Annotated in this window: 107 protein-coding genes, 3 tRNA genes and 1 riboswitch (2 of these 111 cut by a window edge); of the genes, 60 read left to right on the top strand and 50 right to left on the bottom strand. The window is 70.1% G+C overall.

All coding sequences use genetic code 11. The annotated features are described in order from the left end of the window. On the top strand, positions 1–1,008 hold the 3' end of the coding sequence (locus KZI27_RS18220) for a GH92 family glycosyl hydrolase (RefSeq protein ID WP_261783964.1). Its footprint begins 1,449 nt before the window's first position; only the last 1,008 of its 2,457 coding nucleotides appear in the window; its start codon lies beyond the left edge, outside the window; the stop codon is at positions 1,006–1,008. A 33-nt stretch (positions 1,009–1,041) separates the two neighbouring features. Here the strand turns inward: KZI27_RS18220 and KZI27_RS18215 are convergent, their stop codons facing one another. Next, a complete protein-coding gene (locus KZI27_RS18215; RefSeq protein WP_222658710.1) occupies positions 1,042–1,683 on the bottom strand; it encodes a DUF3592 domain-containing protein in 642 nt (213 codons plus the stop codon). A 123-nt stretch (positions 1,684–1,806) separates the two neighbouring features. Between KZI27_RS18215 and KZI27_RS18210 the strand changes: the two genes are divergently transcribed. Next, complete coding sequence (locus tag KZI27_RS18210; protein ID WP_111085316.1) at positions 1,807–2,109, top strand: hypothetical protein; 303 nt, start codon at positions 1,807–1,809, stop codon at positions 2,107–2,109. A gap of 5 nt (positions 2,110–2,114) precedes the next feature. On the opposite strand, the gene nagA is transcribed toward KZI27_RS18210, so the two are convergent. The 6 genes from nagA to KZI27_RS18180 form a co-directional block, all read right to left on the bottom strand. Next, entirely contained in the window at positions 2,115–3,281 is a 1,167-nt protein-coding gene (gene nagA, locus KZI27_RS18205) for an N-acetylglucosamine-6-phosphate deacetylase (RefSeq protein ID WP_222658709.1), read from the bottom strand. Next, positions 3,278–3,685, bottom strand: coding sequence for a YrdB family protein (locus KZI27_RS18200; protein ID WP_222658708.1), 408 nt, complete (start codon positions 3,683–3,685; stop codon positions 3,278–3,280). Before KZI27_RS18200 ends, nagA begins: the two co-directional genes overlap by 4 nt. Before the next feature lie 8 nt (positions 3,686–3,693). After that, entirely contained in the window at positions 3,694–4,599 is a 906-nt protein-coding gene (gene purU, locus KZI27_RS18195) for a formyltetrahydrofolate deformylase (RefSeq protein WP_410004038.1), read from the bottom strand. 39 nt (positions 4,600–4,638) lie between these two features. Next, positions 4,639–5,976, bottom strand: a complete 1,338-nt coding sequence (locus KZI27_RS18190; RefSeq protein ID WP_222658707.1) for an MFS transporter — start codon at positions 5,974–5,976, stop codon at positions 4,639–4,641. A 92-nt stretch (positions 5,977–6,068) separates the two neighbouring features. Next, entirely contained in the window at positions 6,069–6,503 is a 435-nt protein-coding gene (locus KZI27_RS18185; RefSeq protein ID WP_222658706.1) for a MarR family winged helix-turn-helix transcriptional regulator, read from the bottom strand. Between the two features lie 54 nt (positions 6,504–6,557). Further along, positions 6,558–7,016 (bottom strand): MarR family winged helix-turn-helix transcriptional regulator, encoded by a 459-nt coding sequence (locus tag KZI27_RS18180; protein WP_222658705.1) that lies wholly within the window; start codon positions 7,014–7,016, stop codon positions 6,558–6,560. A gap of 61 nt (positions 7,017–7,077) precedes the next feature. Between KZI27_RS18180 and KZI27_RS18175 the strand changes: the two genes are divergently transcribed. Further along, positions 7,078–7,950 (top strand): NAD(P)H-binding protein, encoded by an 873-nt coding sequence (locus KZI27_RS18175; protein ID WP_222658704.1) that lies wholly within the window; start codon positions 7,078–7,080, stop codon positions 7,948–7,950. 7 nt (positions 7,951–7,957) lie between these two features. On the opposite strand, the gene KZI27_RS18170 is transcribed toward KZI27_RS18175, so the two are convergent. The 3 genes from KZI27_RS18170 to clpS are packed head-to-tail and all read right to left on the bottom strand — an operon-like array spanning position 7,958 to position 8,954. Continuing rightward, on the bottom strand, positions 7,958–8,179 hold the full coding sequence (locus KZI27_RS18170; protein ID WP_222658703.1) for an acetyltransferase: 222 nt from the start codon (positions 8,177–8,179) through the stop codon (positions 7,958–7,960). Beyond that, positions 8,176–8,652, bottom strand: a complete 477-nt coding sequence (locus KZI27_RS18165; protein WP_222658702.1) for a DUF2017 family protein — start codon at positions 8,650–8,652, stop codon at positions 8,176–8,178. The genes KZI27_RS18170 and KZI27_RS18165 overlap by 4 nt, the downstream gene beginning before the upstream one ends. Then, entirely contained in the window at positions 8,649–8,954 is a 306-nt protein-coding gene (gene clpS, locus KZI27_RS18160; RefSeq protein WP_222658701.1) for an ATP-dependent Clp protease adapter ClpS, read from the bottom strand. Before clpS ends, KZI27_RS18165 begins: the two co-directional genes overlap by 4 nt. Positions 8,955–8,991: 37 nt before the next feature. Further along, a riboswitch (ZMP/ZTP riboswitch) is annotated at positions 8,992–9,077 on the top strand. A 53-nt stretch (positions 9,078–9,130) separates the two neighbouring features. Here clpS and glyA point away from each other — a divergent pair. From glyA to KZI27_RS18145, 3 genes are all read left to right on the top strand, one after another. Continuing rightward, complete coding sequence (gene glyA / locus KZI27_RS18155) at positions 9,131–10,435, top strand: serine hydroxymethyltransferase (RefSeq protein ID WP_410004013.1); 1,305 nt, start codon at positions 9,131–9,133, stop codon at positions 10,433–10,435. Next, entirely contained in the window at positions 10,432–11,364 is a 933-nt protein-coding gene (locus KZI27_RS18150) for a tetrahydrofolate dehydrogenase/cyclohydrolase catalytic domain-containing protein (protein WP_261783963.1), read from the top strand. Before glyA ends, KZI27_RS18150 begins: the two co-directional genes overlap by 4 nt. A gap of 132 nt (positions 11,365–11,496) precedes the next feature. Then, positions 11,497–12,000: a hypothetical protein gene (locus tag KZI27_RS18145; protein WP_222658700.1), complete on the top strand. Its 504-nt coding sequence runs from the start codon at positions 11,497–11,499 to the stop codon at positions 11,998–12,000. 15 nt (positions 12,001–12,015) lie between these two features. On the opposite strand, the gene galK is transcribed toward KZI27_RS18145, so the two are convergent. Both galK and galT read right to left on the bottom strand, forming a co-directional pair. Further along, positions 12,016–13,152: a galactokinase gene (galK, locus tag KZI27_RS18140; protein ID WP_222658699.1), complete on the bottom strand. Its 1,137-nt coding sequence runs from the start codon at positions 13,150–13,152 to the stop codon at positions 12,016–12,018. Next, positions 13,149–14,246, bottom strand: coding sequence for a galactose-1-phosphate uridylyltransferase (gene galT, locus KZI27_RS18135; protein WP_222658698.1), 1,098 nt, complete (start codon positions 14,244–14,246; stop codon positions 13,149–13,151). The genes galK and galT overlap by 4 nt, the downstream gene beginning before the upstream one ends. A 64-nt stretch (positions 14,247–14,310) precedes the next feature. Here galT and KZI27_RS18130 point away from each other — a divergent pair, with 64 nt between their 5' ends. Both KZI27_RS18130 and KZI27_RS18125 read left to right on the top strand, forming a co-directional pair. Then, a complete protein-coding gene (locus tag KZI27_RS18130) occupies positions 14,311–15,156 on the top strand; it encodes a DeoR/GlpR family DNA-binding transcription regulator (protein ID WP_222658697.1) in 846 nt (281 codons plus the stop codon). After that, positions 15,153–16,085 (top strand): aldose 1-epimerase family protein, encoded by a 933-nt coding sequence (locus KZI27_RS18125; RefSeq protein ID WP_222658696.1) that lies wholly within the window; start codon positions 15,153–15,155, stop codon positions 16,083–16,085. The genes KZI27_RS18130 and KZI27_RS18125 overlap by 4 nt, the downstream gene beginning before the upstream one ends. 74 nt (positions 16,086–16,159) lie before the next feature. Here the strand turns inward: KZI27_RS18125 and KZI27_RS18120 are convergent, their stop codons facing one another. The 4 genes from KZI27_RS18120 to KZI27_RS18105 form a co-directional block, all read right to left on the bottom strand. Continuing rightward, complete coding sequence (locus KZI27_RS18120) at positions 16,160–16,480, bottom strand: hypothetical protein (RefSeq protein ID WP_111085292.1); 321 nt, start codon at positions 16,478–16,480, stop codon at positions 16,160–16,162. Between the two features lie 164 nt (positions 16,481–16,644). Next, on the bottom strand, positions 16,645–17,394 hold the full coding sequence (locus tag KZI27_RS18115) for an SGNH/GDSL hydrolase family protein (protein WP_222658695.1): 750 nt from the start codon (positions 17,392–17,394) through the stop codon (positions 16,645–16,647). A gap of 41 nt (positions 17,395–17,435) precedes the next feature. Beyond that, positions 17,436–17,508 (bottom strand) — tRNA-Lys (locus KZI27_RS18110). Between the two features lie 53 nt (positions 17,509–17,561). Then, complete coding sequence (locus KZI27_RS18105) at positions 17,562–17,723, bottom strand: DUF2207 domain-containing protein (protein ID WP_146249745.1); 162 nt, start codon at positions 17,721–17,723, stop codon at positions 17,562–17,564. A gap of 126 nt (positions 17,724–17,849) precedes the next feature. On the opposite strand from KZI27_RS18105, the gene KZI27_RS18100 reads away from it, so the two are divergent. From KZI27_RS18100 to KZI27_RS18090, 3 genes are all read left to right on the top strand, one after another. Continuing rightward, the gene (locus KZI27_RS18100; RefSeq protein WP_123311937.1) at positions 17,850–18,479 is read left to right on the top strand and encodes a DNA-directed RNA polymerase subunit beta; all 630 of its coding nucleotides are present in this window, start codon (positions 17,850–17,852) and stop codon (positions 18,477–18,479) included. Between the two features lie 591 nt (positions 18,480–19,070). After that, the gene (gene sigK, locus KZI27_RS18095; RefSeq protein ID WP_123311939.1) at positions 19,071–19,670 is read left to right on the top strand and encodes an ECF RNA polymerase sigma factor SigK; all 600 of its coding nucleotides are present in this window, start codon (positions 19,071–19,073) and stop codon (positions 19,668–19,670) included. Continuing rightward, positions 19,667–20,548: an anti-sigma factor domain-containing protein gene (locus KZI27_RS18090; protein WP_222658694.1), complete on the top strand. Its 882-nt coding sequence runs from the start codon at positions 19,667–19,669 to the stop codon at positions 20,546–20,548. Before sigK ends, KZI27_RS18090 begins: the two co-directional genes overlap by 4 nt. A 180-nt stretch (positions 20,549–20,728) precedes the next feature. Here KZI27_RS18090 and pstB read toward each other — a convergent pair whose 3' ends face one another. The 6 genes from pstB to KZI27_RS18060 all read right to left on the bottom strand — a co-directional run bounded on the left by pstB (position 20,729) and on the right by KZI27_RS18060 (position 28,284). Next, positions 20,729–21,508, bottom strand: a complete 780-nt coding sequence (gene pstB, locus KZI27_RS18085; RefSeq protein WP_111085283.1) for a phosphate ABC transporter ATP-binding protein PstB — start codon at positions 21,506–21,508, stop codon at positions 20,729–20,731. Positions 21,509–21,542: 34 nt separating this feature from the next. Beyond that, positions 21,543–22,628 (bottom strand): phosphate ABC transporter permease PstA, encoded by a 1,086-nt coding sequence (gene pstA / locus KZI27_RS18080; RefSeq protein ID WP_123311943.1) that lies wholly within the window; start codon positions 22,626–22,628, stop codon positions 21,543–21,545. Positions 22,629–22,641: 13 nt separating this feature from the next. After that, positions 22,642–23,592, bottom strand: a complete 951-nt coding sequence (gene pstC, locus KZI27_RS18075) for a phosphate ABC transporter permease subunit PstC (RefSeq protein WP_222658693.1) — start codon at positions 23,590–23,592, stop codon at positions 22,642–22,644. Between the two features lie 173 nt (positions 23,593–23,765). Beyond that, positions 23,766–24,869, bottom strand: a complete 1,104-nt coding sequence (gene pstS, locus KZI27_RS18070; RefSeq protein WP_222658692.1) for a phosphate ABC transporter substrate-binding protein PstS — start codon at positions 24,867–24,869, stop codon at positions 23,766–23,768. Positions 24,870–25,174: 305 nt separating this feature from the next. Beyond that, positions 25,175–26,122, bottom strand: a complete 948-nt coding sequence (locus KZI27_RS18065; protein WP_123311949.1) for an NUDIX hydrolase — start codon at positions 26,120–26,122, stop codon at positions 25,175–25,177. Further along, positions 26,119–28,284, bottom strand: a complete 2,166-nt coding sequence (locus KZI27_RS18060; RefSeq protein WP_222658691.1) for an RNA degradosome polyphosphate kinase — start codon at positions 28,282–28,284, stop codon at positions 26,119–26,121. The genes KZI27_RS18065 and KZI27_RS18060 overlap by 4 nt, the downstream gene beginning before the upstream one ends. 207 nt (positions 28,285–28,491) lie before the next feature. Here KZI27_RS18060 and KZI27_RS18055 point away from each other — a divergent pair, with 207 nt between their 5' ends. Beyond that, positions 28,492–28,773 (top strand): hypothetical protein, encoded by a 282-nt coding sequence (locus KZI27_RS18055; RefSeq protein ID WP_027466625.1) that lies wholly within the window; start codon positions 28,492–28,494, stop codon positions 28,771–28,773. A 115-nt stretch (positions 28,774–28,888) separates the two neighbouring features. Beyond that, positions 28,889–34,276, top strand: a complete 5,388-nt coding sequence (locus KZI27_RS18050) for a DUF6531 domain-containing protein (RefSeq protein WP_222658690.1) — start codon at positions 28,889–28,891, stop codon at positions 34,274–34,276. A 1,534-nt stretch (positions 34,277–35,810) separates the two neighbouring features. Here KZI27_RS18050 and KZI27_RS18045 read toward each other — a convergent pair. Continuing rightward, on the bottom strand, positions 35,811–36,404 hold the full coding sequence (locus KZI27_RS18045; RefSeq protein WP_222658689.1) for a hypothetical protein: 594 nt from the start codon (positions 36,402–36,404) through the stop codon (positions 35,811–35,813). Positions 36,405–36,656: 252 nt separating this feature from the next. Here KZI27_RS18045 and KZI27_RS18040 point away from each other — a divergent pair, with 252 nt between their 5' ends. Genes KZI27_RS18040 through KZI27_RS18030 form a run of 3 tightly spaced genes read left to right on the top strand, consistent with a single transcriptional unit; the run spans position 36,657 to position 45,082 of the window. Continuing rightward, on the top strand, positions 36,657–39,413 hold the full coding sequence (locus tag KZI27_RS18040) for a hypothetical protein (protein ID WP_222658688.1): 2,757 nt from the start codon (positions 36,657–36,659) through the stop codon (positions 39,411–39,413). Next, entirely contained in the window at positions 39,410–40,810 is a 1,401-nt protein-coding gene (locus tag KZI27_RS18035; RefSeq protein WP_222658687.1) for a hypothetical protein, read from the top strand. The genes KZI27_RS18040 and KZI27_RS18035 overlap by 4 nt, the downstream gene beginning before the upstream one ends. Before the next feature lie 36 nt (positions 40,811–40,846). Beyond that, entirely contained in the window at positions 40,847–45,082 is a 4,236-nt protein-coding gene (locus tag KZI27_RS18030) for an FtsK/SpoIIIE domain-containing protein (protein WP_222658686.1), read from the top strand. 88 nt (positions 45,083–45,170) lie between these two features. Here KZI27_RS18030 and KZI27_RS18025 read toward each other — a convergent pair whose 3' ends face one another. The 3 genes from KZI27_RS18025 to KZI27_RS18015 are packed head-to-tail and all read right to left on the bottom strand — an operon-like array spanning position 45,171 to position 48,741. Then, positions 45,171–47,174 (bottom strand): serine/threonine-protein kinase, encoded by a 2,004-nt coding sequence (locus tag KZI27_RS18025; RefSeq protein ID WP_222658685.1) that lies wholly within the window; start codon positions 47,172–47,174, stop codon positions 45,171–45,173. Between the two features lie 56 nt (positions 47,175–47,230). Beyond that, entirely contained in the window at positions 47,231–48,058 is an 828-nt protein-coding gene (mshD, locus tag KZI27_RS18020; protein ID WP_222658684.1) for a mycothiol synthase, read from the bottom strand. Beyond that, the gene (locus KZI27_RS18015) at positions 48,058–48,741 is read right to left on the bottom strand and encodes a DNA-binding response regulator (protein ID WP_111085255.1); all 684 of its coding nucleotides are present in this window, start codon (positions 48,739–48,741) and stop codon (positions 48,058–48,060) included. Before KZI27_RS18015 ends, mshD begins: the two co-directional genes overlap by 1 nt. A gap of 182 nt (positions 48,742–48,923) precedes the next feature. Here KZI27_RS18015 and KZI27_RS18010 point away from each other — a divergent pair, with 182 nt between their 5' ends. From KZI27_RS18010 to KZI27_RS18000, 3 genes are all read left to right on the top strand, one after another. Beyond that, complete coding sequence (locus tag KZI27_RS18010; RefSeq protein WP_222658683.1) at positions 48,924–49,205, top strand: hypothetical protein; 282 nt, start codon at positions 48,924–48,926, stop codon at positions 49,203–49,205. A gap of 137 nt (positions 49,206–49,342) precedes the next feature. After that, positions 49,343–49,945: an FABP family protein gene (locus KZI27_RS18005; RefSeq protein WP_222658682.1), complete on the top strand. Its 603-nt coding sequence runs from the start codon at positions 49,343–49,345 to the stop codon at positions 49,943–49,945. After that, positions 49,945–51,021, top strand: coding sequence for a YgfZ/GcvT domain-containing protein (locus KZI27_RS18000; protein WP_222658681.1), 1,077 nt, complete (start codon positions 49,945–49,947; stop codon positions 51,019–51,021). The genes KZI27_RS18005 and KZI27_RS18000 overlap by 1 nt, the downstream gene beginning before the upstream one ends. A gap of 35 nt (positions 51,022–51,056) precedes the next feature. Here the strand turns inward: KZI27_RS18000 and KZI27_RS17995 are convergent, their stop codons facing one another. Continuing rightward, complete coding sequence (locus tag KZI27_RS17995; protein ID WP_222658680.1) at positions 51,057–51,830, bottom strand: class I SAM-dependent methyltransferase; 774 nt, start codon at positions 51,828–51,830, stop codon at positions 51,057–51,059. Positions 51,831–51,875: 45 nt separating this feature from the next. On the opposite strand from KZI27_RS17995, the gene KZI27_RS17990 reads away from it, so the two are divergent. Next, positions 51,876–52,622, top strand: coding sequence for a phosphoglyceromutase (locus tag KZI27_RS17990; protein WP_222658679.1), 747 nt, complete (start codon positions 51,876–51,878; stop codon positions 52,620–52,622). A 58-nt stretch (positions 52,623–52,680) separates the two neighbouring features. Here the strand turns inward: KZI27_RS17990 and KZI27_RS17985 are convergent, their stop codons facing one another. Further along, positions 52,681–53,229 carry an AAA family ATPase gene (locus KZI27_RS17985; protein WP_222658678.1) on the bottom strand — a complete coding sequence of 183 codons (549 nt, stop codon included), beginning with the start codon at positions 53,227–53,229 and terminating at the stop codon, positions 52,681–52,683. Between the two features lie 59 nt (positions 53,230–53,288). Continuing rightward, the gene (gene phoU, locus KZI27_RS17980) at positions 53,289–53,957 is read right to left on the bottom strand and encodes a phosphate signaling complex protein PhoU (RefSeq protein WP_111085245.1); all 669 of its coding nucleotides are present in this window, start codon (positions 53,955–53,957) and stop codon (positions 53,289–53,291) included. Between the two features lie 146 nt (positions 53,958–54,103). Between phoU and KZI27_RS17975 the strand changes: the two genes are divergently transcribed. Next, positions 54,104–55,270: a sensor histidine kinase gene (locus tag KZI27_RS17975; RefSeq protein ID WP_123311982.1), complete on the top strand. Its 1,167-nt coding sequence runs from the start codon at positions 54,104–54,106 to the stop codon at positions 55,268–55,270. Continuing rightward, the gene (locus tag KZI27_RS17970) at positions 55,267–55,947 is read left to right on the top strand and encodes a response regulator transcription factor (RefSeq protein WP_111085241.1); all 681 of its coding nucleotides are present in this window, start codon (positions 55,267–55,269) and stop codon (positions 55,945–55,947) included. The genes KZI27_RS17975 and KZI27_RS17970 overlap by 4 nt, the downstream gene beginning before the upstream one ends. A gap of 105 nt (positions 55,948–56,052) precedes the next feature. Here the strand turns inward: KZI27_RS17970 and KZI27_RS17965 are convergent, their stop codons facing one another. Next, positions 56,053–56,517: a hypothetical protein gene (locus tag KZI27_RS17965; RefSeq protein WP_148061737.1), complete on the bottom strand. Its 465-nt coding sequence runs from the start codon at positions 56,515–56,517 to the stop codon at positions 56,053–56,055. Positions 56,518–56,726: 209 nt separating this feature from the next. Here KZI27_RS17965 and KZI27_RS17960 point away from each other — a divergent pair, with 209 nt between their 5' ends. The 4 genes from KZI27_RS17960 to rlmB all read left to right on the top strand — a co-directional run bounded on the left by KZI27_RS17960 (position 56,727) and on the right by rlmB (position 60,969). Next, entirely contained in the window at positions 56,727–57,209 is a 483-nt protein-coding gene (locus KZI27_RS17960) for a CarD family transcriptional regulator (RefSeq protein ID WP_017888066.1), read from the top strand. A 64-nt stretch (positions 57,210–57,273) separates the two neighbouring features. After that, entirely contained in the window at positions 57,274–58,452 is a 1,179-nt protein-coding gene (gene ispD / locus KZI27_RS17955; protein ID WP_222658677.1) for a 2-C-methyl-D-erythritol 4-phosphate cytidylyltransferase, read from the top strand. 17 nt (positions 58,453–58,469) lie between these two features. Continuing rightward, positions 58,470–59,879: a cysteine--tRNA ligase gene (gene cysS, locus KZI27_RS17950; RefSeq protein WP_222658676.1), complete on the top strand. Its 1,410-nt coding sequence runs from the start codon at positions 58,470–58,472 to the stop codon at positions 59,877–59,879. A gap of 79 nt (positions 59,880–59,958) precedes the next feature. Then, positions 59,959–60,969: a 23S rRNA (guanosine(2251)-2'-O)-methyltransferase RlmB gene (gene rlmB / locus KZI27_RS17945; protein ID WP_123311990.1), complete on the top strand. Its 1,011-nt coding sequence runs from the start codon at positions 59,959–59,961 to the stop codon at positions 60,967–60,969. A gap of 266 nt (positions 60,970–61,235) precedes the next feature. Here rlmB and KZI27_RS17940 read toward each other — a convergent pair whose 3' ends face one another. Next, complete coding sequence (locus KZI27_RS17940) at positions 61,236–62,549, bottom strand: DUF4032 domain-containing protein (RefSeq protein ID WP_123311992.1); 1,314 nt, start codon at positions 62,547–62,549, stop codon at positions 61,236–61,238. An 88-nt stretch (positions 62,550–62,637) separates the two neighbouring features. Further along, the gene (locus KZI27_RS17935) at positions 62,638–63,738 is read right to left on the bottom strand and encodes an ABC transporter ATP-binding protein (protein ID WP_222658675.1); all 1,101 of its coding nucleotides are present in this window, start codon (positions 63,736–63,738) and stop codon (positions 62,638–62,640) included. Between the two features lie 264 nt (positions 63,739–64,002). On the opposite strand from KZI27_RS17935, the gene KZI27_RS17930 reads away from it, so the two are divergent. Next, entirely contained in the window at positions 64,003–64,953 is a 951-nt protein-coding gene (locus tag KZI27_RS17930; protein WP_222658674.1) for a DsbA family protein, read from the top strand. 77 nt (positions 64,954–65,030) lie between these two features. Here KZI27_RS17930 and KZI27_RS17925 read toward each other — a convergent pair whose 3' ends face one another. Next, positions 65,031–65,921 carry a neutral zinc metallopeptidase gene (locus tag KZI27_RS17925; RefSeq protein ID WP_222658673.1) on the bottom strand — a complete coding sequence of 297 codons (891 nt, stop codon included), beginning with the start codon at positions 65,919–65,921 and terminating at the stop codon, positions 65,031–65,033. A 112-nt stretch (positions 65,922–66,033) separates the two neighbouring features. Between KZI27_RS17925 and KZI27_RS17920 the strand changes: the two genes are divergently transcribed. Further along, positions 66,034–67,176, top strand: coding sequence for a glycerol dehydrogenase (locus KZI27_RS17920; protein ID WP_222658672.1), 1,143 nt, complete (start codon positions 66,034–66,036; stop codon positions 67,174–67,176). An 11-nt stretch (positions 67,177–67,187) separates the two neighbouring features. On the opposite strand, the gene KZI27_RS17915 is transcribed toward KZI27_RS17920, so the two are convergent. Continuing rightward, the gene (locus KZI27_RS17915; protein WP_222658671.1) at positions 67,188–67,925 is read right to left on the bottom strand and encodes an NAD(P)H-hydrate epimerase; all 738 of its coding nucleotides are present in this window, start codon (positions 67,923–67,925) and stop codon (positions 67,188–67,190) included. Positions 67,926–67,959: 34 nt separating this feature from the next. Between KZI27_RS17915 and KZI27_RS17910 the strand changes: the two genes are divergently transcribed. Together KZI27_RS17910 and KZI27_RS17905 are read left to right on the top strand one after the other, a co-directional pair. Further along, positions 67,960–68,739, top strand: a complete 780-nt coding sequence (locus tag KZI27_RS17910; RefSeq protein WP_222658670.1) for an alpha/beta fold hydrolase — start codon at positions 67,960–67,962, stop codon at positions 68,737–68,739. Positions 68,740–68,820: 81 nt separating this feature from the next. Further along, entirely contained in the window at positions 68,821–69,852 is a 1,032-nt protein-coding gene (locus KZI27_RS17905) for an aldo/keto reductase (RefSeq protein WP_222658669.1), read from the top strand. A gap of 199 nt (positions 69,853–70,051) precedes the next feature. On the opposite strand, the gene KZI27_RS17900 is transcribed toward KZI27_RS17905, so the two are convergent. After that, positions 70,052–70,127: transfer RNA gene (locus KZI27_RS17900), tRNA-Thr, on the bottom strand. A 37-nt stretch (positions 70,128–70,164) separates the two neighbouring features. After that, positions 70,165–70,572, bottom strand: coding sequence for a peptide-methionine (R)-S-oxide reductase MsrB (msrB, locus tag KZI27_RS17895; RefSeq protein ID WP_123312006.1), 408 nt, complete (start codon positions 70,570–70,572; stop codon positions 70,165–70,167). A 65-nt stretch (positions 70,573–70,637) separates the two neighbouring features. Here msrB and KZI27_RS17890 point away from each other — a divergent pair, with 65 nt between their 5' ends. From KZI27_RS17890 to groL, 6 genes are all read left to right on the top strand, one after another. Next, positions 70,638–71,111, top strand: coding sequence for a GNAT family N-acetyltransferase (locus KZI27_RS17890; RefSeq protein ID WP_222658668.1), 474 nt, complete (start codon positions 70,638–70,640; stop codon positions 71,109–71,111). Next, entirely contained in the window at positions 71,111–72,190 is a 1,080-nt protein-coding gene (locus KZI27_RS17885) for a DUF2332 family protein (protein ID WP_222658667.1), read from the top strand. The genes KZI27_RS17890 and KZI27_RS17885 overlap by 1 nt, the downstream gene beginning before the upstream one ends. Before the next feature lie 97 nt (positions 72,191–72,287). Then, complete coding sequence (locus KZI27_RS17880) at positions 72,288–72,614, top strand: DUF3263 domain-containing protein (protein WP_222658666.1); 327 nt, start codon at positions 72,288–72,290, stop codon at positions 72,612–72,614. Continuing rightward, positions 72,611–73,216 (top strand): LytR C-terminal domain-containing protein, encoded by a 606-nt coding sequence (locus KZI27_RS17875; protein ID WP_222658665.1) that lies wholly within the window; start codon positions 72,611–72,613, stop codon positions 73,214–73,216. Before KZI27_RS17880 ends, KZI27_RS17875 begins: the two co-directional genes overlap by 4 nt. 181 nt (positions 73,217–73,397) lie before the next feature. Continuing rightward, on the top strand, positions 73,398–73,601 hold the full coding sequence (locus KZI27_RS17870) for a cold-shock protein (RefSeq protein WP_111085222.1): 204 nt from the start codon (positions 73,398–73,400) through the stop codon (positions 73,599–73,601). A gap of 260 nt (positions 73,602–73,861) precedes the next feature. After that, positions 73,862–75,484 (top strand): chaperonin GroEL, encoded by a 1,623-nt coding sequence (gene groL, locus KZI27_RS17865; RefSeq protein ID WP_222658664.1) that lies wholly within the window; start codon positions 73,862–73,864, stop codon positions 75,482–75,484. 557 nt (positions 75,485–76,041) lie between these two features. On the opposite strand, the gene KZI27_RS17860 is transcribed toward groL, so the two are convergent. From KZI27_RS17860 to KZI27_RS17840, 5 genes are all read right to left on the bottom strand, one after another. Further along, the gene (locus KZI27_RS17860) at positions 76,042–77,760 is read right to left on the bottom strand and encodes a sensor histidine kinase (protein WP_222658663.1); all 1,719 of its coding nucleotides are present in this window, start codon (positions 77,758–77,760) and stop codon (positions 76,042–76,044) included. Between the two features lie 63 nt (positions 77,761–77,823). After that, positions 77,824–78,519, bottom strand: a complete 696-nt coding sequence (locus KZI27_RS17855) for a response regulator transcription factor (protein WP_017888045.1) — start codon at positions 78,517–78,519, stop codon at positions 77,824–77,826. A 51-nt stretch (positions 78,520–78,570) separates the two neighbouring features. Then, positions 78,571–80,268, bottom strand: a complete 1,698-nt coding sequence (locus tag KZI27_RS17850) for a DNA repair helicase XPB (RefSeq protein ID WP_123312018.1) — start codon at positions 80,266–80,268, stop codon at positions 78,571–78,573. A 48-nt stretch (positions 80,269–80,316) separates the two neighbouring features. Next, positions 80,317–82,080, bottom strand: a complete 1,764-nt coding sequence (locus KZI27_RS17845) for a helicase-associated domain-containing protein (RefSeq protein WP_222658662.1) — start codon at positions 82,078–82,080, stop codon at positions 80,317–80,319. Between the two features lie 28 nt (positions 82,081–82,108). Beyond that, positions 82,109–82,354, bottom strand: coding sequence for a hypothetical protein (locus tag KZI27_RS17840; RefSeq protein ID WP_148061738.1), 246 nt, complete (start codon positions 82,352–82,354; stop codon positions 82,109–82,111). 109 nt (positions 82,355–82,463) lie between these two features. Between KZI27_RS17840 and KZI27_RS17835 the strand changes: the two genes are divergently transcribed. Both KZI27_RS17835 and KZI27_RS17830 read left to right on the top strand, forming a co-directional pair. Continuing rightward, complete coding sequence (locus tag KZI27_RS17835) at positions 82,464–82,841, top strand: cold-shock protein (RefSeq protein ID WP_111085215.1); 378 nt, start codon at positions 82,464–82,466, stop codon at positions 82,839–82,841. A gap of 4 nt (positions 82,842–82,845) precedes the next feature. Continuing rightward, positions 82,846–83,553, top strand: a complete 708-nt coding sequence (locus tag KZI27_RS17830; RefSeq protein ID WP_222658661.1) for a DUF3027 domain-containing protein — start codon at positions 82,846–82,848, stop codon at positions 83,551–83,553. A 90-nt stretch (positions 83,554–83,643) separates the two neighbouring features. Here KZI27_RS17830 and serC read toward each other — a convergent pair whose 3' ends face one another. After that, complete coding sequence (gene serC, locus KZI27_RS17825; protein WP_123312026.1) at positions 83,644–84,759, bottom strand: phosphoserine transaminase; 1,116 nt, start codon at positions 84,757–84,759, stop codon at positions 83,644–83,646. Positions 84,760–84,933: 174 nt separating this feature from the next. Here serC and KZI27_RS17820 point away from each other — a divergent pair, with 174 nt between their 5' ends. The 3 genes from KZI27_RS17820 (at position 84,934) to KZI27_RS17810 (ending at position 87,727) form a co-directional block, all read left to right on the top strand. Then, positions 84,934–85,629: a metal-dependent transcriptional regulator gene (locus KZI27_RS17820; protein WP_123312028.1), complete on the top strand. Its 696-nt coding sequence runs from the start codon at positions 84,934–84,936 to the stop codon at positions 85,627–85,629. Positions 85,630–85,806: 177 nt separating this feature from the next. Beyond that, on the top strand, positions 85,807–86,850 hold the full coding sequence (locus KZI27_RS20380) for a C40 family peptidase (RefSeq protein ID WP_222658660.1): 1,044 nt from the start codon (positions 85,807–85,809) through the stop codon (positions 86,848–86,850). Positions 86,851–87,232: 382 nt separating this feature from the next. Further along, positions 87,233–87,727 carry an HNH endonuclease gene (locus KZI27_RS17810; protein WP_123312032.1) on the top strand — a complete coding sequence of 165 codons (495 nt, stop codon included), beginning with the start codon at positions 87,233–87,235 and terminating at the stop codon, positions 87,725–87,727. An 85-nt stretch (positions 87,728–87,812) separates the two neighbouring features. Here KZI27_RS17810 and KZI27_RS17805 read toward each other — a convergent pair whose 3' ends face one another. After that, positions 87,813–88,646 carry a CPBP family intramembrane glutamic endopeptidase gene (locus KZI27_RS17805; RefSeq protein ID WP_222658659.1) on the bottom strand — a complete coding sequence of 278 codons (834 nt, stop codon included), beginning with the start codon at positions 88,644–88,646 and terminating at the stop codon, positions 87,813–87,815. A 119-nt stretch (positions 88,647–88,765) separates the two neighbouring features. Here KZI27_RS17805 and KZI27_RS17800 point away from each other — a divergent pair, with 119 nt between their 5' ends. The 4 genes from KZI27_RS17800 (at position 88,766) to KZI27_RS17785 (ending at position 91,036) form a co-directional block, all read left to right on the top strand. Next, entirely contained in the window at positions 88,766–89,119 is a 354-nt protein-coding gene (locus KZI27_RS17800) for an ArsR/SmtB family transcription factor (protein ID WP_123312036.1), read from the top strand. Continuing rightward, a complete protein-coding gene (locus KZI27_RS17795) occupies positions 89,116–89,790 on the top strand; it encodes a cation diffusion facilitator family transporter (RefSeq protein ID WP_222658658.1) in 675 nt (224 codons plus the stop codon). Before KZI27_RS17800 ends, KZI27_RS17795 begins: the two co-directional genes overlap by 4 nt. Before the next feature lie 57 nt (positions 89,791–89,847). Next, on the top strand, positions 89,848–90,951 hold the full coding sequence (locus tag KZI27_RS17790; RefSeq protein WP_222658657.1) for an epoxide hydrolase family protein: 1,104 nt from the start codon (positions 89,848–89,850) through the stop codon (positions 90,949–90,951). Between the two features lie 13 nt (positions 90,952–90,964). After that, positions 90,965–91,036, top strand: a tRNA-Arg gene (locus KZI27_RS17785). An 11-nt stretch (positions 91,037–91,047) separates the two neighbouring features. Here KZI27_RS17785 and KZI27_RS17780 read toward each other — a convergent pair. After that, positions 91,048–91,245, bottom strand: coding sequence for a hypothetical protein (locus tag KZI27_RS17780; protein WP_222658656.1), 198 nt, complete (start codon positions 91,243–91,245; stop codon positions 91,048–91,050). Positions 91,246–91,869: 624 nt separating this feature from the next. Between KZI27_RS17780 and KZI27_RS17775 the strand changes: the two genes are divergently transcribed. Then, entirely contained in the window at positions 91,870–92,748 is an 879-nt protein-coding gene (locus tag KZI27_RS17775) for a hypothetical protein (RefSeq protein ID WP_222658655.1), read from the top strand. On the opposite strand, the gene KZI27_RS17770 is transcribed toward KZI27_RS17775, so the two are convergent. Next, entirely contained in the window at positions 92,732–93,805 is a 1,074-nt protein-coding gene (locus KZI27_RS17770) for a DUF3644 domain-containing protein (RefSeq protein ID WP_222658654.1), read from the bottom strand. The genes KZI27_RS17775 and KZI27_RS17770 overlap by 17 nt on opposite strands. Before the next feature lie 63 nt (positions 93,806–93,868). Here KZI27_RS17770 and KZI27_RS17765 point away from each other — a divergent pair, with 63 nt between their 5' ends. Next, the gene (locus KZI27_RS17765; protein ID WP_222658653.1) at positions 93,869–94,279 is read left to right on the top strand and encodes a hypothetical protein; all 411 of its coding nucleotides are present in this window, start codon (positions 93,869–93,871) and stop codon (positions 94,277–94,279) included. A gap of 119 nt (positions 94,280–94,398) precedes the next feature. Continuing rightward, positions 94,399–95,841 carry an argininosuccinate synthase gene (gene argG / locus KZI27_RS17760; RefSeq protein ID WP_222658652.1) on the top strand — a complete coding sequence of 481 codons (1,443 nt, stop codon included), beginning with the start codon at positions 94,399–94,401 and terminating at the stop codon, positions 95,839–95,841. A gap of 34 nt (positions 95,842–95,875) precedes the next feature. Here argG and KZI27_RS17755 read toward each other — a convergent pair whose 3' ends face one another. Continuing rightward, a complete protein-coding gene (locus KZI27_RS17755) occupies positions 95,876–96,589 on the bottom strand; it encodes an alpha/beta hydrolase (RefSeq protein WP_222658651.1) in 714 nt (237 codons plus the stop codon). A 213-nt stretch (positions 96,590–96,802) separates the two neighbouring features. On the opposite strand from KZI27_RS17755, the gene KZI27_RS17750 reads away from it, so the two are divergent. Both KZI27_RS17750 and KZI27_RS17745 read left to right on the top strand, forming a co-directional pair. Further along, positions 96,803–96,970, top strand: coding sequence for a hypothetical protein (locus KZI27_RS17750; RefSeq protein WP_222658650.1), 168 nt, complete (start codon positions 96,803–96,805; stop codon positions 96,968–96,970). Positions 96,971–97,010: 40 nt separating this feature from the next. After that, entirely contained in the window at positions 97,011–97,613 is a 603-nt protein-coding gene (locus tag KZI27_RS17745) for a copper resistance protein CopC (RefSeq protein ID WP_222658649.1), read from the top strand. Between the two features lie 115 nt (positions 97,614–97,728). On the opposite strand, the gene KZI27_RS17740 is transcribed toward KZI27_RS17745, so the two are convergent. Beyond that, entirely contained in the window at positions 97,729–99,165 is a 1,437-nt protein-coding gene (locus KZI27_RS17740) for an MATE family efflux transporter (RefSeq protein ID WP_222658648.1), read from the bottom strand. Positions 99,166–99,314: 149 nt separating this feature from the next. Beyond that, on the bottom strand, positions 99,315–99,752 hold the full coding sequence (locus KZI27_RS17735; protein ID WP_222658647.1) for a MarR family winged helix-turn-helix transcriptional regulator: 438 nt from the start codon (positions 99,750–99,752) through the stop codon (positions 99,315–99,317). Positions 99,753–99,933: 181 nt separating this feature from the next. On the opposite strand from KZI27_RS17735, the gene KZI27_RS17730 reads away from it, so the two are divergent. The 3 genes from KZI27_RS17730 (at position 99,934) to KZI27_RS17720 (ending at position 102,570) form a co-directional block, all read left to right on the top strand. After that, positions 99,934–100,101 (top strand): hypothetical protein, encoded by a 168-nt coding sequence (locus KZI27_RS17730; RefSeq protein WP_222658646.1) that lies wholly within the window; start codon positions 99,934–99,936, stop codon positions 100,099–100,101. A 40-nt stretch (positions 100,102–100,141) separates the two neighbouring features. Next, positions 100,142–100,969 (top strand): ammonia-dependent NAD(+) synthetase, encoded by an 828-nt coding sequence (gene nadE / locus KZI27_RS17725; protein ID WP_222658645.1) that lies wholly within the window; start codon positions 100,142–100,144, stop codon positions 100,967–100,969. Between the two features lie 143 nt (positions 100,970–101,112). Then, entirely contained in the window at positions 101,113–102,570 is a 1,458-nt protein-coding gene (locus tag KZI27_RS17720; RefSeq protein WP_222658644.1) for a flotillin family protein, read from the top strand. A 34-nt stretch (positions 102,571–102,604) separates the two neighbouring features. On the opposite strand, the gene KZI27_RS17715 is transcribed toward KZI27_RS17720, so the two are convergent. Together KZI27_RS17715 and KZI27_RS17710 are read right to left on the bottom strand one after the other, a co-directional pair. Beyond that, entirely contained in the window at positions 102,605–103,051 is a 447-nt protein-coding gene (locus KZI27_RS17715; protein ID WP_222658643.1) for a hypothetical protein, read from the bottom strand. A 71-nt stretch (positions 103,052–103,122) separates the two neighbouring features. Then, positions 103,123–104,082 (bottom strand): phosphotransferase, encoded by a 960-nt coding sequence (locus KZI27_RS17710; RefSeq protein ID WP_222658642.1) that lies wholly within the window; start codon positions 104,080–104,082, stop codon positions 103,123–103,125. 188 nt (positions 104,083–104,270) lie between these two features. Here KZI27_RS17710 and KZI27_RS17705 point away from each other — a divergent pair, with 188 nt between their 5' ends. The 7 genes from KZI27_RS17705 to KZI27_RS17675 form a co-directional block, all read left to right on the top strand. Continuing rightward, complete coding sequence (locus KZI27_RS17705; RefSeq protein ID WP_222658641.1) at positions 104,271–106,325, top strand: MDR family MFS transporter; 2,055 nt, start codon at positions 104,271–104,273, stop codon at positions 106,323–106,325. A gap of 61 nt (positions 106,326–106,386) precedes the next feature. Further along, entirely contained in the window at positions 106,387–106,971 is a 585-nt protein-coding gene (locus KZI27_RS17700; RefSeq protein WP_222658640.1) for a TetR/AcrR family transcriptional regulator, read from the top strand. A gap of 204 nt (positions 106,972–107,175) precedes the next feature. Next, complete coding sequence (locus KZI27_RS17695; RefSeq protein WP_222658639.1) at positions 107,176–108,513, top strand: enolase C-terminal domain-like protein; 1,338 nt, start codon at positions 107,176–107,178, stop codon at positions 108,511–108,513. A 67-nt stretch (positions 108,514–108,580) separates the two neighbouring features. Continuing rightward, positions 108,581–109,819 carry an ABC transporter substrate-binding protein gene (locus KZI27_RS17690; RefSeq protein ID WP_261783962.1) on the top strand — a complete coding sequence of 413 codons (1,239 nt, stop codon included), beginning with the start codon at positions 108,581–108,583 and terminating at the stop codon, positions 109,817–109,819. 107 nt (positions 109,820–109,926) lie between these two features. Further along, on the top strand, positions 109,927–110,904 hold the full coding sequence (locus KZI27_RS17685; RefSeq protein WP_222658637.1) for a carbohydrate ABC transporter permease: 978 nt from the start codon (positions 109,927–109,929) through the stop codon (positions 110,902–110,904). Next, positions 110,897–111,814, top strand: a complete 918-nt coding sequence (locus tag KZI27_RS17680; protein ID WP_222658636.1) for a carbohydrate ABC transporter permease — start codon at positions 110,897–110,899, stop codon at positions 111,812–111,814. The genes KZI27_RS17685 and KZI27_RS17680 overlap by 8 nt, the downstream gene beginning before the upstream one ends. A gap of 34 nt (positions 111,815–111,848) precedes the next feature. Next, positions 111,849–112,987 carry the 5' portion of an alpha-L-fucosidase gene (locus KZI27_RS17675; RefSeq protein ID WP_123312069.1) on the top strand. The gene runs 187 nt beyond the window's last position, so the window shows 1,139 of its 1,326 coding nt (coding positions 1–1,139); its start codon is at positions 111,849–111,851; its stop codon lies beyond the right edge, outside the window.

Below are 112,987 nucleotides of genomic sequence, written 5' to 3'. Positions count from 1 at the left end.
GTCCGGAACTTCGACGTGCGAGCCGCCTACGCCTCGCTGAAGCACCAGGCGACCGTCGAGAACGCCGACGCCGAGAGCGACATCGGGTGCCCGGGCCAGTGCCTGGCGCAACGTCCGGCGCTCGACGAGTACCTGCAGCGCCAGTACGCCGCGAACGACGACTGCTCGTGCTGGGGCGGCGCTGCCGAGACGCTCGAGGACTCGATCTCCGACAGTGCGCTCGGGTACTGGGCGGGTTCCCTGGGGCTGCGCTCCGACGCCCGGATGTTCAGCGCCCGTGGTGGCTACTGGAAGAACACCTTCAACTCCGCCGTCGGCTACCAGGCCGCTCGCCAGGCCGATGGATCGTGGACGCCCGACTGGTCGCCCTCGACCGGCACCGGGTTCGCGCAGGGGACGAGCGCGCAGTACACCTGGCTCGTGCCGCAGGACGTGCAGGGGCTGTCGGCCGCGCTGGGTGGCGACGACGCGGCGGTCGCGCGACTCGACGCGTTCTTCCACGACAGCACTGGTGCGTTCGCGGTGACCGGCGGCGACGCCACGAAGTTCGACCCGACCAACGAGCCCGACATCCACACGCCGTGGATGTACAACGCGCTCGGCAAGCCGTGGAAGACGCAGGAGACCGTGCGCCGGGTCGTCGACGACGCGTACTCGACGGGGCCGAGTGGGCTGCCGGGCAACGACGACCTGGGCACGATGAGCGCCTGGTACGTCTTCGCGTCGATCGGGTTGTTCCCGCAGACGCCGGGGCGGGCGGAGATGCTCATCGGCAGCCCCACGTTCAGCACGGTCGACATCCGGCGCTCCAGTGGCGAGCGGCTCGTGATCCGGTCTTCGGGGACCGAGCCGTACGTGCACGATGCGCGGTTGAACGGGCGAACCCTCGAGAAGTCGTGGGTGCCGGCGTCCTTCGTGACGCGCGGTGGGACGCTGTCGCTGCGGGTCGGGGACACCGCGGACACGACGTGGGCGACCGGGCAGCAAGGGCGTCCGATCGACCGCTGACCCGGGGGTGAGGCTCGTCCTTCGGCGGTGCGGTCAGCGGCGGGGTCTGCGCCGCGCGGTGCCGAGTGGCCGCGCGGTCTCCGCGCGCCGACGCTTCCGTCGCGCGCGGCGCAGTTCGACCGGCAGGCCGACGGCCACGAGGGTGAGGCCGACCGCTCCGACCGTGCTCGCGCTCCGCACCTGTCGCTCCAGGGCGGCGCGAGCATCATCTCCTGCAAGCGCGACCGTCCAGTGGTGGTCGGGATCGTAGAGCACCTCGATGCGGCGCCCACGCTCGTAGAGATCGGGATCGCGCGTGGAGTACCGGCGCAGCGAAGCCGTGAACACGTCGCCGTCGACGGTCTGCTCGGTCACCGGCCAGTACTCGTCCCAGGACCCACCCCGGTACCCGCTGTGGTGCTCGTGCCTGACCTCGACGACGACCGCCTGCGCCGTTCGCCCGCGCTGCTGCAGGTCGGCGTTCTGCCGGAGTGAGGACACGTCGCCGGGCAGATGGAACACCGTCAGCAGGATGGCGAGGCCGCCGATGATCGTGAACCACCGCGACCAGGTGTCGCGTGCGTACGTCCGGAGGCCTCGCCAGAACCGGGCCCAGGTCAGCGGCTCGCGAGGGCGGCGCTTCCGCGGTCGTCGTCCGCGTCGTCCCGGCTTCGCCTTCGTGCTTCCCCCTGCCACGGGAACCAGGGTACGGTGCTCCCTGATCGCTCAGAGAGCGTCGACGGAACGGCCAGCACGATGGCCGGATGATCTGGAGCTGACATGCAGGCCCTACGATCGACCCGACAGAGGGGGACCACGATGACCGAACTCGCCGACTGGGAGACCGAGGGCGCCAAGGCCCGACCAGCGTCGCCGGACGAGCGGAACCGGGTACCAGCACCGGCCGCGCTCCGCGCCACGACCTGGATCGGCGTGCTGCTGCTCGTCGCGGCGGTCTTCGTGTTCGTGGGCGCGTCGTACCTCGGCGTCCGCGAGGACGAGACCGAGGCGCACGCCCTCGCCCGACTCGTGATCGTCGTCGTCATCGGGTGCGCCGTCGCCGTGGTCGGCGCGGTCGCCCTGCTGCTCCGGCTCGTCGCGGGAGCGCTCGCCCGGCGCTGACCGGGTCAGCGCAGCTCGCGCCCGCCGGCCCACACCCGCTGCACCTCGAGCGCCGGAGACAGCGCCACGAGGTCGGCCGCGTACCCCGGCGCGAGCCGCCCCAGCCGGTCGCCGAGCCCCAGCGCCGCAGCCGGCACACTCGTCAGGGCCGCCACGGCCTCGGGCAGCGTCCGTCCGGCGAGCGAGACCGCGTTCCGCAACGCCACGTCCTGCGTCAACGTCGACCCCGCGATGGTGTCGGTCCCGGCGACGTGCGCGATGCCGTCCGTCACGGTGACGTCGAGCGATCCCAGCCGGTAGGACCCGTCGGCCGCTCCAGCAGCACCCATGGCATCGGTGATGAGCGCCACCCGGCCCGGAGCAGCCCGGAGCAGTGTGTCCGCGACGACGGGGTGCACGTGCACGGCGTCGAGGATGAGCTCGAGCGTGACCCGGTCGTCGGACACGGCGGCACCGATCGGTCCCGGTGCACGGTGGTGCAGCCCCGGCATCGCGTTGTACGCGTGGGTCAGCAGCGTCGCACCGGCGTCGAACGCGGCACGGGCCTGGTCGTAGGTGCCGACGGTGTGCCCGACGGCGACGGTGACCCCGGCGGCGACGAACCGGCGGACGGCGTCGAGCGCGCCGCGGAGTTCCGGGGCGATGGTGACCTGGCGGATGACGCCCTCGCCGGCTTCGAGCAGTGCCTCGACCGCTGCCGGTGAGGGGTCGATGAGGAACGACTCGTTGTGGGCGCCCTTGTTGTGCGGGGACAGGAACGGCCCCTCCAGGTGCGCACCGAGCACGAGCGGGTCCGCGGCCATCACGGAACGGATCCGCGCGAGCGAGTCCGCGAGCACGGGGACCGGGTTGGCGACGAGCGACAGGACCGAGCGGGTCGTGCCGTGCGCACGGTGCACGGCCAGCGACCCGGCGAAGGAGTCGTCCTCGTACGACTCGGTGGCCCCGCCGTGCCCGTGCAGGTCGATGAACCCGGGCGTCAGGACCGCGTCGCCCAGGTCGACGACCTGGTCCGCCGTGGGGGCTTCGGGGCCGGAGCCGACCGCGTGCACCACGTCACCGGTGAGCAGGACCCAGCCGTCCGCCGTGGAGCCGGCCACGTCGACGACGCGGGATGCGCGCACCAGGGTGCGCTGGGCCTCCCGGCCGGTCTGGAGGCCCGTGGCGGTCACGCGGTCTCCCTGCGGAACGCGATCACGCCGCTCAGGGCGGCGATCACGATGAAGACGAAGCCCACGATGGGCAGGCCGATGGAGATCCAGGTCGCGCCTGCGGCGATGACCAGGGCGACCTCGACGATCGTCTTGCCGACGATGTCGGTCTCGATCGGCGAGGCCGGCGAGCGGAAGAAGTACCAGACGACGGCCGCGAACAGCGGGGCGCCGACCACGAACAGGTAGCCGGGCAGGGGGAGCTGCCACGACCAGTACCCCCAGAACGCCAGGGAGAGCAGGCCGAACGCGCAGACCAGGATGCGGAGCACGCGCCAGGCGTCGAACGTGCGTCGCTGCTGGCGGGCCGGAGCGGGGTCGGGGACCGCTTCCCAATCGACGGGGGACTGCGGGGCGTTCGTCATGGTGCTGCCTACTTGAAGATGATGGTGCGGGCGCCGTCGAGCAGGACACGGTCCTCGGCGATCCAGCGCACCGCCTGGGTGAGGGTGCGGGATTCTTCGTCCTGGCCGATGGAGACCAGCTCGGCGGGGTCCTTCGTGTGGTCGACGCGCACGACGTTCTGCTCGATGATCGGGCCCTCGTCCAGGTCGCTCGTGACGAAGTGGGCCGTCGCGCCGATGAGCTTCACACCGCGTGCGTGGGCCTGGCGGTAGGGGTTCGCGCCCTTGAAGCCGGGCAGGAACGAGTGGTGGATGTTGACCGCACGGCCCTGGAGCGCGGCGCAGAGCTCCGGCGACAGGATCTGCATGTAGCGGGCGAGGACGACGAGTTCGATGTCGTGCTCCTCGACCGCTTCCAGCACACGGCGCTCCATGGCCGCCTTGCTGTCCGCGTCGGTGACCGGGCGGTGCTCGAACGGCACCGAGTAGAACGACGCGAGCTCGGACAGGTCCGGGTGGTTGGACAGCACGAGGGGGACCTCGATCGGCAGCTGCCCGCCGCGCTGGCGGTAGAGCAGGTCGTTGAGGCAGTGGCCGGCCTTCGACACGAGCACGAGGGTGCGCAGGGGGCGGCCGACGACGTCGAGCTGGACGCGGGCGTCGTAGCGGGCGGCGACGGGGGCGAGGGCCGCCTCGAAGGTCGCGCGGTCCACCGGTGCCATGACCTGCAGGCGCATGAAGAACGTGTTCGTGTCGACGCTCGAGAACTGCTGCGACTCGGTGATGTTGCCGTCCGCGGCGACGACCGCTCCGGAGACGGCGTGCACGATCCCGGGCTGGTCGTCGCAGACGAGCGTCAGGGTCCAGTGCGTGGGGGTCGGGTCGGTCACCGGATCAGGGTACCGGGCGCGGCGATGCTGGTGCTTCGTGAGCAGAAATGGTCGAGCGCCTTCACCTGACCCGACCATTTCTGCTCACGAAGCGGGCATCGCGGCCGTAGTGCGGAGGCGGCGGTCGGCCAGGGTCAGGACCGTCAGGAGCACCGCGACGCCGAGGATCACCCACGCCAGCACGTGCAGGTCCGGTGTGGTCGGGGCCTGGCCGAACACGCCACCGATGAGCGACGAGGCCCCGATCGCCCCGATGTACACCGCCGTGCGGGACAGCCCAGCCGCGGTGCCGATGTACGCCGCGGGCACGAGCCGGTACAGCGCCGCCTGGTTCGACACCGACGCAAGCGCCTGCGGGACGCCGAACAGCGCCGGCGCGAGGGCGAGCAGCACGACCGGCGACCCGGTGTGCAGGAAGAGCAGGAGTGCCCCGCCCACGATCGGCACGACGGCCGCGATGATCAGGGGTCCGCGCACGGCGGTCTTCCGCGCGACGACGAACGACGCGATCCCGGCCACGATCGCTGCCGGCAGCTGGATGTACCCGGCGACGTCGCTCGAGTACCCGGCGACGTCCTGCACCCACTGCGAGAACCCGTAGGTCATCGTGTACGCGAGCAGGTAGGTCAGGAACAGCCGCACGTAGGTGCGGGACAGCGCGCCGTTCCGCGCGAGCATCCGGACGTCGACGAACGGCCGGACCGCCCGCAGCTCCCAGAGCACCAGCGCGACGAGCAGCACGATCGCGACCGCGAGCAGCCACCACAGCCCGGCGGACAGGTCGAGCAGGAACACGAGCAGCGCCGAGACGGTGCCCGTCATGAGCACCATGCCGAGCGGGTCGAGCGCCTGGAGGACGGGCAGGTCCTCGTCGTCTCGCGGACGGAGACGGTCGGACGGCAGCCACATCGACGCCACGACGATGCCGAACGCCGCCAGGGGCACGTTCACCAGGAAGATCGCGTGCCAGCCGAACGCGGCGATGAGCGCGCCGCCGAGGGGCGGCCCGGCCGCCGCGGACACGAGCGAGGTGATCGACAGTGCCCCGAGCACGAGCGGCGGGGTCGGCTTCCCGATCCGCGCCGAGTGCTGCCGCAGGGTGGTGAGGGCCGCCGGGTACGCGGACGAGGTCCCGATGCCGATGAGGACACGGGCGAACACCGCGCCGCCGAAGCCGGTCAGGAACTCGGGCACCACCCCGGCGACACCGACGATCACGAGCCCGGTCAGGAACACCTTCTTCGGGCCGAAGCGGTCAGCGAGCTTGCCCATCGTCGGCTGCGCGATCGCACTCGCCAGGTACAGGGCCGCGACGAGCCAGATCGCCTGCGCCGCACCGATCCCCAGGTCGCGGGAGATCGGTGTGAGTGCGACGGACACCATCGTGGTGTTGATCGGGTTGAGCAGCGGTCCGACCAGCACCGGGATGAGGAGCTTCGGGCCGAAGCCGCTGGTGGTGTCGTCGATCGTGGGCTGGGGGGCGGTGGTGGACGTGGTGAGTCTTCTCTCTCGGTTCAGGGGTCGACGATCGGCCCGAGCACCGCCATCGCGCGTGCGACGACGCGGCGGTCCGCTTCGGACAGCGTGGCCAGCCGATCGGCGAGCTCACGGTTCCGGGTGGCCCAGGTGGCCTGTCGTGCTGCGGCACCGGCGTCGGTCGCGCTGACGATCGACCGGCGCCCGTCGGTCGGGTCCGCCTGGCGCTCGGCGAGACCGAGGTCGACGAGGGCCTGCACGGTCGCGCCCATCGACTGCGGTCGGACGCCCTCGGCGCGCGCGAGGTCGGCCACGGTGGCGGGGCCGTAGCGCAGCAACCGGCCGAGTGCGGCGGTCTGCGACGCGGTGACCTCGTCGGCCTTCGAAGCGAGCAGCGACCGTCGGAGTCGGCCGTGCATCGTGAGGACGGCGTCGGCCAGGTCGGTCGCATCGGTCTCGGAGGCGTCGGTCACGCGGTGACGCTACGCCTCACCAGGGCAACTTGCAAGTTGTCCTTCTGGTCTTCGTCAGGGGACGGCTGCGCCGTCATCGCTCTGGTCTCCTGGGCCGAGCAGCGGGTGCAGCGCCTCGTTGACCTGGTCGCCGAGGTGCCCGAACCACGCGTTGCTCGCGGAGACCACGGGATGGGCGCGCGCCAGCAGCGCGTCGCCTTCCGGCGTCAGGTGCATCCGGGAGGCCCGCCCCCGGCCCGGTGCGGCGCCCCGCTCGACGAGTCCCCGCGTCGACAAGCCGCCGACGAGCGTCGTCATGCTCTGCGGGCGCACGCCGACGGCGCGGGCGAGGTCGGCCTGGTTGAGCTCGTCCGCGGCGGCGAGCTGGATGAGCACCCCGAACTCGACGGGCGTGAGTCCGAGTGGTGCCAGGTCGACCGCCAGTCTCCGTGAGAGCGTCCGGGCCGCGCGGATCACGGTCCACGCCACGATCCCGTCGACGTCGGCGCGTGGAGCTGTGGGTTCCTGGGACACGAGGTGATCGTACCGGCGTAGGGTCAGGTATCAGAAAGCTGATACTGACGGAAGAGTACGCATGAGCGAGATCGTGGCGGTGACCGGGGTGACCGGAGACGTCGGTGGCAAGACGGTGGACGAACTCCGGCGGATGGGCGTTCCGGTGCGCGCGATCGTCCGCCGCCCGGAGCAGGTCACGGCGCTCCGTGCCCGGGGGATCGACGCGCGCCGCGCCGACCTCGACGACGTGGCCGCCCTGACCGTCGCGCTCGACGGGGTCGACCGGTTCTTCCTCGTCACCCCGGTCAGCCCGCAGCAGGCGGAGCAGGGCGCAGTCGGGGTCCGAGCGGCGCAACGAGCTGGCGTCCGCCGCATCGTGCACCTGTCCGGCGGGGACGCCGCCGAGCACTCGCCGATGCCGTGGGCCAGCGCTGCCTGGCACACCGACCGCTCGGTACGCGACAGTGGTCTGGCGTGGACGATCCTGCACCCGTCGTCGTTCATGACGAACGTGACCCCGTCAGCGCCCGCGATCCGCCGCGGGTGGTTCCCGCACACGACGGGGCGTGGCGTGATCGGCTGGATCGACACCGAGGACATCGCCCGGTCGGCTGCGCGTGTGCTGACGAGCGACGGCCACGACGGTACCGAGCCCGTACTCACCGGCCCGGACCTGCTCGACGCTCGCGGGGTCGCCGCCGCGCTCGCCGCCGGCCTCGGGCGTCCGGTGCGGGCACTCCACCTGCCGAGCCGGCTGTACGCCGGCGTGCTGCGACTGAGCGGCGTGCCGGCGTGGCAGGCCGAGGGACTCCGGCAGCAGTTCGGCCGGGTGGTGCGACACGGCCTCGACGGCGTGGACGTGATGCGTGACGACGTGCTGCGGATCACGGGTGCAGCGCCCCGGGGCCTGGCCGACTGGGCGCGGGCGCACCGCAATGACCTGCTCGGGTGACGCAGGCTCAGCGCTCGAACACGATCCGGCGCTTCGTCACCGCGAAGCCGGCCCGCTCGAACGCCCGGCGCATCGGGGTGTTCGCCGCGTCCGTCGTGCCGACCACCTTCGGCTCGCCGGCCACGGCGCGGTACCGGTCCGGACCGATCCACGTGACCGGTTCCGACGTCGAGAACGCGAGCAGGGCCTCCCGGTCGTCCTCGGAGGCCGCGCGGAAGGCGACCGTCACCGCGGGTCGGTCATCGTCGTGATCAGGTGCTCCTGCACGTACCCGAGCCAGTCGTAGACGTCGCGCAGGCCGACGCCCGCGTCGGCCTCGACCGAACGCTCCTCGGCGTCGGCGTCGACGATCCCGAGACGGTCGGCGATCGTCAGCCGCAGGTCGGTCAGGGTGCGGAGCCAGGCCTGCTCGTCCTCGGGGGCAAGGGCGCCGTCGCGGGTACCCGTCAGCCACTCGTGCACGGTCGTCGCGTTCGTGGTCTTCTGCGCCAGCAGGTCGGACTGCGTGTACTTCCGGAACTCCGCGCTGGCGTCGTCGTCGTCCGGGTAGGCGTCCGGGAACATCCGCTCGGCCACCGGGTCCGCCGTCAGATCGCCGTCGAGCACCTGGCGCAGCTGCTCGGTCAGGGACGTGAGCAGCCCGCGCTCGCCGGAGGACATGCCGAGGTGGACGCCGTCGGCTCGGCGGACGAAGGGGATCACGCTTCGGGGGCCTTGTCGACGGTCGCCTGCAGGCCGTAGCCGTGCATCGACTGGACGTGGGCCTCCATCGCCTCGCGCGGCCCCGTCGCCACGATGGCCCGCCCCTCGGTGTCCACCTGGTGCATGAGCCGCTCCGCCTGCTCGCGTCCGAAGCCGAAGTGCCGCTGGAAGACGTAGGTGACGTAGGACATCAGGTTCACCGGGTCGTCCCACACGACGGTGACCCACGGGGTGTCCGCGCGGGCATTGGTGCGTTCGTCCGGGGTGGTCCGTTCGTCCACGTCGGGCGAGGTCAGCGTCATGCATCCAGGGTGACACAGGGCGGGCGGCTCGGTACGATCGTGAGGTCGCGACTGGCGTTGGATGGGTCACCATCGGGGAGCGACACCTGACACGGTGCGCGGCCGTACGCCTGGGCTGCACCGACCGATCGTCCGTGCGCGACCTCCCGGCCGTCGCCAACCCACGTAGGAGAACCGTGTCCATCACCGATCTGCCCGCCGTCGACGGCTCCGTCGACACCGACCGCGCAGCCTTCAACGCCCCGCTCACCGAGGTCGACCCCGAGATCGCCGCCGTCCTGCAGCAGGAGCTCGGCCGTCAGCGCGACACCCTCGAGATGATCGCGTCCGAGAACTTCGTGCCGCGTGCCGTGCTCGAGTCCCAGGGCTCCGTCCTCACCAACAAGTACGCCGAGGGCTACCCCGGCAAGCGCTACTACGGCGGCTGCGAGTACGTCGACGTCGCCGAGCAGCTCGCCATCGACCGTGCCAAGGCGCTGTTCGGGGCTTCCTACGCGAACGTGCAGCCGCACTCGGGCGCCACGGCGAACGCCGCGGTCCTGCACGCCATCGCCAGTGCCGGTGACACGATCCTCGGCCTCGAGCTCGCGCACGGCGGTCACCTGACCCACGGCATGAAGCTCAACTTCTCCGGCCGCATCTACAACGCCGTGGCGTACGGCGTCGACCCCGAGACGTTCGAGGTCGACTACGACGACATCCGCGCGAAGGCCATCGAGCACCAGCCGAAGGTCCTCATCGCCGGCTGGTCCGCCTACCCGCGCCAGCTCGACTTCGCGAAGTTCCGCGAGATCGCGGACGAGGTCGGCGCGAAGCTCTGGGTCGACATGGCGCACTTCGCCGGCCTCGTCGCCGCCGGTCTGCACCCGTCCCCGGTCCCGCACGCCCACGTCGTCTCGTCGACGGTGCACAAGACCCTCGGCGGCCCCCGCTCGGGCATCATCCTGTCCAACGACGAGACGCTGTTCAAGAAGCTGAACTCCGCGGTCTTCCCGGGCCAGCAGGGCGGCCCGCTCATGCACGTGATCGCCGCCAAGGCCACCGCGTTCCTGCTCGCCGGCACCCCCGAGTTCAAGGCCCGCCAGGAGCGCACCATCCGGGGCGCCCGCTTGCTCGCGGACCGGCTCACGCAGCCGGACGCCCGCGCGGCCGGCATCGACGTCCTGACCGGTGGCACCGACGTGCACCTGGTGCTGGTCGACCTGCGCACGTCCGAGGTCGACGGCAAGCAGGCCGAAGACCTGCTGCACGAGGTCGGCATCACCGTGAACCGCAACTCCGTGCCGTTCGACCCGCGTCCGCCGATGGTCACCTCGGGTGTCCGCATCGGCACGTCGGCGCTCGCCACGCGTGGCTTCGGCGACGCCGAGTTCACCGAGGTCGCGGACATCATCGCGCTGACCCTCATGCCGAACCCGGACATCGCAGCGCTCTCGGCCCGGGTCAAGACCCTGACCGACGCGTTCCCCCTCTACGCGTGAGCGACGCCCTGACTCCCCTGCCCGTCGAACGATGGGCGGGGGAGGGCACTGCCGTCCGCATCGACGGCACCGCCCTCGCCGCCCGGACCCTCGAGGAACTGCGGGTCCGCATCGACCGGCTGCACGAGCACGGCATCCGTCCGGGGCTCGGCACGATCCTGGTCGGGTCGAACCCCGGTTCGATGTCGTACGTCGCGGGCAAGCACCGTGACTCGGCGCAGATCGGGCTCGACTCGCACCGCATCGACCTGCCGTCGTCCGCGAGTGCTGCGGACATCCGAGCAGCGATCCTGCAGATGAACGACGACCCCCGGGTCACCGCGTTCATCGTTCAGTTGCCGCTGCCGGAGGGCATCGACCCGACGCCGATGCTCGAGCTGATGGACCCGTCGAAGGACGCCGACGGCCTGCACCCGACGAACCTCGGTGAGCTCGTGCTCGCCGTGCCCGGTGGTGCCGGCACGATCGACGCGCCCCTGCCCTGCACCCCGCGGGGCATCGTCGCGATGCTCGAGGCGTACGACATCCCGATCCGGGGCGCGCACGTCACGATCATCGGGCAGGGGCTGACGGTCGGTCGGCCGCTCGGTCTGCTGCTCACCCGCCTCGAGGCCACCGCCACCCTGACCCACTCCCTGACGGCCGACGTCGCCGCGGAGTGCCGTCGCGCCGACATCGTCGTCGCGGCCGCCGGGGTCGCCGGGCTCGTCAAGCCGGACTGGGTGCAGCCCGGTGCGGCCGTGATCGACGTGGGCATCACCCGCGTGGTGAACGACGAGACGGGGAAGGCCAAGCTGCACGGCGACGTCGACCCCGCGGTCGCGTCCGTCGCGGGCTTCATGTCGCCGGTGCCCGGCGGCGTCGGCCCGATGACCCGCGCGATGCTCATGAAGAACGTGGTCGAGGCCGCGGAGCGCCACCTGAAGTAGGGCGGCGGCGTTGCGCTGCCCCGAGACTCGGGCTGAGCGACACTTCTCGGGACCGGCGCCGCGAGAAGTGTCGCTCACCCCGAGATGTGCCGCTGATGGTGCGAGTCTCAGCCCCAGTGCTACGGTCACCGCATGGGGGAGAACGTCCAGACCGCGCCCGTGATGGCGGCCACCGGCAAACAGCTTCGTCCGCGTGCGTGGGGCCTCGCGCTCATCGGGGTCGTCGCACTGGTGCTGTCACCGAACCTGGTGCTCTGGAGCACGTCGACGGGCTACGGCGGGGTCGACGCCGACGACAACTGGATCGACAACGGCGGCAAGGTCCTGGAGACCGCACCGATCACGGTGCAGGTCGAAGCGCACGTCGCGCCAGCCGCCCTCGCGGCGCTGCTGCTCGTGGTCGTCGTCGGGATCGTCCTGCCGCCAACGCTCGCGCGGTACGGGCACCGCACCCTCGGCGACATCGTGCGGTACTCGGCGTACCTGGCGGTTCCGGTGTGCATCATCGCCGGAGTCCTGGTCTACAGCGTGTGGCAGGGTCACGTCGTGACGGACCAGCTCCAGCACGAGGTACTGCACCCCCACGGCTTCCCGTGGGGTGGCGTCACGGTCACCACGGGCCACGGGACCCGCTAACTGCGCCGGTCGGGCTCAGTCGCGGCGGGCGCCCTGCGCAGCGTGCACCGTGAAGACGTTCGGCTCGCGGTAGCCGGCGGCGGCGAAGGCAGCGGCGACTGCGTCGGCGATCGCACCGCGCGACTCCTGGTCGACGAGCGCGATCGCAGCGCCACCGAACCCACCACCCGTCATCCGCGCACCGACGGCACCGTGCTCGATCGCCGTCGCGACGGCCAGGTCGAGTTCCGGCACGGAGATCTCGAAGTCGTCGCGCATCGATTCGTGCGACGCGACGAGCAGCGAACCGATCGCGCGCGGCCCCTGCTCACGCAGCGTCCGGACGGTGTCGAGGACGCGCTGGTCCTCGGTCACGACGTGGCGCACGCGGCGGAAGGTCTCGTCGTCGAGCAGCTCCTGCGCACGGGGCAGGTCGTCGACGCTCACGTCACGCAGGGCCTCGACACCGAGCACCTGCGCACCCTTCTCGCACGAGGCACGACGAGCCGCGTACCCGCCGGTGGCGTGGGCGTGCTCGACCCGGGTGTCGATGACCAGGACCTCGAGCCCGTTCGCCTCGAGCGCCAGGTCGACCACGGCGGTGTCGAGCGTGCGGCAGTCGAGGAACACGACCGCGTCCTGCTCGCCGAGCAGGGACGCGGACTGGTCCATGATGCCCGTCGGGGCGCCGACGGCGTGGTTCTCGGAGTACTGCCCCACGCGGGCGAGGGTCTTGCGGTCGAGCCCGAGCTCCCACAGGTCGTTGAAGGCGAGCGCGACGCCGCACTCGATCGCTGCGCTGGAGGACAGGCCCGCGCCAACGGGGACGTCGGACTCGATGAAGACGTCGAACCCGTTCTTGTCCGACAGGTCCGCGCCGGCCTGCTCGCGGAGGGCCCAGGCGATGCCGAAGACGTACGCCGACCAGCCGGTCATGTTCGACGGGTCGAGGTCGTCGAGCGACAGCTCGATCACGGTACCGGCGTCGAACGCGGACGAGACACGCAGCAGACGGTCCGGCCGCGGAGCGATCGACGCGGTGGTGCGGCGGTCGATCGCGAACGGCAGGACGTACCCGTCGTTGTAGTCGGTGTGCTCACCGATCAGGTTGACGCGACCCGGGGCGGAGTACCGCACGGTCGGCTCGTACCCGTAGGCCTGCTGGAACGTCATGCTCGCTCGACTCCTCGTCGGATGAACTCGGCCGCCTTCTCGGGCACGAGGTCCCCGATCCAAGCGCCCATGGCGGCCTCACTGCCGGCCAGGAACTTCAACTTGTCCGCCGCTCGACGCGGCGAGGTGATCTGCAGCATGAGCCGCACGGTGTCCCGCCCGACGTGCACCGGTGCCTGGTGCCACGCGGCGATGTACGGGGTCGGGTCGTCGTAGAGCTTGTCGATGCCCCGCGTCAGACGCAGGTGCATGTGGGCCAGCTCGTCCTTCTCGGCCTCGGTCAGGCCGGCGAAGTCGGGGACGTGGCGGTGCGGCAGCATGTGGATCTCGATGGGCCACCGCGCGGCGAACGGCACGAAGGCGGTGAAGTGCTCGCCCTGCAGCACGACCCGGTCCGAGGCGCGCTCGTTCGCGAGGTGCTGCTCGAACAGGTCCGGCCCGAAGCGCTCGATGGAGTCGAGCAGGCGCTGCGTGCGGGGCGTGATGTACGGGTACGAGTAGATCTGCCCGTGCGGGTGGTGCAGCGTGACGCCGATCGCCTCACCGCGGTTCTCGAACGGGAACACCTGCTGGATGCCGGGCATCGCGGAGAGCGCGGCGGTGCGGTCCGCCCAGGCCTCGACCACCGTGCGGGCGCGCGACTCGGAGATCGATGCGAAGGACCCTTCGGTCGCGGGGGAGAAGCACACGACCTCGCACCGGCCGACGCTGCGGAGCTGCCGGTTCAGGCCGACGTCGGACAGGGACTGCAGCGAGGACGGGGCGTCATCGGCCTCGAGCAGGGGACCGAACGACGGTGACCGGTTCTCGAACACGGCGACGTCGTAGGTGCTCGGGATCTCGGACGGGTTCTGCGGTGTCTGCGGCGCGAGCGGATCCTGGTCGGCCGGCGGCAGGAACGCGCGGTTCTGACGGCTCGCGGCGATGGAGACCCACTCGCCGGTCAGGACGTCCTGGCGCATCCGCGCGGTCTCGGGCCGAGGGTCGAGCGCACGCTCGTCGATGGCACGCTCAGCGGGCAGGGTGCTGTCCGCATCGTCGAAGTAGAACAGGTCGCGGCCGTCCGCGAGCTTCGTCGCGCGCTTGGTGATCACCGGAACAGCCTAGCGCCGATCCGAAGCATTGCGAAAGTCTTCGGAAGCAAGCGAAACTGGACCCGTGACCGACGACGACCTCTCCTTCCTGGCCGGATCGCTGCCAGCACCCCTCCGGCAGGACCGCATCGTCTCGATCGTCGAGGGTGCACCCGGCATGGTCCGGACCGCCGCGCTGGCCGCGTCGCTCGGCACGAGTGAGGTGACGGTCCGGCAGGACCTCGCCGTCCTCGACCAGGAGGCCCGGATCCGTCGGGTGCACGGGGGCGCGGTCCGCCTCGGGGCCGGGTCCACCGAGCGCCCCTTCGAGGAGACCGCCGTCGAGCACCAGGTGGCCAAGGCCGCCATCGGCCGCGCGGCCGCTGCGCTCGTGCGGTCCGGTGAATGCGTCGTGCTCGACGTCGGCACCACCCCGGCCGCCGTCGCCGAGGCGCTCGTCGCCCGAACGGAGCTGGTCGACGTCACCGTCGTCACGAACTCGCTGACCACTGCCCTGACCCTCGAGCGGGCCGTGCCACGGTTCACCGTGATCGTCACCGGCGGCACGCTCAGGCCGCTGCAGCACTCGCTCGTCGCGCCGTTCAACAACACACTGCTGCCGGTGATCGCCGCTGACGTCGTGTTCCTCGGTGGCACCGGCATCGACGTCGCGCACGGTCTGACCAACGTCAACCTGCCCGAGACCGAGGCGAAGCGGATGCTCGCGGCCACCGCTCGGCGTACCGTCGTCGTCGCGGACGGGTCGAAGTTCGGCCGGGCCCACATCGGGGTCGTCCGCGCGCTCGAGGACATCGACGTCGTCGTCACCGCCGAGGCCGAAGCCGACGCGGTCGCCACGATCCGGGCGGCCGGCGTCGAGGTCGTCGTCGCGGACGGCGAGGACACACCCGGAAGGAACCACACCCCATGACCGCAGCACCCACCGGTGGACAGTACCGCCTGCACCACGCCGGACCGGACGGCGTCGTCGAGGCCGTCGTGACCGAGGTCGCCGCCGGCATCCGTGAACTCCGCGTCGCCGGCTTCGACCTGACCGAGCCGTTCCCCGTCTCCGAGCAGCCGCCCGGCGCCAACGGCATCGTGCTCGTGCCGTGGCCGAACCGCGTCGCCGGAGGGGTCTGGGAGCTCGACGGCAAGCGGCAGCAGCTGGACATCTCGGAGCCGAAGTACGGCAACGCGTCGCACGGCCTGCTCCGCTTCGCGCCGTACCGCGTGGTGTCGCAGACCGAGTCCGGAATCGTGCAGGAGGCCACGATCCACCCGCAGCACGGCTGGCCGTTCACCTTCGAGACCCGCGTGCACCACGAACTCGTGGACGACGGCATCCGGGTGACGCACGAGATCACGAACCGTTCCGGTGTCCGCGCACCGTTCGCCGTGGGTGCGCACCCGTACCTGCGCGCCGGCGACACCCCGGCCGAGGACCTCGTCGTCACGCTCGACGCCACAACTGCGTTCACCACGGACGAGCAGAAGGTGCCGAACGGGTCGGCGCCGGTCGAGGGAACGCCGCTCGACCTGCGTCAGGGCCGCCGAGCGGGCGACTCGGACCTCGACACCGCGTACTCGGACATCACGCCCGACGCCGACGGGGTCCGCCACACCACGCTGCACGGCCCCGAGGGCGACGGCGTGCAGCTCTGGCAGGACGCCTCGTTCCCGTACGTGCAGGTGTTCACCTCACGCGAGTACCCCCGCGGCGACGGCAAGGGCCTCGCGGTGGCGGTCGAGCCGATGACCGCTCCGGCCAACGCACTGAACTCCGGCGAGGGTCTGCGCTGGCTCGAGCCCGATGAGACCTGGACCGGCTCCTGGGGCATCCGCCGCGTCTGGTCCTGATCGCCTTCGTGCACTGAGAAAGCCCCGCCGGACGGCCGGCGGGGCTTTCTGCGTTCGTGTCGGGGAGCTGGTGGTCAGCCGCGGCGCATGCGGAGTGCCTCGACCGCGAGCGACTCGCTGGCGTAGCGGCCGACCTCGTGCGCCCAGGCCGGGTCGTCCCCGCGCAGGGCGATGAAGTCCTTGCGCTGCCGGCAGACGTAGCCGAGGACCGCGGTGGCCGTGGCGACCTCGATGAAGTCCTTGCGGATGTGCCGGGTCGTGACCTGCGCGTTGCGGCGGAGCGTGTCGAGCAGGAGCTCGTTGCTCATCGTCGTGTTGGTCGCTGCGGCGAGCTCGACGATGCGGCGCGCGTCCCCAGTGCTGCTGGTCTGCGTGGCTTCGATGGGCTCGATCACGGTGTACCCCGTTCGTTCGTGGTGGTGCGGTGCTGCAGGACCCGGTGATCGGATCCGGGAACGACACTATCGGCGGCGGCCCAACAGTCGGCTGTGCGCAGGCTGATGTGAGCAGGGGATCCGCCATGAGCCAGCTGGGGACGACTTGTACCCCGGTCTGGTGGTCAGGCGCAGCGCTCGTCGCCGGGTGCCGCGAGCGCGTCGAGGGACTCCGACACCCGGTCCGCCAGGTACTGGTAGCCGGCGTCGTTCAGGTGTCCGCCGTCGATCGCCGCGTAGCCCGGGCTGTTCGCCGCGGTGAACCACTGCCCGGCGAGCGCGTCGATGTACGGCACGCCTGCTGCCGCCGCCCCCGCGGAGACCGAGGCGGCAACCCCGACGGTCGACTTCGCCCACGGCAGCGGCGCAGACGGCCCGAGCGCGACGACGACGGCGTCCGGCCAGGTCTGCTCCGCGTCGCGGAGGGTCTTCTCGACCCGGTCCTGCAGCGTCGACGAGTCGACGAGCCAGTCGTTCTGACTGCCCTGCACGATGACGAGCTGCGGATCGACGTCCTCGGCATGCCGTTCCAAGCGAGGGCCGAACGTGTAGTGCGAGGACCCGGTGCGACCGGTGTCGACGTAGCCCGTACCCGGGTAGCCGTCGATGGTGGCGTCCCAGTGCCGGTCGGCCACGAGGTCCTGTGCCCACCCGTCGACACCGTTGGTCGAGCCGCGGCCGGAGGTGTACGAGTCACCGACGATGAGCACGTGCGAGCCGGGGGCGATCGCGTCGGCGACCTGTGCGGAGGACACGCTCGACGACGTCGTGACGGGCTGGCAGGCACTCGACACGGTCGGCAGGATGACGAGCAGCCCGCTCACGCCGAGAGCCATTGCTCCGAGCGCGATGCCGGGGAGGAGTCGTCGTGCCACCCGCCACATCTTAGACAACGGGGCTGGAACAGCAGCGGAGGTGGGCCCCGTGGGGCTCGAACCCACGACCCTCGGATTAAAAGTCCGGTGCTCTACCAACTGAGCTAGAGGCCCTCACCCGCAAGGCTAGCGGGTGAGGGCCTCTGGGAAGAACCTGGTGTCGAGGGTCAGCCGCGCCGCCCGGTGAGCGTGCGCAGCAGCCACAGGACGACGGCCACGATGAGCAGCACGATGCCGACCCACAGCAGGAACTTGAGGCTCGCGGTGAAGCCACCGACGAACAGCAGGATGACCGCGATGACGGCCAGGATGATGAGCAGGGGGTTCATGGGGGAGTCCTCTCCTTCACGGTCGGGAGGAGCGCCTCCCGACGAGACACCGTACCCGCGGCGCTGCCGTTGCGTTCTGGGCGAACGGGGGGCGGGCGTGTCACCGGCCGTGCCTACACTGACGCGGTGCCTCGCGATCACCACCGTCCTGTCCACTTCACCGATGCCGAGTTCGCTGCGATCCAGGGCGGCGAGGACCCGGCCGTCGTGAACCGTGTCGCGCACGAGACCGCGAACGCGCTGCTGCACCGGGTGCGGCAGGACCCGGACCCCGCGGTGGTCGAGCGGCTCGTGACCTACACGGACGTGCACGGCATCGACGCGATCGCCGAACTCTGGGCACGTGTCGGCGCACACACGCTGCCGGGAGCCCTCTGGAGGGTGTACCTCGTCCGGACCGTGATCCGGCAGAACCCGGAGGAGATCGCCTTCCTGTTCGCGCGCGGTACGGAGCGCATCGGCACGATCGACCAGGCCGTCGCGGGCGCTGAGCAGCCGACGGGTCCTGCCGAGATCCTCACTCTGGCGGATCGCATCCTGCACGGGCTGTACACCGGCGACTTCGCGGTGGCGCTGGACCGGGGTGCGGCGTTCTGCCGGCTGACGGCGGCGGGCGCGACGGCGGTGGCGGACGACTCCGACCTGACGGCCGAGGCCCGCGCGAGCGAGTTGACGACGCGTGCGCTCCGTCTGACGGAGCTGGCGGCCGACCTGACCGAGGCGGCGGCGCTCTGGCGTCGCGACAGCCTGGACTAGCGAGCAGACCCGCCGGACCGGCACCGGGCCTCCCGGTCGGACGGCGACAGCCGCGACGAGGCAGAGACGAACCGGGCAGAGAAACACCGGGCCGAGACGAACCGGGCAGAGGAAAACCGGGCCGCAGAAGCGCCTCTCGGCGCGAGGCCGCTCGAAGCGGCGAATTTTGGAGCCCGGGGCTTGCTGCGGCCCGGCGACACCAACTCTACGACGCGTGGGCTGTGTCCGCTGCCCTGTTCACTCTCGGTGGACAGATCCCGACCCGGGCGTGCCCGGCAGACGCCCCGGACGCGGCCTCTCCACAACTTCTCGGCAACCGATCCAATCCACCACGGGCACCGCGCCGAATCATCAGCGTGACGGACTTGATGACCGTCACGAACGCGAGAGGCCCAGCGTGACCCGGACCGGTATCCGCCGGTCAATTCCCTGTGGGTCACGCTGGCCTCTCGTCTCGACCGCACGACGCGGCGGCTTCGCCCTACCCGGGTGGGCCGCAGCACAGCACCACCAGCACCACGCACACGCAGCACGCCCTGACAGAACGGCCACAACCGGCCGCCGACGCACCCGAGAGGAGGGAAACCTGCAATGCTTGCCCTCGTGGATAGCGACACCGAACGCTGGAGCTCGTCAGAGCCAGCCCAGGCATCGCCGGACGACCTCCTGGCTCGGGTTGCCTCCGGTGACCAAGCCGCCTTCGCGGACCTCTACGACGTCCTCTCCGGCCGGGTCCTCGGGCTCGTGACGCGCCTCCTCCGGGACCGCGCCCAGTCCGAAGAGGTCACCCAAGAGGTCTTCCTCGAAGTCTGGCAGCAGGCCACCCGGTTCGACCGGAAGCGCGGAACCGCCTCCAGCTGGGTCCTGACCATGGCACACCGCCGAGCGGTGGACCGGGTCCGTGCCTCGCAGGCGTCGCACGACCGGGACACGAAGATCGGCATCCGCGACCTCGAGGCCGGTTTCGACCAGGTCTCCGAGTCGGTCGAGATCCGCATCGAACACGAGCGTGTCGGGCGGGCCCTGGCCAAGCTGACCGAGTTCCAGCGGCAGGCCGTGCAGCTCGCGTACTACGGAGGCTTCTCGCACAGCGAGATGGCCGAACACCTCGGTGTCCCCATCGGCACCGTCAAGACCCGTCTCCGTGACGGGATGATCCGACTCCGAGACGAGATGGGGGTGACCTCATGACCGAACGACACGACGACCCCGCCCTGCTGACGGGTTCCTACGCACTCGACGCGCTGTCCGACGATGAGCGCATGCTCCTGGAGGACGTCCTCTCGACGTCGCCCGAACTCCAGGCCGAAGCCGACTCGCTGCGCGAGACCGCGCTGCAGCTCGCCTTCGCCGCTGCGCCGATCGAGCCGCCGACGTCGCTGAAGGCGTCGCTGCTGGCACAGATCGCGACGACTCCGCAGGCCGCACCACTGGCCGACACGGCGGTCGACCAGACCCCGGTCACCGAGACCACCTCCGCCCAGGAGGCCCGTCCCGAGCCCGCCAGGCACGTCGCCTCGATCGCCGACGGTTCCACCACCGGTGGCCGGGCGTCCTCCGAGGCCCGCCGCCGCTGGTTCCAGCGTCCGGCAGCCATGCTCACCAGTGCCGCTGCGGTCGCCGTGGTGTTCCTCGGCGTCGGCCTGGGTGTCGGTGTCGCGAACGGTCCGTCCGACGGACCGGGGACCGGCACCACGCAGGCCTCGAGCGGCCTCGACCGCATCTACGCCGCGTCGGACTTCCAGCGCAGCACCACCAAGGTCGAGGGCGGCGGCACGGCCACGGTCGTGTGGTCGAACGACCTCGGCAAGTCCGCGGTGATCCTCGACGGTGTCGAGCAGGCGCCGAAGGGCAAGACGTACGAGCTCTGGTACATCGGCTCCGAGGAGCAGGGCGGCACGATCAAGTCAGCTGGCCTGGTCGACGGTGTCGCCGACGGCGTGCACTCGGCCGTGCTCAAGGGCTCGATGTCCGACGGTGCGACGATCGGCATGACGGTCGAGCCGGCCGGTGGTTCCGAGCAGCCGACCACGACGCCGATCATGGCGGTCCCGACCACGTCGGCCTGACCCTCCCAGAAGATCGACCCAGAACGACACCCTTGACGTCGCACGACATCGAGGGTGTCGTTCTGCGTCGCCACGCCACGCCACCTCGCACCCAGCGCAACCACGAAGGCCCGGTGCGCGTCCGTGGCGGACGTGCACCGGGCCTCCCGGTCGTCCGTCAGCACGACGGACGGACGTCGATCAACCGAAGCGACCCGAGACGTAGTCCTCGGTGGCCTGGACGGACGGATTCGAGAACATCGTCGCGGTGTCGTCGAACTCGATGAGCTTGCCCGGCGCACCGGTCCCGGCGATGTTGAAGAACGCGGTCTTGTCGCTGACGCGCGACGCCTGCTGCATGTTGTGGGTCACGATGACGATCGTGAACTCCTTCTTGAGCTCCTCGATCAGGTCCTCGATGGCCAGGGTGGAGATCGGGTCGAGCGCCGAGCAGGGCTCGTCCATCAGCAGCACGTCGGGTTGCACCGCGATGGCGCGGGCGATGCAGAGACGCTGCTGCTGACCGCCGGACAGGCCCATGCCGGGCTTGTCGAGGCGGTCCTTGACCTCGTTCCACAGGTTCGCGCCCTGCAGCGAGCGCTCGACGATGTCGTCGGCCTCGGACTTCGAGACGCGCTTGTTGTTGAGCTTCACGCCGGCCAGCACGTTGTCCTTGATCGACATGGTGGGGAACGGGTTCGGACGCTGGAAGACCATGCCGACCTGGCGACGGACGAGCACCGGGTCGACCCCGGGGCCGTACAGGTCGTCGCCGTCGATCTTGACCGAGCCCTCGACCCAGGCGCCGGGGATGACCTCGTGCATGCGGTTCAGGGTGCGGAGGAAGGTGGACTTGCCGCAGCCGGACGGGCCGATGAAGGCGGTGACGGTGCGGGGCTCGATGGTGATGTCGACACCCTCGACCGCCTTGAACTTCGAGTAGTAGACGTTGAGGCCGTCGACCTCGATGCGCTTGGACACGTTGATCCTTCTGGTGGGTGGGGAAGTGGGTTCGCTAGCGCGAGAGCTTGGGGGCGAAGAGTCGGGTGACGAACCGGGCGAGCAGGTTGAGCGCCATCACGATGAGGATGAGCACCAGTGCGGCGGTCCAGGCACGGTCGACGAACGGTTGCGGGTTGGCGCCCTGCTGCGAGTACTGCGTGTACGCGTACACCGGCAGGGTCATCATCGGGTCCTTGAACAGGTCGTAGTTCATGCTCGCGGTGAAGCCGGCGGTGACGAGCAGCGGGGCCGTCTCGCCGATGACGCGGGCGATCGAGAGCATGACGCCGGTGGTGATGCCGGCGAGCGACGTCGGCAGGACCACCTTGAGGATCGTGAGGTACTTCGGGACGCCGAGGGCGTAGGACGCTTCGCGGAGCTCCATCGGCACGATCTTCAGCACCTCCTCGGTGGAGCGCACGACGATCGGGATCATCAGCACCGACAGGGCGACGGAGCCGACGAGGCCGAAGCGGGCGCCCGGGCCGAGGAACAGTGCGAACAGCGAGTAGGCGAACAGACCGGCGACGATCGACGGGATGCCCGTCATGACGTCGACGAAGAACGTGATGCCCTTCGCCAGCGCGCCGCGGCCGTACTCGACCAGGTAGATCGAGGTGAGCAGACCGATCGGCACCGAGATGAGCGCCGCGAACAGGGTGATCTCGAGCGTGCCGATCAGTGCGTGGATCGCGCCGCCGCCCTCGGAGATCACGCCGCGCATCGAGTACGAGAAGAAGTTCGCGTCGAAGCGGGCCAGGCCGTCGGCGACGACGGTCCAGAGCAGGGACACCAGCGGCAGGACCGCGATGACGAAGGCCGTGATGACCAGCGAGGTGATCAGCCGGTTGACGGCTTGACGGCCGCCCTCGACGATGCGCGAGACGACCACGATGAGGACGTCGAACAGGACGGTGCCGAGGAACAGTGCGGCGACGACGTTGAAGTCCTTGACCGCACCGCCGGCGTTGAGCAGGGCGAACACGGCCACCAGGGCGACCCAGCTGCCGACCAGCAGCAGCCACGGCACCGAGCGGTGCAGCTTGCCGTTGGCGTAGACGTTGCCGGCGGTGCCGGTCTGACGGAGCGCGAGGGACATCGGGTGCGACCTCTCAGCTGACCCGCGTGCGGACGATGTACCGCGCGAGCATGTTGATGACCAGGGTGATGACGAACAGGATCAGACCCGACGCGATCAGGGCGTTCAGGGCGGTCCCCGATGCCTCGGCGAACTGCAGCGCGATGTTCGCGGCGATCGTCGAGGGGTTCTGCGAGGTCAGCATCTGGAAGGTGACGTTCGTCGAGACCGACAGCACCAGGGCGATCGCCATCGTCTCGCCCAGGGCCCGACCGAGCCCGAGCATGATCGCGGACACGATGCCGGACTTGGCGAACGGCAGCACGGACAGGCGGATCATCTCCCAGCGCGTCGCACCGAGGGCCAGGGCGGCTTCCTCGTTGAGCGTGGGGGCCTGCAGGAAGATCTCGCGCATGACGGCCGTCATGATCGGGATCGCCATCACGGCGAGGACGATCGACGCGGTCAGGATGGTGCGGCCGGTGCCGGACACCTGACCGGAGAAGAGCGGGAACCACCCGAGGTACTCGTTCAGGAAGGCGTAGAACGGCTTCACGAACGGCGCCAGCACGACGATGCCCCAGAGGCCGTAGACGACCGACGGCACGGCGGCGAGCAGGTCGATGACGTAGCCGAGCACCGGGGCGAGCCGCCGCGGTGCGTAGTGGGAGATGAAGAGTGCGATCCCGAGGGCGAGCGGGACCGAGATCACGAGCGCGATGAGCGCGGACCAGACGGTGCCGAACACCAGTGGGCCGACGTAGTCCCAGAAGTTCGTGGCGTTGTTCGGCAGTTCGCCGACCTTGGCGGAGAACGCCGGGATGCTCTGCCAGACGAGGAACGCGGCGACGAGCACGAGCACGAACAGGATGAGGCCGCCGGCGATGACCGAGGCGGCGGAGAACACCCGGTCACCGACGCGCACGACGGCCTTCGGCTTCTCGGGGGTGACGGTGGCCCCTGGCTGGGCCGGTGCGGTCGTCATGGGGCTCCTGTCGGAGGTACGCCGGGGGAGGCGACGGGTTCGGGGGACGTACGTGGTGCGGAGGTGCCGGTCGGACGGGCGCTGGCTGTCGGGCCGGGCTGCTCGCGTCGCGACGGGCAAGGGCCCGGACGCCGGTCAGGTGGGTGGGACCGGCGTCCGGGCGCTTGGGGGTGTTACTTGATGGAGTCGACCGCGGCAGCGGCCTTCTCGGCCAGGTCGGACGACAGGGCGGCCGACTTGGCCTCCTTCGCCGCGGCGTCCTGCGCGTCGCCGGTGACGACGTAGCTCAGGAAGCCCTTGACCAGGTCGGCCTTGTCGGAGTCCTTGTACTCCTGGCACGCGATGGCGTAGGAGACGAGGACGAGCGGCCAGGCGCCGTCAGCGGTGTCCTTGCGGTCGATGTCGATCGCGAGGTCGTTGTCCTCGCGGCCTGTGGCGACCTTCGAGTCGGCGACGACCTGCGCGGCGCCGTCGGCCGAGATCTCGGTGGCCTTGTCGCCGACCATCAGCTTCGCCTTGTCGAGGTCGCCCGCGCCGGAGTCGTCGATGTAGGTGATCGCGTTGGTGGCGCTGCCCATCGCGGAGGCGACACCGGAGGTGCCCTTCGCGCTGTCACCGACCGAGTACGGGAAGGTCTGGCTCGGCTCTTCGGTCCAGACGTCGCCGGCGTTCGCGGAGACGTACTCCGAGAAGTTCTGCGTGGTGCCCGAGTCGTCGGAGCGGTGGACGACCGTGATGTTCGCGTCCGGCAGGTCGACGCCGTCGTTCAGGTCGGCGATCTGCGAGTCGTTCCACTTGGTGATCTTGCCCGAGAAGATGCCCGCGATGGTCTTCGCGTCGAGGGTCAGGTCGCTGACGCCGTCGACCTTGTAGGCGATCGCGATCGGGGAGATGTAGACCGGGATGTCGATGGCCTTGGTGTCGGCCTTGCACAGGTCGAAGGAGCCCGAGAGCTCCTCGTCGTTCAGTGCTGCGTCGGAGCCGGCGAAGTCCGCGGCCCCCGCGACGAAGTTCTTGCGACCGGCGCCCGAACCGTCGGGCGAGTAGTTGACCGTGACGCCCGAGGCCTGGTCCTGGAAACCGGCGGCCCAGGTGGCCTGCGCGGTCTGCTGGGCGGACGAGCCGGAGCCGGTCAGGGTGCCGGAGAGGCTCGAGTAGTCGCTGTTGCTGGAGGAGGACTCGGTGCTGCCCGCGTCCTCGTTCGCCGCGCAGGAGGAGAGCACGACTGCGCCGGCGATCGCGATTGCTGCGATCGAACCGATTCGCTTGATGTTCACAGGGGTCCCTTCGGGGATGGGGTGCAGTGGGACCACTGCGGTCCCTGGGCCGGTGCCGACCCGAGAGCGACTGTAGGGACGCGAGGTGACGGGGATCACGCGCGTTGGTGAACGGAAGGTGAACGAGGGGTTGTCCCGGTCGGGGCGGCGTGCGGCGCCGCCGCGCCGGGAGCAGGATCGGGACGTCGTGCGTGCGCGCGGAAGATGCAGACGCATGTTCTGCAGGGCGCTGGACGGGAGGCCCGGATCACGTGCCCGGGCACGGCACACGCCCGGCGCGCGGCCGGGTGCAGAGCGTGTGGTCGCTACGCCGGGATCGTGTTGCGGTGGGTCTCGACGGCGACGAGGGTCTCACCGGCGATGTGCATCACCGAGAAGTCGCCGACCGACAGCATCGCGGCACGGCGCAGGTCGAACCGGCCGGAGTCGTCGGCGGTCGCGGTGGCGATCCGCGCGATGATGTCCGGCAGCACCGGCCCGTGCGAGCACAGCACCGCGGTCTTGCCCTTGTCGAGCCGTCGACGGACGACGCCCTTGACGTCGGCGGCGCCGCGGTCGTGGGCGTCCTGGCTGATGTCGGAGCTGCTCGAGACCCCGAGCTTCGTGGTGGCCGACAGCGGTTCGACGGTGGCGAGGCACCGTGCTGCCGTGCTGCTCACGATCTTCTTCGGACCGAACGCGGCGACCGGCGACGCCGCGGCCTTCGCCTGCGAGCGGCCGACGGGCAGGAGCGGACGGGTGGCGTCCGGGCCGTTCCAGTCGGAGCCGGGCACGGTCTTCGCGTGCCGCAGCGCGATCAGGGCGAACGTGCGGTGGTGGCCCGCGGCGGCGCGCTCGGCGAACCGGTCGAGGATCGCCACGTCGCGCTCGTACGTCAGGCGGTTGCGGGCGTCGTCGATCGTGACCCACTCGAGTGCGGCGACCTCGTGGTTCGGGGTGAAGTCGCCGGCACGGGCGTACTCCTTCGCCGAGACGCGCGCGGCCCAGTAGTGCACGACCTTGTCGCGGCCGTTCGGCAGCACGTACTCGGCGGTGCCGAGCGGGGCGCCGAGGTGCACGCGGTAGCCCGTCTCCTCGTCGATCTCGCGTACGGCGGTCGTCGGGACGGCCTCACCCGGATCGACCTTGCCCTTGGGCAGGGAGACGTCCTTGTGGTGGTCGCGGTGGATGAGCAGCACGAGGGGCGTGCCGTCCTGTTCGCGCCAGACGACTGCGCCGGCGGCGAGGACGGGGCCCGAGGGACCGCCGCTCACCGAGTGGAGCGCTTCCGAGCCGAGATCTTCCGCATGGTCACATTCTGCACGTCTTCGAGCGGACGACCGTCATCGTCGGTCGAGTGCCGCGTCCACTCGCCGTCGGACTCGAGGTGCCACGAGCTCGCGGTGTCGGCCATCGCCAGGTCGAACATCTCGAGCACCTCGTTGATGTGGTCCGGCGCCGTCAACCGCACGAGGGCCTCGACCCGGCGGTCGAGGTTGCGGTGCATCATGTCGGCGCTGCCGATGAACACGGCCGGGTCGCCCTCGTTGTGGAACGCGAACGCGCGGGAGTGCTCGAGGTACCGGCCGACGATGCTCCGCACCCGGATGGTGTCGCTCACCCCTTCCATCCCCGGCTTGAGCGAGCAGATGCCGCGCACCCAGACGTCGACCGGCACACCGGCCTGGCTGGCCAGGTAGAGGGCGTCGATGATCTGCTCGTCGACCATCGAGTTGACCTTGATCCGGATGCCGGACGGCTTGCCGGCGCGCGCGTTGTCCGCCTCGGTCTGGATGCGCTTGAGCAGCCCCTTGCGCAGGTGCAGCGGTGCGACGAGCAGCCGCTTGAACTTCTTCTCGATCGCGTAGCCGGACAGCTCGTTGAACAGGCGCGTCAGGTCCTTGCCCACGGTGTCGTCCGCGGTGAACAGGCCCATGTCCTCGTAGATGCGCGAGGTCTTCGGGTTGTAGTTGCCCGTGCCGATGTGGCTGTAGTGCTTGAGCGTGCCGCCCTCTTGCCGGATGACGAGCACGAGCTTCGAGTGCGTCTTCAGCCCGACCAGGCCGTAGACGACGTGCACGCCGGCCTTCTCGAGCTTGCGGGCCCACGTGATGTTGTTCTGCTCGTCGAAGCGCGCCTTGATCTCGACGAGCGCCAGGACCTGCTTGCCCGCGGCGGCGGCGTCGATCAGGGCCTCGACGATGGGGCTGTCACCAGAGGTGCGGTACAGCGTCTGCTTGATGGCGAGCACGTGCGGGTCGGCCGCGGCCTGCTCGAGGAACGCCTGCACGCTCGTCGCGAAGGACTCGTACGGGTGGTGCACGAGGACGTCGTTCGCCTTGATGGCGCGGAACAGGTCGGGCTTCGTGTTCGGTTCGCCCGGCTGGAACTGCACCGGGGTCGTCGGCACGTGCTTCGGGTAGTGCAGGTCCGGACGGTTGATCTTCGAGATCTCGAACAGGCCGCCGAGGTCGAGGGGCGACGGCAGCCGGAAGACCTCCTGCTCGGTGATGTCGAGCTCGCGCACGAGCAGGTCGAGGGTCACCGGGTCCATGTCCTCGGTGATCTCGAGGCGGATGGGCGGACCGAACCGGCGACGCAGCAGTTCGCGCTCGAGGGCCTGGATGAGGTTCTCGGCCTCGTCCTCCTCGATCTCGACGTCCTCGTTGCGGGTGACCCGGAACACGTGGTGCTCGAGCACCTCCATCCCCGGGAACAGGTCGTCGAGGTGGTTCGCGATGAGGTCTTCGAGGGGGATGAACCGCATCCGCCCGGAGTTGTCGTCCGGCAGCTTGATGAAGCGGGAGAAGTTCTGCGGCACCTTCAGGCGCGCGAACTCCTGCCGCTGTGACTTCGGGTTGCGGACCCGGACCGCCAGGTTGAGCGAGAGTCCGGAGATGTAGGGGAACGGGTGCGCCGGGTCGACCGCCAGGGGCATGAGGACCGGGAAGATCTGCTCGTTGAAGTACTCGCGCATCCGCAGCCGGTCGGCCTCGTCCAGGTCGGACCAGTGCTCGATGTGGATGCCGGCGGCGTCGAGGTCGGGCTTGAGCGAGCCGATGAACGCCTGGGCGTGGCGGTCCTGCAGTTCGTGGGCCTTCTTCGCGATGTCGCGCAGGACGTCGCTCGGTGCACGGCCGACGTTGGTCGGGACGGCGATGCCGGTGTCGATGCGGCGCTTCAGGCCGGCCACCCGGACCATGAAGAACTCGTCGAGGTTGGACGCGAAGATCGCCAGGAAGTTCGCACGCTCGAGCAGGGGCTGCGTGCGGTCCTCGCCCAGTTCGAGCACCCGCTGGTTGAAGCGCAACCAGCTGAGCTCACGGTCGAAGTAGCGGTCCGACGGCAGCGACTCGTGCTCGATCTCGACGACCTCGTCGAAGTCGTCGAGGTCGGGTGCGACGGATTCGCCGTCGAGCTGCGGTTCGGTGTCCATGTCCACATCCTGCCACCAGGGCACCACGGTCGGAGGGGCTCCGGTGGACGCTGTGGAAACCCGCGGTGAACGGACCGTTTGTGAAGGAACGGTCACGATATACGAACGGTGACATCTGCGCCGGTTTGTGGGTATGGTGGGTCCCGTCAGAGCCTCCGGGGGGATTCCACTGCGCGGGGGTGCAGCTACGAATGAAAGAGGTTCATCATGTCGCGTGTCCTTTCGACCGAGCAGGCCAAGACCGCCATCCGTCAGGTCCAGTCGATCATCAACGGTGGTTTCACCGACCAGATCTCGCAGCTCGACGCCCAGGGCCGGATCCTGTCCGACTCGAACGTCTGGGACGGCCCGCTCGCGGCGACGTTCCGTGGGTCGACCTGGCCGGAAACCAAGGCCGCCCTCGACAAGGCGAAGACCGAGCTCGAGCAGCTCCGCACGCAGCTCGACAAGATCTCGCAGGACATCTTCACCGCGGGTGGCGGCGCGTAAGCAGCCACTCGTTCCGCCCGGACCGTCGCGCTCGCGGCGGTCCGGGCGTTCGCGGTCGGTGGGGCCGCGTGACCAGCACGACCAGTACGACCAGTACGACTTCGGGGGAAGAACCATGGCTGACCTGCACGGCAACGATCCGGTCGAGTTCGACAACGCTACGGCCGACGCACTCAGCTCGGCACTGAACGGCGCGGCCGAGTCGATCGAGGGACAGGCCGGCTCACGGCAGTCCTACGTCACCACCGCGTCGCAGGAGTTCCGCGGGCACTTCTCCGAGCTCTTCGCGCAGAACGCGTCGACGGCAGCGTCCGACGGTTCGACGATCGCCGCGAACCTCCGCACCGTCGCGGGGTGGGTCGACAAGATGCAGGCCGCCGCCGAGCGGGAGAACGCTCGTCGCAAGGAAGCCCGCGACTGGGAAGCGGAGTACGGCGACCGGAACTTCTTCGAGTGGGTGCACGACAAGGTCGCCGGGGCTCCCGTGCCGCCCACCGTCCACCACGAGGACGCACCGACCTTCGACCAGGCGACCGGACCGAGCACTCCGCGCCAGACGCCGAACCCCGGGTCCGGTGGCGGGGGTGGCGGTGGGACGTCGTCCGCCAAGCCCGCCGACCTCCGCTCGTTCGCCACCGGGTCGTCGACACTGAACCAGTCGCTCGACGGCAAGCCGGCTGGCCTGCGCGGCAAGCTCGCCGACTTCGCGTCGAAGTGCTCCTGGGGGCACATCGACGCGACGAGCCTCGTGAACGCCTTCGAGCAGTGGAGCACCGCCAACGGCCAGGACGTCACGTGGGCGAACACCATCGCCGACGCGTTCGCGGCAGCCGGCGGCGAAGGCGCCGTCTCCACCGTCTCGGATGCCGCGCTCGCCGCGGCCCTGACGGCCGCCGGCGTCTCGCAGTCCCGCACCGACCTGCAGTTCGATCCGCCATCGGCCTACGGCGCCCAGCCGACCACCGGGTACTCGATGGACCCGGTCAACACCACGACGGGCAACTTCCTCGAACCGGAGCTCGACCTCGGGTTCACCGGTGCATCCGCGGCGCTGCAGATCACCCGCATGTACAACTCCCTCGACCAGCACGTCGGGCTCTTCGGTCCGGGGTGGGCGTCGATCCTCGAGACCCGGCTGCTCATCGACGACGAGGGCGCGTCGTTCGTCGGTGCTGACGGCCGCCAGGTCCGGTTCCTGCGCGACGGCGAGGGCTGGGCGCGCGGAGTCGGCGAGAACCGCTGGCTCGCGGTCGAGGGCGACCGGCTCGTCGTCCGCGACAACCAGGGCGAGCGCATCGACTTCTCGCCGTCGGGGCAGTGGCTCGGACAGCGCGGCGGAGCCGGCACAGCGGTCCGCATCGAACGGAACAGCGACGACGTCGTCGTCCGCCTGGTGCACGAGCGAGGCCGCTCGATCGACGTCGACCACGTCGACGGCCGGGTCGCGGTGCTCCGCGCGTCCGACGGCCGCCGGGTCGAGTACGGGTACGACGACCGGGGCCGCCTCGTCACGGTGACCGATGCCGTCGGCACCCGGACCTACGGCTGGAACGACGACGACCTGATCATGACGGTCACGAGCGCGGCCGGTGTCGTCGAGGTCGACAACACCTACGACGACCAGCGCCGCGTCGTCGAGCAGGTCAGCCCGCACGGCCGCACCGTGCGCTTCGCCTACCTGCCCGGTCGTGTCACGGTGGTGTCGGACCACGACGGCTCGCGGTCGAACTCCTACATCGCCGACGCCAAGGGGCGTCTCGTCGGGGTCATCGACTCCGACGACCGCCGCCAGTCGATGAGCTACGACCGGCACGGCAACCTGGTGTCGGCGACCGAGCGCGACGGGTCCGTCACCGTGCACGCGTACGACGACCGCGGCCGGAAGACCCGCACCGTCACGCCGTCCGGCGGTGACCTGACCTACGGGTACGACGAGCAGGACCGCGTCACGACCGTCGTCACCGAGGCCGGCGCCGTCGTCTCCTACGAGTACGTGGGCGACGACCGCGACCCGTCGGTGATCACCGACCCGGTCGGCGGCCGGACTGAGCTGACCTGGCGAGACGGCGTGCTCACCCACGTCGTCGACCCGACCGGCGTGGTCCTGACCTTCGACCACGACACGTTCGGCGAGCTCGTCGCGACCACGAACGCCGTCGGCGCCACCGCTCGGATCGAGCGCGACGCCGCCGGTCGCCCGGTCGCCGCTGTCAGCCCGTCCGGCGCCCGGAGCGAGTACCGCTACGACGCAGCGGGGCTCCTCGTCGAACGGCGGGACGCCGACGGCGCCGTCTGGCGCTTCGAGTACGGCGCCGGCTCACGCATCGCAGCGGTCGTGGATCCACTCGGAGCACGCACCACGTTCGACTACGCCCCGAACGGCGAGCTCGCGACGACCACCGACCCGCTGGGTCGGCGTGTCTCGCGGACGTTCGACGACCAGGGGAACCTGGCGGAGCTCGCATTGCCGGGCGGCGCGGTCTGGACGTTCGCGCACGACGCCTTGTCGCGCCTCCAGGCCGTCACCGACCCCGCCGGCGCGACCTGGCGTCGCGAGTACGACGTCGTCGGCGAGCTGACGGCGACCGTCGACCCGACGGGCGTCCGTCAGGAGTTCTCGGACGACGTCGCGACGGGCGTCGCGACCCTGCGCGACGCCTTCGACACCGCGACCGTCCGGTTCGATGAGTGCGGCCGACCCGTCGAGTCCACGTCTGACGAGACCGGTTCCGAACTCATCACCTACGACGCTGCCGGTCGCCCCGTCGAACTCGTCGACGGCGAAGGCGGCCTGACCCGACTCGAGCGCGACCTCGCCGGCCGTGTCGTGGCGTTGGTCGCCCCCTCGGGAGCGCGCTCGACCTACGAGTACGACGCCTGCGGTCGTCCCGCCGCGGCAACCGACGCCGCGGGGGCGAGGACGACGCTCACCTACGACGCGGACTCCCGCGTCGTAGCCCGCACCCTGCCCACCGGCGAGGTCGAGCAGGTCACGTACGACGCCGTCGGACGCGTGGTCACGCAGACGACTCCGGGTTCCGGCACCGCGCGGTTCCGGTACGACCAGGCCGGGAGGCTCGTCTCCAGTCAGGACGCACGCTTCGGCCGTCGTCGGTTCCGCTACGACGCAGCCGGGCAGCTGATCCAGGTCGTCAACGGTCTCGACGGGGTCACCTCGTTCGAGTACGACGACCGGGGAAGGCTGGTGACGATCACCGACCCTGCCGGCGGGACCACTCGACGCGAGTACGACGCCGCCGACCGTCTGATCGCCGTCACCGACCCGCTCGGCCGCACCACCACCGCGGCCTACGACCCCGCCGGGCGCCAGATCAGCCAGACGGATCCCGACGGCCGCACGACGGAGTGGACACACGACGCGGCTGGCCGACAGCGAGCCGTGATCGTCGACGGTGCGGTGCAGTCGGAGATCACCCGCGACGCCGTCAACCGAACTGTCGTCGTGTCGGACCACACCCGTGGTGCCGGTCGGACGATCGAGCACGAGCTCCAGCACGACCGCCGTGGCCTGCTCGTCCGCCGTGCCCGAGGCGACCGGTCCGTCGCGTGGGAGTACGACGCCGACGGCAACCGCACGGCTCGGGTCGACCCGAACGGCACCCGGACCACCTACCGTCGCGATGTCGTCGGCCGCGTCGTCGGGGTGGAACGGGACGGCGCCCCTGCCGGCACGTTCTCGTACGACGCCTCGGGTCGGATCGTCCAGGCGGCCACCGGCGACCTGGTGCAGTCGTGGTCGTACGAGGGTGGCGCACTCGTCGCGCACACCTCGACGACGCTCGACAGTGCCACCACCACGCGCATCGAGCGCGATGCCGACGCGCGGATCACCGCGATCGACGGACCGTCCGGAACGGTGTCGTACGAGTACGACGCCGCCGGCCAGCTCGTCCGCGCCGGGGACTCGACGTGGACCTACGACGACCGTGGGCGGCTCGTCGCCGAGACCGTCGGCGGGGCCGAGACACGCCACGAGTACGACGCTGCCGGTCAGCTGGTCGCGACGATCACCGAAGCCGGCCGTATCGAGTACGTCCACGACGGTCTCGGTCGACGCATCCGACGGACCGCCGCTGACGGATCCACCACCGAGTACGCGTGGTCGGACCTCGGGTACCTCGCTGCCGTCGTCGACCGCGACGCCTCGTACGTCGAGACCGCCCGGCTCGACGTCTGGGTCGATGCCCTCGGTGAACTCGCCGAGGTGGGTGGGGTCGCCGCGTGGTGGGACTCCGCCGCGGTCGTGCCGTCGCTGATCAGCATCGCCGACACGTTGCTGCTCGACTTGCCCGGTGGTGTCACCGCGATCGGCGATGCTGTTACGCAGCCCGCGTGGCGCAGCGCGCGCGCCACCGATGCTGCGGATCCGTGGGCGGCGCTCGCTGCCGTCACGGACGTCGGCCTGCCCGCGGGGGTGGCGCTGACCGGCTCGGGCGGGGTGTCCGTCGCCGGGTTGGAGTGGCTCGGGGCACGTGTGTACGACCCTGCGGCGCGAGGCTTCCTGTCGGTCGATCCGCTCGCGCCGATCCTGGGTGCGGCGTGGTCGGGGAACCCGTACTCATACGCCGGCAATGATCCGTTGCAAGCGGTCGACCCGCTCGGGTTGCGGCCGGCGACGGACAAGGACCTGCAGGCGTACCGGGATGCGAACCAGGGTGCGATCGCTGGCGCCGGCAAGTGGATCGCCGACCACAAAGAAGCGATCCTGGCGACCGCGATGATCGTCGGGGCTGTGGCCCTCATGTTCGTTCCTGGAGTGAACATCGCAGTGATGGCGTTGGCCGCGGCCGGGTCGGGTGCGCTCATGGCCGGCGGGATCTCGATCATTCAGCAAGGTCCCGACAGCGGAAAAGTGAACTGGGGAGACGTGGGGCGCCAGATGGTCATCGGTGGTGTATCCGGCGCCATCGGCGGTGGTGTTGCTGGGGTCGCTGGAAAGCTCGCGCCAGGTGCTACCCGCATTGCGTCATCGGTTACCAGTCGCATGGCCGCATCGAGAGCGGCTGGGATCAGCGGCGCGGCCGAGCGCGTTGCCACCGCTGCCATCGGTAAGGGCGGCCAGGCTGCACTCGGCGCCGGCACGCAGCAGGCTGCCTCGAACACCATGGACTACGCGACGAACGCGAACATCCAAGACAAGTCCTTTGCAGGAGGCTTGCAAGCGTTCGGGACCGGTTTTGGTACCGGGTACGGAGGCAGTGCCCTCTCCCGGGGGCTGAGCTCGGTCGTCAAGGTACCCGGCAACTTCGGGACGCCGAGCTCGAATGCTCATGCGGCAATGACGCCCTTCGCAACCGGTGCTAACGAAGTGATCGGGCAGACGACCAATCACCTCATGGGGGGATTCTCCGCGGTCACCAACGAAGCGATTCGACCAGGTGGCGACCTTCAGGGAAACTTCGGAACTACCGCGCTGAACGGTATCCTGTCAGGTGCCGAGGGCCCGACGGCGGCGCACGTGCCGCAGCACGTGGCTCCGTGACGAGAGGTGTACTGATTGAGCGAGCCAGCTGCCACCCCGGCCACCCAGGCGAAGGGGAATCGAAGGGCCTGGGTCATCCTGGCTGTTTGGGCTTTCGGCGTCGTGGCATCGCTCGTGATTCTGCTTGTGTGGCCCAATTGGATGAGCGCGTACGACGAAACGCACCGGAGGACCATGGCCTGCGATGTTTCTGATGCAGAAGTGTATGCAGGGTCCACGGTGAGCCGGACCGGCTTGGGTGCCCCGTTCTCATACGTGAAAGTCGAGACGCAAGATTGTGGTGTACTCATCTTGCAGGGTGTCAAGAAGACAGTACAAGAACAGGTCGCACGGGACTTAGCGACTGGTGGGGAGACGCGGTTTTCTGTAGGCAAAGGGTCATGGTGGTTCCGGAGTGCGCTCCACGTGATAAATCGATACCCAACGGCATTCGATTACGAGCGATGAGTTCGCTTTCCTTCTCCTAGTTCTTGCAGCATCTACATCGCCTATCGTTGCGCGAGGGGAGATCCTGCGTCGGCTGCTGCGACGAGTCGGCAGGATGCCGTGAGCTTCTGACTTATCGCTCGACAAACCAGCTGCGCGGTGGCGTTTGGCCGGATCGGGCGGAGCGACTGTCGAGTCAGCGAGCTGGATCGGAAGCTAGATCGGCCTCGGCTGACGGCAAGACTTGAATCATCTTTGATCGGATACGCGAATGGCAGCAGCAGGTCGGTGGGGTCGGCAATTCAGCATCGGGGTGTCCTCCGTCGTTGCGATCGCTGGGCTGGTTCTCCTCTGTACGAACAGGTTGCGTCGAACTTGCCTCGAGGGAGGAAAAGCGGTCCGCATGGTCCGGTGAAGCTTGCGGCGCGGCGAATATCTTACAGTTCTCGATCCTTTCCGGATGCGAGTGGATGAGCCAGGAGTAATGGTGCGACGCCGTCGACGTGTAGAACGCAGCAGGGAGTATGGCCGACGGACCGCGCGGCACATAAGAAGTACCCGTGGTCGTGTTCTTCGTGACCGCGCTAGCGCGATCGTCGTTCTCACGGGTGTCGTGGTGGTCCCTGTCCTGGCATTCGGTGTCGGCCCGTGGGTATTAGGGCAATATGACGATGAGCACCGTGTGAACGTTGTCTGTCGCGTCCGGTCCATTGCTGCGGAAGTTCATTCGTCCAGAGGCGGTTCGCAGCCCCAAGTGAACTTCGACACCGACTGTGGGAATCTGCTTTGGGTTGGTGTGGATCGCTCGAACATGAACGATGTAGCGTCCGCAGTGAATGCGGGTGCAGAATACCGTTTCGAACTTGGCGCCGGCTCGTTCAAGTTGCGGAACATACTCAAGCTGGTGAAAGTGGTTCCGTCGATCTACCACTACACAGAGTGCCCGGATAGCGCGTAGATCGTCGGCGGAAGAACGGGGCGAGCGTCGCTTTTGCCGACGCACGAACGGGGCGACGGTTCTGGGCGGGACCGCAACACAGCGCTGTGTGTGCGACACACGATGGTGAATAGCTCCGATTTGCGCCAACTGTCGGTCGGTGGCGCGCTGTCAGCGTCCGAAGACCCGCACGAACTCACCCCACGGTCCCGGAGCCCGCTGCTCGAGCCAGGCACACAGCTCGGGGTAGGCGGCATCGATCGCCAGGACGCTGATCACGCCTCGCCGGCCCTTCGCCCTGATGTCCAGCCCGCCGAACCGGTTGGTGGTCGGACTGATGCGGGTGATCGCGCCTGGGCCGACGGCGCCGGCGGCGCGGAACATCGGTGTGACGATGAGCTGGTCGTCGTACGCCTCGACGCGACGGCGCTTCTGCCCGACGCCGAGGTAGACGAACAGGATCCCGAACAGCACCATGGCGACAGCAGTGATGAGCATCCCGATCGCGTCAGGGTCGTCGAGCAGCGTGAGCGTGGCGAGGAAGAAGAACCCTCCCATGACGATGAACACGATCCCGATGATCCGGAGCAAGAGGTAGCTCCACCGGCGTGCGCGGACGGTGAAGAGCACGCCGTACGCCTCGTCGCCCACGACGGTGGACGGTGGTCGCTTGCGATCGCTCCGGTGGACGAGCGCGCTGACGGCGGCCGGGATCGCGATCATCGCGATCAGCGCGATGAGGACCGGCGAGAGGTTGAGTGTCACCGATCTGCCCCCGGTCGTGCGTACGGACGTCGTCGTTCGATGGGCCCGAAGCCCTGGCCCCCCTGGATCATGCGTGCAGAGTACCAGCGCGGCTGTGGACAGCGATCGCGCGACGCTCCGGATGCGATACGTTGTATGCCAGTCGGGGCGTGTGGCCCGAACGGGGGCGGCCAGGGAGGCCGATCGACGCGGACCCGACGTCATCGAGCAACTAGCATCGATGTGCTCGACGATTCTCTTGGGGGGAAGACCGTGATCAACCAGCGTGCCGGGAACACCGGAGCACGAAGCACCACTCGCCGACTCGTGGGGGCGGTCGCCGTCACCGGCGTCGCCGCGCTGGTGCTCGCCGGGTGCACGTTCGACGACAAGCCGGTGGCTGACCCGTCACGGATCCTGCAGACCGTCGACACGCGTCTGGCCGCGGACGGCTCGATCACGTCGATCTCCGACACCGCGATCTCGGTCGCGGGCAAGGACTCCTCGTCGGCGACGACCGACCACGACCCCGCGAAGGCGGCTGGTGACCTCCCGCTCCGCATCACGACGCAGTACTCGACGTCGAAGAAGACCGGTACCGACCTCGCTGACCTCGACGGGTACTCGGGCAGGATCGCGATCGACCTGACGATCGAGAACCTCACGGTCACGTCGAAGAACCTGACCTACGACGTCGCCGGGACCTCTCGCTCGACGCCGGCGCTGGTGGGCGCGCCCTTCAGCGTCGCGGCCTCGACCGTCCTCACCGGCACCGCGGCCGACCGCATCGTCACGGATGCCGCCGACTCCAGTTCGTCCACCGACGGCGTCGTCAGCACCAACGAGGACGGCGACGCGGTCGTCCAGTGGGGCCGCTTGCTTGCCCCGCCGACGTCCGGCGCGAGCAGCACGCTGCACCTCGTCGCCGACGTCAAGGACTTCACGGCGCCCACGTTCGACGTCGCCGCGCAGCCCGGGCTGTCCACGGACCTGTCCTCGACCGGGGTGGTGAACGCCGCGTTCGGGTCCGACAGTGACTCCGAACTCGCGCTCCAGCGCCGCACCATCGACCTCATCTCGCAGGTGAACGAGGTGCTCGCACGAGCGGGCGGCACGATCACCGAGGTCCGGTCGAACCTCGAGACCACGTCGAAGACCCTCGGCGTCAGCACGGCCGAGCGGCTCAAGGAGAGCGGCTCGTCCCTGGCGGGCACCATGCGGTCCCTGTCCGGCGAGCTCGGTTCCCTGAACGGCGATCTCGGCACGACCGTCAAGGCGACACAGTCCACCGTGCTGCAGCAGCTCCAGCAGACCACCACGAGTCTCGACAGCCTGCTCGGCGACACCTCGGCGACGGCGCCCGCTCCGGTCCTCGACGGGAACGGATGCGCGGCGACGCCCAAGACCTCGACCGCGGGCGGCAGCGTCTACGGCAACCTGCTCAGTGTCTCGTCGCAGCTCAAGGGCTACGCCGATGCGAGCGAGGCGTGCAAGCAGCAGGTGAGTGCGCAGCTCGCCGCTGCCGTCGGCCCGAAGGCTCCGGACGCGACGACCTGCGCCGCGACGGACGCGCGAGACTCGCTGACCTGCACGCTCTACGAGTCGTCCACCGCGATCAACGGTTCGCTGATCGGCCTGGTGAGCACCGGGCAGGCACTCGCCGCGCGGCTGCAGCCGGAGACGGTGGACGCCGCGATCGCGAGCGCTGCCGGCCTCGACACGCAGCTCACCCGCATCTCCGACGCACTGGACGAGTACGAGGACGGTGGGGACGGCGGCACCGGTGACGCACTGCGCGCGCTGTCGGCGAGCGCGGACCAGATCGGCACGCGAATCGACGCACTGGCGACGGCCGTGCAGACCACGCACGACCGTGCCGAGGCGGCACGTGACCTGGTCGACGGTGCAGGGTTCCCGCTGTCGATGCAGCGCCAGAACTCGGCGGTCGCGGACCAGCTCTGTGCCCTCGCGACGCTCGGACAGCTCGACCAGGCCGATGCTGATCGCCTCCGCGGCTACCTGACGGCCGAGCCCTGCGCCGGTGCGCCCGAGGGAACCGTGCTGCAGCCCGGCCTCGGCTTCACCGACCCGATGGACGAACGACTGGACGACCAGACGGCGCGCTGGCAGGAAGTCGTCGACTCGACCAGTGCCGACGCGACGACCGAGGGGTCCATCGGCAGCGCGGTCGCCGGCCTGCGGACCGATCTGACCGCGCTCGACGACAGCATCCGCGCTGTCCGTGATGCTGTCCGTGGTGGGAGCGACGACGTGGGTTCCACGATCGAACGCCTTCGCGCAGCGGTCTCGGATGCCGACCGGTCGCAGATGGTCATCGCCACACAGCTCGCGACCGTCCGCCAGACGCAGATCGACCTCGCTGCGGAGGTCCAGAAGACCTTCGAGGACGCTTCCGACCAGTCGTCGGAGACCTTCAAGAAGGCCATCGACGCACAGGTGCGGAAGGTGTCGACCACGGCGTCCGAGAGCAACCAGGCCGTCCGCGACGCCTTCGACAAGTCGATCTCGGGCCTGCAGTCCACCGCTGACGAGGTCACGAAGGACTCGAAGGGCACGATCGACGAGCAGAAGAGCACGCTCGAGCAAGAAGGCTCGGAGCTCTCCTCGGCGGTCGACCGGCAGACGGCGTCCAGCCTCGAGCGCATCACGGCCAGCACGAGCGCCTCGACGCGCGACGTGCAGGGTGCTTCGACGCTGCTGACCGGCGACCTCAACCGGGTGATGCTCGACCTCGGCGACCGCAAGGTGAACGGCTCCGGCATCCTCGGCGCCATGGCCACGAGCGCGGCCAAGTCCGACTCCGCCGACTACCAGCTCGCCCTGGCGTCGCAGAACGCCGCGGGATACGCGAACGTCCGCGCCGAGGACGTCGCCGGCATCCTGCTCCAACAGGAGCAGTTCCGTGCGTCGCTCGATGCGGCGACGACGCTGCCGGCGTTCCAGCTGAAGGTCCCCGCCAGCGCGACGTCGACCACGCTGTACACCTTCCGGATCGGGGCGGACCGATGAGCGAACAGACGACCGAAGCCACGGCAACGGAGAGCGCCGACGGGACGCGTCCGCGCAGCCGCCGTCCGCTGCTCTTCGTCGGCATCGCGGTGCTCCTGGTGGCGGCGGTGGTCGCCGCCGTCCTGACGTTCCGGGCGTTCGGCAGCAGCACCCCGGCCGAAGCGGTCTCGGCGACCGTGCCGGTGGAGGTCACGGTGGCGCACGTCCCCGCGAAGACGACGATCGGCGTCATCGTCACCCTCGGCGACGGCGAGGGATCCGAGTGGAACGAAGCGGCGCAGGGTGCGCTGGTGGCGGAGCGTCGGCTCGCACTCGGTGGCACCGACGTCGCGCTCGTCACGAAGAACGACGGCGGGACCGCTGCCGGCGGCACGGCCGCGGTCGAGTCCCTCGCGAAGAGCGGGGTCGCGGGCATCGTCGTCGCCTCGTCGGGCAGCCACGTGTCCGGCGCCCTCACTGCTGCTGCGGCGAAGGGCATCCCGGTCGTCCTGCCCTACGCTCCGGCGGAGAAGGACTCCTGGTCGACGGCGCCGGCGGCTGGCTCGATCAGCACGGCGATGACCACGGCACTCGGCGACGCCGACGCGCCACTGCTGGTCGACCTGGGCGGCGGTGCTCCGGCGGGTCTGCGGGTCGCACACGTCCTGGACGGGGACGACACCGCAGACGCTGCAGCGCTGGCCACGACCGTCGCCGAACGCACCGGCGCGACGAGCAACGAGGAAGATGCCGATGCCGACGCGAAGACGGTGACGCCGGACTCCGACGCGGTCGTCGTCAGTGGCTCCGCGCAGCGCCAGGGTGCCTTCGTCGCCGCGCTCCAGGCCGAGAACGTCACGGTGCCGGTCGTCCTCACCCCGGATGCGACGAGTCCGGCGTTCGGCGCAGCGCTCGTCGAAGCCGGCGGCAGCCTGAGCGGCGCCTTCCGGACCGTGGGTGTCGCCACCGACGACGCCCGAGCGCTCGCCTCCGACGCCGGGGGCCGCGCGATGTCCGCCTTCCTCGGCGGTGTCCGGGTGCTCGCCGGTGACCAGGACGCCGAGAACCTGACCGGTGACCAGCCGTTCTCGGCGGTCGCGGGCGCAGCGGACTCGCGCAGCCACGACGCCGTCATCGCCCTGGTCCGCGCCGTCGGTTCGGCGCGGAGCGTCGAGCCGGCGGACGTCACCGATGCCCTCGCCACGCTCGACCTCGACGCCGATGCGGGCATCGCCGGTCCGGCACTCGACTTCACGCGGCAGCAGGCACTCGGGACGCCCGCGACGGTGCTCGCGGCGTCGGCGCAGCAGCTCGGTCTCCGTCCGGCCAGCACGGCGTCCGGCGACGGCACCGGGAGCGGAAGCGACGCTGCCCGAACCGCGTCGCTCGTCTGGTTCGACGACTCCAGCACGGACTGACCCACCCACGCACCGACCCGGAAGAGGAACGCGAGCATGCGGCTGTTGATCGAGCTCGACGACCGACGTGATGCGGTCGAGGTCGACGGGTGGTCCGGCGCATCCTCGCTCGGGGACCTCGTGTCCGCGGCCATCGGCCTCACGCTCGAACCCGGCACCACCCTGGCGGTCGACGGGCACCGCACCAGCGTCGACACCCCGCTCCGTGACCTCGTGCTGCTCGAGGGATCCCGCATCGGACGAACCCCCGACGAACGGCCGCTCGGCACCGACGGCTGGACCGTCACGCTCGCCGGCGGGCTCGAAGCCGGCCTCGTGGTGCCGGTCCCGCGCGGGCGGAAGCTCGTGGTCGGCCGGGCGCCGCAGGCCGACGTCGTGCTCCCCACCGAGAGCGCGTCGTGGGAGCACTGCACCGTCGAGCGCGAGGACGACGGTGTGCGGGTGCGTGATGCGGGGTCGACGAACGGCACCGTCATCGCCGGGGAGCGCATCGACGCCGAGGGCGTCCTGCTCACCGGGACGACGAGCGTCATCGTGGGCGGCGCCGTGCTGCTCGTCCGGCCGGCGCTCGACGAGGTCCCCGTGCCCGCGGCCGGCTCGATGGCGAACCTGACCCCGGCGGCGACGGCACCGTTCAACCGCCCACCACGCGCCGGCCGGACCTCCGACGCCGAGACGGTCGTGCCGCCCGGACGCAAGGACGTGCCGCCGGCCTCGAAGTTCAGCTGGATCACCGTCGCGGCACCCCTGGTGCTCGCCGGTGCGATGGTGCTCCTGCTCGGCGACGCGCGGTTCGCGCTGTTCGCCCTGCTCTCCCCGGTCACCGCGATCGGCATGTGGTTCGAGCAGAAGCACCGCCGCGCGAAGAACCTGAAGGAGGAGGACACCCGATTCGCCGAGGCCGTGGAGTCCTTCCGCGGTGAGATCTCCGAAGCCGCGGCCGTCGAGGCTGCCCGCCGCCAGGAGCTCGTGCCCGATCCGGCGACCGTGGTGCGGCGAGCCGAGCTGCCGACCACCCTGCTGTGGCAGCGCCGCTCGGACGACGAGGACTTCCTGAGCCTGCACGCCGGCACCGGGGACGCTCCCTGGCGGCCCGAGGTCGATCAGCGTGCAGCGACCGCGAAGCTCGAGGACGAGGCGAAGGCCGCCATCGCCGACAGTCGCCTGACGGCCGCCCCGGTGGTGGCCGACCTGTCCGACGCCGGCGTCGTCGGGATCGTCGGCGATCGCCAGGGCGCCCTCGCCCTGGCGCGCAGCCTGCTCACGCAGGCCACCGTGCACTGTGGTCCCGCGGACCTGACGGTGGGCGTCTTCTGTGACGCGGGGCGCGCGGACGACTGGGGGTGGGCCTCCTGGCTGCCGCACGCGCGTGTGGCGGGGAGCAGCACCGGCGCCCGGTGGATGTCGGCACAACGCGACCAGAGCGCGGCGATGCTCCGTGGCCTGCGGGAGTCGATCGACGAGCTGCCGACGCCGAACCTGCTCGTCGTGGTCGATTCCGAGGTACTCACCGAGGGACGGGATGCCCCTGCCCGCAACCTGCTCGGCCAGGGCCGCACGGTGCCCGGGCAGTCCCTGCGCCCGGGGGAGCGACCGCGCCGGGTGAGCGGCATCGTCATCGCGACGAACGAGCAGCAGCTCCCCGCCGCGTGCACGTCGATCATCACGGTCGGTGCCGACGCCGCCGCCACGGTCTACCGGCCGGAGGACCGGACCCGTGTCGAGGACGTCGTGCTCGCCGGCCTCAGCGTCGAGACCGCGGAGCGCAGCGCCCGCAGCGTGGCGCACTTCGACGATCCCGAACTGCTCGTGCCGGGGGCGTCCTTGCCCGCGCTCGTCCGCCTGCCGGAGCTGTTGTCGGGCGACGGGATCCGCACGGCGTGGGACACGCGCACGGGCTTCTCGACCCCGATCGGCTCGTCGGAGAGCGGTGTGCTCGAGATCGACCTGGTGCGCGACGGCCCCCACGGTCTGGTCGGCGGAACGACGGGTTCGGGCAAGAGCGAGTTCCTGCGGTCGCTCGTCGCCGGGCTCGCTGCACGCAACGACCCGACGCGCCTCAACTTCCTGCTCGTCGACTTCAAGGGCGGGGCCGCGTTCGCCGCCTGCGAGCGACTGCCGCACACCATCGGCACGATCAGCAACCTCGACGAGCAGCTCGCCGACCGAGCGATCCGTGCGCTCGAGGCCGAGCTCGAGCGCCGCCAGCGGGTGTTCGCCGCGGCCGGAGCCGACATCGACAACCTCGACGCCTACCTGGCGACGAAGCCGGTCGAGCCGATGCCGCGACTGCTGCTGGTCGTCGACGAGTTCGCGATGCTCGCGAAGGACTTCCCGGACGTCCTGACGTCGCTCGTCAGCATCGCCGCCGTCGGCCGCACACTCGGCGTCCACATGATCCTCGCCACCCAGCGGCCGGCCGGCGTGGTGAGCGAGGACATCCTCGCGAACACGAACATGCGGGTCGCCCTGCGGGTGCAGAGCCGCGAGGACTCGACGAACGTCATCGGTGTCCCCGCCGCCGCCGGGATCGGTCGACAGCAGACCGGTCGCGCCTACGTCAAGCTCGGGCAGGACGACATCACCCCGGTGCAGACCGCCCTCATCACCGGCCGAGCCCGTGACGAGCGTGCCGAGCAGCCGGTCTCGGTCCGGCCGACCGACGTGTTCGGTGTCCCCGCGCCGATGCCGGCACCGGCGCCGACCGCGTCGGACGTCACCGACCTCGACCAGCTGATCGAGGCGATCGGGAAGGCCAACACGGCAGCCGGGTACGCCCCGCCGCGTCCGATCTGGCCCGAGGCGCTCGGCGACCGCGTCGAACTGGCGGCCCTCACCGAGTCAGGCCCGGGCACCGACCTACGGTCCGGAACCGTCCCCGTCGCCCTGGCCGACGACCCCGACCACCAGCGTCAGGTCACCACCGGATGGGATCTGGACGAGGGCAACCTCATGCTCATGGGCATCCCGGGCAGCGGGACGAGCACCGCGCTCGCCACGATCGCGCTGCAGCTCGCCGCAGCGTCGAGCCCCGACGAGCTCGACCTGCTGGTGCTCGACATGGGTCCGGGGGACCTCGCTCCGCTCGCGCAGTTGCCGCACACGACGGCCTACGTTGGCTCCGGTGCGGGTGCGGGGGAGCTGCAGACGCGGTTCCTGCGGCACCTCCGCGTCGAGCTCGAGCGTCGTCGTGCGGCACCCGGTGGTCGCCGTGCCGTGGTGCTCATCGACGGCCTCGCCGCCCTGCGCGACGAGTACCAGGACTTCGAGGGGCAGCAGCTGCTCGACGCGCTCTACCGGGTGTACGCCGAGGGCCCCGCGCTCGGCATCTCCTTCGCGGTCTCGACGACGCGCGCGAAGGCCGTGCCGTCGGCGATGGACGAGGTCACCACGCAGAAGTGGATGTTCCGCCTCGCGGACCCCTACGACTACGCGTCCATCGGGGTCCGCCCCAAGGACGTCCCGCCGCCGGTACCCGGCCGCTTCATCGACTCGACCATGCGGTTGCAGTCGCACGTCGCGACCCCGGACGTCCCGCTCGCCGAGGCCGTCACCCGGATCGCGGAGACCCGTCCGGGCAGCAGCCGGAAGGCGAGTGCCGTCGGTCGGCTGCCCGATGCCGTGCTCGTGGACGAGCTCGGCGCCGGAGCGGTGTTCGCGGGTGAGCCCTGGCGGATCCCCATCGGCATCGCGGAGGACGACCTGCAGCCGGCGTCGATCGAGGTCTACGACGGCGAACACGTGCTGATCGCCGGCCCGGCCCGGTCCGGCAAGTCGAGCGTGCTCCTCGCCGTCGCCGAGCTCGCGCGGACAGCCGAGGGCGTGCGTCCGGCCGTGTGGGCGATCTGTGACCGCCGTTCCCCGCTCGCCTCCGGTTCCTTCGACCGCATCGCCGTCGGCCCTGACGAGGTCCCGGCCCTGTTGGCCGGGCTCCGGCTCGAACGCGGTCCGGTGCTGCTGTTGATCGACGACGCGGAGCGGTTCGAGGACGGCGACCAGGCCATCGCGACGCTGCTCACGACCGAGCGCCCCGGACTGTGCGTCGTGGCGGCCGGCCGGTCCGCTGACCTCCGGTCGATGTACAGCCACTGGACCCGTTCGGTCCGGAAGTCCCGGTGTGGTGTGCTGCTGCAGCCGGACGTCGACTACGACGGCGAGCTCCTCGGCGTCACGCTGCCGCGTCGCGCGCCCGTCGCGCTCACCGTCGGTCGCGGCTACGCCGCATCAGGCGGGGCCGTCCGTCTCGTGCAGACCGCGTCCGCCGGCAGCTGACGGCGACGCCGAGACCGTCGGACGGGAGGCCCGTGGCCGTGCCCGCCACGGGCCTCCCGTCCGCCATCTGGTCGCGTGGACAGCGCGCTCAGTCGCGCGTCGTGATCCCGAAGGGCGAGCTCTCGAGGTTCGTGAAGTTCCCCACCGTCGCCCGCACCGTGCACGACGGTGCGACCGACAGGGCCGTGACGACCAGCCCGTCGGACGACACCGCCAGTGCCCCCGAGCAGCCGTCGGCGAACCGCACGCCGGACTCTCCGCCGGCCACGTCGACGAGCATCTGCGACGGGCGTCCCGTGGCGGGACTGCGGTAGAGCGGGTTGAGCTCGTCGGCGCCGTTCGGCCACACCGGTACCAGGGTGACCGGCAGGGCCGTCTGACTGACCGTGCGGTCGGGCGTCCGGACCTCGATGCCCTGCAACCGCTGCACCGGGTAGGCGGTCCCGCGTACCGAGTCGTCGGTCACGGCAGCTGTGGTCGCCTCGCCGACGCCGTCGAGCCACGTCTGCAGCGCCGCGCCGTCCGTGACGGAGGCGAGCGGCACCGAGGCCTCGACCGTGACGTCGCCGCCGGCGGGGACCTCGACGCCGGACAGGGCCCAGGCGCACGCGGTGTCGACACCGGTCAGTGAGGGCTGGTTGCGCTTCGCCGAGATGCCCTCGCCGGTCCAGGTGACGGCGGGGCACGAGGCACCCGAGCGGGCACCGGGGACGACCTCGAGGAACGGACCGGTCAGGGCCGACGCCTGCGCCGCGTACGTGACGTGCAGGTCCACGGTGCCCTTCGCGGGGTCGATGGTCGCGCGGCGGGTGGTGGCGAGACCCGTGGGCAGTGGGCGGTCCTGCTGGTAGGCGTTGGCGGCCTGCGCGGTCGCGGTGCCGGCGCCCGGCGTCTTCCGCAGCGCACCGGGCAGCCAGACGACCCCGCCGACGACGAGCGCGGCCACGAGCACGACGCCCACACCGCCGAACAGGAGCGCACGGTTCGTCAGCCACTCGGGGCGGGTGAACCGTCGCGCCGGTGCGGGCTCGGCAGCGGGCGCGGCCGGCAGCGGCTGTCGTGCCATCGGCCGGATGACGGTCTGGGAACCGGCGGGGCCGAGTTCCGGCGCCGGGCCGGCCACGGCTTCGTCCGCGGGCGTCCCGGTGTCGCCCCGGTCGGCGTCGTGCTCCGGACGGACCCCGCGGACCACGGTGGCGGGCCGCTCGACCTCGTCGAACGCGTCCGGGTCGCTCGTCGCGGCCAGCGCGGGGGCCGTGGCGAGGGACCGGGCGAGCCGGCGCAGGGTCGCCGCGGCGTCCGCTGCTGCAGGACGGCTGTTCGGGTCCTTCGTCAGCAGGCCGGACACCGCAGACCACAGCGCATCGGGCACGTCGAGCGGCGGCGGGTTCGACGTGACGTGCCGGTACGCCACGGCGAAGTCCGTGCCCGGTCCGGCGAAGGGCGTGCGACCGGAGAGCAGCTCGTAGAGCATGACCCCGGCGCCGTAGACGTCCGCGGCGGGGCCCGCGCGGCCGTGGCTGATCGACTCGGGCGCCATGTACTGCGGCGTGCCGAGGAGCCCGGTGGTGGTGCGCTCGCGCTCGGCGACGACGGACGCGATGCCGAAGTCGGTGACCCGGACGTCACCGGTCGCACCGCGGACCCACGGGGTCTGGAGCAGCACGTTGTCGGGCTTGACGTCGCGGTGGGTCACGTCGCGCTCGTGTGCGGCCGCGAGGGCGTCGAGCGTCTCGGCGGTGATGGTCAGGGCGTCCCGTGGTGCCAGCGGACCGTTCGATGCGAGCAGATCGCGCGCGGACCCACCCGGCACCAGGTCCATGACGATCGCGAGCCGGTCGCCCTCGACGACCAGGTCGCGGACACGCACGATGGACGGGTGCTGCAGGGCGAGGAGCACCGAGCGCTCGCGGACGAAGCGTTCGACGATCTGCGGGTCGGCGGCGAGCTCGGCACGGAGCAGCTTCGCGGCGACGTGCTCGCCGGTCGCGGTGTGCTCGGTGCGCCAGACCTCGCCGGTGGCACCGGTCCCGAGCAGCTCGACCAACCGGTACGACGCACCGAGCGGTTCACCCTGACCGTACTGCGCCACTGCGTCCCCGACTTCCCGATTCCCCCACTGGCCGACCCCTCGCCGACCACGCAATGTTACCGGCCGGTCGGAGCCTCCGCGTGTTCCGGCGCGGCGTACTGCACGTCGATCGCGTGCTGCGTGAACCCGGACCGCCGGTACAGCGCGAGCGCCGGCTCGTTGTCCCCCTCGACGTACAGTGCGGCGGCGGTCAGCCCACGGCCGCCGAGCCGAGCGGTCCCCGCGCGCATGAGCACCCCGCCGAGCCGCTGCCCCTGCAGGTCGGGCCGGACGGCGACGGCGTAGAACTCGCCGATGCCGTCCTCGACCTTGAGCCAGCACGAGCCGGCGAGCTGCCCGGAGGCGTCGCGCAGCAGCAGCAGGTCGTCGCCGGAGAACCAGGCGTCCGACTCGCGGGCGTGCAGGTCGTCGAGCGTCATCCGCCCCTGCTCGGGGTGGTGCGCGAAGGCCGCGGCGTTCAGGGTGAGCCAGTCGGCCTCGTCCTCGGTGCCGGGTCGGAACGCGGACAGGCTGTACCCGGCCGGCACGTCGACGGACGGGGTGTCGGCCTCGTCGATCGGCGCTCGGAGCTGCAGCAGGGTCCGGACGGCGCGCCAGCCGAACCGATCGGCCAGTGCGCGCGCTGCCGGGTGGTCCCCGTGTGCCCAGGCGAGCACGGGAGCGGCCCCGCCGCCCAGCGCGAGCGCCTGCGTGACGAGGGCGGTCCCGGTGCCGTGCCCACGGGCCTCCCGGTCGACGACGAGTTCCAGCTCGGCGTCGCGGACCACGGCGACCCCGTCGTCGGCCTCGAGGACCGTCGCGCGCCCCGCGCGGACGTCGACCAGGGTCTGGTCGGAGAACGGCGGCGCCTCGCCGGGGACGACGAACCGTGCGAGGTCCGGCACTACTGGCCCATCAGGCGCTCGGCCTCGTCGTCGTAGACGTTGAAGCGGTACCCGACGTTGCGGACCGTGCCGATGAGCGATTCGAGGTCGCCGAGCTTCGCGCGGAGTCGACGGACGTGCACGTCGACCGTTCGGGTGCCACCGAAGTAGTCGTAGCCCCAGACCTCGCTGAGCAGCTGCTCGCGGGTGAAGACGCGCGACGGGTGCGTGGCGAAGAAGCGGAGGAGCTCGAACTCCTTGAACGTCAGGTCGAGCGGCCGGCCGCGGACCTTCGCCGAGTAGCTCGCCTCGTCGATGACGACACCGGACGCCTGGATCTTCGAGCTGGACTGCCCCTTGGCCGCACGGCCCGCGGACAGCCGGATGCGGGCGTCGATCTCGGCGGGGCCGGCGCTCTCGAGCACCACGTCGTCGACGTTCCAGTCGCTGTTGACGGCGGTGAGCCCGCCCTCGGTGACCACGAGCACGATGGGTGTCGTCGATCCGGACGAGGCGAGGATCTTGCACAGGGCCTTCGCACTGACCAGGTCGGTGCGGGCATCCACGAACATCAGGTCGCTCTGCGGCGCGTTGACCAGCTGCGCGGCCTCGGCCGGCACGTGACGGATCCGGTGGCTCAGGAGACCCAGGCTCGGCAGGACGTCGCCGGGCGCGGTCGAGGTGAGTACCAGGAGCTGTGCCACAGGACCTCCGCAGGTGGATGACGTCGTGGACACATCCTAGTGATGCTCGGGAAGTCCTCATCCGGCCGGACGGTTTGCGCGGGAACCCGCAAGCGGACACGCAGCGCACCGCGGCGCACCGCTGCGCTGCACGGCCGCGCTGCGCCTGCGCACCGGGCGCGACCCCTGTCATGATGGAACGCGTGACCCAGCCAGTGCAGCCCACCGACCAGCGGCGTCTCACGCTGACGTCCGTCCTGCCGGTCTGGATCCTGGCCGTCGTCGGGGCGGTGCTCGTCCTGACGCTCGCCGAGCGCGACGCCTTCGCCTGGCTGCTGCTCGTGTTCGTCGCCTGCGTGATGGTGAGCTTCGTGCTCCAGCTCATCACCGCGACGAAGGACGGACTGGTCGAGCGGATCAGCATCGCGTCCTCCGGTGCCTTCGTCGTGGTGCTCGTCACCGCGGTGGTGCTCCTGGCGCGTTGAGCCGAGCCGCGTAGACTCCGGGGCATGGATTCGCTGCTTGCGCTCGAGCTGTTCTACGTGGGCCTCCTCGGCCTGGCGTCGCTCGCGATCGCGTTCATCTCGGTGGTCGTCGTCGTGAAGCTGTTCAAGGGCCAGCGTTGATCGAGCTCCCCGAGGGCCTGGCGCCCGAACTGGTCCCGTTGTCGTGGCTCGTCGGCGTCTGGGAGGGCACCGGCGTGGTGGAGTACCCCGTCGGTGACGAAGACGCACCCCGTACCTACGAGTTCGGCCAGCGCGTGAGCTTCAGCCACGACGGCCTGCCGTACCTCAACTACTCGTCCACCACGTGGCTGCTCGACGACGACCACACCCCGCTCGCCGCCGAGATGGGCTACTGGCGGATCGACCGTCCGACCGAACCCGGTGACCGCGGCCCCGCGATGCTCCTGGGCGAGGGGCCGACCCCGTTCAGCACCGTCGAGAGCGTCGAGGCGCTGCGCAACACCACGGACGGCTTCGACGTCGAAGCCGCGATCGTCCACCCGACGGGTGTCAACGAGCTCTACGTCGGCCGGGTGCTCAAGGGCCGGATCGACCTGGCCACCGACGCCGTGATGCGCTCGCCGAACGCGAAGGACTACTCCGCCGCGACCCGCCTATACGGCCTGGTCGAGGGAAAGCTCTTCTGGGCGTGGGACATCGCCGCGCTCGGTCGCGAACTCACCTCGCACGCCTCGGGGCAGCTCGCGAAGGTCGACTGATGTCGGCGTTCGCGGTGCGCGACGGGTTCGTCGCGTCATCCGGTGCGCTCGGCGCGCCCGCCGCGCACTTCGGCAACCCCATCGGTGAGCAGCGGCTGCTCGAACGTGGCTCGGCCGTCGTCGAGCTCGGCCTCGGCGTCGTCACCGTCGCCGGTCCGGATCGCCTGTCGTGGCTCAACTCGATCACCTCGCAGCAGCTGACCGGCCTGCCGACCGGCGTCAGCACCGAGACCCTCGTGCTCGACCAGTCCGGCCGCGTCGAGCACGCCGCCCGCGTGGTCGACGACGGTTCGGTCGCGTGGCTCCTCACCGAGCCCCAGGACGCGGCACCGCTCGCCGCCTGGCTCGACTCGATGCGCTTCATGCTCCAGGTCGAGGTCGCGGACCGCAGTGCCGACTTCGTCACCGTCGGCTCCTTCACCGACGCCGGTGCCGTCGCCGACGCGGTCGTCGAGTGGGTCGACCCGTGGGCGGCCGTCACGCCCGGTGGGTGGAGCTACGCCAGCCTGGAGGCCCATCCCGGCTCCGACTGGACCCTCCGGATCGCGGTGCTCACGCCAGGGGCCGCGACCGGTCTGGCAGCGTCCGACCGGCCCGTCGCCGGGCTGCTGGCGTTCGAGGCACTGCGGATCGCCGCCTGGCGCCCGACGCTGTCCGATGCCGACGAGCGCACCATCCCGCACGAGCTCGACTGGCTCCGCTCCGCCGTGCACCTGACGAAGGGCTGCTACCGCGGGCAGGAGACCGTCGCGAAGGTGCACAACCTGGGCCACCCGCCGCGTCGGATCGTGCAGCTGCACCTCGACGGCTCCGACGCGGTCCTGCCGGCTCCGGGGACTCCCGTGGTGCTCGGCGACAAGGAAGTCGGACGGCTGGCCGCCTCGGCGGTCCACCACGAACTCGGGCCGATCGGTCTCGCTGTGGTCAAACGCTCCCTCGACCCCACCGCGACCCTGACGCTCACCGCCGACGACGTCGTGGTGACGGCGGCGCAGGAGACCATCGTCCCGCCGGAGGCCGGCGCCACGGCGAACGTCCCGCGGCTGCCCCGGCTCGGAGCCGTCAAGCGCTCCTAGGGGTCGTCGCCGTCGGAGCCGTCGAGCGGTCGTCGTCAGGCGGGCTCGACCGCGGACCACGGCACGCTGAGCTCGCCGAGCCGCCACCGCGTCGGCCCGTGCAGGACCGGCCACCCGCGGTCCCGCATGCCCCGCACCGTGGCGATCCACCGCTGCCGAGGCCCGTACGTACCGAGCGGAGCCGCGACATCCCACGACAGGTCGAGGTCGCGCAGGAACGCGTGCACCCGCTCGCCGGGCACGTTCCGGTGGATCAGGGCCTTCGGCAGCCGTTCCGCCACGATGCTCGGTACGTCGAGCCCGGCGAGCCGGAGCGACACCGTGAACGTGTGCGGCGCGACGTCGTCGAGCGTCACCCACGAGGCCACCCGGCCGACCTCGTTGCAGGTCCCCTCGACGAGCGCTCCGCCGGGCTGCAGGCGGTCCTGCATGATCCGCCACGAGCCGATCACGGCGGATTCGTCGTACTGCCGCAGCACGTTGAACGCCCGGATCACGGCCGGTCGGCGCTGTCCGGGCGTGGGGGTCTCGAAGCCGCCGAGCCGGAACGTCACGCCGTCGCGGGTGCCGGCGTTCGCGAACGCCACGCGTGCCGGTTCGATCTCGATGCCGGTGACCTCGACGTCCGGACGCACCAGGGACAGACGGTCGCGCAGCTCGAGCGTCGTCGTCGGCGAGGCCCCGTACCCGACGTCGGCGACCAGCGGGTCGTCGGCCCTGCGGAGCGCGGGCAACGACGCGATCCACCGGTCGACACGACGGAGCCGGTTGTACCCGGTCGTCCCGCGCGTCACGTTCCCGATGGGCATGCCGTCAAGGGTACGGGCCTGCTGACGCTCGGTAGACTCGGCAGCATGACCTCCACGCTCGTCCTGCTCCGTCACGGAAACAGTGACTGGAACCAGAAGAACCTGTTCACCGGTTGGGTCGACGTCCGGCTCAGCGAGCTGGGCGAGAAGGAGGCGAAGCGCGCCGGCGACCTCATCGCCGAGTCGGGCATCGTCCCCGACGTCCTGTACACCTCGCTCCTCACCCGTGCGATCCAGACGGCCGACATCGCGCTGCTCCAGGCCGACCTGGCGTGGCTGCCGGTCAAGCGCGACTGGCGCCTCAACGAGCGCCACTACGGCGACCTGCAGGGCAAGGACAAGGCCCAGACGCTGGCCGAGTACGGCGAGCAGCAGTTCATGGAGTGGCGCCGTTCGTTCGACGTCCCGCCGCCCCCCATCGCCGACGGCGCCGAGTGGTCGCAGGCCGGCGACCGTCGCTACGCCGACCTCGGCGACGAGCTGCCCCGCACCGAGTCGCTCAAGCTCGTGATCGACCGCCTGCTGCCCTACTGGGAATCCGACATCACGAAGGACCTGGGCGAGGGCAAGACCGTGCTGGTCACCGCGCACGGCAACTCGCTCCGCGCGCTCGTCAAGCACCTCGACGACATCTCCGACGACGACATCGCCGGGCTGAACATCCCGACCGGCATCCCGCTGGTGTACGAGCTCGACGACGACTTCCGTCCGACGAAGCCGGCGTACTACCTCGACCCCGAGGCCGCTGCCGCCGGCGCTGCCGCCGTGGCCGCCCAGGGCGCCAAGAAGTAGCTCGGCACAGACGAACGCCCCGTCCGGAGTCCGGGCGGGGCGTTCGTCGTGCGGCCGGTCAGACGAAGTGCGACGCGATCTCCTGCACGAGGGCGCCGACGTCGTACGGCTTCGTCGTGTCGAGCCGGATCACCGGGACGCCCGGCAGCCCGACGGGTCGAGCGTCGTCCTCGTGTTCGTCCCAGAAGGCCAGCACCTCGTCGAGGTCGCCGTGCACCTCGTGCCGCACCGGCACGGTGCCCGGGTCGTACCGGTCGCGCAGCCGGTCTTCGGCGCTGGGCCGGTCCGTGTCGCACCACACTTCGACGGCGCGCGGCGACCCGGCGGACGTGAGCCCGGCCTCCAGGCGGTCCCGGTCACGCGACGGCAGCCAGACGGCGTCGAGGACGACCCCGTTCTCGACGGCCCGCGCCATGAACCACATCGTGTCCATCGCGATCCCGCCGAGCGGACGCGACGCGATCATCGGCCCGACGATGTCGGCGAGGGGCTCCTTGATGCGGTCCTTCGACAGGAACGGGCAGCCGAGCACCTCGGCCAGCGCCGCGCCGATCGTGCTCTTGCCGGAACCGGGCATGCCGTTGACGATGATCGCGACCTGAGCCATGCGTCGATCCTCGCAGAACCGAGCGGGTGCCGAGCGCCGCGGAACGGAACCGAACCGGGTCAGACCGCGGCGGTCGAGGTGGACGCGCCGGTCCAGTCGCCGGTCGCCAGGTACTCGACCTTCTTCGCGATGGAGACCGCGTGGTCGGCGAAGCGCTCGTGGTAGCGCGAGGCCAGGGTGGCGTCGACGGTGTCGATCGGCCCGCCCTTCCACGCCTCGCCGAGGACGAAGTCGAAGACGCTCGCGTGCAGTTCGTCGACGGCGTCGTCCTCGTCGCGGATCTCCGCAGCCAGGGCGATGTCTTCAGTCGCGAGCAGCCGCGTGAGCTTCTGCGACATCGCGACGTCGTGCTTGCCCATCTCCTTGAAGGTGCCGCGGAGACCCTTCGGCACGACCTTCTCCGGGAAGCGCTGACGGGCGAGCTGCGCGATGTGCTCGGCCATGTCACCCATGCGCTCGAGCGAGGAGCTCACGCGCAGGGCGGTGACGACGACCCGCAGGTCGCGGGCGACCGGTGCCTGGCGGGCCAGGATGTCGATGGCGATCTCGTCGAGGCTGTTGGCGGCCTCGTCGATCTTCTGGTCGTCGGCGATCACCTCCTCGGCGAGGGCGACGTCGGAGTCGCTGAAGGCCTGGGTGGCCCGGGTGATGGCGGACTCGACGAGTCCGGCGATCTCGGTCAGTCGCTCCTGGACGTCCTGGAGTTCCTGCTGGAAGACTTCGCGCATGGGGGAGTACCTCTCTCTGCGTACCGGTCGAGTGTCGTCAGCCCAGGTGAACGAACGGTGACGTGGGGCTGAACGCTTCGCGTTCCGGCCTTCCGGGGCGGGTGAACGGTACCGGAACCCCGCGTGACCATCCCTACACTGGCGACATGGACAACGCGTGGCTCGTGCCACTGTCGATGCTCCTCGGCGGGGTCTTCGGCGCGGGCGTCGTGGTGCTGATCATCACCGCCGAGCGCACGGCACGTGCTGCCGACGTGGCGGAGCGGACCCTGCCCGACGGCGTCGCAGCAGTGATCGCGACGATGCACAACCCGGCGGTCGTCATCGACCCGTCGAACACCGTCGTCGCCGCGTCGCCCCAGGCGCTGACCGTCGGGCTCGTCGTCCGGCGACGGCTCGTGCACCAGGAGCTCCTCGACCTGGTCGACCGGGTGCGCAAGAGCGGTGAGATGGGTGCGGAGGACCTCGAGCTCCCGCGCGGACGCCACGGGGAGCTCATCGGGTACCTCAGCTTCCGTGCCGCCCAGCTCGGCAACCGGTACGTGCTGATCACCGCGGACGACCTGACCGAGAGCCGGCGCATCGACGAGGTCCGCCGTGACTTCGTCGCCAACATCTCGCACGAGCTGAAGACCCCGATCGGTGCCATCGGCCTGCTGTCCGAGACGCTCGTCCTCGCGGCCGACGACCCCGCGCACGTGAAGAAGTTCGCCGCGCAGCTCATCACCGAGTCCGAACGGCTCGGCGCCCTGACGAAGGACATCATCGAGCTGTCCCGGCTGCAGTCGGTCGACGCGCTGGAGAACAGCGAGGAGACCGGTGTCGACAAGATCGTGCAGGCCGCGATCGACGCGAACGAGGTCGTCGCGCGTGCCCGGTCGATCGAGATCATCCGGGCGAAGAAGTCGAAGCTCCGGGTGATGGGCGACCCCGGCCTGCTGCAGGTCGCGGTGTCGAACCTCATCGCCAACGCGGTGAAGTACTCACCCGACGGTACCCGCGTCGGGGTCGGCGTCCGGTCCGCGAAGGGCTTCGTCGAGATCGCGATCACCGACCAGGGCGTCGGGATCCCCGAGGCCGACCTCGACCGGGTGTTCGAACGCTTCTACCGCGTCGACCCCGCCCGGTCGCGCGCCACCGGCGGCACCGGCCTCGGCCTGGCGATCGTCAAGCACGTCGTGGGCAACCACGGCGGCGACGTCCGTGTCTGGTCGCAACCCGGCAAGGGTTCGACCTTCACCATCCGCCTGCCCGAGGCGGACACCGAACTGACCACCGCACTCGAAGAGCAACTGGAAGAGCAGCCATCGTGACCAAGATCCTCATCGTCGACGACGAGCCGGCCCTGAGCGAGCCCCTGGAGTTCCTGCTGCAGCGTGAGGGGTACGAGACCTCCGTCGCTGCCGACGGCGTGACCGCGCTGTCGAAGTTCGACTCGGAGAACCCGGACCTGGTGCTCCTCGACCTCATGCTGCCCGGGTTGTCGGGCACCGAGGTCTGCCGGCAGATCCGCACCCGGTCGAACGCCCCGATCATCATGCTGACGGCGAAGGACTCCGAGGTCGACATCGTCGTCGGGCTCGAGCTCGGCGCGGACGACTACGTGACGAAGCCGTACTCGACCCGCGAGCTGCTGGCCCGCATCCGCGCGGTCCTGCGGCGCCGCACCGAGGACGACCCGGCGGACAGCGGGATCCTGCAGGTCGGCGGCATCCGGATGGACGTCGAGCGGCACACGGTGTCGGTGGACGGCTCGGAGACGGCGATGCCCCTCAAGGAGTTCGAGCTGCTCGAGCTCCTGCTCCGGAACGCCGGGCGGGTGCTCACCCGTGGCCAGCTGATCGACCGGGTGTGGGGCTCCGACTACTTCGGCGACACGAAGACGCTCGACGTGCACATCAAGCGCATCCGCTCGAAGATCGAGCGCGTGCCGTCCACCCCGGAGATCCTGGTGACGGTCCGCGGTCTCGGGTACCGCATCGAGGCCTGAGACGGACGGACAGGAGGCCCGGTGCTGGTCCCTGAGGCCAGCACCGGGCCTCCTGTGCGAAGCGTGGCGCTTGCGCGCTGCGACGGTGGCGCCTGCGCGGCGCGGCTACTCGCCGTCCGTCGGCGTGGCCGACGGGGTCTCGACCGGCAGCGTGACCTGACCGGTCGGCTCGGGGGTCGAGGTCGGCGCGAGGGTGGCGTACTCCTCTTGCGAGGTGGTCAGCACCGGCACGTTGGCCGAGACGCCCTCGGCGTCGGGGTAGGAGAAGTACACCTTGACGAGCGAACCGGGCTCGGCGTCCGCGCTGTCGAAGTCGAGGGTGTCGTGCTGCGAGTCGTTCGCCAGGTCGACGTGCGAGTTCGCCGGCACCAGCACGGTCTCGGTGTCGCCACCGATCTCGACCGAGACGGTGATGCCGTCGGTGTCGGAGTTGTTCACGAGCGTGCCGATGAAGCGCGCGCCCTCGCCGTCGTCCGAGATCAGGATGGCGTTGCGGACGTCGACCTTGCCGGTCGAGACGTTCACGCCGTCGGTGATCTGCTTGATGTCGACGGTGTGCGCAGGCGACATGAACTCGCACCCGGTGGCGCCCAGCGCGATGGTTGCCGCAACGGCGACGGACACGAGTACCCGAGCTCGCAAGAGATTCCTCCGTAAGTCGATGAGGACCGGACGGTCCCGCTCCATCCTAGCGATCACCGGGAAGCCCCAGTGCTGAGGGTCCCCTTACCCGAACACCCCTTGTGGTAAACTGGAAGTCTGGGAACGGAGCCTGATACATGCAATTCGAGGTCGGCGAGACCGTCGTCTACCCCCACCACGGGGCGGCAACCATCTCTGAAGTCAAGACGCGCGTCATCAAGGGCGAGGAAAAGGTCTACCTGAAACTGCGGGTCACGCAGGGTGACCTGACGATCGAGGTACCGGCGGACAACGTCGACCTGGTCGGAGTCCGCGACGTGATCGGCAAGGAAGGACTCGACAAGGTGTTCGAGGTCCTCCGGGCACCGTTCACGGAAGAACCCACCAACTGGTCGCGCCGGTACAAGGCGAACCTCGAGAAGCTCGCTTCCGGGGACGTCATCAAGGTGTCCGAGGTCGTCCGCGACCTCTGGCGTCGCGACCAGGACCGCGGCCTGTCCGCGGGTGAGAAGCGGATGCTGGCCAAGGCGCGGCAGATCCTGATCTCCGAGCTGGCCCTGGCCGAGAAGACCGACGAGGACAAGGCATCGACCGTCCTCGACGAGGTCCTCGCGTCCTGAGCGCGTCGAACCACTGAGCGCAGCAGCACTGAACACCACGACGACCGCACGGTTCCCCGAAGGGGTGGACCGGGCGGTCGTCGTCGTTGCAGCCGGGTTCGGCACCCGACTCGGCATCGGCACCGCGAAGGCGCTCGTGCCCGTGGCCGGGCAGCTGATGCTCGCGCGCGCGCTTGAGCCGCTGTTCACGTCGTCGTCCCCGACGCTCGTCGTCGTCGTCGCGCCGTCGGCGCTGCTCGACGACTGCCGCCGGGTGGTCGCCACGGCCGCGGGCGCTGCGGTCGCCTACACGGCGGTCGTCCCAGGAGGCACGGATCGCCATGGTTCGGTCCAGGCCGGCCTGGCCGTGCTGCCGGACTCCGTCACCGCTGTGCTGGTGCACGACGCGGCTCGGTGCCTCACACCCGCTGCGCAGTTCGACCGGGTGTTCGACGCGGTCGCTTCGGGTGCTGGTGCGGGGTACGTCCCCGCGCTGCCCGTCACGGACACGATCAAGCGGGTCGCCGGTGACGTCGTCGTCGAGACCGTCGACCGGTCCGCGCTCGTCGGGGTCCAGACGCCGCAGGGCTTCCCGCTCGACGCGCTCCGCCGGGCGTACGCGGTGTCGACGCAGTCCGAGACCGACGACGCCGGCGTGTTCCAGGCGGCCGGTGGCACGGTGCGCTTCGTCCCGGGCGACGCCGATGCCTTCAAGATCACGACGCCGTGGGACCTCGGGCGGGCGGAGTCGATCGTCCGGTCGCGGGCCTCGGTGCCGGGTGTGCCCGATGCCTCGGCGGTCCGGCTCGGCCTCGGGGTCGACGTGCACGCGTTCGACGCGGCGTCGCCGTGCCGCGTCGGCCTGCTCGACTTCCCCGGCGAACCCGGGCTCTCCGGACACAGCGACGGCGACACGGTGGCGCACGCGGTGTGCGACGCGCTGCTGTCCGCCGGCGGACTCGGCGACATCGGCGGGACGTTCGGCACCGCGGACCCCGCCTACGCCGGCGCGGCCGGCGACGTCTTCGTCCGTGGCGCGGTGGCGATGCTCCTCGACGCCGGCCTCGCCCCCGCCTCGGTCACGGTCCAGGTGATCGGGAACCGACCGCGCATCGGTGCACGTCGGGTCGAGATGCAGGACGCCCTGTCCGCCGTCGTCGGTGCCCCCGTCGCGGTGTCCGGTACGACGACCGACGGCCTCGGCTTCACCGGTCGGGGCGAAGGGCTCGCCGCGATCGCAACAGCCCTCGTCCGACCGGCCTGACGTCCTAGGCTTGGGGCGTGACCGTTCGCCTCTACGACTCCCGCGCCGCAGCCGTCGTCGACCTCGTCCCCCTGGTCGACGGACAGGTCAGCGTCTACGTCTGCGGTCCGACGGTGCAGTCGTCGCCGCACATCGGGCACCTGCGCTCCGCCCTGGTCTACGACATCTGGCGCCGCTGGCTGACCTACCGTGGTCTGCGCGTCACCCTCGTGCGGAACGTCACCGACATCGACGACAAGGTGCTCGACCTGGCCGCCGGCACCGACGAAGCCTGGTTCGCCCGGGCCTACCGCGTCGAGCTCGAGTTCACCGCAGCGTACAACGCCCTCGGCATCCTGCCGCCGACGTACGAGCCCCGCGCCACCGCGAGCGTGCCGCAGATGCACGACATCATCACGAAGCTCATCGACCGCGGCCACGCCTACGTCGCCGCCGACGACTCCGGTGACGTCTACTTCGACACCGGCAGCTGGCCGTCGTACGGTGCCCTGACCCGGCAGCGCCGCGAGGACATGGTCGAGGCCACCGACGCCGACCCCCGCGGCAAGCGCGACGCCCGCGACTTCGCACTCTGGAAGGGTGCGAAGCCGGGTGAGCCGTCGACCGCGGCGTGGGACTCCCCGTGGGGCCCCGGTCGCCCGGGCTGGCACATCGAGTGCTCCGCCATGTCGCGGCGGTACCTCGGCCCGGCGTTCGACATCCACGGCGGCGGGCTCGACCTGCGGTTCCCGCACCACGAGAACGAGCTCGCGCAGTCCACCGCCGCTGGGGACCCGTTCGCGTCCTACTGGCTGCACAACGGACTCGTCACGGTCGAGGGCCAGAAGATGTCGAAGTCGCTCGGCAACTCGATCTTCGCCGCCGACTTCCTCGCCGCTGCCCGCCCCGCCGTGGTGCGGTACTTCTTGGGGGCGGCGCACTACCGCTCCTCGATCGACCACCACGACGGCTCGTTGGCGGAGGCCGAAGCCGCCTACGACCGCATCGACGGGTTCCTGCAGCGGGCCGAGGTACGGCTCGAAGGGGTGCACCTCGCCGACGCCCCCGCGGTGCCGGACGCCTTCGCCGCCGCGATGGACGACGACCTCGCGGTGCCCCAGGCGCTGGCCGTCCTGCACGAGACCGTGCGGACCGGCAACGCCGCCCTGGACGCCGACGATGCGGAAACGCTCGGGGTCGCGTACCATCAGGTGGCCGCGATGGTGGAGGTCCTCGGCATCGACCCGCGAGCCGCCCACTGGTCGGGGGGCGGCCAGGACACCTCGGCAGGCCCGCTCGCCGCCCTCGTCGAACGCCTCGTGCAGGAGCGCGCGGACGCCAGGGCAGCACGGGACTTCGCCGCGGCCGACCGCGTGCGCGACGACCTCGCCGCCGCGGGCATCACGATCGAGGACACCCCGTCCGGAACACGCTGGAGCATCGCATGATCGAAGCCACCGCAGACCATTCCGGTCGGAACACGCTGGAGCATCGCCTGAACACGGCAGTGCCGAACAGGAGCTACGCATGAAGAACGTCTCGGGAAGCAAGAAGGGTCGGCCCGGCGCCGTCCGCACCGGTCGCAAGGGCAACAAGCAGGTCGGATCCGGCGGACAGGGTGCCCAGGCGCTCGAGGGTCGCAAGCCGACCCCGAAGGCCGAGGACCGCCCGTACCACCCCGCCGGCAAGCGGAAGGCCGCGAAGGACCGTTTCGAGGCCGCCAAGGGTCGTCACGGTTCCTCGAGCACCCCGCAGGGGCGCACGGGTCGTCCGCCGGCCCGGAAGACCGACGACTCCGAGCTCGTGACCGGACGCAACTCCGTGCTCGAGGCGCTCCGCACGAAGACCCCGTCGTCGACGCTCTACATCGCGTCGCGCATCGAGGTCGACGACCGCGTCAAGGAGATCCTCGCGCTCGCCAACCACCGCGGCGTGCCGATCATCGAGCTCATGCGTCCCGAGCTCGACCGCATCACCGGCCACGACAGCGTGCACCAGGGCGTCGCGCTCAAGGTGCCGGCGTACCAGTACGCCGTGTCCGAGGACATCGTCGAGCAGGCCTTCTCGCGCGACCAGGTGCCGCTCCTCGTCGCGCTGGACGGCATCACCGATCCCCGCAACCTCGGTGCGATCATCCGCTCGACCGCGGCCTTCGGCGGACACGGCGTCATCGTGCCGCAGCGTCGTTCGGTCGGCGTGACGGCGTCGGCGTGGAAGACCTCGGCCGGTGCCGCGGCCCGCACCCCCGTCGCGATGGCCCCGAACCTCACGCAGACGCTGAAGTCCCTGAAGTCGATGGGCCTGTTCGTCCTCGGTCTCGACGGCGACGGCGACGTGGAGCTCGACGGCCTCGCGCTCGCCGACCGTCCGATCGTGATCGTCGTCGGTTCCGAGGGCAAGGGCCTGTCGCGCCTGGTCACCGAGACCTGCGACGCGATCGTGTCGATCCCGATCTCGAGTGCGACCGAGTCCCTCAACGCCGGCATCGCCGCGAGCGTCACCCTGTGGGAGGTCGCCCGGCGCCGTCGCGCCGAGTAGCCGCACCGGCGTCGGCCCGGCCGCTGCGGGCCGTCGACGTCACCCCCTGGAGGCCCGGTGCCGGTCCACGAGACCGGCACCGGGCCTCCAGTGCGTCCGTGGGGTTCCACGACTCGCCGTGCGCGTCCTGCCGAGGTTCCGCGACTCGCCGCCCGCGTCCTGCCGAGGTTCCACAGACGGCCGTTTCGCGCGCCGAGGTTCCGAGATCTCGGAACCTCGACGGAACGGGAACGGGCGCGCGCGCGCGGGCGCGGGCGCGGGCGCGGTCAGACGGTGGCGCGCCAGTCCTCGACGTCGTCGGACTCGTCGCCCGCGGGCTCGGCGTCGTCGACCACGGGGATGGGCAGCGTCATCGACGACGTCGGCGGGTTGATGAGCAGGCGCTCGTCACGGCGGTGGCGCAGCACGTCGTTGATGTAGGCGGTCGTGGCCTCGGGCAGTGAGACCGAACGCTCTTCCTGCTGGGACATGAACCAGCGGTGCTCGAGCAGCTCGTGGAAGACCTCGGCGGGTTCGAGTCGGCCGCGCAGGTCGCGGGGGATCGAACGGACGACGGGCTCGAAGACCCGCGAGACCCACTCGTGCGCCACCATCTCCTCGTCGAGTTCGTCGCGGCCGTTGCGCGCCCGGTACGAGTCGAGGTCGTTGAGCAGACGTCGGGCCTGGTTCTCGCCGGCGTCCAGGCCGGTCAACCGCAGCAGGCGTCGCTGGTGGTGCCCGGCGTCGACGACCTTCGGCTGGATCCGCACCTGCGAACCGCCCTCGGTCGTGTGGATCGAGAGCTCCTCGATGTCGAAGCCGAGTTCGTTGAGCCGCTCGACGCGGTCGTTGATGCGCCAGCGCTCCTTGATGTCGAACTGCTCGGTGCCCGTGAGCTCGGTCCAGAGCGTCCGGTACTGCGCCACGATGCGGTTGGAGACGTCGACGGGGTCGGCGTTCTCGTCGAGACGCCCACCCGCTTCGAGGTCGAGGAGTTCGCCGGCGATGTTCACGCGCGCCACCTCGAGGTCGTTCTCGCGCTGCCCGTTCGACAGGCCGCCGGGGTAGAGCTTGCCGGTCTCGGCATCGACCAGGTACGCGGCGAACGAGCCCGCGTCGCGACGGAACAGTGTGTTCGAGAGCGACACGTCGCCCCAGTAGAAGCCGATGATGTGCAGCCGCACGAGCAGCAGGGCGAGGGCGTCGACGAGTCGGGTGGCGGTCTCCGGGCGCAGGGTCTGCGAGTACAGCGCGCGGTACGGCAGCGAGAAGCGCAGGTGGCGCGTCACGAGCACGGGGTGCAGCTGCTCGCCGTCGGCGTCCACCCGGTTCGTGATGACCGCCACGGGGTCCACGCACGGCACGTCCATCCGCTGCAGCGTGCGGAGCATGTCGTACTCGGCACGGGCGACCTCTTCGCCGGTCTCCTTCACGGCGGCGACGTAGCCGCTCAGGTGCACGAAGCGCACGAGGTGCCGGGAGATGCCCTTCGGCAGGGCGACGATGGTCTCGTCCGGCCAGTCCGCCAGCGGCAGGTCCCACGGCAGGTCGAGCAGGCCGGGGTCGACGGTGGCTGCGGTGATGGACATCGAGTCGGGCACGGTGGATCCTTCGGTGTCGTGGGGGACAGCCGAGAGCCCGCGACCCGCCCTTGTGAGGCGGCGCGGGCTCTCGGGGAGTGCGCTTCGGTTACGCGCTGACGACGGCCTTGTCGTCCAGGCGCTCGCCCGACTCGGTGTCGAAGGCGTGCACGTGGCCCGACTTCGGCGTCACCACGATGGTGTCGCCGATCGACGGGTGCGAACGGCCGTCCACGCGGGCGACGATGTCGACGCGCGTGCCCTTGACGTCGGCGTGACCGTAGAGGTAGCCGTCGGCGCCGAGTTCCTCGACCACGTCGACCGTGACGGGCAGGCCCTCGCCCGACTGCGCCACGACGACGTCCTCGGGGCGGATGCCCACCGTGATCTGGCCGGAACGCGCGTTGGAGAGCGTGTCGCGGTCGATCGCGTGGTTGAGCGTGCCGAACTTGATGCCGCCCTCGACGACGTCGGCCGGCAGCAGGTTCATCGCCGGCGAGCCGATGAAGCCCGCGACGAAGACGTTGTTCGGCTTCTCGTACAGGTCGCGGGGCGTGCCGACCTGCTGCAGGATGCCGTCCTTGAGGACCGCGATGCGGTCGCCCATGGTCAGCGCCTCGGTCTGGTCGTGCGTGACGTAGACCGTGGTGACACCGAGACGACGCTGGAGCGACGCGATCTGCGTACGGGTCTGGACGCGGAGCTTGGCGTCGAGGTTCGACAGCGGCTCGTCCATGAGGAACACCTGCGGCTGACGGACGATCGCACGGCCCATCGCGACGCGCTGACGCTGACCACCGGAGAGCGCCTTCGGCTTGCGGCCGAGGTAGTCCTCGAGGTCGAGGAGCTTGGCGGCTTCCTGCACGCGGGTGGCGCGCTCGTCCTTGCCGACACCGGCGATCTTGAGCGCGAAGCCCATGTTCTCGGCGACGGTCATGTGCGGGTAGAGCGCGTAGTTCTGGAACACCATCGCGATGTCGCGGTCCTTCGGCGGGACGTCCGTGACGTCGCGGTCGCCGATGCGGATCTGACCGGAGTTGACCTCTTCGAGGCCGGCCAGCATGCGGAGCGAGGTGGACTTGCCGCAACCCGAGGGGCCGACGAGGACGAGGAACTCGCCGTCGGCGACGTCCAGGTCGAGGGAGTCGACCGCGGGGCGGGTGCCTCCGGGGTAGAGACGGGTTGCCTTGTCATAGGTGACGGACGCCATGAGCGTTCGGTCCTTTCTTCACCGGCAGGTACGTGCCGGACGATCCGAGTGAAGCGGTCAGCCCGCGAGGGCCCCGGATGGTCGTCGTCGACCATCGAGGTTCATACAACACGAGTTCTCGCGGGTGCGCCACTGTTTTCCACCTGGCCGGTCGGTTCCCAGAGCGTGGTTGGGTGGTTCCCAGAGCGGCCCACTACAATCGCCGGGTCCGTCCGCCGAGCGGGGGTAGGTCGTGCGGACGCCGATCAGGAGGACGACGCACCGATGACCAACCGCCCCGAGGGTGACGCCCGCGCCGCGCGGAACGAGCGCCGCGAAGCCGCCCGACAGCGAGCGCAGCGCCACAGGACACAGCAGAAGCGCCGCCAGCGCGGGACCAGGCTCGGACTCCAGATCGGACTCGGTGTGGTGCTGCTCGCAGCGGCCACCATCGTCACGCTCGTCCTGGTGGACTCCGTGAAGCCCGCAGGCCCCGGGCCGTCGACCATGTCGCAGGGTGGCATCACCCTCGGCGAGGGCCTGAAGCCGGTGACCGCGTCGAGCAGCGCGTCGCCGAGTGCTTCGGCGACTGCCGGTGCCGGCACGGTGCGCATCACGCTGTACGTCGACTACCTCTGCCCGACGTGCGGCGCGTTCGAGCAGGCCAACGGCGACTACATCGAGAGCCTGGTCGACTCCGGCGCCGCCACCGTCGACATCCACCCCCTCGCGATCCTGTCGAACCGGTCGCAGGGCACGAAGTACTCGCTGCGCGCCGCGAACGCCGCCGCCTGCGTCGCCGAGCACTCGCCGGACCAGTTCTACGCGGTCAACAAGGCGCTCTACGCCGAGCAGCCGGAAGAGGGCACACCCGGCCTCACCGATGCGCAGCTCACCAAGGTCGTCACCGGGGTCTCCGGTCTGCAGGACCGCAGGGCCGTCACGAGCTGCATCGCCGACCAGGACTACAGCAAGTGGGTCGACGAGCAGACGACCGCGGTGTCCGGCGGCGACATCCCCGGTTCGTCGCTGAGCGAGTTCCCCGGCACGCCGCTGGTGCTCGTCAACGGGCAGCAGTACGAGCTCACGTCGCCGATCACGAACGACGACTTCCGCACCTTCGTGGTCACCGCCGCCGGTGCCACCGAGGCGACGCCCACCCCGACCCCCACGCCGAGCGCGACGCCCTCGCGCACGCGGAGTGCGACGCCGACGCCCACACCGACCAAGCGCTGACGCGCTGACCGACGGACGGGAGGCCCGGTGCCAGCTGGCACCGGGCCTCCCGTTTCGTCCGTGGTCGAGTCCACTGCCTACAGGGACGAACCGGGGACGCTCAACGTGTCGCAGCTCGTCGCGCCCTGCTGGTAGCCGCGGACGAACCAGCGCTGACGCTGCTCGCTCGAACCGTGCGTGAACGAGTCCGGGTCGACCCGGCCGCTCGAGCGCTCCTGGATGCTGTCGTCGCCCACGGCACTCGCGGCGGACAGCGCATCGGCGATCTCGGCCCGGCTGATCGGTTCGAAGAAGGTCTCGCCGTCCGCGTCCTCGGTGTTCGCCGCGTCGCCGACCCAGGCGCCGGCGTAGCAATCCGCCTGCAGCTCGACGCGGACACTGCCGGACGACGCCCCGGTGCCCGAGCGGTCCGTGCTGGCGAACGCGCCCTGCAGCTGCTGGATGTGGTGGCCCCACTCGTGCGCGACGACGTACATCTGCGCGAGCGGCCCGCCCGACGACCCGTACGTCGACTGCAGGTCGTCGTAGAAGGCGGTGTCGAGGTAGATCGCGCGGTCCGGCGGGCAGTAGAAGGGTCCGGTGGCGGCCGACGCCTGGCCGCACGACGTGTCGGTCGAGCCGTCGAAGAGGAAGAAGTCCGGTGCCGTGTACGAGATGCCGAGCGTCCGGGCCTCGGCGGTCCAGTAGCCGTCGAGGGACTCGGCAGCCCCCTCCATCCGGCACTCGACCTGCAGGTTGGCGTCACGGCCGGTGCGGCACTCCGGCGCGGCGTCGACCGTCTCGCCCTGCTGCTGGATCTGTGTCGTGCCGTCCCCGCCGACGAACCCGCTCAGGTCGAAGCCCGTGAACTGGGCGATCAGGAACACGACGATGGCCGTGACGCCGACCGCGCCTCCGCCGACCGCGGCGGTCCGGCCCCGGCGCTTCACTCGGCCGCCGGAGAGTCGCGAGTCGTCGTTGAACGTCATGCCCCCGAATGTACGGCCCGCGGGACTCGCACGCCGCACGCATGCCCCGCGCGTACCGTCGAGGACGTCGGCGACCCCGACACGTGTCGTACAACCGGAAGGAACCGCAACCATGGCCACTCCCATCAGCACCGTGATGAGCCCCGCCCGCTACGTGCAGGGCAAGGACGCGATCACCCGCGTCGGCGAGTTCGTCGCCCCCATCGGCAAGCGCCCCCTGATCGTCGCCGACGACGTGGTGTGGGGCATCGTCGAGTCCGCGGTGACGGAGAGCTTCCGGACCGCGGACCTGCGGGTCGAGCGTGTCGGGTTCGGCCGGTTCGCCACCCCGGAGGCGGTCGACGCCCTGGTCGAGCAGATCCGCTCGACGGACGCCGACGTCATCGTCGGACTCGGCGGCGGATCCGCGATCGACGCAGCCAAGGCCTCCGGGCACCTCGCCGGCATCCGCTGGGCCAGTGTGCCGACCGCGGCGTCGACCGATGCCCCGACGTCGGCCCTCGCGGTGATCTACTCCGAGGCCGGCGAGTTCATCGAGTACCGGTTCTTCCCCCACAACCCCGACCTCGTGCTCATCGACACGAAGCTCGTCGCGAACGCGCCCGTCCAGTTCCTGGTCGCCGGCATCGGCGACGCCCTGGCCACCTGGGTCGAGGCCCGCGCCGCCAAGCGTGCGAACGCCGACACCATGGCCGGCGGCCTGCAGACCGAGACCGGCGTCGCGCTCGCCGAGCTGTCCTGGAAGCTGCTGCACGAGAACGCCCTGCAGGCCATCGAGGCAGTGCAGGCCAAGGTCGTCACGCCCGCGCTCGAGAAGGTCGTCGAGGCGAACACCCTGCTGTCGGGCCTCGGGTTCGAGTCCGGCGGGCTCGCGGCGGCGCACGCCATCCACAACGGACTGACCGCGGCTCCGCAGGCGCACGGCCTGGCGCACGGCCAGAAGGTCAACATCGGCACGATCGCGCAGCTCGTGCTCGAGGGCGCGCCCGCCGAGGAGATCGAGGACTTCGTCGTCTTCACCACGAAGGTCGGTCTGCCGAACACCCTCACCGAGATCGGTCTGACCGTCGACGACACGACGGAGCTCCGCGCCGTGGCCGAGGCCGCGACGGTGGAGGGCGAGACCATCCACAACATGCCGTTCCCGGTCACGCCGGAGCTCGTGGTCGACGCCCTCATCGCCATCGAGGGCATCGCGCGCAGCATCCGCGCCGAGCACGGCCTGCCGGAGCCGGTGCTCTACCAGCACCACTGATCGGATCGGGATCAGGTGCGGACCAGCGGCTCCACCGTCGCCAGGTCCGTGCCGATCCCGACGTCCACGAGCTCGATCCGTCCAGCGAGGGTGGCGGCCGGCCCCATCAGCAACCCGGCCTTCACCCCGCCGAACGTGGCGGTGACGTCGGCGTGCAGCACGTGGTCGTCCGCGATCCCGCCGGTGTCGACGTCGATGCCGCTCGGCACGTCGACGGCGACGACGAACGGTGCGCGCTGGTCGCGGGCGAGCTCGCGGATCGCGTCGACGACCTCGCGGGCGGGGGAGCGGAGCGCTGCCGGCCCCTGCACCCCGATCCCGAGGATCGCGTCCAGCACCAGGTCGGCCTCGAGCGCCGCGTCGGTCGCGACCGCGGCCAGGCGGTCGCCGTCGTGCGCCGGCACACCGCCGGCACGTGGACCGGACGGACCGTCCAGCAGGCGCGCTCCGCCGTCCAGCGCCGCTGCCAGGCCCGCATCGTGCACTCGTGAGCCGACGCGCAGGACCGCCACGTGCCTCCCGGCAGCCGCCAGCCGTGCACCCGCGAACAGGGCGTCACCGCCGTTGTCGCCACTGCCCACCAGCAGCAGGACGGACCCTGGTCCGTCGCCCGGCCGGACGGCCGGGTCGTCGAGCAGGTCGCCGACGATGCGTGCCAGCCCGTCGGCCGCCCGCTGCATCAGCGGCTCGCCCGCGTCGAGGTGCGGCCGCTCCGCCGCTCGGATCTGGTCACCGCCGTAGCCGTCCATGGCGACCACAGTGCCCCGCTACCCTGGAGGGGACATGTCACTCGTCCCCGAAGCGCCCCGTCCCCGCATCGTGATGTCGCCCGACGGCCTCCGGCTCGCGACCTACGACTTCGGCGATCCCGACGCCCCCGCCGTCGTCGCGGTGCACGGGTTCGCCTCCGGCGCGGTGCTGAACTGGCACGCCTCCGGCTGGACCCGCGACCTCGTCCGCGCCGGCTACCGCGTGCTGGCGTTCGACCAGCGCGGGCACGGTGCGAGCGCGAAGCCGCGCGACCCCGGCGCGTACTCGATGGACCTGCTCGTCGCGGACGTCACCACCGTCATCGACACGTACCTGCTCGACGAGGTCGCGTTCCTCGGGTACTCGCTCGGCGCACGCGTCGGCTGGCACACCGCCGAACGGTTGCCGGACCGCATCACCCGCGCGGTGTTCGACGGCATCCCGGACGCCGACCCGATGCGCCGCGTGCGGGTCGACCAGGCGAAGGCGAACCTGGCGGACGGCACGCCGATCGAGGACCGCGTGACGAACGGCTACCTGACCATGGCCGGCAACGTCGAGGGGAACGACCTCGCAGCGCTCGTGGCGATGGTCGAGGGGATGCGGAACAGCATCGAGCCCACTCCCGACAACGCCCCCGCGCAGCCGATCCTGATGGCGGCCGGCAGCGAGGACGGCATCCGCGACAGCGCCGTGCGGTTGGCGCAGGCAGCTCCGGACGCGTCGTTCTTCGAGATCCCCGGGCGCAACCACTTCAACGCGCCGACCTCGCGGGCGTTCCGCGAAGCGGCGCTGGCGTTCCTGCGTTCCTGACCGGCGCGCGTTGTCCGCGTCGCGCTGACGGGTACTGCCAGGTCCTCGCTGACGGAGGGCGTCGCGCGTACCGTCCCGGCCATGGACTACAGACTCCTCGGCAACAGCGGGACATCGGTGTCGACGCTGACCCTCGGCACCATGACGTTCGGCAGTGAAGCCGACGAACCCACCTCCCACACCATCATCGACACGTTCGTCGCGGCCGGCGGCACCCTGATCGACACGGCCGACGTCTACTCGGGCAACGAGTCCGAGCGGATCATCGGTCGCTGGCTGGCGGCACACCCCACCGAGGCGCAGCAGGTCGTCCTCGCCACCAAGGGCCGCTTCCCGCAGGGGGGCGGCCCGAACGACGTCGGCCTGTCGCGCCGGCACCTCCGGGTCGCCCTCGACGCCTCGCTCGAGCGCCTCGGGGTCGACCACATCGACCTGTACCAGATGCACGCGTGGGACGCCCTGACGCCGATCGAGGAGACCCTGCGCTTCCTCGACGACGCCGTCTCCGCGGGCAAGATCGGGTCCTACGGGTTCTCGAACTACCTCGGCTACCAGATCACCAAGGCCGTCTACGAGGCGAAGGCGCACGGCTGGGCGCCGCCGGTCACCCTGCAGCCGCAGTACAACCTGCTCGTCCGCGACATCGAGCACGAGATCGTCCCCGCCAGCCTCGACGCCGGGATCGGTCTGCTGCCCTGGTCGCCCCTGGCCGGCGGCTGGCTGTCCGGCAAGTACCAGCGCGACGAAGCACCCACCGGCTCCACCCGACTCGGCGAGAACCCGTCGCGCGGCATGGAGGCGTGGGAAGCGCGGAACGGCGACGAGCGCACCTGGGCCGTCCTCGACGCGGTGTCCGCGGTCGCCGATGCGCACGGCGCCTCACGGTCGCAGGTCGCCCTCGCCTGGCTGCTCGCCCGGCCGGCGGTGACGAGCGTGATCCTCGGCGCCCGGACGGTGTCGCAGCTCGAGGACAACCTCGGTGCGGCCGACCTCGTGCTGACCGAGGCGGAGCTCACGCAGCTCACCGACGCCAGCGCACCACGCATCGACGACTACCCGTACGGCACCGCCGGCGTCGCTCAGCGGGAGCGCAAGATCACCGGCGGACGCTGAAGATCCGTGCACGTTCGTGCGGATTCGCGCTGATGTGGGGTCCGGGTGTGGACGCACGGTTCGGTGAGGTGTCATCCTCGTCGCACGACCGGCTGGTTACCGCGTCGAGCGCCCGGAACACTCCCTGATCCGTGTTCCACACGCGCCGATGCCCCGGGTGAGTGATCACCCGGGGCATCGCTCCGCCGGACGGCGGTCGTGGGGCCGGCAGCGGGACTTGAACCCGCAACCCCCGTATTACAAGTACGGTGCGCTACCAATTGCGCCATGCCGGCTGACGCCGCTCATCCTACCGGTGAGGGCGTCGGACGCTCACTCGCCGGACTTCTCCGAGAAGTTCAGCGAGATCGAGTTCATGCAGTACCGGTCGCCGGTGGGGGTGCCGAAGCCGTCGGGGAACACGTGGCCCAGGTGCGAGCCGCAGTTCGCGCAACGGACCTCGGTGCGCACCATGCCGAGCGACTTGTCGTCGATCAGCTGCACGGCGTCGGGGTTCACCGACTCGTAGAACGACGGCCAGCCGCAGCCGGAGTCGAACTTCGTGCCGCTCTTGAACAGCTCTGCGTTGCAGGCCGCACAGGTGTAGACGCCGGCACGCTCCTCGTCGAGGAGTTCACCGGTCCACGGCCGCTCGGTCCCCGCCTGACGCAGGACGGCGTACTGGTCCGGGGAGAGCTCCTCGCGCCACTGGGCGTCGGACTTGTCGACGTTGTATGCCATTGGTTCCTCCTGCTTCCGGTCGGGTTCTTCCGGGCACTCCCGACCACTTCAGTAAACTCGCGACGATGTCCGAGCATTCCGTGCGCCACGCCCGCTGGACCCGTCTGACGACGGACGAACTGTACGGCATCGTGGTGCTCCGGAACCGCGTCTTCGCACTCGAACAACGGGTGACGGCCGAGGACTTCGACGGCCGTGACCGCGAGCCCGAGACCGAGCACTGGTGGTTCGGTACCGACACCGATGCGGTTGGGTACCTGCGCCTCATCCGTCCGGCGGCGGACGAGGTCCACCCGGACGGCACCGAACCGCCGGCGTGGGTGATCGGCCGGGTCGCCACCCACCCGGAGCACCGTGGACAGGGCGTGGCCGGACGGCTCGTCGCCGCCGTCCTCGACCGACACGGGCACGACCCGTTCGTCCTGCACGCCCAGGAGTACGTCGCGGCCCTGTACGAGCGGTACGGCTTCGTCCGGTTCGGGGAGCCGTACGACGAAGCCGGCATCCGCCACGTCGGCATGCACCGCCCCGGGCGCTGATGGACACACGGGCTCGGTACGCCGCCTACGCCGACCGCATCGAGGCGGTCTCGCCGACGTACGCCGCATGGGCACGGTCGCTCGACCCAGCGCTCGTCGCGCTCCTCGCCGAGGTCCCCGAGCAGCAGCGGCAGCCGGAGCTGTTCTTCGCCGTCGCGCGGCGGCTGGGCGCGGACCCGTCGGACCCCGGTGCGCTGCGCGCGATCGGACGGGAGGCCCGCCCCGCCCTGGTCACGGCCCTCGCCTCCGCCACGGTGCAGGCCAACGACCCGCGACGGCTCGGTCCCGTCGTCCCGCTGTTCGCGGCGCTCGCCGAGCGGGCACCGCGGCCGCTCGGGGTGGTCGACGCCGGCGCCGCGGCGGGGCTCTGCTCGATCCCGGACCGGGTGACCCTCGACCACCGGACGTCGGAGTCCCGGGTGCCGGCGGATCGCGCCCCGGTGCGGTCGTCGCGCCCCGACTCCTCGGGGCGCGACGACCACGGCGGGGTGCGCACCGAGCTCGTCCGGATGCACACGGCGCCGGAGGACCCGTCGATCGGACTGGTCGTCGACGTCACCGGCGACGTGCCCGCTCCGGCGAGCAGGCCGATCTCGATCGGCGCGCGGGTCGCGCTCGACCCGAACCCGATCGACCTCGCCGCACCGGGCGCGTTCGACCGGTTGGTCGAGGCCGTCCCGCCCGAGGCGACGGACCGGATCGCCCTGATGCGCGAGGCGGCGCGCGCGACGCTCGCCGCGCCTCCCGTCCGGCTCGTCGGCACGCTGCCAGGTGACCTCGACCGTGCACTGGACGCCCTGCCGGACGACGTGGAGCCCGTCGTCCTGACCACCGGGACCCTGGTCTACGTGCCGGGTGCCGAGCGCCAGCGGTTCGTGGACCGCGTCCGCGAACGCGGTGTGCACTGGATCGCGCTCGAACGCACCGGGATCCTGAGCGGTGTCGCGGCGACGGTGCCCGACGACGTCGACCCCGCGGATCCGGACGCCTTCGCCACGGCCTCGATCGACGGCACCGCGGTCGCCGTCTCGGACCCGTTCGGCACCCGGGTGCGCTGGTTCCGCGACCCGAACCTGTGACCGGTGTTCGCGACAGTCCAGCGCCGTGCCAGGGTCCGGATGCTCTCCGCCCCTACGATGTGCGAGACCCGTTCCCCGACACGTGATCGGAACCGCCGTGACCAGCCCCACCGACGAGCGCCGCGCTGACGAGCTCAGCGCTGACCAGCTCAGCGAGCTCGCACAGCGTGTGCTGTCGTTCGAGCACGACCGGGCACGGCACGACCGCACGAAGGAAGCGGAGATCCGGGTCGAGTTCGAGATGTCGCCGGCGCGCTACTACCAGGTGCTGAACCGCGTGATCGACTCGCCCGCGGCACTCGCGTACGACCCGCAGCTCGTCACCAGGCTGCAGCGGCTCCGGCACGCGCGCACCAGCGCCCGGGCGACGCGCAGCTTCGTCGCGCCCGGCGGCGCTCCCGAAGGACGTGAAGAGGAACGATGAGCACCAGATTCCCCCGTGACCGGTTCGACGACGTCGCCGACGGCCCCCGGGTCGGCGCACACCGCGGTGCCCAGCGCCGCGGCCGTGGCTGGATCGCGTTCGCCTGGGCGGCACTCGCCACCGGCGTGCTCGTCGGCATCGGCGTGCTCGTCCTCGCACTCCTGAACGGCAGCTACTCGTTCAGCGGGTCGGACTCGCCCTCGGCGTCGACGAGCTCGTCGGCCACGGCGAAGCCGTCCGCGTCCGCCACCTCGAAGCCCTCGGCCTCCTCGTCGGCCGGTGCGGATGCCGGTTCCGGAGCGGCCGCGGCCACGCCGGCGCAGCAGGGGACCACGACCGTCGTCGTCCTGAACGGCACGACGACCACCGGTCTCGCCGCCCGCGCCAGCGCCACGCTGACCGGCGCCGGCTGGCAGGTCGCCTCGACCGGGGACGCCGGCACGACCGGGTCGACCTCGACGATCGTGTACTACCAGCAGGCCGCGCAGGCGGCCGTCGCGCAGGGCATCGCGAAGCAGCTCGGGGTCACCGCCGTGCAGCAGTCGGCAGCGTTCCCGAACGCCGATGTGAGCGTCGTGCTCGGGGCCGACTACACCGGCTGATCCGCATTCCGCGGGCCCGTTCCGTCCGCATTTGTGACGGTCGTGTTTCGGGCACGTTGATTTCTGTCGGAATCGACGTGAAACAACGTCACACCTCTTGCCTGATCGGCGTGCTTCCAGCAGAGTCCCTTGCAGACGACGAACACGTCGTTCGCACGGCAGTACCAGGGAGCAAGAGATCATGGCCAACGGAACCGTGAAGTGGTTCAACGCTGAAAAGGGCTTCGGCTTCATCACCGTCGATGGAGGAGGCCAGGACGTGTTCGTGCACTACTCGGCCATCGACATGTCGGGTTACAAGGTCCTCGAGGAGGGCCAGGCAGTGGTGTTCGACGTCGGCACTGGGTCGAAGGGCCCGCAGGCGGAGGCAGTCCGACCGGCCTGACCACACGACACGCATCGTGAACGCGCCGTCCCGTCAGGGGCGGCGCGTTCGTCGTGCGTGGGCCGCGCCGCTCGGCGTGCGTGGCGGGCGGCCGCGGCGGTGGTCGGAGTGCGCTGTTGGCGCAACGTGTGCTGGGAAGACGTGACGAGCCTCCGGATCGTGTTGCACTCGCACCGGGCGAGTGCCAGAATCGGCGTTGGCACTCGCTCACGTTGAGTGCCAGCACGACCCCACGACGTCCGGGAGGGACGAGAACTCACATGGCTAAGATCATTGCTTTCGACGAGGAGGCCCGCCGTGGCCTCGAGCGCGGCCTGAACCAGCTGGCCGACGCCGTGAAGGTGACGCTCGGCCCGCGCGGCCGCAACGTCGTCCTCGAGAAGAAGTGGGGCGCCCCCACGATCACGAACGACGGTGTCTCCATCGCCAAGGAGATCGAGCTCGACGACCCGTACGAGAAGATCGGTGCGGAGCTCGTCAAGGAGGTCGCCAAGAAGACCGACGACGTCGCCGGTGACGGTACGACCACCGCGACCGTCCTCGCCCAGGCACTCGTCCGCGAGGGCCTCCGCAACGTCGCCGCCGGCGCCGACCCCGTGTCGCTCAAGCGCGGCATCGAGAAGGCCGTCTCCGCCGTCTCCGACCAGCTCCTCGCCAACGCGAAGGACATCGAGACCAAGGACCAGATCGCCGCGACCGCGTCGATCTCGGCTGCAGACCCGACCATCGGCGCGCTCATCGCCGAGGCCATCGACAAGGTCGGCAAGGAAGGTGTCGTCACCGTCGAGGAGTCGAACACCTTCGGCACCGAGCTCGAGCTGACCGAGGGCATGCGCTTCGACAAGGGCTACCTGTCGCAGTACTTCGTCACCGACCCCGAGCGTCAGGAAGCCGTCTTCGAGGACGCCTACATCCTGATCGTCAACTCGAAGATCTCGAACATCAAGGACCTCCTGCCGGTCGTCGACAAGGTGATCCAGGCGGGCAAGCAGCTCCTGATCATCGCCGAGGACGTCGACGGCGAGGCCCTGGCCACGCTCGTCGTGAACAAGATCCGCGGCATCTTCAAGTCCGTCGCCGTCAAGGCCCCGGGCTTCGGCGACCGTCGCAAGGCCATGCTGCAGGACATCGCGATCCTGACCGGTGGCCAGGTCATCTCGGAAGAGGTCGGCCTCAAGCTCGAGAACGCGACGCTCGACCTGCTCGGTCGTGCCCGCAAGGTCGTCATCACCAAGGACGAGACCACGATCGTCGAGGGTGCCGGCGACGCTGAGCAGATCGCCGGCCGTGTCCGCCAGATCCGCTCCGAGATCGAGGCGACCGACTCCGACTACGACCGCGAGAAGCTCCAGGAGCGCCTGGCGAAGCTCGCCGGTGGCGTCGCCGTCATCAAGGCGGGTGCCGCGACCGAGGTCGAGCTCAAGGAGCGCAAGCACCGCATCGAGGACGCCGTCCGCAACGCGAAGGCTGCCGTCGAAGAGGGCATCGTCGCCGGTGGTGGCGTCGCCCTCATCCAGGCCGGTGCCGTCGCACTCGAGGCCCTCGAGCTCGAGGGTGACGAGGCGACCGGTGCGAACATCGTCCGCGTGGCCATCGACGCGCCGCTCAAGCAGATCGCGCTGAACGCCGGTCTCGAGCCGGGTGTCGTCGCCGCCAAGGTGCGCGAGCTCGAGTCGGGCTGGGGCCTCAACGCTGCGACCGGCGAGTACGTCGACCTCATCGCCGCGGGCATCATCGACCCGGCCAAGGTCACGCGCTCGGCGCTGCAGAACGCTGCGTCGATCGCCGGTCTGTTCCTGACGACCGAGGTCGTCGTCGCCGACAAGCCCGAGCGTGCCGCGGCCGCTCCGGTCGGCGACCCGACGGGTGGCATGGACTTCTAGGTCCGCTGTTCCGGAAGGGCCCCGCACGCTGCGCGTGCGGGGCCCTTCCGCGTGCGGGGGGCGTGGGGCGCCCGTCCCGTCCCGTCCCGCCCCGTCCCGTCTCGCCCCGTGAGGTTCCGAAATCTCGGCATCTCGGGGCCGGGTTCGCCGTTGTTCGGAACCTCGGCGATCAACGCGCGGCATGTCGTGGAACCTCGCCGAGTCGGTCGGTTCGGACTGGAGGCCCGTCCAGCGTCGTTCTCCGTCGCTGCGTCCGACCGTGGCCGGGTCCGGCGTCTCGTGCGCATGCTCCGTCCGGGCGAGGGCTTCGTGCCGCTCCTCGTCGATGGACGGCCTCGCCGGTCGGTGTGACGCGGCTCCGGACAGAACGGGTCCGCGGCGGACTCGGTGCGCCGGGGTTCCACGACTCGCCGTGTGCTGAACGCCGAGGTTCCGAACTCGAGCGCCACGGGGCGCGACATGCCGAGATTTTGGAACCTCGGGCGCGGGCGCGGGCGCGCGGGCGCGGGTGCGCGGGCGCGGGCGCGCCGGCGCGCGCACCCGCGCCGCGCCCCGCGTCAGGCGGCGTAGTCGCGAGGGAGCAGGGGCAGCCAGACGCGGAAGGTCGCGCCGCCGCCCTCGGTGTCGAAGACCTCGACCGAGCCGTGGTGTGCCGCGACGATGCCCGACACGATGGCGAGTCCGAGCCCCGAGCCGCCGGTGTCCCGCGCGCGCGAGGTGTCGGCACGCCAGAACCGCTGGAAGATCTTGTCGCGCAGCTGCGCGGGGATCCCCTCGCCGTGGTCGATGACGTCGATGTGGGCCATGCCGCGGTCGTCGTCCACGCCGACGCCGATCTCGATCGGGGCGTCGTGTTCGGTGAACCGCATTGCGTTGCCCATCAGGTTCGTCACGATCTGGCGGATCTTGTTCTCCTCCGCCAGGACGATCGGCGGGCGCTTGGGCATCACGACCGTGGGCAGCGGTGTCGTCTCGTCGGTGGGGGCGGCACCGGCCTCGATGTCCATCGCCCGGGTCCGACGAGCACGGAGACGCGCGATCGTCTGCCGCGAGAACGCGATGGGGCCCGTGGTGTTCGCCGAGGTGGGCGACGCCGGGGGGACCTCGCCCGTGTCGGACGACGAGCCCGACGAGAGCGACGACGAGGACGAGGACGAGGACGAGGGCGGCCGCACGGCCTGGGGCACGCTCTCGCCCGTCATGGCGTCCTCGACGAGCACCTGGATCTCGCGGTCCGGGTTGGACGCCATGGTGTCGAGCGCCGAGTCGCGTGCGATGGCGACGAGGTCGACCGGCCCGAGCTCGAGCGGCTTCGACTCGTCGATGCGGGCGAGCTGGAGCAGGTCCTGCACGAGCAGACCCATCCGCTTCGCCTCTTTCTCGATGCGCTCCATCGCCTGGGCGACGTCTTCTTCCTTGCGCAGGGCGCCCATCCGGTACAGCTCGGCGTACCCGCGCAGGGACACCAGCGGCGTGCGGAGTTCGTGCGAGGCGTCGCCGACGAACCGCCGCATCTGGTCGATGGTGCGCTGGCGGTCCTCGAACGCGGTGTCGATGCGTTCGAGCATGACGTTGAGGGACCGGTTGAGCCGGCCGACCTCGGTGTTCGGGGTGTCCGCTTCGAGGCGCTGGTTGAAGTCACCGGCGGCGAAGCGCGCAGCGGTGTCCTCGACGTCCCGCAACGGGTCGAACGTGGCGGTGACGAGCAGCCGCGTGAGCATCGCCCCGAGCAGGATCACCGAGGCACCGAAGCTCAGGAAGATCGCGGTGAACCGCAGGATCGTCTGGTCGGTGTCGGCGCTCGACACCGCGACGAGCACGAAGCCGGTCTCGGTGGAGCCGCTCGTCTGGTTCTGCAGCGATGCGGGGATGACCTGGGCACGCCATTCGTGGTTGTGCTGGCTGTCGTAGAGCGAGAAGCGCGAGCCGTTCTGCGCTGCTGCCGAGAAGTCGAGTTCGCGGATGTCCGGACGGCTCGACGCCTTCGTTTGGCAGATCTTGTCGCCGTCGGCGTCGTACGCGGCGACGTAGGCGCTCTGCGACAGTACGACCGACAGCTTGCAGTACTGCTCGCCGTCGCTGATGTTCTGGCCCTCGAGTTGCTCCGTCGTGCCCTTGACGTTGTTGTCGAGCTGCGCCATCAGGTACGTGGACAGGACGGTCATCGTGCCGAGCCCGGCGACGAGCAGGCCGAGCGCCACCAGGAGCACCGTGATCCCGGTGATCTTGGTGCGCAGGGAGATCCCGTCCCACCAGCGGCTCATTCGCGTGTGCATGCTGCCCCAACGATAGACAGCGGCCGCCCGGTGAAACCGGACGGCCGCCGTGAAGAACGGACGCTACGAGGCCTTGGACGCCTTCAGCATGTACCCGAAGCCGCGCTTGGTCTGGATGATGGGCTCGGCCGAGTACTGGTCGAGCTTGCGGCGCAGGTACGAGATGTAGGACTCGACGATGCCGGCGTCGCCGTTGAAGTCGTACTCCCACACGTGGTCGAGGATCTGCGCCTTCGACAGCACGCGGTTGGGGTTGAGCATGAGGTAGCGGAGCAGCTTGAACTCGGTGGGCGACAGCTCGATCTGCGCGTCGCCGATGGTGACCTCGTGCGTGTCCTGGTCCATCGTCAGCTCGCCGGCGCGGATGATCGCGTCTTCCTCGTCGTTCATTGTGCGCCGCAGGATGGCCTTGATGCGGGCGACGATCTCGTCGAGGGAGAACGGCTTGGTGACGTAGTCGTCGCCGCCGACGGTGAGGCCGGTGATCTTGTCCTCGGTGTCGTCCTTCGCGGTGAGGAACAGGATCGGCGAGGTGTAGCCCGACGAGCGGAGGCGCTTGGTGACGCCGAAGCCGTTCATGTCGGGGAGCATCACGTCGAGGATGATCAGGTCGGGTTCTTCCTCGAGCACGGCCGAGATCGCCTGGGCGCCGTTGCCGACGGCACGGACGGCGAACCCGGCGAAGCGCAACGAGGTCGTCAGGAGGTCGCGGATGTTCGGTTCGTCGTCGACGATCAGGATCTTGGGGCCATCGCTCATGGTCCTATCTTCTGACCGTTCCCTAATTGTTTCCTGAGAGCGGTGCGTACGTCAGCCCACGGGCGCCTGGACCTGGTCGGCATCCAGGATCGTGTAGGAGTACCCCTGCTCGGCGAGGAACCGCTGCCGGTTCTGCGCGAAGTCCTGGTCGACGGTGTCCCGCGCGACCAGCGTGTAGAACGACGCGGGCAGGCCGTCCTTGTTCGGACGGAGCAGTCGTCCGAGGCGCTGCGCCTCCTCCTGCCGTGACCCGAAGGAACCGGAGACCTGGATCGCGACGGTGGCGTCGGGCAGGTCGATCGAGAAGTTCGCGACCTTCGACACGACGAGCACGTCCACCTCGCCGGCTCGGAACGCGTCGTACAGCCGCTCGCGTTCGTCGACCGGGGTCGCACCGGTGATCTCGGCCGCGTCGAGCGACGCGGCCAGTTCGTCGAGCTGGTCGATGTACTGCCCGATCACCAGGATCTGCTCTCCGCGGTGCTTCTCGATGAGCTCCCGCACGACCGGGGTCTTCGCGGGCGAGGTGGCGGCGAGCCGGTAGCGCTCGTCGTCGCTCGAGGCCGCGTACTCCAGGCGCTCCTGGTGCGGCAGGTCGATGCGCACCTCGTAGCACTCGGCAGGGGAGATGTAGCCCTGCGCCTCGATCTCTTTCCACGGAGCGTCGTAGCGCTTCGGGCCGATGAGCGAGAAGACGTCGCCCTCGCGGCCGTCCTCGCGCACGAGGGTCGCCGTGAGGCCGAGTCGACGGCGTGCCTGCAGGTCCGCGGTCAGCTTGAAGACCGGTGCCGGCAGCAGGTGGACCTCGTCGTACACGATGAGGCCCCAGTCGAGGGCGTCGAGCAGCGACAGGTGCGTGTACTCGCCCTTCCGGCGGGCGGTGAGGATCTGGTACGTCGCGATCGTGACCGGCCGGATCTCCTTGACGCTGCCCGAGTACTCGCCGATGTCCTCCGGCTGCAGGGTCGTCCGCTTCAGGAGCTCGCTGCGCCACTGCCGTGCGGACACGGTGTTCGTCACGAGGATGAGCGTGGTCGCCTTGACGGTCGCCATCGCACCGGCGCCGACCAGGGTCTTGCCGGCGCCACAGGGCAGCACGACGACACCGGAGCCCTGCGCGAAGAACGTGTCGACGGCCTGCTCCTGGTACGGGCGCATGTGCCACTCGGCGGTGTCGAGGTCGATCGGGTGCGGCTGCCCGGGGGTGTAGCCCGCCAGGTCCTCGGCCGGCCAGCCGAGCTTCACGAGCTCCTGCTTGATCTGCCCGCGAGCCCACGGCTGCAGCTCGACCTCGGAGGGACTCCGCATGTCGCCGAGCAACGGCTTGATCCGTTTCGACCGGATGACCTCGGCCAGGACGGACGGGTCCTCGGCGGTGAGGAGCAGCACGGGAAGGCGCTCGAGTTCCTCGGTGGGGGAGTTCGCGATGACCGGGGCGTCCTCGCGCTCCTCCCGCCGGATGACGAGTCGCCCGTAGCGCGACACCGTGTCACGGATGTCGACCGTGACGCTCTGCGGGACGGGGAACTTGGCGAACCGCTCGAGCGTGGCGATCATCGCCTCGGCGTCGTGTCCGGCGGCCCGTGCGTTCCACAGGCCGAGGCGGGTGATGCGGTAGGTGTGCACGTGCTCGGGGGCACGTTCGAGTTCGGCGAAGGCCGCGAGCTCGTGGCGTGCGTCCTCGGCATCGGGGTGAGCCACCTCGAGGAGCACGGTGCGGTCGCTCTGCACGATCAGCGGTCCGTTCATGACCTGCCAGCCTAGCCGTCGTCACCTGCGTTCGGGTGACCGCGCCCCTCAGGCGTCGCTCTCGACCGCCACGACGAGCGACAACGGCAACGTGCGTTCGACGTCGACGCTGGTGTCACGGCCGCGGACGCGGCCGGCCGCGACGGAGGTCGGGATGATCGAGAACGGCCGCTCGGACCCGTCCGGCATGCGGACCGTGAGCCGGATCGGCGTCCGCCCGCGCACGGCCAGGTCGATCTGCCGTCCCAGCCACTCTTGCTCCGGCTCGGCGTCACCACGCTGGGTGGTCAGGCGGAGTCGTTCCACGAGTGCGTGCGCCGCCTGTTCCGGCGAGCGTCCGGTGGGGCTGCGCCGACCGGGAGGCCCGTGGTGCGTCTCGGGGCGGGCGCCGGTCGCGAGCACGGCCGGGTAGCGCTGGTCCTCGAGCGCGGTGTGCACGACGTGCGCCGGGTAGCGGGTGGTCAACGTCGTCAGGTCGCTGCGCTCCCACGCCATCTGCCGGAGTTCGGCGTCGACACCGATGAGGTCGAGCTGGTCCGCGGTGCCGCGCACCACGGCGCCGACCCCACCCTCGCCGCGGTCGACGACGATGCTGCCGTCGCGTCCGGCGACCTGGTCGACCAGGTAGGCGAGCGGCTGCGGGACACCCGTCGACGACAGTCGGGTGAGCAGTGCCAGGACGTCGTCGCGGGAGTGCCCGGCACGGAACGCCGCGCGCAGGGTGTCCTCGGAGATCCGGTACCGGGCGGCCAACCCGGGGGCTTCGAGCACGGCGACCGTGCGCAGGGCGGCGTCGTCGACCGGTGCGAGGGGGCCGGGGGCGATCACGGTCAGGTCGTGCTGCAGGTACACCTGGTCGACGGTGCCGGGCAGGTCCTCCGACGCGGGTCCGGCGTCACCGTCCAGGAGCGCCCGTCCGGTGCTCGTGACGATGCCGTCGACCGCGAGTCCGAGCGACCCGGCGGTACCGGCGGCGTCGAGCAGGAGGGCGTCGAGCCAACGGGAGCCCGCGGGGTACGCCCAGCGTCCGAGCGCCACGAGGTCGCGCAGGTCGTCGTCTGCGAGCGCGAGGACCTCGTGCACCGCGGTACCGAGGGTGTCCGCCCAGGCCGACACGAGCGTCGCCCAGCGGTCCGGCCAGTCGGTGACCAGCCAGGCCTGCCCGGCGTCGGTGACCGTCCAGCGGCCGGAGCCCGGGTCCGCGAAGCCCACGCGGTCGAGCAGTTCCAGCCTCCCGGGCACGACGTCCGCCTCGGTGCCGGTGCGCTCGGCCAGGGCCTTGGCGAGTGGCGTGCCGATGCCGCCCTTGACGAGTTCGCGGACCGAGCCGGCGTCCACCGCACGCAGCAGTTCGGCGAGCACGGTCATGCTCGAGAACGCCTGCTCCGCGCCGGAGGTGCGTGCGCGGTCCCGGCCGGCCACGTCGTCGGCGTGCGGAGCGCGGTCGGGGCGATCCGGGCCTCCTGACCGTTCCAGTGCCACGAGGTCGGGGTGGGCGGCCACGCGTGCGGCGACCGCGTCGTCGACGGCGCCGTCCTCGTCGGCCAGGCCGAGCGTGATCGCCGGACCCAGGCTGTCGGCGTCCCCGCTGTCACGGAGCGCCAGGATGGTGGCGCGGGGCAGGTGCTCGACCGCGGCGTCGACGGCGTCGTCGGTGCGGAGCGCCTCGGCCAGGTCGAAGAAGTCGGTGATCCGTTGCGGACCGGTCTCGCCGAGGGCGGCCGGGGGCAGGCTCCGCGCAGCGACGAGTCGTTCGAGGGAGTCGTCCGGCAACGCCCGGAGTCGGGCGGCCAGGTCGGCGGTGGTCGTCATCGTCCGGTGCCAGCGTCCGGGGCGGACGTCAGCGAGCCGTCCGGTTGGCTCGTGCGCGACGCGTCCAGGTGATGCCGAGGAGCGTGAAGACCAGCACCATGCCGATCGGGAACCCGACGAGCGGGATCGCCATGATCACCGGCCACGGCATGGAGCCCTGCGCGCTCGGGACCGTCAGCCACATGACGATCATCGCCGCCATGCAGAGGAACGCAGCGATGAAGATGCCACCGACCATGAACGCCAGAGCGCGTTCGGTACGATTGAACGTCACCGGGGGTTCTGCGGAATCCTGCGGGTTCCCGGTTGATCGGGTCGGATTGGCCATCGACCCAGGATATCCGACGCACCACGGCCGTACCACGACCTCGAGGAGTCCACGCATGCCCACCGGCAAGGTCAAGTTCTACGACGACGACAAGGGCTTCGGCTTCATCACCGGAGACGACGGCGACCAGGTGTTCCTGCACGCTTCCTCGCTGCCCGACGGCGTCGTGACCGTGAAGGCGGGATCCCGGCTCGAGTACGGCGTCGTGCAGGGGAAGAAGGGGTCGCAGGCACTGTCCGTGCGGCTCCTCGACCCGCAGCCGTCGTTGTCGCGGATGACCCGTCGCTCCGCAGACGACATGGCCGTGATCGTCGAGGACCTGGTGAAGGAACTCGACCGGATCAGCGGAGACCTCCGCCACGGCCGCTACCCGAAGAACGGCGATCGACTCGCCGCCATCCTGCGGCACGTCGCAGACCAGTTGGAGGCGTGACGCCATGACAGACAGCGACGCAGTACCTGTTGACTACACCGACCTGGCGCGGACCGCGCTGCTCGAGGTGACCCCGGAGTCGAGCATCGGCGCGCCCGTCGGCACCGTGGACGAGGGCGACGGCGTCGTCTCCGTCCTCTTCGCGAACCGCATGCCGGGGTACCCCGGCTGGCGCTGGACCGTCAGCGTCGCGAAGGTCGGCGACGAGGACCCCACCGTGCTCGAGGTCGAGCTGATGCCCGGCGACGGCTCGCTCGTGGCGCCGGAGTGGGTGCCGTGGTCCGAGCGACTGGCCGAGTACCGGGCGGCGCAGGACCACGAGTCGGACGAGGAGTCCGACGACGATTCGGATGACGACGACGAGGACGACGACTTCGACGACGAGTCGGACGACGACTCGGACGAGGACGCCGACTACGACGACGCGGACGATGACGAAGCCGACGACGAGTCGGATGACGACGACGACTTCGACGCCGACGAGGACGACCTGGACGAGTCGGACGACGACGACATCGAGGGTGTGGACGTCGACGCGCTCGCCGAGGTCGACGATGACGCCTCCGACGGTGACGACGAAACGGTCGACGAGGCTCCGCAGCCGCCCCGCCGTCGCCGCGCCCAGCGCGTGCGGCCGGTCGACCCGGACGCCGACCTCGTGGTCGACCAGCTCGACGCGGGCGAGATCGACCCGGACTTCCACCGCTCCTGACCCGCGCTACCAGAACGACGAAGCACCACGGTCTCCCGTGGTGCTTCGTCGTTTCCCAGGTGTCCGTCGACCGGACGGCGGGGCGTGGGGTCAGCGCAGGGCGTCGACCGTGAAGTCGATCGCCTGCACGAGCTTCGCGACGTCGTCCGGGTCGATCGCGGTGAACGTCGCGACGCGCAGCTGGTTGCGGCCGAGCTTCCGGTACGGCTCGGTGTCGACGATGCCGTTCGCGCGCAGGGTCGCGGCGACGGCCTTGGCGTCGATCGAGTCGTCGAGGTCGATCGTGGCGACGACCTGCGAGCGGGCTGCGGGATCGGTGACGAACGGGGTCGCGTAGTCGACCGACTCGGCCCAGTCGTACAGCGTCGACGACGAGGTCTTCGTGCGGGTGTCCGCCCACGCCAGGCCGCCGGACTCGTTGATCCACCGGACCTGGTCGTCGAGCAGCAGCAGCGTCGAGATCGCCGGGGTGTTGAGCGTCTGGTTCAGGCGCGAGTTGTCGACGGCGTTCTTGAGCGACAGGAACTCCGGGATGTACCGACCGCTCGCCGCGATGCGCTCGACGCGCTCGATCGCTGCGGGGGAGAACAGCGCGAGCCACAGGCCGCCGTCGGAGGCGAAGTTCTTCTGCGGTGCGAAGTAGTAGACGTCGGTGGCGTCCACGTCGAACGCGGCACCACCGGCGGCGCTCGTGGCGTCGACGACCGTGAGCGCTCCGGCGTCACCGGCGGCGCGGACGACCGGGGCCATCACGCCGGTCGAGGTCTCGTTGTGGGGGTAGGCGTAGACGTCGACGCCGTCGATCGGCTCGAGCGCGGCGAGTGATCCGCCGGGGGCCTCGACGACGTGCGGCGCCTCGAGCCACGGTGCGCCGGCCGCCTTGGCGAACTTCGACCCGAACTCGCCGAAGGACAGGTTCTCCGCACGGCGTTCGATGAGGCCGAACGCGGCGGCGTCCCAGAAGGCGGTCGAACCGCCGTTGCCGAGGACGACCTCGTAGCCCTCGGGGACCTGGAACAGGTCGGCGAGCCCGGAGCGGACGCTGCCGACCAGGTCCTTCACGGGCTTCTGACGGTGGGACGTGCCGAGGATCGTGGCCCCGCGCGTCACGAGGGACTCGAGCTGCGCGCCGCGGATCTTGGACGGTCCGCAGCCGAAGCGGCCGTCGGTGGGGAGGAGTTCGGCGGGGATGACGATGTCTGCCATGCGGCGATCCTACCGAGCGCGATCCCAGTGCTGGTGCGCCTGTACCGGCCGGACGGGGTTGCCCGACGGGGTGCGGCCGCGGCGCTCTTCTTGCCCCGTGCAAGTGTCGGTCGGAGTTCGTCGGTCCGAACAAGTAGGGTGGTGGCCGCTGGGCCCAGACATGAGAGGCGGACCGTGACCGATCTCGTCGACACCACGGAGATGTACCTTCGCACCATCCTCGACCTCGAGGAGGAGGCGATCGTTCCGCTGCGCGCCCGCATCTCGGAGCGGCTCGGTCACTCGGGCCCGACGGTCTCGCAGACCATCGCCCGCATGGAGCGCGACGGCCTGGTCGTCGTCTCCGGCGACCGCCATCTGGAACTCACCGACGAGGGCCGCTCACGCGCCACCCACGTCATGCGCAAGCACCGTCTGGCGGAGCGACTGCTCGCCGACGTCATCGGGCTCGACTGGGCCTTCGTCCACGACGAGGCCTGCCGGTGGGAGCACGTCATGAGCGAGCAGGTCGAGGTCCGCCTGCTCGAGATGCTCGGCAACCCGACCGAGTCGCCGTATGGCAACCCGATCCCCGGCCTGGCCGAGATCGGCGGCCCCGCCGCCGCCGGGTTCCTCGACGGCGTGCAGAACATCGTCGCCGCGACCGAGGGCACCGACGCCGTCGCGACCGGCGTGATCCGACGTCTGGGCGAGCCCGTGCAGTTCGAACCCGAGCTCCTGCACCAGCTCCGCACGGCCGGCGTCATGCCCGGTCGGCTCGCGGGCGTGCAGCGCGCCGGGGCCTACGTCGCCGTGCGTGTCGAGGGCGAGGACTCGGGCATCGAGCTCCCCGTCGAGGTGGCGCAGCACGTGTACATCGAGCGGAACTGATCTCCCTGCTCTGACCAGGGCTTCTTAACCGTTTCGTTACAAACGCGCCGTTTCATCTCGACAAGGTAACGACGGCCCCGTACACTCGTCGAGTCCCCGCGCTGCGCCTGAGCCGGAGACCCGTGGCAGGACGTCTCGAACCCGTCTCCTGCCTCGATCGGAAACGATGACGAACGGATGGGGTTGCACGTCGCCGGACACCCACGGCAGCGTGATGACGAGACGCCGGAGACCACACCCTTGACGCAGACCGGTTCCGCCGCGGACGACCAGACGCCCGCGAACCCGACGAACACCGAGAACGCCACCGACGCCCCGCTCACCCGGCGGTCCGCCCGCCAGGCCGATGCGCGCCCGACCCGCAAGGTCGTCCCCGTGCGGTCCGCGCCGCTCCCCGGCGGCCGTCGTGCCGCGCAGGCTGCAGCCAGTGCCACCGCAGCGAAGGCCAGTTCGGCGTCGCGCAAGCGCAAGTTCCTCGCCCCCATCGTCCTGACGGTCGCCGCCGGCATGTTCGGCACCGTGGCGGTCGCACCGGCCTTCGCCGCGCAGCCCGCCACCGGCACCGACGCGGCGAACGCCCAGCGTCAGGTCCGCGCGACCGAGAGCCAGGAGTTCTCGGTGTCCGACGCGGTGGCCCTGGCCGGCACGAGCCGCGACGGCTACGGCGCGACCTCGACCGCGACGCTCGACGCCCGCGCAGCGGCGAAGCAGGCAGCGGCCGACCAGGCCGCGGCCTCGGAGCAGGCCGCGGCCGACGCCGAGGAGCAGGCGTCCGCGACCCAGGCCGCGCGTGCGCAGACCGCCGAGCAGTACGCCTCGTACACCGGCCCGTCCGCCGCCGACTACGTGGCCAGCTCGACCGCCGCGGACACGCCGTTCTCGCTGCCGGCCGTCGTCGCGACCGCCAAGCAGTACATCGGCACCCCGTACGTCTTCGGCGGCGCCGACCCGTCGGGCTTCGACTGCTCGGGCTACGTCATGTTCGTGTACGCGCAGTACGGCATCAACCTCGCACACTCCGTGCCGCTGCAGGACCAGGCCGGCACCACGATCCCCGAGTCCGAGGCGCAGCCCGGTGACGTCGTCATCTTCAACAACGAGGCGCACGACGGCTTCTACATGGGCAACGGCATGATCATGGACGCCCCGAAGCCCGGTGGCTCCGTGTCGATCCGTCCGATCTGGTCCAGCGACTACCACATCGTCCGCTTCGGCATCTGAGGCATCTGCGGCGCCGCGGCGTCCGACCCGACCGCGGGGCATCGATCCCGTGAACATCGCCGGAACCGGCCCGTGCACCCTCGTGCCGGGCCGGTTTCTGACGTAGCCTGGCGCTGCACCGGTCCGCAAGGCCCCGAGCAGGGAGACCCCATGTCGATGTTCCGCACGACCCGAACCATGGGTCGGCGCGCGCGCATCGACATACGGTCGACCACCGCCTGCGTGCACGAGCACGCCCCTGCATGACGAGAGCACTGCCCATCCGGGTGGTGCTCTTCGTGGTTCAGGGGACGTGTGCGCGAGCGACGGTCACCTGCGAAGGACCCCGGTCCGACGCACCCGCAGCGCCTGGAAGCCGTCCAGGCACGTCGGAAGGGAACCAATGCGCACTCTCGTCCTCAACGCCGGTTACGAGCCCCTCGCGGTGATCTCGTTCCGACGAGCCCTCGTGCTGGTCATGAACCAGAAGGCCTCCGTCGTCGCCGCCGACCTCGAACACCCGGTCACCGGGTCGACGTCGAGCTACGACCGTCCGTCCGTCATCATCCTCACCCGGTACGTGCGGATCCCGCACTCGAGACTCGTGCCGGTGTCGCGGCGAGGCGTCCTGCGCCGTGACGCGAACCGGTGCGCGTACTGCGACCGGCACGCGACGACCATCGACCACGTGCAGCCGAAGTCGCGCGGCGGGCAGGACTCGTGGGAGAACCTCGTGGCCTGCTGCCTGGCCTGCAACAACGAAAAGGGTGACCGCACCCCGCAGGAGATGGGCTGGCGGCTGCGCTTCCGTCCGAAGATCCCGCACGGTTCGTCGTGGGTCGTGCGCGGCATCGAGCGTCCGCAGGCCGAGTGGGACGAGTACCTGGTGGCCGCGTAGCGGCCGGCCCGCCGCGCTCACCATGTTCGGACTGGAGGCACGTAGCGAACCCGCCACGTGCCTCCAGACCGTCAGATGGGTGCGTTCAGAGCGCGCGCTTGCGGCCCGGCAACAGGAAGATCGCAACGATGCCGAAGGCGATGTAGACGAAGTTGAACAGCGACGCGAAGGTGACCAGCGCGTGCGATCCGCCGGTCACGACGGCGTGCGCATCGTTGAGCCCGCCCGCCGCCATCAGGGTGGTGGGGTCGGTGAGGGCGTGCAGGAGCATCGGGACGATCAGCCACCGGCTCACCCGGAGCGCGAGGAACATCATCGCGCCGAAGCCCATCGCGTAGCCGACCGTCGCGAACACGAGCAGCGGGTTGCCGCCGCCGAGCAGGTTCTGCAAGTGGATCAACCCGAAGACGACCGACGACAGCACGTAGACCGCACGCTCGCTGTACCCGTGGTGTTCGAGCAGCTCGACCGTGAGACCGCGGGTGAGGAGTTCTTCGGCGAACCCGACGCACAACCCGAAGAACAGGATCGCGAGGACGAGTGCGGGGGCGAACCGGGACCAGTCGGTGCCGGCGAGCTTCATCACCGGCGGGACGACGGTGATGAGGACCGCGATCCACATCCACCGCGGGGCGCGTGCAGTGCGCCGGCGGAACAGGTGCGGCAACCACCCGAGTGAGCGCGCGAACAGCAGCAGGAGCAGTCCCATCAGGCCGATCGGCAGGATCGAGGCCAAGAGCACGCTCGCGGGGTCGCCGTACAGGTCGTCGAGGTCGATGAACGGCCGCACGAACAGGCCGATCAGCTGACTGATGCCGAGGTACACGAGCAGGTAGACGGCGGCGAGCAGGATCGAACGCCACCACCCGCCGCGTGCCCAGAAGCGTTGCCACGCGTTCTCGGTCGTCTGATCCGTCATGTGGTTCCCCTGTGGTGTGTGTGGTGCCTGGTGGGTGGCTGACGGCCTCAGCCTGCCGCATCCCGGGTCCGCCTGCCGATGGGGGTCCGACAGGTCAGCGAACGCTGTATGGTCAGTGCATGCTGACCACTGCACCGCGGCTCGACGTCATGCACCGGCTCGGCCGGGCGATGGCGGACCGGACACGATCCCGGATCCTGCTCGAGATGCTCGAGGCGCCGGTCCACCCGGGCCGGCTCGCCACCGACCTGGGGCTCACCCGCTCCAACGTCTCGAACCACCTCGCCTGCCTGCGCGGATGCGGCATCGTCGTCGCGGTACCCGAGGGGCGCTCCACCCGCTACGAGATCGCCGACCCGCACCTCGGGGCCGCGATCCGCTCGCTCCTCGAGGTCGTGCTCGCCGTCGACGACGGCGAAGCGTGCACCGACGAGGACTGTGACGTCCCGCTCTGCTGCGGACCCGGCGCATGACCGGGGTGACGGCTGCGGTCGTCCCCGACCGCCGGCGCGTGCTGCAGCGACGGATCCGGTGGATCGTCGCCGCGACGATCACGTACAACGTCATCGAGGCGGTCATCGCGATCGCCGCCGGTTCGGTGGCCTCCTCGACCGCCCTGATCGGCTTCGGACTCGACTCCGTCGTCGAGGTCCTGTCCGCCGCTGCGGTCGCGTGGCAGTTCGCCGGGCCGGACCCCGAAGAGCGGGAACGCGTCGCGCTCAAGGTCATCGCGGTGTCGTTCTTCGCACTGGCGCTGTACGTCAGCGTCGACGCGGCGCTGACCCTGACCGGGGTGCGCGAGCCGGAACACAGCACCGTCGGGATCGTGCTGGCGGCGGTGAGCCTCGCCGTGATGCCGTTCCTCAGCCTGCTCGAACGTCGTACCGGGAAGGAACTCGGTTCGGCGTCGGCGATCGCGGACTCGAAGCAGACCCTGGTGTGCAGCTACCTGTCCGCCGCGGTGCTGGTCGGTCTGCTCCTGAACACGCTGTTCGGGTGGTCGTGGGCTGATCCGGTGGCCGGCTTGGTCGTCGTCGTGTTCGCAGTGCGCGAGGGGCTCGAGGCCTGGCGCGGTGACGCCTGCAAGCAGCCGGTCGGCGCCCTGACCGGCGAGCGTGCGAGCGACGCCTGCGACTGCTGCTGAAGACGTCGCACGGCGCCCGCGGTCCGGGTGTCGGTCCCGCTGAGTAGCGTCGCCGCCATGGGCGAGACACCGCAGATCGACGACGCGACCATCGAGGACCTCCGCGCGCGACTGCGTGCCACGCGCTGGCCGGACGCACCCGCCGGCGCCGGGTGGTCGCTCGGGGCGGACGTCGACGAACTCCGGGCACTCGTCGCGTACTGGGCCGACGGCTTCGACTTCGACGCGCACCGGGCACAGCTCGCCGCGCTGCCCAGCCGACGGCTGACGATCGACGGCACCGGGATCCACGTGCTGCACGTCCGAGCCGGCACGCCCGACGCGTTGCCGCTCCTGCTCGCGCACGGCTGGCCCGACTCCGGGTGGCGGTACCGCAAGGTCCTGCCGATGCTCGTCGAGGCCGGGTTCGACGTGGTCGTGCCGGACATGCCCGGGTACGGCTTCTCCGACGCGCCGCCGCAGCCGATCGACGCCCGCGCGGTCGCCGGCATGTGGGCCGAGCTGATGACCGAGCTGGGCCACGAACGATTCGCCGTCGCCGGCGGGGACATCGGCACGCACGTCGCCCGCTACCTCGCGCTCGACCACGCCGACCGGGTCGTCGCCGTGCACCGCATCGACGGCGGGCTCGCCTGGCCGGGCATCGACCTCGACACGTTGTCGCCGGAGGAACGCGGGTTCGTCGCTGCGACCGCCCGCTGGCGCGACGCCGAGGGCGCCTACGCGATGATGCACCGCACCAAGCCGCAGACCGTCGCGGTCGGCCTGAACGACTCACCCGCCGGACTCGCCGCGTGGATCGTCGAGAAGCTCCGGTCGTGGAGTGACTGCGACGGCGACCTGTGGTCGGTGTACACGCAGGACGAGGTGCTCGCACTGCTGACCGAGTACTGGGCCACCGGCACGATCGGCTCGGCGATGCGGATGTACCGCGCGAACGCCGCGATCCCGCCGGAGCAGTCGGCCCGCCGGGTCGAGGTGCCGTCCGGGTTCTCGCTGTTCCCCGGCGACCTGGTGGAGCCGCCACGGGCGTGGCTCGAGCGGACGACGAACCTGGTGTCGTACCGGATGATGCCGCGCGGGGGACACTTCGCGCCGTTCGAGCAGCCGGCCCTGTACGTCGACGAGCTCACGACCTTCCTGGAGCCGTTCCGCCGCTAGAGTGGACGGGCCAGCCTCTGTAGCTCAATGGAAGAGCAGTTCCGTCCTAAGGAAACGGTTGGGGGTTCGAGTCCCTCCAGGGGCACTGACTCCCCCTCAACCAGGCGTAGCAGCCTGGCTGGGGGCAACAGTGACCCGAACGGCCTGCTCGTCAGGGAAGTAGTCCAGACGCAGCCCCAAACGGTCGTAGAGGCGCGCTCGCTGCTCTCGGCTGGCGAGGCCCATCACTACCCGCATTTCACGCCCTACAAGCTCAAACAGCCGCAGAGCTTCCTCTGCGTTCGCATCGGTCATCTGAACGCTTTAGATGCGGGTCAGCACCTGTTCCAGCTCCTGCTCTCGCTGCATGAGCAACTCCTGGACGCGAGACGAACCCTGCCTTTCCAGAGCGGCAAGCAGGTTTCCGATGCTGGCCTGCAACGAGCGCTGCTGCACCTGCAACCGCTCCACCTCCCGTCTCACGAGGGAGGTGTTCTCTTGCAAGCTATGGCGTGCTACCCGAGCAGATTCACATCACTTCGTTCACCTGAAGAGGCCAAAGATTTCTTGTATTGAACTACTGCTGCTGGCAGCATGCGGCAGATAAATCGAAGAGAGACGAGAATAGTTTGCTCTTCCTCCTCGCAGTTCACTGCTTGGAGCAGCTACCCACGGAGGTGGTGCTTGCACCAGTGAAGCACCTCTTCACTGTTCTCACCCGAGTAGAGAAATGGAGTAACCATGAGCAAGGACACCCGCACCCACACACAAGAAGCTCTTGTGGAGGTAACGGATTTCGCTCGGCGTCGTTGGGGAACCGCAGCCGCCGAAGAGCAACTAGCGAGAACGGCGTGACTAAGGACCCGGTGCCAAGCCGAGGCACGGGGTCCTGGCTGCTGTCCCCTTGGGGGTGTCGCTCGTCCTGTGTAACCTGCGAGCATGAACGATCTGAGCGGCTGGAAGTCGCCGCTGGCCCATGCACCGCAGCGAGCCTTGGTGGAAGGATTCCCTGGCTGGGTGCGGCAACCACTCATCCCGTGGTTCAGGACTCACCTCGCACCAAGTCAGTCTTGGATGGACACTTCTGAGCTGCTTGCGTTCCAGTTGGCCACGCAGAGCGACCATGGCTTCACGGCCGAGGAGGCACACTTCCCGACCACGGTCGTCGGTTGGTTGCAGAAGTGCGACGATGACACGTTCGTGCAGTTCCTCCACTTCATGCTCTGGTTGGAGTCAGAGAACGGGACGCGTTACTCGGGCGTTGCGGTGGTTGAGGAGGTGCTAAGCAGCGCTGGAAGTAAGTGGGCAGCTGCGAACGTGGGAGGCAGGAGCGTTCTCGTTGAGCGGGTACCCGAAGGTGTGCTGAACTCGGTGACGGAGGCGCTGTCGGGTACGGACGCAGCATCGAAGAAGTTGCAAGAAGCCTGGTTCGATGCGTTCGGCACGAAGCCACGTCCATCCGTGGCGTACTACACCGCGGTGGTGGCGGTGGAGAACGCGGCTCTCGCTGTGATACCCGTGAACCACCCCGAACCACAACTCTCCATGCTGTTCTCCATCCTTGAAGCTGACAACCCGAAGTGGCAGCTCACGCTCCGTGACTCCGAGAAGGCCCCAGGAGCGAAGTCATTGGCTGCGATGCTTCGGACCCTGTTCCGCGGCCATGATTCCCGTCACGGCTCACCTGACGACTACAAGGACGTTGGGATCGAGCAGGCACGGGCAGCAGTGATGCTTGCAGCAACGCTCGTGTGGTGGTTCAGGAGTGGTGTAGTCGTCCCCGTGACGACAGACGGAGCGGCTACTTCACAGGCTTGATCGTCGGTTCAACGCCGACAACCTTCAAGAAACCGTCCTCGGTGCTGCACTGCTTGATAAGCCATGCCGTGTACGCGGGTGTGTAGGTGTAGTCCTTATGCGGTGCATCCCAGATGCACCACTCCTTACGTGTCTCAGCTGGTGAGTTCGTGTTCCCGTATGGGCGAACGTGCTGTGTCTTGTTCACGAGGACGAAGTGGCGTTGGTTGAACACGAACGGGATGGCAGAGGCAACCTCCGCGATGACTTGCTTTGGCTTGCTGTTGCCAGCGTTGGAGACAGCCACTTCCTTCGCATGCTTGATGACCATCCCTCGCTGCGCGAGCTTTTCTGCCGCTTCGCGTTCCTCGTCCGTCAGGTCATCCATGTTGAAGAACTGGATCGGCATATCACCCTTGCGGTTGCCTCTCTCCAACAAGACGGTCAGCCGCATGCAGTACTTCGGATCACGGGTCACTGCATCGTCAAGGCTGCTGTCGTACTCCGCGAGGAACGTCCGAAGGTCTGCTGGCAGGCTCTTCGTCATCCGCAGCAAGTCCGCCTTCCCCTTGTCGGTGAAACCGCCGATGAACACGGGGAACCTCAGGATGTGCGCGAGGGACTGTTCGCTGCCAGCCAGGGCCACAAGAGCTTCCTCGTAGTTCAATAGCAACGAGTGGCACTCGCCGCTCACTATGGACTGCAAGACCTCGTCGGCCCCGTTGTGCCGATGCTCGATCTTGTTGCGAAGCTTGATGAAGAAGTTGAGGTTGGCCCGAACAGGGTTCGCTGCGGCGGGGTACTCGCTCTTCACGAACCAGTCCAACGGGTAGTTCTCATACTCCCCGTCAATCTTCTTGTAGCGCAACGGCCTGTCGCTCTCTCGACGGCGATACGCCTTCTCTTTGCCGGCCTTCATCCACTTCGCCTGGAAGAGGTAGAGCCATGCGATGTGCATGTGAACGATGAACCCCTCCAAGGAACGAGCTTCTTTCGGGTCGTTGTACAAGCGCACGGCGAGCGTCGCTTCATCCTTGGACGCGTCCAGCATTCGCTGCCACTTATAGGGAGGGGCCATGCTGTGAGCCTCCCACAACTGAACACGGCTCAGGAGTGTTGGCGCGCTGTGTGGCCTTCACGCATGACTGACGTCTGGCAGCCAATCTTCGCTACGGGCCGCGAGCGCCTTGAGACCGAGGGCTTCCCATCATGGTTGCGCACCGCGCTCGTTCCGTGGTTCAGGTCACGGCTGTCGCCGCACGGGGACTACTTCTCTTCTCAGCCGCTCGTCGCCTTCCAGCTCAAAGCGAAAACCCACCATGGGTTCACCTCGAACGGTGTGTCCTTCGGTGGGCAGTTCATTTCGTTCCTGGAAGGGCTTGATGACGAGACCTACACGAACCTTCTCGACTTCCTGCTCCATTGGAAGGAGTCAGCTGCCTCCTGGCCGCTCCCCGTGTACGAGGAGAAGGTGGAAGAACCACTTCGGGCAGCCAACAGCGAGTGGGCGGTTGCGCGAGTCGGTGACCGTCCACGCCTCGGTCCCCCGTGATCTGGTTCATGCCCTGTATTGTCCGGGCGCAGCGGATCGGTTCCCGGTTCGCGGGCGAGTTCTCCACAACCGTCGCGCTGGACGGTAGCGACCCCCGGTCTCCCCGTACGATTGACCCCGTGTCCAAGGTCCTGAGCAGTCTCCCCGTCGGCGAACGAGTCGGCATCGCGTTCTCAGGGGGTCTCGACACCTCCTGCGCCGTTGCCTGGATGCGCGAGAAGGGGGCGATCCCCTGCACGTACACGGCTGACATCGGTCAGTACGACGAGCCGGACATCGACGCCGTCCCGAGCCGCGCCCACGAGTACGGCGCCGAGATCGCCCGCCTGGTCGACGCGAAGAGCGCCCTGGTGGAAGAAGGCCTCGTCGCCCTGCAGACCGGCGCCTTCCACATCCGCTCCGGCGGCAAGACCTACTTCAACACGACGCCCCTCGGTCGTGCGGTGACGGGCACGATGCTCGTCCGCGCTATGAAGGAGGACGGCGTCGACATCTGGGGCGACGGCTCCACCTACAAGGGCAACGACATCGAGCGGTTCTACCGCTACGGCCTGATGGCGAACCCGCGGCTGCGCGTCTACAAGCCGTGGCTCGACTCCGAGTTCGTCGAGGAGCTCGGCGGCCGCAAGGAGATGAGCGAGTGGCTCGTCGCCCGCGGCTTCCCGTACCGCGACTCCACCGAGAAGGCGTACTCGACCGACGCCAACATCTGGGGCGCCACGCACGAGGCGAAGAGCCTCGAGGAGCTCTCCAGCGGCCTGGACATCGTCGAGCCGATCATGGGCGTCGCCGCCTGGCGTGACGACGTCGAGGTCGCCACCGAGATCGTGAGCATCCGCTTCGAGGCCGGACGCCCCGTCGCGATCAACGGCGAGGACTACACGGACGCCGTCGCGCTCGTCTACGAGGCGAACGCGATCGGCGGTCGTCACGGCCTCGGCGCATCTGACCAGATCGAGAACCGCATCATCGAGGCGAAGAGCCGCGGCATCTACGAGGCACCGGGCATGGCCCTGCTGCACATCGCGTACGAGCGGCTGCTCAACGCGATCCACAACGAGGACACCGTCGCGTCGTACCACAACGAGGGTCGCCGGCTCGGGCGCCTGATGTACGAGGGCCGTTGGCTCGACCCGCAGTCGCTCATGCTCCGCGAGTCCCTGCAGCGCTGGGTCGCGTCGGCCGTCACCGGCGAGGTCACGCTGCGCCTGCGTCGCGGCGACGACTACACGATCCTCGACACCACGGGTCCGGCGCTGTCGTACCACCCCGACAAGCTCTCGATGGAGCGGGTCGGCGACGCCGCGTTCGGTCCGGACGACCGCATCGGTCAGCTGACGATGCGCAACCTCGACATCGCGGACTCCCGCTCAAGGCTCGAGCAGTACGCGGCCGCCGGTCTCATCGGCGGTGCGACGGCCGAGCTCGTCGGCGAGCTCGAGGCAGGCGAGTCCGAGGAGATCCTCGGCGGCGCCGTCATCGCCTCGGACGCCGAGGACGCGCTCGGTCGTCGGACGGACCTCGCCTCCGAGGGCGCGGCCTTCGACTCCGGCACCGACTGACCAGAGCGAGACCGTCCGTCGTCCTGGCGGCCATTCAGGCGGTGGCAGCGTCGAGCAGCGGCTCCAGCTGCTCGACGACCAGGTCGGGCCGCGTGATGAACGGGTGGTGCCCGGTCGGCACGTCGACGCTGCGCGTCGCGCGCGCCGCGTGCGCGCGCTGTAGTCCGACCGTGGTGCTGCGGTCCTCGGTGCAGACGAGGTAGGTCGAGTCGACGTCCTGCCACCCGGCTGCCGTCGTCGGCGTCACGAACGCCCCCGCCGACTGAGCGGTCACCCGGGCCCAGGCGGCGCGTTGCGTGCTCGTGTCGGCATCCTGCAGGAAGCGTGCACCGAAGGACGCAGCGTCGTAACCGGCGACGGCCAGGACTCCGTCACCGGCCGGACCGATCGACACGGGGTCGGGCTCGTCGGCCATGATGCCGGCCTGCGCGGAGCCGACGTCGGGCAGGTACGAGGACACGTACAGCAGCTGTGCGACGGCGTCGTGGCGTCCGGCCTCGGCGATCACGGTGCCGCCGTAGGAGTGTCCGACGAGGATCGCCCCGTCGCTGTCGCCGAGGGCGGCGCGCAGGGCGGCTGCGTCCTCGGCGAGCCCGCCCTCGGGGTGTCCCGCCGGTCCCTCGCCGCAGGACGGCAGGGCGACCGCCCGACTGCGGATTCCGGTGCGGCTGTGCAGCAGGTCGGCGGTGGGCTGCCACCACCAGGCACCGTCGCGGACGAGGGCGCCGTGGACGAAGAGGATCTCCATGCGTCGACGGTACGGCCGACCGGCCGGCGGCGCGCGGTCGGCCGAGAAGCGCATCGCGCTCGACGATGTCGGACGGAACCCCTAGCGTGGAGGTACCGGATCGGTCATCAGGGACCCGTCGTCACGATGCTCCTCACAGATGTGGGGTCTGGCACAGCGGGTCGATCCGGACGAATCCGAGATGCGCATCATCTCGACGAAGGGCTGGTCATCATGACCGCCAGAATGCAGCACGACTGGCACCGACACGGTCTCCGGTCGCCCGAGGACCTCGAAGCCCTCGTGGCCGAGCGCCTCGAAGGCACGGGCCACGCTTCCACCGCCACGGGCGACGCCCGGCGCGAGCCGTCCTACGCCGACTTCCTCGGCGAACAGATCTGACCCGTCCGGTCCGCTGCTCTACGGCTTGTAGAGTCTGTGCATGCGGACAGGACGAACGACGGCAGCTTCCCTCGCGATCGTCATCGGTGCGTTGTTCGCGATCCTCGGGGTCCAGCCGGCATCGGCGCACTCGGCGTTGACGAGCAGCACGCCCGCTGACGGCGCGGTCGTCACCGAGCCGCTCGACCGGGTCGATCTGACGTTCAGAGAGGCTCCGCTGGCGGGTCTCGACGCTGGACTGCGGATCCAGGTCACCGACGCCGACGGCACCGACGTGTCGACGGGCGACGTGACCGTGTCCGGGATGACGATGGGCAAGGCCGTCGACCTCGAGGACGGCGCGTACACGGTGCTCTGGCGGTACGTGTCGCCGGACGGGCACCCGATCGACGGCTCGTACGGGTTCGAGTACCGGGCCGCGGTCGCGACACCGTCCGTGACGACTTCGCCGACGGCGGAACCGGTGTCTCCGTCTCCGACGTCGTCCGCGACGGCCACCGGGGCCTCGGACGGTGCCCCTGAGTCCGCGCCCGGGATCGCGCCCGGCGTGTGGGTCGCGCTCGGCGCCGGCACGGTCCTCGCCGCTGGTGCCGTCGTCGTGCTCCTCCTGCGCCGCGGCGGCCGCGGCCGCGGTCGCGCGTAGCGCGCCCCGTTCACTTCGTGAGCAGCAATGGTCGGGTCGCCTTCCGGGACCCGACCATTCCTGCTCACCATGCGAACGCGAACGCGAACGCGAACGCGAACGTGAGCGCGCCGCGCTACGCGGCGGGCGCCTCCGCGAGCGCGGCGTCCGCCCGCTCCTCGCTGCCGGCGGCCAGGCCACGCGCGATCTTCCCGCGTGATGCCAGCCACAGCACGAGGGCGGCCACGAACACGATGACCTCGGTGACGGTGAGCGCCCAGATGATCCCGGCGAGCCCGAACCACACGTTGCCGAAGATCACGATCGGGATGAACAGCACGCCCTGCGCCAGTGACAGCACCATCGCGGGCAGCACCATGCCGGTCGCCTGGAACAGCGAGGTGAGCAGCCCCGTGAACCCGTTCACGATCGCGGCGACGAGCTGCGCCGTCAGGATCGTCAGGCCGATCGCGAGCACGGAGTGGTCACCGGAGAAGATCGTGAAGACCTGCTCGCGGAACGTGAACACCGCGCCGGAGAACACGAGGACGATCGCGCCGACCGTGACGGCGGCTCCGCGCAGGGCGGCCCGGAGCCGTGCGGCGTCGCCCTTGCCGAACGCGTAGGCGAGCAGCGGCAGGACGCCGATCGTGACGCCCATCACCAGGAACTCCGGGACCTGCGCGATGCGGACCGCGACACCCATGGCGGCGAGCGGGTCGTCGCCGTACGCGGCGGCGAGGTTGTTGAGCACGAGTGTGGTGACGATCAGGAAGGCCGACTGCAGCAGTTCGCCGACGCCGATGCCGAAGACGGGCTTCAGGACGTCGGCACGGAGGGTGAACCACTTCGGGGCGAAGCTGACGTTGTCGCTGTTCCGCTGCAGCCAGGTCACCCAGTAGGCGATCGACACGACGTTCGCGAGTCCGACGGCCAGTGCGGCACCGCCGACGCCCCAGTGCAGCACGAGGATGAACAGCACGTCGAACACCAGGTTCCCGATGGTCGACAGGACCAGGCCGATCATCGCCTGGCGCGCAGCACCCTCGGAGCGGACGATCTGCTCGAGCGCGAACGACGACGCGAGCACCGGGACGAACGCGAGCATCACGGCGACGTACTCGCTCGTCGCGGGGACCGCTGCGGCGTCGGCGCCGAGCACCGCGACGAGCGGTCGCAGGAACACGAGCCCGACGACGGCCAGGACCGCGCCGGTGACGACGGCGCCCCACAGCGCGAACGAGGCGACGTGCTTGATGTCCTGGGCCTTGGCGGGGTCGTGTTCCGAGGCACCGAGCAGGCGCGACATCAGGGCGCTGCCGCCGACACCGAACACGCCGCCGACGGCCATGACGATGCCGAGCAGCGGGGTGCCGAAGGTGATCGCGGCGAGGAGCGACGTGTCGTGCTGCGCGCCGATGAAGCCGGCGTTGATGACGTTGTACAGGGCGCTGACGACCATCGCGGCGGCCATCGGCACGCACAGGTGCACGAGGGCCCGGGCGATCGGGGCGGCGGAGAGGTACCAGCGGTTCGTGGCCGCGGCGGTGTTCTCGGGGGTCGTGGTGGTCATGACTGCCTCCTTCTGGGCAGGGCGGAGGGCGCGACGGGATGTCGTCGCGTGCGGGGGTGGGGCCGGGAGGCCCGTGGCGCGTCGAGCGGGCCGGTGACGTCGGTTCCGGGGCGGCGCTCCCGCGTCGGGGACGCTGCCGGGTCGGGGCGCTACCGCGTCGGCGGAGCGAGCTCCGCGGTCACCTTCTGCAGCAGACGCTGCAGGGTGGCCCGTTCGTCGGGGTCGAGTGGTGCGAGCAGGGTGTCGTCGAGGGCGACCATCGCGTCGGTGAAGCCGGCGATGAGGTCGGTGCCCGCCGGGGTGGCGTGCACGGTCTTCGTCCGGCCGTTCGTGGCGTCGGGGCGTCGTTCGACGAGGCCGCGCCGCTCGAGGCCCTGCAGGAGGCTCGAGACGCTGGCCGCGCTGGTCCGGGTGATCTCGGCGATGTCGCGTTGGATCGCCCCGGGGTTCTGCTGCAGGTACCCGAGCACGAAGCTCTGCTCGCGGGTGAGGTCCCGATCGCGGACCCACTCGTCGGCCGCCTTGCGCTGTGCCCATCCGATCCACCGCATGAGTTCGAGCGGGGTGGTGAAGTCCGGTGCCTGCATGATCAGAACTCTAACTGTTTGATATCTAACTGTCAACGGATGCCAGCCGCGCGCGAATGGCCCCCGGACGGGTGTGCTGGTCCATACTCACGGGCGAGTAAATTGCACCCGAGCGGACTCACCACCCGCCTGTCGGTCCCGGCGACGTTGCCGGGAGTCACTCGAGGATCAGGACGTCACCGTGCACGATCACGACACCCACCCGCTCGACCGTCGAGTCGGCCCGCCGCACGTCGAGCGGTTCCGGCTGACGCAGACCGCCGAGACCCTCGGGGTCGTCTGCACCTGCGCGATCGGCGTCGACCACGACAACACGATCCGACCGGTGGACGCAGAACCCGTCCGCTGAACACTGTGCGCACCGGTCGGTGCAGCGGGATACTGGGGTGGTGCGTGAACTCCAAGCCGCCATCGCCGCGGACCTCAACGTCCAGCCGACCATCGAGCCGGAGCAGGAGATCGCCCGCCGTGTCGGGTTCCTCCGCGACTACCTGCTCACGACCGGCGCGAAGGGGTTCCTGCTCGCCATCAGCGGCGGCCAGGACTCCACGCTCGCCGGGCGCCTGACCCAGCTCGCCGTCGAGTCGCTCCGCGCCGAGGGGCACCCCGCCGAGTTCACCACCGTCCGCATGCCGTACCGCGTGCAGGCTGATGAGGACGACGCCCAGCTCGCCCTGCAGTTCATCGCGGCCGACCCGGGCATCACCGTCAACATCGAGCACGGCGTCGACGGCGTCATGCAGGACACCGCTGCCTCCGGCGTCGAGCTGAGCGACTTCGTGAAGGGCAACGTCAAGGCCCGGATGCGCATGGTCGCCCAGTACGCCGTCGCCGGCCAGCGCGGGCTGCTCGTCGTCGGGACCGACCACGCGGCCGAGGCGGTGACCGGCTTCTTCACGAAGTACGGCGACGGCGGCGTCGACCTCACGCCGCTCACCGGCCTGTCGAAGAGCCAGGGGCGGCAGCTGCTCGAGCACCTCGGCGCCCCAGCCCGGCTGTACGAGAAGGCCCCCACCGCGGACCTGCTCGACGAGACGCCCGGCCAGACCGACGAGGCGAACCTCGGGCTGTCCTACGCCGAGATCGACGCCTACCTGCAGGGGCACGACGTGCCGCTCGAGGTCGCCGAGGCGATCGAGGTGCGCTACCGCGCGACCGAGCACAAGCGCCAGGTCCCGGCGACGCCCTTCGACGACTGGTGGCGTGCGGGCGCGTAGGCGCCGACGCGACAACCGACAGGAGGCGCGCTGCAGGTGATCCTGCAGCGCGCCTCCTGTGCGTCCGCGCGGTCTCCTAGGATGGGAGCCGACGGAACAACAGATGCGGAATCCAGGCTGTCGCCTGGTCCGGAGGGGGAGTCATGGAAGTCCTGTTCGCGCTCGGAGCCATCCCGCTGGTCATCGTGGGGATCATCGTCCTCGCCGTGATCGCGCTGATCTACGCGAAGGTCGTGTACCGCAACGCCGGCGCCGACGAAGCACTCATCATCACCGGCAAGCGCTCGCGCAAGGTCAAGAACGACGACGGCACCGAGACCGTCGAGTCCGGCATCAAGGTCGTCCTCGGCGCCGGCGTCCTGGTCCGGCCGTTCTTCGAGAAGGTCGCGAAGCTCTCGCTCAGCTCGCGGGCGATCGACATCAACGTCAACGCGCAGGACTCCCGCGGCGTGACGATCGACGTCGAAGCGGTCGCGCTCGTCAAGGTCGGCGAGACCGACGCCTCGATCCGGGCGGCCGCGCAGCGCTTCCTCGGGCAGGAGAAGAAGATCGACGACTTCGCGCGCGAGGTCCTGTCGGGTTCGCTCCGTGCGTCGATCGGTGCGACCGACGTGTCCACGATCATCCGCAACCGCGACCAGCTCACCGTCGCGGTGCTCGATGTGGCGAAGGACGCCCTGCACAGCCAGGGCCTCGACGTCGACTCCTTCGAGATCAAGGGCATCTCGGACCGCAACGAGTACATCAGCGACCTCGGTCGTGCCGAGCGCGCCCGCGTCCGGCTCGAGGCGGAGAACGCCGAGGCGCAGGCCGACCGCGAAGCGCGAGAGGCCCGTGCCACTGCGGACCAGGCCATCGCCGAAGCCGAGAACACCCTGGCGATCCGTCGTGCCGCGCTGCAGCTCGACGCCGACCGTGCGTCGGCCGAGGCCGCAGCCGCCGGGCCGCTCGCCCAGGCCCGTGCGGCGCAGGGCGTCGTCGAGCAGGAGCAGATCACCGCGCAGAAGCGTGCAGAACTGCGCCGTGCCGAGCTCGAGTCCGAGGTCTCCGCCGTCGCCGAGGCGCAGGCGCGCAAGACCCGTGTCGAGGCCGAAGCGGCCGCCGGTGCCCAGGTCGAGACCGCTCGTGCCCAGGCCGAGGCCCGTCGCATCTCGGCCGAGGCGATCGCCGCCGAGGCGAAGGCCGAGTCCGAGGCCCGGAAGCTGGCCGCCGACGCCTCCCGTGCCGAGGGTGAGGCAGCTGCCGACGCGATCCGTGCCAAGGGTCAGGCCGAGGCGGACGCCACGAAGGCCCAGGCCGACGCACTCGCGCAGCACTCCGAGGCCGTCCTGCGTGTCAAGGCCATCGAGACGTTGCCGAGCATCGCCCGCGAGCTCGCGGCGCCGATGGGCAACATCGACAAGCTGACCGTGGTGTCCTCCGACGGCGCCGGCGCGCTGTCGAAGAGCGTCGTGAGCCAGTTCAGCGAGGTCGACGCCCTGCTCGGGACGACCGCCGGGTTCACCTTGAGCGACATCGTCAAGAGCGCGACGACGGGGCAGGCCGCAGCCCGGGCCGTCGTCCGCGAGCAGTCCACCGGCGTCGTGGAGCCAACGGAGTAGTCGTCAGCGGTACCCGGAGCGGGCGTGGCGAGGATCAGTCCTCGTCGCGCCCGTTCTCGTCGCGGCGCTCGCGCTGCTGTCCACCGGCATCCTCGCGCTGGCCGCCGCTGCGCTGGCCGGTGTCGCGCGGGTCTTCAGTGGCGGCGGCATCGCGCTGGTCGGCGAGCCGCTGCTGCCAGACGACGCTGCGGGCCGCGCCCTCGAGGACGTCGTCGACGCTGCGCCCGGTCTGCGCAGCGAGCGCGCCACTGAGCCCCGCCGTCAGGGTCCCGCCGGCCGACGCCAGCCGCTCGACCACCTGCTCCTGCCGTGCCGTCAGGGGTTCGTCGACCATCTCGTCGATGGTGTCGCGGATGTTCTGCTCGCTCGCGTCCAGTGCCGCCTCGTCACCGGAGTGCAGTGCTGCTGCTTCTCCGACGACGACGAGACCGAGGCGCGCGGCGTCGTCTTCGGGACGCGGAGTGCGGTGCTCATCAGTCATGCGGGGGACCGTACGCTCCGTGGTGCCGCGCTTGCTGGACAGACGGGGTACCCGACGCCTGTCGCCCGTCGTCAGTGCGGTGTCGTGTCCCACCGGCGGAGCAACCACTCCGCCGCGGCCAGGCCCTCGCGGCGTTGGAAGTCGCGGATGGTCGGCATGTTCGGCGGTGCCGGCGGCAGCGCGTGCTCGAAGAACAGTCCGGCGAGACCAGCGAGGACGGCGTCGACCGTCGCGGCGGGCAGGCCGGCGAACACCGGGTGGGTGGCGAGGTGGTGGTCGACGTCGCTGTCCTCGCCGCGGACGAGCGTGTCGACCAGGTAGGTCAGCGGGTCGAGCCAGTGCGCGCCGATGCTCGCCCACGGCCAGTCCACGACCCAGACGACCCCGGAACCGTCGACGAGCAGGTTGTCGGCACGGCAGTCGGCGTGCACGAGGTGTTCGCCGTCGACGAGTGCCGCTGCTCGGTCGGCGGCTCGGGCGATCGCGGGTCCGGCGGTGAGGACGTGTGCCGGCACGACCTCGGCCACCCGGTCGGCCAGGGTCGGGTCACCGAGCATCCGGTCCCAGGCGCTGAACTCGTGGCGCAGGTCGTCGGCGATCCGGGGGAGGGCACGGAGATTCCCGGTCGCCGGCGGCAGGGTGTCCAGCGCGTCGAGCACCGCCGCGGTGTCCCTGCCGTCGAGCGATTCCCCGGGGTGCTCGCCCTCGATGTCGTCGAGGACCAGGACGACCCATTCGTCGCCGTCCACGGTGGCGTCGAAGGCGTCCAGCAGGCGCGGCGCCTGCACCGTCGACGGCAGCTGCGCCACCACACGGGCTTCCCGGCGGTGCAGGTCGAAGGCATCGGCGTTCCGCGATCGCGAGACCGTCTTGACGAACGCCCGCCGCCCCGTGGCCGTGACCACACGATCGGCACTCCCCGGCGACCACCCGGCCGCCTGGGACTCGGTGGTGGTCACCGTTCCGCCGAGGGTCTGCTCCACCCGGTCGCGCAGGTTCGCCGGCACGTCCGTCCACGCAGTTCGCCCCATGCCCGACGACGCTACCTGAGAAGCCGTTCACGAACGTGCACGGATGGCAAGTTTGCGTTGGCGGCAAACGTGCTCGTGATGTAAAGTTGCAGCGTCTGCAAGGTTGACCCGCCGTTCGACGGCCCGCCACACACGCTCCGGCGTCCCTTGCCCGCACGACGACCACCACGCACCCCTGAAGGACCCGCATGTCTACTGCCACCGCACCCGTCGAGGTGTCGCGCGGACGACACGACTCCCCGGCCAGCACGCCGGGCAAGCCGATCATGTCGCACCGTCAGATCCTGCTCGTCATCTACGGCCTCATGGCCGGCATGTTCCTGTCGTCGCTCGACCAGACGATCGTCGGCACCGCGATCCGCACCATCGGCGACGACCTGCACGGCCTCGACCAGCAGGCCTGGGTCACGACCGCCTACCTGATCGCGTCGACCATCACGACGCCGATCTACGGCAAGCTCTCCGACGTCTTCGGCCGCCGCCCGCTCTACATCTTCGGCATCGCGGTCTTCATCCTCGGCTCGCTGCTCTCGACGATGTCGACCTCGATGATCATGCTCGCCGCGTTCCGCGCCTTCCAGGGCATCGGTGCCGGTGCGCTGATGTCGCTGCCGCTCGCGATCATGGGGGACATCCTCGCCCCACGTGAGCGCGCGAAGTACCAGGGCTACTTCCTCGCGGTCTTCGGCATCTCGTCCGTCATCGGCCCGCTCATCGGCGGCCTGTTCGCCGGCGCGAGCACGATCCTCGGTGTCACCGGCTGGCGCTGGGTCTTCCTGATCAACGTGCCGATCGGCGTCGCGGCGCTCCTGATGGTCATCGCCTTCCTGCACCTGCCGAAGTTCGGTGACGCCAAGGCGAAGCCGCGCATCGACTGGTGGGGTGCCACCTCGGTCATCGCGACGCTCGTCCCGCTCCTGCTCGTGGCCGAACAGGGCCGTACTTGGGGTTGGGGATCCGCCGGTGCCATCGCCTGCTACGTGATCGGCGCGCTCGGACTCGTCGCCTTCCTGGTGATCGAGACCCTGATGAAGGACGACGCGATCATCCCGCTCAAGCTGTTCCGCTCGGGCACCTTCTCGATGGCCACGATCCTCGGCTTCCTGGTCGGCTTCGCGATGTTCGGCGCCATGCTGACCATCCCGCTGTACCTGCAGATCGTCACGGGGTTGACCCCGACGGAGTCCGGCTTCGCGACCCTGCCGATGATCGGCGGTCTGATGATCGCCTCGATCGCCTCAGGACAGATCGTCGCCCGCACCGGTCGCTACCGGATCTTCCCGGTGATCGGCACGGCCCTGGTCTCGGTCGGCTACGTCGTCCTGACGTTCATGACGATCGACAAGCCGCTCTGGTTCCTGATGATCGGCATGTTCCTGATCGGCCTCGGCCTCGGACAGCTCATGCAGAGCATCACCCTGGCCTCGCAGAACTCCGTGCAGCCGCGTGACATGGGTGTGGCGACGTCGTCCGCCACGTTCTTCCGCCAGATCGGTGGAACGCTCGGCACGGCGGTCCTGCTCAGCGTCCTGTTCTCGATCATGCCGGCGAACATCCTGCACGCCACCGCGGACCAGAAGAACCTGTCGGGTGCGCTCGACGCCGCCCTGAACCCGACCGTCGCCACCGCCGAGGCGAACGCGGGCGTCATGGAGCAGATCTGGAACCCGATCGTCACCCCGGTGAAGTCGCAGGTGCAGTCCGGCCTCGACCAGGCCACGGCGCAGGTCACCACGGCCACGGCCGGTGAGCCGGAGGCCGTGCAGCAGCAGGCCCTCACCGCCGCAGCAGACAAGGCGCACGCCAGCGTGCAGGACGGCAAGCTCGTGGTCGACTGGTCGGACGCCTCGCAGCGCTCGTACTGGGTCGGTGAGCTCGCGCCCGAACTGTCGAAGCAGATCGACGAGGGGTCCGGCGACGCCAGCAGCTCGAGCAGCGAGACGAGCGACACGTCCTACCTCAACGGTGCGACCCCGGCGCTGACCAAGCCGTTCATGACCGGCTTCAACGCGTCGGCCGTGACGGTCTACTGGGTCGGCTTCGCCGTGATCCTGCTCGCGTTCGTCCTCAGCTGGTTCTTCAAGGCACCGCCGCTCCGCAAGAGCTCGGCCCTGCAGGAGCAGGCCGACCAGGCCGGGACCGCTGATGACCTCGAGGTGCAGGCCGTCAAGGCAGCCGACACGATGGGGTCGCCCACGGCACCCGTCACCGGATCGATCCCCGTGCAGCGGGACCGCTCGTAGGACCGGCCACCGGGGCCTCTCGTCACCAGACGGGAGGCCCCGACCCGCAGCAGGAGCAGCAGTGAGCACGATCGAATCGCACCCGGCAGGCGACAGCGGCCTGCGGGAACGCAAGAAGCAGCAGACCCGGCACGCGATCCACCATGCCGCACTGGCGCTGGTCTCCGACCGGGGCCTGGCCGGCGTCACGGTCGAGGAGATCTGCGCCGACGCCGGCGTCTCGCCCCGCACCTTCTTCAACTACTTCCCGTCGAAGGGCGACGCGGCACTCGGGCTCCCCGAGAGCTCGGTGCCCGAGGCGGCGCGGCAGGCGTTCCTGACCGCGGAGGGCGCGCTCGTGTCGGACCTGTGCGACCTCGTCGCCCGGACGGTGACACTGCCCGCGGACCGCCGTCGCATGAAGGAACTCGTGCAGGCGCGACCCGAGATGGTGCCCGCGATGCTGCAGTGGATGGCGCGGGCCCGGCTCGCCGTGTTCACGGTCGCCGCCGAGCGCACCGACGTCGACTCCGCGCGGACCGCGGTGACGCTCGTCATGGCGGCGCTCATCGAGTCGGCACACCGCTTCGCCGACGGCTCGCGCGACGAGCTGGCGGACCGCCTCCGCGGCGTGGTGGCGGAGATGGGCCGGCTCGCCACCGCCTGAAACGCGACCACGACCTGGAGGCGCGGTACGGGTCCGACCCGCACCGCGCCTCCCGTCCGTGGTTCCGCCGCAAGCCGCGCAGCCATCCGACGACTTCGCCCCGTTCGAGACCAGAACGTGACGAAGAGTTCTCTTGACGCCGGAGACATCCGATGTTTTGATTGCCTCGTTCGGTCGACGGAGACCGGACGGCAGGAGACACGAATGAGCCGCATCACCGGTCTGCACGTGCGCGACATCCGCTTCCCGACCTCTCGGGAGCACGACGGATCCGACGCCATGAACCCCGCCCCCGACTACTCGGCCGCCTACGTCGAGATCACGACCGACGCCCTGGACGGACACGTCGGCACCGGCTTCGTCTTCACCATCGGCCGCGGCAACGAGGTGCAGGAAGCCGCGATCGCCGCCCTGCGCAGCCACGTCGTCGGCGCCGACACCGAGGCGGTCCTGGCGGACATGGGCGGCACATGGCGCGCGATGGTCCACGACTCGCAACTGCGGTGGCTCGGCCCGGAGAAGGGCGTCATGCACATGGCCATCGGCGCCGTCGTGAACGCACTCTGGGACCTCCGGGCGAAGCGCGCCGGACAGCCTCTCTGGGCACTGCTGGCCGACCTGAGCCCCGAGGAGCTCGTCGACCTGGTCGACTTCCGGTACCTCACCGACGCCATCACCCCCGCCGAGGCGCTCGAGCTGTTCCGTGCCGCCGAACCGCACCGTGCGACCCGTCGGGCTCGGCTCGAGCAGCAGGGCTACCAGGCGTACACGACCACCCCGGGCTGGCTCGGCTACGACGACGAGAAGCTCGCCCGGCTCTGCCGCGAGGCCGTCGACGAGGGCTTCGAGCAGATCAAGCTCAAGGTCGGCGGCGACGTCGACGAGGACGTCCGCCGGATGGGCATCGCCCGCGCCACGGTCGGCCCCGACGTCCGCATCGCGATCGACGCCAACCAGCGGTGGGACGTCGACGAAGCCGTCGCCTGGATCGAGCGGCTCCGCCCCTTCGACATCGCCTGGGTCGAGGAGCCGACGAGCCCCGACGACATCCTGGCGCACGCCGAGATCGCCCGGCGCATCGCCCCGATCCCCGTCGCGACCGGTGAGCACATGGCCAACCGGGTGATCGCGAAGCAGCTCATCCAGGCGCGATCGATGTCGGTGCTGCAGATCGACGCGACCCGCGTCGCCGGGGTCAACGAGAACCTCGCGATCCTGCTCCTCGCCGCGAAGCACGGCGTCCGGGTCTGCCCGCACGCCGGCGGAGTCGGCCTGTGCGAGGCGGTGCAGCACCTGTCGATGTTCGACGCCGTCGCGCTGTCCGGCGACCTCGACACCCGCTGCATCGAGTTCGTCGACCACCTGCACGAGCACTTCGTGACGCCGGTGGACGTCCACGACGGTCGCTACTGGCCGCCGACCGCCCCCGGAGCCGGCACCGAGATGCTCGCCGACTCCCTCGACGCCTACGCCTTCCCGGACGGCCCGGCCTGGGCCGTGGTCGACACCGAGTCGGTCCCCGACGCGGTCCGCGTCGCCTGAGCCGGCACGCAAGCAAGCCAGCAACCCACCCCACACACCCCATCACCACGACGAAGTGGAGACACCGATGCAACGACGACGACTCACCGCGGGGCTCGCGGCAGCAGCAGCTGCCGCCCTCGTGCTCACCGGCTGCTCCTCCGGCAGCAGTGCCGGTGGAAGCCAGTCGAAGGACGCCCTGACCTGGTCCATGTGGATCGCCGGGAAGGAGGACAAGGCCGCCTGGCAGAAGGTCGCCGACACCGTGAAGAGCGAGGACGACATCACCCTGACGATCCAGGGCGCGCCGTTCGAGAACTACTTCACGAAGCTCAGCACGCAGTTGAGTGCGGGCGGCGCCCAGTGCGTCGTGAGCATGCAGTCGCTCCGCACCGCGAACTACACGTCGTCGCTGCTGCCGCTCGACGACCTCGCGGAGCAGGACGGCACCGACCTGTCCGCGTTCGACAGCACCGCGCTCGACGGCATGAAGGTCGACGGGAAGCTCTACGGCCTGCCCTACGACACCGGGCCCATCATGATGTTCTACAACAAGGACGTCTTCACGAAGGCTGGCGTGGCCGAGCCGGAGCCGGGATGGACCGTCGACGACTTCGAGGCGGCGGGCGCCGCGCTCAAGGCGAAGGGCGTCACCATGTTCGGTTCGACGGTGGGCGACCTCAACCTCGAGTCGATGGTCTACGGCTACAACGGTGGCCGGGTGATCACGTCCGACGGCGAGTTCGATGCGTCGAACGCGAAGTTCGCGGACGGCCTCGACTGGCTCTCGACACTGGTGAAGAAGGGCTACGCGACGCAGGCGTCGTCGGACGCGTCGACGCCGGGCAACGACTTCGCCGCCGGCAAGGTCGCGATGTACACCGACGGTCCGTGGTCGCTCATCAGCCAGAAGGCCAAGGTGAAGTTCGACCTCGGGGTCACGACGCTCCCCGCGGGGACGTCCGGTCCGTCGACCTTCGCCGCCGGGTCCGGCTTCGGTGTCTCGAAGCAGTGCAAGTACCCGGAGCAGGCGTTCAAGGCCGTCCAGACGATGACCAGCGAGAAGGTCCTGACGTCGCTCGCCGAAGCGGGACGAGCCTTCCCCGGCCGCACCGCTGCCCAGTCGGCGTGGTACTCGAGCGCCGACATCGACGGCGCCGAGGCCGCGCTCAAGGCGGGACTCGCCAAGTCCTCGCCGCTCCTCGGGAACAAGCAGAGCGACCAGCTCTCCCAGCTGTTCACGCAGTACGCCCTGCAGGCGGTGAACGGGCAGACCTCCGGCAAGGAGACGATGTCCTCCATCGCCGGCCAGCTCGGCACGCAGTGACCAGCTGAACCAACGAGCGGACTGGAGGCCCGTTGCAGCCCCGCCACGGGCCTCCCGTCCGATCCATCCCCTGTTCAGGACCGCGCGAACGACGAGGAGGTCGTCGCATGACCACCATCCAGGACCCACCGGCCGAAGCGGCCGTCCCCGCGGTCGCGACCGCGATCGCGGTCGGAGCCGCCACCCCGCGGCGGAAGGACGGCGAGGACACGAGCGCGCTGGGGCGCCGCTCCTGGTGGGGCGCCGCGTTCGCGGCACCGCACTCGATCGGACTCGTCGTCTTCACGGCGTTCCCGATCATCGCCTCACTCGTCGTCAGCTTCATGAACTGGCCCATGCTCGGCGAGCGCAGCTGGGCCGGCATCGAGAACTACACCCGGCTCTTCGCCGACCCGGTCTTCCGCACCGTGGCCCTCAACACGGCGCTGTTCGTGGTGCTCTACGTGCCCCTCAACCTCGTCGTGTCGCTCGGGCTCGCCGCCTGGCTGACGCCGCGGATCGCCGGCCGGCACGTCTTCCGCGTCCTGTTCTTCATCCCGACCATCACGCCGATCGTCGCGAACGTCGTGGTGTGGCGGATGCTGTACCAGCCCGGAGGGGCGATCGACGCGTCACTGCAGTCCACCGTGGGCGTGCACGCGCCGAACTTCCTCGCCGACGAGCACTGGGCGATGCTCGCCATCGTCGCGATGAGCGTGTGGCAGGGCTTCGGCTACAACATGCTGATCTTCTCGGCGGCGCTCGACGCCGTGCCGGAGAACCAGATCGAGGCCTCGCAGCTCGACGGTGCGAACGCCTGGCAGACCTTCTGGGCCATCAAGTTCCCGCTCATCTCGCCGTCGGTGTTCTTCGCGACGATGATGACGCTGATCACCTCGTTCCAGGTGTTCGTGCAGCCGTTCGTCCTCACCAAGGGCGGGCCGGGCACCGCGACGGAGACCCTCGTGCAGTACATCTACAACACCGGCTTCCAGAACCAGCAGCTCGGTCTGGCCTCGGCCGGCGCCTGGGTGCTGTTCGTCATCATCCTCGGGATCACGGCCGTCCAGTTCCTCGGGCAGAAGCGGTGGGTGCACTATGAGTGAAGCGGTCCGCGGGCAAGTCGCTGCCACCACGTCGAACCGGACGGTCAACCCGCGTGCCGTCGCCAGGACGAAGTCCGCGCCACGACCGGGGCGGGTCCGGCACGCGATCGGGTACGCCCTGCTCTGCCTCGTCACCCTCCTGTTCGTCTCACCGCTCATCTACATGGTCGCGACGAGCCTCAAGCCCGCCGACCAGGTGTTCACCACCCCGCCGACGCTCTGGGGTCGCTCGCTCGAGTGGGAGAACTACGTGCAGGCGTTCACCTACCTGCCGTTCGCCCGCTTCATCCTCAACGGTGTCTTCGTCGCGGCGGTCGGCACGGCCATCAACGTCGCCGTGGCCGTGCTCTCCGGGTACGCGTTCTCACGACTCCGTTGGCGCGGCCGGAACACGGTGTTCCTGCTGTTCCTCGTGACGCTGATGATCCCGCAGGACGTCCTCGTCATCCCGATGTACGTGATGATGCAGGGCTTCGGCTGGGTCGACACGTTCCAGGCGCTCATCATCCCGTGGGCGTTCACGGCCCTCGGCGCGTTCCTGGTGCGGCAGTTCTTCCTGACCGTGCCGCAGGAACTCGACGACGCCGCCCGGGTCGACGGTGCCGGTGCCATCCGGACCTTCTTCTCGGTGATGCTCCCGCTCGCCCGGCCGACGATGGCCGTCCTCGCGGTGTTCTCGTTCATCTCGTACTGGAACTCGTTCCTCTGGCCGCTCGTCATCGTCAACGACGTCGAGGCCCGGGGCACCATCCCGCTCGGCCTGCAGCAGTTCTTCGGGCAGCAGGGCTCCGAGTGGAACCTCGTGATGGCGGCATCGGTGATCTCGATGCTGCCCACCGTGATCCTGCTCGTCCTGCTGCAGAAGCACCTCGTCAAGGGCATCGTCACCAGCGGCCTCGGCGGCCGGTGACACCCCTCCCCCCTCTGAAAGGAACACTGGCCTCATGACCATCACCGCACCTGCAGAGCCGCAGACCGCGACCGACGCCGCCGGGTTCCCCGCGTGGTTCACCCACGACCGGTTCGGCATGTTCATCCACTGGGGGCTCTACGCCCTGCCGGCACGGCACGAGTGGGTGAAGAACCGCGAACGGATCACCGACGCCGACTACCAGAAGTACTTCGACCACTTCGACCCCGACCTGTTCGACGCCGCCGACTGGGCCCGCCGTGCTCGCGAAGCCGGCATGAAGTACGTCGTGCTCACCACGAAGCACCACGAGGGCTTCTGCCTCTGGGACAGCAAGCTCACCGACTACAAGTCCACGAACACCCCGTTCGGTCGCGACATCGTGCGCGAGTTCGTCGACGCAGTCCGGGCCGAGGGGCTGCGGGTCGGTTTCTACCACTCGCTCATCGACTGGCACCACCCCGACTTCACCGTGGACGGTGTGCACCCCCGGCGCGACGACTCGCCCGAGGAGATCGAGGCGTTCGACCAGGGCCGCGACATGTCGCGCTACCGGGAGTACCTGCACGGTCAGGTCGAGGAGCTGCTCACCGACTACGGGCAGGTCGACTACCTGTTCTACGACTTCTCGTACCGGGACAACGACCACGAGGACATCTGGGGCGGCAAGGGTCGGGACGACTGGGGCTCCGAGGAGCTCATGGCCCTGACGAAGCGCCTGCAGCCCGGCATCATCGTGAACGACCGGCTCGACATCCCCGGCGACCTGGTCACCCCGGAGCAGTACCAGCCGGACAAGCCGATGGAGGTCGACGGTGCTCCGGTGCCGTGGGAGGCCTGCCAGACACTCAACGGTTCGTGGGGCTACGACCGCGACAACGTGAACCTCAAGCCCGTCGACCTGCTCGTCCGCATGCTCGTCGACGGTGTCTCGAACAACGGGAACATGCTGCTCAACATCGGCCCCACCGGCCGGGGCGAGTTCGACGGGGTCTCCCGCCAGACCCTCGACGGCATCGGCACGTGGATGCACCAGCACGCCCGGTCCGTCTACGGCGCCGGGCCGTCGTCCTTCGTCGCGCCGCGCAACACCGTGTACACGCAGAACGGCAACCGCCTGTACCTGCACCTGTTCGCGTGGCCGTTCGAGCACGTGCACCTGCCCGACCTGGC

Origin of the sequence: Curtobacterium sp. TC1 (assembly GCF_019844075.1) — a bacterium.
Classification (GTDB): Bacteria; Actinomycetota; Actinomycetes; order Actinomycetales; family Microbacteriaceae; genus Curtobacterium.
Note: the sequence above shows the minus strand (reverse complement) of the source record. Positions and strands in the feature narration are given on the sequence as shown.

What these genes read in the sequence shown, in the direction of transcription:
- KZI27_RS18210 (WP_111085316.1), top strand. Translation starts at nt 1,807, where the DNA reads ATGACCGAACTCGCCGACTGGGAGACCGAGGGCGCCAAGGCCCGACCA.
- KZI27_RS18200 (WP_222658708.1), bottom strand. Translation starts at nt 3,685, where the DNA reads ATGACGAACGCCCCGCAGTCCCCCGTCGATTGGGAAGCGGTCCCCGAC.
- KZI27_RS18175 (WP_222658704.1), top strand. Translation starts at nt 7,078, where the DNA reads ATGAGCGAGATCGTGGCGGTGACCGGGGTGACCGGAGACGTCGGTGGC.
- clpS (WP_222658701.1), bottom strand. Translation starts at nt 8,954, where the DNA reads ATGACGCTGACCTCGCCCGACGTGGACGAACGGACCACCCCGGACGAA.
- KZI27_RS18145 (WP_222658700.1), top strand. Translation starts at nt 11,497, where the DNA reads ATGGGGGAGAACGTCCAGACCGCGCCCGTGATGGCGGCCACCGGCAAA.
- galK (WP_222658699.1), bottom strand. Translation starts at nt 13,152, where the DNA reads ATGACGTTCCAGCAGGCCTACGGGTACGAGCCGACCGTGCGGTACTCC.
- KZI27_RS18125 (WP_222658696.1), top strand. Translation starts at nt 15,153, where the DNA reads ATGACCGCAGCACCCACCGGTGGACAGTACCGCCTGCACCACGCCGGA.
- KZI27_RS18105 (WP_146249745.1), bottom strand. Translation starts at nt 17,723, where the DNA reads ATGAACCCCCTGCTCATCATCCTGGCCGTCATCGCGGTCATCCTGCTG.
- sigK (WP_123311939.1), top strand. Translation starts at nt 19,071, where the DNA reads ATGCTTGCCCTCGTGGATAGCGACACCGAACGCTGGAGCTCGTCAGAG.
- KZI27_RS18090 (WP_222658694.1), top strand. Translation starts at nt 19,667, where the DNA reads ATGACCGAACGACACGACGACCCCGCCCTGCTGACGGGTTCCTACGCA.
- pstA (WP_123311943.1), bottom strand. Translation starts at nt 22,628, where the DNA reads ATGTCCCTCGCGCTCCGTCAGACCGGCACCGCCGGCAACGTCTACGCC.
- pstC (WP_222658693.1), bottom strand. Translation starts at nt 23,592, where the DNA reads ATGACGACCGCACCGGCCCAGCCAGGGGCCACCGTCACCCCCGAGAAG.
- KZI27_RS18060 (WP_222658691.1), bottom strand. Translation starts at nt 28,284, where the DNA reads ATGGACACCGAACCGCAGCTCGACGGCGAATCCGTCGCACCCGACCTC.
- KZI27_RS18055 (WP_027466625.1), top strand. Translation starts at nt 28,492, where the DNA reads ATGTCGCGTGTCCTTTCGACCGAGCAGGCCAAGACCGCCATCCGTCAG.
- KZI27_RS18050 (WP_222658690.1), top strand. Translation starts at nt 28,889, where the DNA reads ATGGCTGACCTGCACGGCAACGATCCGGTCGAGTTCGACAACGCTACG.
- KZI27_RS18035 (WP_222658687.1), top strand. Translation starts at nt 39,410, where the DNA reads ATGAGCGAACAGACGACCGAAGCCACGGCAACGGAGAGCGCCGACGGG.
- KZI27_RS18030 (WP_222658686.1), top strand. Translation starts at nt 40,847, where the DNA reads ATGCGGCTGTTGATCGAGCTCGACGACCGACGTGATGCGGTCGAGGTC.
- KZI27_RS18000 (WP_222658681.1), top strand. Translation starts at nt 49,945, where the DNA reads ATGTCGGCGTTCGCGGTGCGCGACGGGTTCGTCGCGTCATCCGGTGCG.
- KZI27_RS17995 (WP_222658680.1), bottom strand. Translation starts at nt 51,830, where the DNA reads ATGCCCATCGGGAACGTGACGCGCGGGACGACCGGGTACAACCGGCTC.
- KZI27_RS17990 (WP_222658679.1), top strand. Translation starts at nt 51,876, where the DNA reads ATGACCTCCACGCTCGTCCTGCTCCGTCACGGAAACAGTGACTGGAAC.
- KZI27_RS17985 (WP_222658678.1), bottom strand. Translation starts at nt 53,229, where the DNA reads ATGGCTCAGGTCGCGATCATCGTCAACGGCATGCCCGGTTCCGGCAAG.
- phoU (WP_111085245.1), bottom strand. Translation starts at nt 53,957, where the DNA reads ATGCGCGAAGTCTTCCAGCAGGAACTCCAGGACGTCCAGGAGCGACTG.
- KZI27_RS17975 (WP_123311982.1), top strand. Translation starts at nt 54,104, where the DNA reads ATGGACAACGCGTGGCTCGTGCCACTGTCGATGCTCCTCGGCGGGGTC.
- KZI27_RS17965 (WP_148061737.1), bottom strand. Translation starts at nt 56,517, where the DNA reads ATGTCGCCTGCGCACACCGTCGACATCAAGCAGATCACCGACGGCGTG.
- KZI27_RS17960 (WP_017888066.1), top strand. Translation starts at nt 56,727, where the DNA reads ATGCAATTCGAGGTCGGCGAGACCGTCGTCTACCCCCACCACGGGGCG.
- rlmB (WP_123311990.1), top strand. Translation starts at nt 59,959, where the DNA reads ATGAAGAACGTCTCGGGAAGCAAGAAGGGTCGGCCCGGCGCCGTCCGC.
- KZI27_RS17935 (WP_222658675.1), bottom strand. Translation starts at nt 63,738, where the DNA reads ATGGCGTCCGTCACCTATGACAAGGCAACCCGTCTCTACCCCGGAGGC.
- KZI27_RS17930 (WP_222658674.1), top strand. Translation starts at nt 64,003, where the DNA reads ATGACCAACCGCCCCGAGGGTGACGCCCGCGCCGCGCGGAACGAGCGC.
- KZI27_RS17925 (WP_222658673.1), bottom strand. Translation starts at nt 65,921, where the DNA reads ATGACGTTCAACGACGACTCGCGACTCTCCGGCGGCCGAGTGAAGCGC.
- KZI27_RS17920 (WP_222658672.1), top strand. Translation starts at nt 66,034, where the DNA reads ATGGCCACTCCCATCAGCACCGTGATGAGCCCCGCCCGCTACGTGCAG.
- KZI27_RS17915 (WP_222658671.1), bottom strand. Translation starts at nt 67,925, where the DNA reads ATGGACGGCTACGGCGGTGACCAGATCCGAGCGGCGGAGCGGCCGCAC.
- KZI27_RS17910 (WP_222658670.1), top strand. Translation starts at nt 67,960, where the DNA reads ATGTCACTCGTCCCCGAAGCGCCCCGTCCCCGCATCGTGATGTCGCCC.
- KZI27_RS17905 (WP_222658669.1), top strand. Translation starts at nt 68,821, where the DNA reads ATGGACTACAGACTCCTCGGCAACAGCGGGACATCGGTGTCGACGCTG.
- msrB (WP_123312006.1), bottom strand. Translation starts at nt 70,572, where the DNA reads ATGGCATACAACGTCGACAAGTCCGACGCCCAGTGGCGCGAGGAGCTC.
- KZI27_RS17890 (WP_222658668.1), top strand. Translation starts at nt 70,638, where the DNA reads ATGTCCGAGCATTCCGTGCGCCACGCCCGCTGGACCCGTCTGACGACG.
- KZI27_RS17885 (WP_222658667.1), top strand. Translation starts at nt 71,111, where the DNA reads ATGGACACACGGGCTCGGTACGCCGCCTACGCCGACCGCATCGAGGCG.
- KZI27_RS17875 (WP_222658665.1), top strand. Translation starts at nt 72,611, where the DNA reads ATGAGCACCAGATTCCCCCGTGACCGGTTCGACGACGTCGCCGACGGC.
- KZI27_RS17870 (WP_111085222.1), top strand. Translation starts at nt 73,398, where the DNA reads ATGGCCAACGGAACCGTGAAGTGGTTCAACGCTGAAAAGGGCTTCGGC.
- groL (WP_222658664.1), top strand. Translation starts at nt 73,862, where the DNA reads ATGGCTAAGATCATTGCTTTCGACGAGGAGGCCCGCCGTGGCCTCGAG.
- KZI27_RS17860 (WP_222658663.1), bottom strand. Translation starts at nt 77,760, where the DNA reads ATGCACACGCGAATGAGCCGCTGGTGGGACGGGATCTCCCTGCGCACC.
- KZI27_RS17855 (WP_017888045.1), bottom strand. Translation starts at nt 78,519, where the DNA reads ATGAGCGATGGCCCCAAGATCCTGATCGTCGACGACGAACCGAACATC.
- KZI27_RS17850 (WP_123312018.1), bottom strand. Translation starts at nt 80,268, where the DNA reads ATGAACGGACCGCTGATCGTGCAGAGCGACCGCACCGTGCTCCTCGAG.
- KZI27_RS17845 (WP_222658662.1), bottom strand. Translation starts at nt 82,080, where the DNA reads ATGACGACCACCGCCGACCTGGCCGCCCGACTCCGGGCGTTGCCGGAC.
- KZI27_RS17835 (WP_111085215.1), top strand. Translation starts at nt 82,464, where the DNA reads ATGCCCACCGGCAAGGTCAAGTTCTACGACGACGACAAGGGCTTCGGC.
- KZI27_RS17830 (WP_222658661.1), top strand. Translation starts at nt 82,846, where the DNA reads ATGACAGACAGCGACGCAGTACCTGTTGACTACACCGACCTGGCGCGG.
- serC (WP_123312026.1), bottom strand. Translation starts at nt 84,759, where the DNA reads ATGGCAGACATCGTCATCCCCGCCGAACTCCTCCCCACCGACGGCCGC.
- KZI27_RS20380 (WP_222658660.1), top strand. Translation starts at nt 85,807, where the DNA reads ATGGGGTTGCACGTCGCCGGACACCCACGGCAGCGTGATGACGAGACG.
- KZI27_RS17810 (WP_123312032.1), top strand. Translation starts at nt 87,233, where the DNA reads ATGCGCACTCTCGTCCTCAACGCCGGTTACGAGCCCCTCGCGGTGATC.
- KZI27_RS17805 (WP_222658659.1), bottom strand. Translation starts at nt 88,646, where the DNA reads ATGACGGATCAGACGACCGAGAACGCGTGGCAACGCTTCTGGGCACGC.
- KZI27_RS17800 (WP_123312036.1), top strand. Translation starts at nt 88,766, where the DNA reads ATGCTGACCACTGCACCGCGGCTCGACGTCATGCACCGGCTCGGCCGG.
- KZI27_RS17795 (WP_222658658.1), top strand. Translation starts at nt 89,116, where the DNA reads ATGACCGGGGTGACGGCTGCGGTCGTCCCCGACCGCCGGCGCGTGCTG.
- KZI27_RS17790 (WP_222658657.1), top strand. Translation starts at nt 89,848, where the DNA reads ATGGGCGAGACACCGCAGATCGACGACGCGACCATCGAGGACCTCCGC.
- KZI27_RS17780 (WP_222658656.1), bottom strand. Translation starts at nt 91,245, where the DNA reads ATGACCGATGCGAACGCAGAGGAAGCTCTGCGGCTGTTTGAGCTTGTA.
- KZI27_RS17775 (WP_222658655.1), top strand. Translation starts at nt 91,870, where the DNA reads ATGAACGATCTGAGCGGCTGGAAGTCGCCGCTGGCCCATGCACCGCAG.
- KZI27_RS17770 (WP_222658654.1), bottom strand. Translation starts at nt 93,805, where the DNA reads ATGGCCCCTCCCTATAAGTGGCAGCGAATGCTGGACGCGTCCAAGGAT.
- KZI27_RS17765 (WP_222658653.1), top strand. Translation starts at nt 93,869, where the DNA reads ATGACTGACGTCTGGCAGCCAATCTTCGCTACGGGCCGCGAGCGCCTT.
- KZI27_RS17755 (WP_222658651.1), bottom strand. Translation starts at nt 96,589, where the DNA reads ATGGAGATCCTCTTCGTCCACGGCGCCCTCGTCCGCGACGGTGCCTGG.
- KZI27_RS17750 (WP_222658650.1), top strand. Translation starts at nt 96,803, where the DNA reads ATGACCGCCAGAATGCAGCACGACTGGCACCGACACGGTCTCCGGTCG.
- KZI27_RS17745 (WP_222658649.1), top strand. Translation starts at nt 97,011, where the DNA reads ATGCGGACAGGACGAACGACGGCAGCTTCCCTCGCGATCGTCATCGGT.
- KZI27_RS17740 (WP_222658648.1), bottom strand. Translation starts at nt 99,165, where the DNA reads ATGACCACCACGACCCCCGAGAACACCGCCGCGGCCACGAACCGCTGG.
- KZI27_RS17735 (WP_222658647.1), bottom strand. Translation starts at nt 99,752, where the DNA reads ATGCAGGCACCGGACTTCACCACCCCGCTCGAACTCATGCGGTGGATC.
- KZI27_RS17720 (WP_222658644.1), top strand. Translation starts at nt 101,113, where the DNA reads ATGGAAGTCCTGTTCGCGCTCGGAGCCATCCCGCTGGTCATCGTGGGG.
- KZI27_RS17715 (WP_222658643.1), bottom strand. Translation starts at nt 103,051, where the DNA reads ATGACTGATGAGCACCGCACTCCGCGTCCCGAAGACGACGCCGCGCGC.
- KZI27_RS17710 (WP_222658642.1), bottom strand. Translation starts at nt 104,082, where the DNA reads ATGGGGCGAACTGCGTGGACGGACGTGCCGGCGAACCTGCGCGACCGG.
- KZI27_RS17705 (WP_222658641.1), top strand. Translation starts at nt 104,271, where the DNA reads ATGTCTACTGCCACCGCACCCGTCGAGGTGTCGCGCGGACGACACGAC.
- KZI27_RS17695 (WP_222658639.1), top strand. Translation starts at nt 107,176, where the DNA reads ATGAGCCGCATCACCGGTCTGCACGTGCGCGACATCCGCTTCCCGACC.
- KZI27_RS17690 (WP_261783962.1), top strand. Translation starts at nt 108,581, where the DNA reads ATGCAACGACGACGACTCACCGCGGGGCTCGCGGCAGCAGCAGCTGCC.
- KZI27_RS17685 (WP_222658637.1), top strand. Translation starts at nt 109,927, where the DNA reads ATGACCACCATCCAGGACCCACCGGCCGAAGCGGCCGTCCCCGCGGTC.
- KZI27_RS17680 (WP_222658636.1), top strand. Translation starts at nt 110,897, where the DNA reads ATGAGTGAAGCGGTCCGCGGGCAAGTCGCTGCCACCACGTCGAACCGG.